Origin of the sequence: Helicobacter anseris, assembly GCF_003364335.1 — a bacterium.
Lineage (GTDB): Bacteria > Campylobacterota > Campylobacteria > Campylobacterales > Helicobacteraceae > Helicobacter_H > Helicobacter_H anseris.
This window is the reverse complement of record NZ_NXLX01000002.1, coordinates 57,672-153,436: the sequence shown is the minus strand read 5'-3', so window position 1 is coordinate 153,436 and position 95,765 is coordinate 57,672. Positions and strand designations below refer to the sequence as shown.

At 32.2% G+C, this 95,765-nt stretch carries 68 protein-coding genes and 1 other RNA gene (1 of these 69 only partly in view); 40 read left to right on the top strand and 29 right to left on the bottom strand.

Features of this window, described 5'->3' with window-relative positions:
• Nucleotides 1-352: 352 nt before the first annotated feature.
• Nucleotides 353-982: a hypothetical protein gene (locus CQA57_RS01780; protein WP_115578519.1), complete on the bottom strand. Its 630-nt coding sequence runs from the start codon at nt 980-982 to the stop codon at nt 353-355.
• 63 nt (nt 983-1,045) lie between these two features.
• Between CQA57_RS01780 and hypE the strand changes: the two genes are divergently transcribed.
• Nucleotides 1,046-2,050: a hydrogenase expression/formation protein HypE gene (hypE, locus tag CQA57_RS01775; RefSeq protein WP_115578518.1), complete on the top strand. Its 1,005-nt coding sequence runs from the start codon at nt 1,046-1,048 to the stop codon at nt 2,048-2,050.
• Here hypE and pyrC read toward each other — a convergent pair.
• Genes pyrC through CQA57_RS01760 form a run of 3 tightly spaced genes read right to left on the bottom strand, consistent with a single transcriptional unit; the run spans nt 2,047 to nt 4,087 of the window.
• The gene (gene pyrC / locus CQA57_RS01770) at nt 2,047-3,066 is read right to left on the bottom strand and encodes a dihydroorotase (RefSeq protein WP_115578517.1); all 1,020 of its coding nucleotides are present in this window, start codon (nt 3,064-3,066) and stop codon (nt 2,047-2,049) included. The genes hypE and pyrC overlap by 4 nt on opposite strands.
• Nucleotides 3,067-3,081: 15 nt before the next feature.
• The gene (locus CQA57_RS01765) at nt 3,082-3,288 is read right to left on the bottom strand and encodes a hypothetical protein (RefSeq protein WP_115578516.1); all 207 of its coding nucleotides are present in this window, start codon (nt 3,286-3,288) and stop codon (nt 3,082-3,084) included.
• Complete coding sequence (locus CQA57_RS01760; protein ID WP_115578515.1) at nt 3,278-4,087, bottom strand: 3'-5' exonuclease; 810 nt, start codon at nt 4,085-4,087, stop codon at nt 3,278-3,280. The genes CQA57_RS01765 and CQA57_RS01760 overlap by 11 nt, the downstream gene beginning before the upstream one ends.
• Nucleotides 4,088-4,232: 145 nt before the next feature.
• Here CQA57_RS01760 and CQA57_RS01755 point away from each other — a divergent pair, with 145 nt between their 5' ends.
• The 9 genes from CQA57_RS01755 to CQA57_RS01715 all read left to right on the top strand — a co-directional run bounded on the left by CQA57_RS01755 (nt 4,233) and on the right by CQA57_RS01715 (nt 13,074).
• On the top strand, nt 4,233-6,497 hold the full coding sequence (locus tag CQA57_RS01755) for a TonB-dependent receptor (protein WP_115578514.1): 2,265 nt from the start codon (nt 4,233-4,235) through the stop codon (nt 6,495-6,497).
• Between the two features lie 3 nt (nt 6,498-6,500).
• The gene (locus CQA57_RS01750) at nt 6,501-7,418 is read left to right on the top strand and encodes an ABC transporter substrate-binding protein (protein ID WP_115578513.1); all 918 of its coding nucleotides are present in this window, start codon (nt 6,501-6,503) and stop codon (nt 7,416-7,418) included.
• A 154-nt stretch (nt 7,419-7,572) separates the two neighbouring features.
• Nucleotides 7,573-8,250: an urease subunit alpha gene (ureA, locus tag CQA57_RS01745; RefSeq protein WP_115578512.1), complete on the top strand. Its 678-nt coding sequence runs from the start codon at nt 7,573-7,575 to the stop codon at nt 8,248-8,250.
• Between the two features lie 20 nt (nt 8,251-8,270).
• Nucleotides 8,271-9,980, top strand: a complete 1,710-nt coding sequence (ureB, locus tag CQA57_RS01740) for an urease subunit beta (RefSeq protein ID WP_115578511.1) — start codon at nt 8,271-8,273, stop codon at nt 9,978-9,980.
• 10 nt (nt 9,981-9,990) lie between these two features.
• Nucleotides 9,991-10,506: an AmiS/UreI family transporter gene (locus tag CQA57_RS01735; protein ID WP_115578510.1), complete on the top strand. Its 516-nt coding sequence runs from the start codon at nt 9,991-9,993 to the stop codon at nt 10,504-10,506.
• Nucleotides 10,507-11,028: an urease accessory protein UreE gene (gene ureE, locus CQA57_RS01730; RefSeq protein ID WP_115578509.1), complete on the top strand. Its 522-nt coding sequence runs from the start codon at nt 10,507-10,509 to the stop codon at nt 11,026-11,028.
• Nucleotide 11,029: 1 nt separating this feature from the next.
• On the top strand, nt 11,030-11,695 hold the full coding sequence (locus tag CQA57_RS01725; protein ID WP_115578508.1) for an urease accessory protein UreF: 666 nt from the start codon (nt 11,030-11,032) through the stop codon (nt 11,693-11,695).
• Nucleotides 11,696-11,707: 12 nt separating this feature from the next.
• Nucleotides 11,708-12,313, top strand: a complete 606-nt coding sequence (gene ureG / locus CQA57_RS01720; protein ID WP_115578507.1) for an urease accessory protein UreG — start codon at nt 11,708-11,710, stop codon at nt 12,311-12,313.
• The gene (locus CQA57_RS01715) at nt 12,313-13,074 is read left to right on the top strand and encodes an urease accessory protein UreD (RefSeq protein ID WP_115578506.1); all 762 of its coding nucleotides are present in this window, start codon (nt 12,313-12,315) and stop codon (nt 13,072-13,074) included. The genes ureG and CQA57_RS01715 overlap by 1 nt, the downstream gene beginning before the upstream one ends.
• Before the next feature lie 8 nt (nt 13,075-13,082).
• Here the strand turns inward: CQA57_RS01715 and CQA57_RS01710 are convergent, their stop codons facing one another.
• Nucleotides 13,083-13,337: a tetratricopeptide repeat protein gene (locus CQA57_RS01710; protein ID WP_115578505.1), complete on the bottom strand. Its 255-nt coding sequence runs from the start codon at nt 13,335-13,337 to the stop codon at nt 13,083-13,085.
• A gap of 90 nt (nt 13,338-13,427) precedes the next feature.
• Nucleotides 13,428-14,552 (bottom strand): tRNA guanosine(34) transglycosylase Tgt, encoded by a 1,125-nt coding sequence (gene tgt / locus CQA57_RS01705; protein WP_115578504.1) that lies wholly within the window; start codon nt 14,550-14,552, stop codon nt 13,428-13,430.
• 63 nt (nt 14,553-14,615) lie between these two features.
• Here tgt and CQA57_RS01700 point away from each other — a divergent pair, with 63 nt between their 5' ends.
• The 6 genes from CQA57_RS01700 to CQA57_RS01675 are packed head-to-tail and all read left to right on the top strand — an operon-like array spanning nt 14,616 to nt 21,947.
• A complete protein-coding gene (locus tag CQA57_RS01700; RefSeq protein ID WP_115578503.1) occupies nt 14,616-16,055 on the top strand; it encodes a COG3400 family protein in 1,440 nt (479 codons plus the stop codon).
• The gene (gene aroB, locus CQA57_RS01695; protein WP_115578502.1) at nt 16,045-17,097 is read left to right on the top strand and encodes a 3-dehydroquinate synthase; all 1,053 of its coding nucleotides are present in this window, start codon (nt 16,045-16,047) and stop codon (nt 17,095-17,097) included. The genes CQA57_RS01700 and aroB overlap by 11 nt, the downstream gene beginning before the upstream one ends.
• A gap of 5 nt (nt 17,098-17,102) precedes the next feature.
• Entirely contained in the window at nt 17,103-18,668 is a 1,566-nt protein-coding gene (locus CQA57_RS01690; protein WP_170126800.1) for a mechanosensitive ion channel domain-containing protein, read from the top strand.
• Entirely contained in the window at nt 18,665-19,909 is a 1,245-nt protein-coding gene (gene mtaB / locus CQA57_RS01685) for a tRNA (N(6)-L-threonylcarbamoyladenosine(37)-C(2))-methylthiotransferase MtaB (protein WP_211305531.1), read from the top strand. The genes CQA57_RS01690 and mtaB overlap by 4 nt, the downstream gene beginning before the upstream one ends.
• A complete protein-coding gene (locus CQA57_RS01680; protein WP_115578499.1) occupies nt 19,896-21,494 on the top strand; it encodes an AAA family ATPase in 1,599 nt (532 codons plus the stop codon). Before mtaB ends, CQA57_RS01680 begins: the two co-directional genes overlap by 14 nt.
• On the top strand, nt 21,495-21,947 hold the full coding sequence (locus CQA57_RS01675) for a hypothetical protein (RefSeq protein WP_115578498.1): 453 nt from the start codon (nt 21,495-21,497) through the stop codon (nt 21,945-21,947).
• Nucleotides 21,948-21,966: 19 nt separating this feature from the next.
• On the opposite strand, the gene htpG is transcribed toward CQA57_RS01675, so the two are convergent.
• The 3 genes from htpG to purE all read right to left on the bottom strand — a co-directional run bounded on the left by htpG (nt 21,967) and on the right by purE (nt 24,878).
• Nucleotides 21,967-23,826: a molecular chaperone HtpG gene (gene htpG / locus CQA57_RS01670; protein ID WP_115578497.1), complete on the bottom strand. Its 1,860-nt coding sequence runs from the start codon at nt 23,824-23,826 to the stop codon at nt 21,967-21,969.
• Between the two features lie 108 nt (nt 23,827-23,934).
• Nucleotides 23,935-24,387: a methylated-DNA--[protein]-cysteine S-methyltransferase gene (locus CQA57_RS01665; protein WP_115578496.1), complete on the bottom strand. Its 453-nt coding sequence runs from the start codon at nt 24,385-24,387 to the stop codon at nt 23,935-23,937.
• Nucleotides 24,384-24,878: a 5-(carboxyamino)imidazole ribonucleotide mutase gene (gene purE, locus CQA57_RS01660; protein ID WP_115578495.1), complete on the bottom strand. Its 495-nt coding sequence runs from the start codon at nt 24,876-24,878 to the stop codon at nt 24,384-24,386. Before purE ends, CQA57_RS01665 begins: the two co-directional genes overlap by 4 nt.
• A gap of 72 nt (nt 24,879-24,950) precedes the next feature.
• Between purE and CQA57_RS01655 the strand changes: the two genes are divergently transcribed.
• The gene (locus CQA57_RS01655) at nt 24,951-25,364 is read left to right on the top strand and encodes an META domain-containing protein (protein WP_115578494.1); all 414 of its coding nucleotides are present in this window, start codon (nt 24,951-24,953) and stop codon (nt 25,362-25,364) included.
• Here the strand turns inward: CQA57_RS01655 and CQA57_RS01650 are convergent.
• From CQA57_RS01650 to prfB, 5 genes are read right to left on the bottom strand one after another with little or no spacing between them, the layout of a single operon-like run.
• Nucleotides 25,357-26,466 carry a glycosyltransferase family 4 protein gene (locus CQA57_RS01650; RefSeq protein WP_245941828.1) on the bottom strand — a complete coding sequence of 370 codons (1,110 nt, stop codon included), beginning with the start codon at nt 26,464-26,466 and terminating at the stop codon, nt 25,357-25,359. The two genes, CQA57_RS01655 and CQA57_RS01650, sit on opposite strands and share 8 nt — an antisense overlap.
• The gene (locus tag CQA57_RS01645) at nt 26,381-27,166 is read right to left on the bottom strand and encodes a glycosyltransferase family 2 protein (protein WP_115578493.1); all 786 of its coding nucleotides are present in this window, start codon (nt 27,164-27,166) and stop codon (nt 26,381-26,383) included. The genes CQA57_RS01650 and CQA57_RS01645 overlap by 86 nt, the downstream gene beginning before the upstream one ends.
• Nucleotides 27,159-28,496: a U32 family peptidase gene (locus CQA57_RS01640; protein ID WP_115578492.1), complete on the bottom strand. Its 1,338-nt coding sequence runs from the start codon at nt 28,494-28,496 to the stop codon at nt 27,159-27,161. Before CQA57_RS01640 ends, CQA57_RS01645 begins: the two co-directional genes overlap by 8 nt.
• Nucleotides 28,493-29,122: a hypothetical protein gene (locus CQA57_RS01635; protein WP_115578491.1), complete on the bottom strand. Its 630-nt coding sequence runs from the start codon at nt 29,120-29,122 to the stop codon at nt 28,493-28,495. Before CQA57_RS01635 ends, CQA57_RS01640 begins: the two co-directional genes overlap by 4 nt.
• Before the next feature lie 2 nt (nt 29,123-29,124).
• A complete protein-coding gene (gene prfB / locus CQA57_RS01630) occupies nt 29,125-30,225 on the bottom strand; it encodes a peptide chain release factor 2 (protein ID WP_115578490.1) in 1,101 nt (366 codons plus the stop codon).
• 156 nt (nt 30,226-30,381) lie between these two features.
• On the opposite strand from prfB, the gene CQA57_RS01625 reads away from it, so the two are divergent.
• The 8 genes from CQA57_RS01625 (at nt 30,382) to mnmA (ending at nt 40,813) form a co-directional block, all read left to right on the top strand.
• Nucleotides 30,382-33,123 carry a TonB-dependent receptor plug domain-containing protein gene (locus CQA57_RS01625; RefSeq protein WP_115578489.1) on the top strand — a complete coding sequence of 914 codons (2,742 nt, stop codon included), beginning with the start codon at nt 30,382-30,384 and terminating at the stop codon, nt 33,121-33,123.
• Between the two features lie 58 nt (nt 33,124-33,181).
• The gene (lepA, locus tag CQA57_RS01620; RefSeq protein WP_115578528.1) at nt 33,182-34,972 is read left to right on the top strand and encodes a translation elongation factor 4; all 1,791 of its coding nucleotides are present in this window, start codon (nt 33,182-33,184) and stop codon (nt 34,970-34,972) included.
• Complete coding sequence (locus CQA57_RS01615; protein ID WP_115578488.1) at nt 34,972-36,612, top strand: chorismate-binding protein; 1,641 nt, start codon at nt 34,972-34,974, stop codon at nt 36,610-36,612. Before lepA ends, CQA57_RS01615 begins: the two co-directional genes overlap by 1 nt.
• Entirely contained in the window at nt 36,609-37,166 is a 558-nt protein-coding gene (locus tag CQA57_RS01610) for an anthranilate synthase component II (protein WP_115578487.1), read from the top strand. The genes CQA57_RS01615 and CQA57_RS01610 overlap by 4 nt, the downstream gene beginning before the upstream one ends.
• A gap of 101 nt (nt 37,167-37,267) precedes the next feature.
• Nucleotides 37,268-37,501, top strand: a complete 234-nt coding sequence (gene acpP / locus CQA57_RS01605) for an acyl carrier protein (protein WP_115578486.1) — start codon at nt 37,268-37,270, stop codon at nt 37,499-37,501.
• Between the two features lie 83 nt (nt 37,502-37,584).
• Nucleotides 37,585-38,817, top strand: coding sequence for a beta-ketoacyl-ACP synthase II (locus tag CQA57_RS01600; protein ID WP_115578485.1), 1,233 nt, complete (start codon nt 37,585-37,587; stop codon nt 38,815-38,817).
• 21 nt (nt 38,818-38,838) lie between these two features.
• Nucleotides 38,839-39,765: an acetyl-CoA carboxylase carboxyl transferase subunit alpha gene (accA, locus tag CQA57_RS01595; RefSeq protein ID WP_115578484.1), complete on the top strand. Its 927-nt coding sequence runs from the start codon at nt 38,839-38,841 to the stop codon at nt 39,763-39,765.
• Between the two features lie 19 nt (nt 39,766-39,784).
• The gene (gene mnmA / locus CQA57_RS01590; RefSeq protein WP_115578483.1) at nt 39,785-40,813 is read left to right on the top strand and encodes a tRNA 2-thiouridine(34) synthase MnmA; all 1,029 of its coding nucleotides are present in this window, start codon (nt 39,785-39,787) and stop codon (nt 40,811-40,813) included.
• Here the strand turns inward: mnmA and CQA57_RS01585 are convergent.
• Complete coding sequence (locus CQA57_RS01585; protein ID WP_115578482.1) at nt 40,808-41,551, bottom strand: SDR family oxidoreductase; 744 nt, start codon at nt 41,549-41,551, stop codon at nt 40,808-40,810. The genes mnmA and CQA57_RS01585 overlap by 6 nt on opposite strands.
• A gap of 82 nt (nt 41,552-41,633) precedes the next feature.
• Here CQA57_RS01585 and CQA57_RS01580 point away from each other — a divergent pair, with 82 nt between their 5' ends.
• The 6 genes from CQA57_RS01580 (at nt 41,634) to CQA57_RS01555 (ending at nt 50,876) form a co-directional block, all read left to right on the top strand.
• Entirely contained in the window at nt 41,634-42,497 is an 864-nt protein-coding gene (locus CQA57_RS01580; RefSeq protein WP_115578481.1) for a menaquinone biosynthesis family protein, read from the top strand.
• Between the two features lie 21 nt (nt 42,498-42,518).
• Entirely contained in the window at nt 42,519-43,541 is a 1,023-nt protein-coding gene (gene hemE / locus CQA57_RS01575) for a uroporphyrinogen decarboxylase (protein ID WP_115578480.1), read from the top strand.
• A gap of 122 nt (nt 43,542-43,663) precedes the next feature.
• Nucleotides 43,664-45,574 (top strand): type I restriction-modification system subunit M, encoded by a 1,911-nt coding sequence (locus tag CQA57_RS01570; protein ID WP_115578479.1) that lies wholly within the window; start codon nt 43,664-43,666, stop codon nt 45,572-45,574.
• Nucleotides 45,571-46,869, top strand: coding sequence for a restriction endonuclease subunit S (locus CQA57_RS01565; RefSeq protein ID WP_115578478.1), 1,299 nt, complete (start codon nt 45,571-45,573; stop codon nt 46,867-46,869). The genes CQA57_RS01570 and CQA57_RS01565 overlap by 4 nt, the downstream gene beginning before the upstream one ends.
• A gap of 13 nt (nt 46,870-46,882) precedes the next feature.
• Nucleotides 46,883-47,932, top strand: a complete 1,050-nt coding sequence (locus tag CQA57_RS01560) for a DUF4917 family protein (protein ID WP_115578477.1) — start codon at nt 46,883-46,885, stop codon at nt 47,930-47,932.
• A complete protein-coding gene (locus CQA57_RS01555; RefSeq protein WP_115578476.1) occupies nt 47,925-50,876 on the top strand; it encodes a type I restriction endonuclease subunit R in 2,952 nt (983 codons plus the stop codon). Before CQA57_RS01560 ends, CQA57_RS01555 begins: the two co-directional genes overlap by 8 nt.
• Here CQA57_RS01555 and CQA57_RS01550 read toward each other — a convergent pair.
• From CQA57_RS01550 to CQA57_RS01515, 8 genes are all read right to left on the bottom strand, one after another.
• Nucleotides 50,873-52,519 carry a sensor histidine kinase gene (locus CQA57_RS01550; RefSeq protein ID WP_115578475.1) on the bottom strand — a complete coding sequence of 549 codons (1,647 nt, stop codon included), beginning with the start codon at nt 52,517-52,519 and terminating at the stop codon, nt 50,873-50,875. The two genes, CQA57_RS01555 and CQA57_RS01550, sit on opposite strands and share 4 nt — an antisense overlap.
• On the bottom strand, nt 52,516-53,196 hold the full coding sequence (locus CQA57_RS01545) for a response regulator transcription factor (protein WP_115578474.1): 681 nt from the start codon (nt 53,194-53,196) through the stop codon (nt 52,516-52,518). The genes CQA57_RS01550 and CQA57_RS01545 overlap by 4 nt, the downstream gene beginning before the upstream one ends.
• Complete coding sequence (gene phoU / locus CQA57_RS01540; RefSeq protein ID WP_115578473.1) at nt 53,193-53,831, bottom strand: phosphate signaling complex protein PhoU; 639 nt, start codon at nt 53,829-53,831, stop codon at nt 53,193-53,195. The genes CQA57_RS01545 and phoU overlap by 4 nt, the downstream gene beginning before the upstream one ends.
• Nucleotides 53,831-54,580: a phosphate ABC transporter ATP-binding protein PstB gene (gene pstB / locus CQA57_RS01535; protein WP_115578472.1), complete on the bottom strand. Its 750-nt coding sequence runs from the start codon at nt 54,578-54,580 to the stop codon at nt 53,831-53,833. The genes phoU and pstB overlap by 1 nt, the downstream gene beginning before the upstream one ends.
• Complete coding sequence (gene pstA, locus CQA57_RS01530; protein ID WP_245941827.1) at nt 54,580-55,407, bottom strand: phosphate ABC transporter permease PstA; 828 nt, start codon at nt 55,405-55,407, stop codon at nt 54,580-54,582. The genes pstB and pstA overlap by 1 nt, the downstream gene beginning before the upstream one ends.
• On the bottom strand, nt 55,404-56,252 hold the full coding sequence (gene pstC / locus CQA57_RS01525; RefSeq protein WP_115578526.1) for a phosphate ABC transporter permease subunit PstC: 849 nt from the start codon (nt 56,250-56,252) through the stop codon (nt 55,404-55,406). The genes pstA and pstC overlap by 4 nt, the downstream gene beginning before the upstream one ends.
• Nucleotides 56,253-56,272: 20 nt before the next feature.
• Entirely contained in the window at nt 56,273-57,106 is an 834-nt protein-coding gene (locus CQA57_RS01520; RefSeq protein WP_115578471.1) for a substrate-binding domain-containing protein, read from the bottom strand.
• Nucleotides 57,107-57,197: 91 nt separating this feature from the next.
• A complete protein-coding gene (locus tag CQA57_RS01515; RefSeq protein ID WP_115578470.1) occupies nt 57,198-57,809 on the bottom strand; it encodes an MBL fold metallo-hydrolase in 612 nt (203 codons plus the stop codon).
• Nucleotides 57,810-57,903: 94 nt separating this feature from the next.
• On the opposite strand from CQA57_RS01515, the gene CQA57_RS01510 reads away from it, so the two are divergent.
• Nucleotides 57,904-59,085, top strand: coding sequence for an acetylornithine transaminase (locus tag CQA57_RS01510; RefSeq protein ID WP_115578469.1), 1,182 nt, complete (start codon nt 57,904-57,906; stop codon nt 59,083-59,085).
• A 14-nt stretch (nt 59,086-59,099) separates the two neighbouring features.
• Here CQA57_RS01510 and hsrA read toward each other — a convergent pair whose 3' ends face one another.
• Complete coding sequence (hsrA, locus tag CQA57_RS01505; RefSeq protein WP_115578468.1) at nt 59,100-59,777, bottom strand: homeostatic response regulator transcription factor HsrA; 678 nt, start codon at nt 59,775-59,777, stop codon at nt 59,100-59,102.
• Between the two features lie 264 nt (nt 59,778-60,041).
• A complete protein-coding gene (locus tag CQA57_RS01500) occupies nt 60,042-60,866 on the bottom strand; it encodes a YihY family inner membrane protein (RefSeq protein WP_115578467.1) in 825 nt (274 codons plus the stop codon).
• A 129-nt stretch (nt 60,867-60,995) separates the two neighbouring features.
• Here CQA57_RS01500 and CQA57_RS01495 point away from each other — a divergent pair, with 129 nt between their 5' ends.
• Nucleotides 60,996-62,384 carry a hypothetical protein gene (locus CQA57_RS01495; protein ID WP_115578466.1) on the top strand — a complete coding sequence of 463 codons (1,389 nt, stop codon included), beginning with the start codon at nt 60,996-60,998 and terminating at the stop codon, nt 62,382-62,384.
• Nucleotides 62,385-62,399: 15 nt separating this feature from the next.
• Here the strand turns inward: CQA57_RS01495 and CQA57_RS01490 are convergent, their stop codons facing one another.
• The 3 genes from CQA57_RS01490 to rnpB all read right to left on the bottom strand — a co-directional run bounded on the left by CQA57_RS01490 (nt 62,400) and on the right by rnpB (nt 69,040).
• Nucleotides 62,400-67,715, bottom strand: coding sequence for an autotransporter outer membrane beta-barrel domain-containing protein (locus tag CQA57_RS01490; protein WP_115578465.1), 5,316 nt, complete (start codon nt 67,713-67,715; stop codon nt 62,400-62,402).
• A gap of 64 nt (nt 67,716-67,779) precedes the next feature.
• On the bottom strand, nt 67,780-68,691 hold the full coding sequence (gene rsmH, locus CQA57_RS01485) for a 16S rRNA (cytosine(1402)-N(4))-methyltransferase RsmH (RefSeq protein ID WP_115578525.1): 912 nt from the start codon (nt 68,689-68,691) through the stop codon (nt 67,780-67,782).
• A 25-nt stretch (nt 68,692-68,716) separates the two neighbouring features.
• Nucleotides 68,717-69,040: RNase P RNA component class A (gene rnpB, locus CQA57_RS01480), an RNA gene on the bottom strand.
• Between the two features lie 97 nt (nt 69,041-69,137).
• Between rnpB and CQA57_RS01475 the strand changes: the two genes are divergently transcribed.
• The 4 genes from CQA57_RS01475 to CQA57_RS01460 are packed head-to-tail and all read left to right on the top strand — an operon-like array spanning nt 69,138 to nt 74,975.
• Nucleotides 69,138-69,626 (top strand): MarR family winged helix-turn-helix transcriptional regulator, encoded by a 489-nt coding sequence (locus tag CQA57_RS01475; protein WP_115578464.1) that lies wholly within the window; start codon nt 69,138-69,140, stop codon nt 69,624-69,626.
• Complete coding sequence (locus tag CQA57_RS01470; protein ID WP_115578463.1) at nt 69,623-70,642, top strand: efflux RND transporter periplasmic adaptor subunit; 1,020 nt, start codon at nt 69,623-69,625, stop codon at nt 70,640-70,642. Before CQA57_RS01475 ends, CQA57_RS01470 begins: the two co-directional genes overlap by 4 nt.
• On the top strand, nt 70,639-73,743 hold the full coding sequence (locus CQA57_RS01465) for an efflux RND transporter permease subunit (RefSeq protein WP_115578462.1): 3,105 nt from the start codon (nt 70,639-70,641) through the stop codon (nt 73,741-73,743). The genes CQA57_RS01470 and CQA57_RS01465 overlap by 4 nt, the downstream gene beginning before the upstream one ends.
• A complete protein-coding gene (locus CQA57_RS01460) occupies nt 73,740-74,975 on the top strand; it encodes a TolC family protein (protein ID WP_115578461.1) in 1,236 nt (411 codons plus the stop codon). Before CQA57_RS01465 ends, CQA57_RS01460 begins: the two co-directional genes overlap by 4 nt.
• Here CQA57_RS01460 and CQA57_RS01455 read toward each other — a convergent pair.
• The gene (locus CQA57_RS01455) at nt 74,972-77,077 is read right to left on the bottom strand and encodes a TonB-dependent receptor family protein (protein ID WP_115578460.1); all 2,106 of its coding nucleotides are present in this window, start codon (nt 77,075-77,077) and stop codon (nt 74,972-74,974) included. The genes CQA57_RS01460 and CQA57_RS01455 overlap by 4 nt on opposite strands.
• A 149-nt stretch (nt 77,078-77,226) precedes the next feature.
• Here CQA57_RS01455 and CQA57_RS01450 point away from each other — a divergent pair, with 149 nt between their 5' ends.
• The 3 genes in view from CQA57_RS01450 to CQA57_RS01440 are tightly spaced (at most 50 nt apart) and all read left to right on the top strand, a layout consistent with a single transcriptional unit that may run on beyond the window.
• Nucleotides 77,227-79,242, top strand: a complete 2,016-nt coding sequence (locus CQA57_RS01450) for an ATP-dependent helicase (protein WP_115578459.1) — start codon at nt 77,227-77,229, stop codon at nt 79,240-79,242.
• 50 nt (nt 79,243-79,292) lie between these two features.
• Nucleotides 79,293-89,252: a hypothetical protein gene (locus CQA57_RS01445; RefSeq protein ID WP_147288337.1), complete on the top strand. Its 9,960-nt coding sequence runs from the start codon at nt 79,293-79,295 to the stop codon at nt 89,250-89,252.
• A 15-nt stretch (nt 89,253-89,267) separates the two neighbouring features.
• On the top strand, nt 89,268-95,765 hold the 5' portion of the coding sequence (locus tag CQA57_RS01440) for a hypothetical protein (RefSeq protein WP_115578457.1). The gene runs 27 nt beyond the window's last position; the window shows 6,498 of its 6,525 coding nt (coding positions 1-6,498); the start codon lies at nt 89,268-89,270; its stop codon lies off the right edge, out of view.

The window sequence follows — 95,765 nt, the reverse complement described above, 5'->3', positions numbered from 1 at the left end:
AGAAGTATGAAGAATAATAATTAAAAAAGAAATTAAAAGTATTAATTAAAAGTATTAAAAAGTATTTTTAATTAAAACTAAGCAGAAGAAGAAAACAAAAAAAGATTTTTCCTTCTCCTGCCACCACTTAAACATTTTTATATTTTTTATTTTATTTTTTACTTTTCACTTTATAATTTTTTTGTTTTAAACAAACTAAAACAAAAAGAAATAAAACAATACTTTAAGCTTTAAAGATAAAAGAGAAATAACAAAACTCTTTAATCTTAAAATCAAATCTTAAAGTTTTATGACAAAACTCCTTAGTTTAAGTGGTGGTTGGAGAGGGAAAGAGAATGGAGGAGGGGTTAGCTTAATTTATAGAGAGATTGAAAGAAAAGATATGTTCTTCTTTTTGTATCTTTATCCTAATTTCTATTTTTCCATCATGAATATCTTTGGGTATAAAGGCAATAAAACCACCTAAAAACTCTTTGGCATTTAGAGTTGTCTTTTTGAGATAATTTGCAAAAACAATACGCCTGCTGAATTCTGCTTCTTTAAAATAAGAATCATCATAGTTTTTACTAATGAAAAAAATATTTCCATATGGAGTAAAAATAAAGCTTGGTTGATAATTATTTGAGGTGATTGGGGGAGTGGGTATATTAAAATTTTGTAAGCTTATCTTGAAGTTATATCCACTATTTAAAATAGCATTAGCAGATAATGGGGTGTAAATCTTTGTATCTTGGTGTAATGTAATATCTGAAATATCTAAAATAAAATCATCTGATTTTGCTTCAATAAAAAATAAAATGGGGGTATTTTTAGTATAAGTATCTTGAGCTAATTCTAGTTTTACCTCAGAGTGTTGTTTCTTGGAGAATAAAACCTTTTTACCTTGAGAAAAATTAAAACTTTGATTTGGAGTGATATCAAAGATAGTAGCACATCCACTAAAAAGCAATAAAATAGTAAAAAATAAGATTTTTAACTTCATTTTTATTTTTAAATTTCTTGTATTATTTCTAGATTTAAGAATATAACACAAAAAAGGTATAAAATGCAAACAATACAAATGGCACACGGAAGTGGCGGTGTGCAGACAAATGAATTGATACAAAAGGTTTTTAAAAAATATCTTGGAGATTTTCTTATTAGTGATGGGGAAGATGGGGGAGTGTTTTTATCAGATGCAAAAAAGTATGCTACAAGCACAGATTCTTTTGTGGTAAGCCCTTTGTTTTTTGCTGGGGGTGATATTGGTAAGCTTAGTATTTGTGGAAGCAGCAATGATGTAGCAATGATGGGTGCAATACCAAAATTTATAACTTTAGGCTTTATTATGGAAGAGGGGCTAGAGATTGCATTGCTAGAGAAAATATTAGATTCTATGAGAAATGAATTGTTAAAAACAAATCTAAAAATATTATCAGCAGACACAAAAGTTGTCGGTAAGGGCAGCGTGGATAAAATTTTTATCAATACTACTGCAATCGGAGAAGTTGTGAGTGATGTAAGTATCAAGAAATTAGCAGAAGATGATGTGATTATTTTAAGTGGTAGTATAGGTAATCATGGAGGTGTAATTTTTTGTGCGAGAAATGAAATAGGCATTTCTTCCAATCTGCAAAGTGATTGCAAGCAACTTTATGCAATGCTAAAACCTATTTTTGAGAAAAAAATCCCTATCCATACTCTAAGAGATGCGACAAGGGGTGGGTTGGCTTGTGTCTTAAATGAATGGGCAGAAGCCTCTCAAATGGATATTGCTATCAATGAACAAGAAGTGAAAATAGATGATGAAGTGCAAGGAATCTGTGAGATACTTGGGCTAGAGGCTTATAGTCTTGCGAATGAGGGGGTTTGTTTGATTGCTACTCCAAGAGAGTTTGCTAATGAGGTATTGGCATTATTAAGGGCACATCCTGATGGAAAAAATGCAAGTATTATTGGAAAAATGACAAAAAAAATAACACAGATTCCAAGAGTAATACTAGAAAATCCTTGGGGAAGCAAGAGGTTTTTGGATTATCCTCAAGGTGAGCTATTGCCTAGAATTTGCTAGGACTTATCTAAACTCCATTGTAGTGTTTTACCAGCGTGCAATGGAATGATTTTATCATCCATACAAGCAATGCTTTCTGGAATAATACAAGGTTGCTTTTTTAATACTATGGTTTTTTGATTTTTAAAGGAAAGATTGTAATTTTTGAAAGCATTATCGCTGATAAATTTTTGAAGATTTGCTAGAGCATTGTGCTTTTCAAAAAGCTCAGCTAGGCTTTCAAGTAGAAATGGTGCAGAGAAAATCCCAGCAGAAGCATTTGAGGATAGTTTGGTAGATAAAAGATGTGGAGCACTATCAGAACCAAAAGACACTTTTGGGTGTGCAGTGATAGCAAGATTTAATAACATCTCTTTATCTTTTTTTGTTTTTAGTATGGGTTTGCAAAAGTAATGAGGATTTAAACCCTTTCCTAGCAAGTCATCTAAATCCATAGTAATATGATGCAAAGTCAAAGTGGCAAAGATGTTTTCAAAAGAATCTAGCACCTTTATGCTTCGATGATCACTCATGTGCTCTAGAATGATTTTTAGTTTTGGAAAGGTTTGTGAGAGGTATTCAAAAACTTTCAAAAATTCATATTCTCTATCAAGACTAAAGCCAGAGCTTTCTGCGTGTATGCTTAGAATAAACCCTAAATCTTGTGCAATTTCTAGTATTTGTTGCATTTTATGATCTAAAATGTTTTCTACCCCATTTGAAGAATTTGTAGTAGAACCTTTTGGATAAAGTTTTAGAATCTTAAAGCCTTTTGAAATTGCTTGTTGTAAATCTTGCTTTTTTAAATCATTTGTTAAATAAATTGTCATGATTGGATTAAAATCATTTGCAATTTTTTTGATTGTTTCATAATATGCTTCTGCAAGTCTTGTGTCTGTGATGGGTTGTTTGAGATTTGGCATCACCACTGCACCTAAAAAAGTATCAGTGCTATAAGGTAGAATAGTTTTGAGTATTTCTCCTTCTCTTAAGTGTAAATGCATATCCAAAGGATTGTGTAAGGTTATACTTTCCATTGCAATAAATCTCCTTTATTTTTTATCATCAGCTAAGCCAAAAAGCCATTCTTTATCAATACAATCATCTATTTTTTGAAGAAGATATTCTTTGATGTGCTCTAAGGTATCAATATCTAAATCTTGTAAAATATGTTCATCAATAAAAGTGCTTGGGGTTTTTTCTAAGCGATTGAGAAGACTTTGTATCTCTTCTGCAAGAAGTTTTTTTTCATTTTGCATTTTCTAATTCTTTTAATATGGCTTGATGGAAAACTTTGTAATATGGCTTATCTTGCGGTATTTTTGAGGCAAAATCTTGCAGAATAGAATAGTAATCTCCTAGCAATAAAGAGCCCTTAAGAAGCTCATATTTGAGATAGAGCCAATAGGTATTTAAAACATCACTTTGGCAATAATCTTGTATTCTTTGGATATTTTGATTAAAGTTAGCAGAATCCTCATAGTAGATTTGATGGACAAAATCCCCGCTAATATCATATTTTCCTGGTAGGCCTAGCATTAAGCAAATATCATCTAGATGCATTCCTCTAATGCTCCCAAAATGACTTAGGGTATCTAGCAAATCTGTATGGAATCTTTCGCTATAGCGTTGGCGATAATTTTCCCATTTATTTTTGTTAAATTGTGCATTATCAGTTTCATAATACGCTGTTGCACTAAGATTGTATGACATTGCTCTAAGCATTATTGTAGGGATATCAAAATTTCTTCCATTATAGCTGACAAGTTTTGGATTTTTTTTATCAATAAATGCGAGAAAATCACTAATGATGGATTGCTCATTATCATTTTTACCAAAGTTACCTACTTTTAAGAATCTGCCATATTCATCAGCAATGACACTAGAGATTGCCACAATTTTATGTAAGTGTAGGGGTAAGAATTCACTACCACTTTTTTCTTTTTGTGTAAGAAAGGCTTTTTCACAAAGCTCTAGATTATTTAAATTCTCTTGAGGATACATCTGCCTTAATAGCTTAACATCAGGAATGGTCTCGATATCAAAAATACAAATCATAGGGTGCATTCTAGCATATTAAAGATTTTATATTGGATTCTTATTTTAATAATTTGGCAATTTTTTAATATTTTTTGACAAGTTAGTGTTTTTTAATGTAGTATTACTAATAATAAAAAAATATTACAATTCTTAAAGGTTTCTTATGAAAAAAAGATTTATTTGTTTTTTGAGTATGGGTTGCACATTGCTTGCTTTAGATAACTCTAAAGAATTAGAAGCTATTGTAGAGACTTCAAATCGTATTCCAACACTAATTTCAGAAGCTCCTGGAAATATAAGTGCCATCACACAAAAGCAGATAAAACTACAAAATGCTAAGCAAATGAGTGATATTATAGGTAAGGCTTCTGGTGTGAGGATTGATAAGGAAGCAGGATACAATGGAAGACCTCAAGTTTTTATGAGAGGGATTCCTTATGGAACTATAATAATGCTTGATGGAGTTATTTTAAATGATTTAGAAGGGGAATTTAGAATCTTGCAATCCATTAGTCCTTATGATATTGATAGAGTAGAAATTGTAAGGGGTTCTTTCTCAAGTCTTTATGGTGCAGGAGGAGTTGGCGGTGTGATAAATTTTATTACAAAGATGCCAACAAGGCTTGAGGGTCAGGCTAGTATTGGTTATGGTAATGAAATTATTACAAATGGTGCGGAAAAAAATCTTGTAAGAGGATATGTAAGTTTAGGTAATGTTTTTTTAGATCATCGTTTAAGGGTTAGGGCAAGCTATGCTTTTAATACAAGTGATGGTGCTTATAGAGTTCCTGCTGTCGCTAAGGGTTTGAGCACTGGCACAAATACGGATGTTACTTTAAATAATGGAAGCACTTTGCAAAATGGAATGATGGTGGGTTGGGTAGGAAGAACAGCATATCTGACACAAGATGCAAGGATAAAGGCAGAATATGATTGGAATGAGGCAAATACCACAAGTATTAGTTTTAATATTTCTACGATTACAGAAAATCAACATGATCCCATTTCTTATTTAAAAGATTCTAATGGGACGGTTTTTGGTTATGACATTAAAGGTAGTAGCGGATCTTCTAATAGTTATTATAATCCGTTTATAGGTTCTGGATGGGCAGGCTTTAGGCAAGAGTATAATTTTTTGGGATCTTTATCTCATAAATACTATTTTAATGATGAGACATTTTTAAATATTACATTAGCAAGTGTGAATTTAATAAATTATTGGGATGATGGATGTAATGGCACAAATTGCTCTGGCCCAAATAAAAATGTCATCACAGAAGGAAAGAATTCATATATTTTTGGAGGTAGAGGAAGTAGTTCGGATAATTTTGCTTCTAGTAACTATCTTGATATTACTTATTCAAGTCAGATAAACAAAAATCACTCTATTGTAAGCGGATTTCAAGCAAGGATAATGAGTTCTATAAATGAGAGAAATTATTCAAGCAATTATGCTGCAAAGCAATTTTGGAAAAATTATGATGGCACTTGGAGTAAGGATACTAGCGCTGCTTATACTTTGGCACTTTTTGCAAGTTGGCAGGCAAAATGGAATTCTTATCTTTCTACTAATTTGGGATTAAGGATAGATTATTGGAAAAATTTTAATATGAGTACTTTTGATATTACTTCTACAGATCCTAGTTTAAAAACTTTTGATGGCAGTAATGAATTTTTTCCTTCTCCAAAATTTGCCATAAATTATAACCCTTGGGCATATACTACCTTTAAGGGTTCAATAGGATTGGCTTTTAGGGCACCAAATACAAGGCAGATGTTTGCACATGCTCATGCTGGAGACAATCAGATATCCAATCCAACATTGGCTCCAGAATATGGACTGCAATATGATATAGGAGTGGAGCAAAGAAATCCTTATGGAGGCATCATAAAGATTTATTATTATCAAACTGAAATGTATAATGCTATTTATAAGAGTGGATCAGGGAGTATTGATGATCCTTATGTGAATAGAAATGGCGGTCGTAGCAGATTTAATGGGATTGAGCTTGAAGCAGAGCAAAAAATTTATAAAGATTTGTCTATTAGTCTAAATTATACTTATACCAATGCTATTTTATTAAAAGATCCACAAAATCCTCAATACAATGGGAATCAAATGGCATCTATACCTAAGCATATGGGAGGATTTTCTTTAAACTATGGAGGAGATAAGGAGGGGTTTTATGGAAGTTTGCAGATGAAGGCACAAAGTAGTGCTTTTACTAGCATAGCTAATATAACTCCAAAGTTTGATTTTGGAAATATTACTGAAAGAGTGATATTTAATTTAAAAACAGGTTATGAGTTTAAAAATAAAAATTATATTACTCTTAGTTTTTTAAATTTTACAAATGAAAAATATTATGATTATTATCGTGGTCTTGGTGCAAGTTTTTTTATAGAGTTTGGAGGAAGATTCTTTTAGGTTATGCGATTTTTTGTAATTATTTTGATTGTATCTAGGGTATTTTGCATAGAATATGAAGATTTTTTTGGTAAGCATACAATTGATAGGGTCCCTCAAAAAGTAGTTTATTTAAGCACGCATATAGAAGTTCCTGCAATGCTTGGTATTTGGGATAGGGTTGTTGGAATCTCAAGTTATGCTTTTGATGATGATATCGTTAAAAAAACTGCCCCTTTAGAAAAAATACTTAAATTTCCTACGGATCATTATGCAGGCATTGATATTGAGAGATTGCAAACAATGGGTGTGGATATGGTGGTTACATATCCTGCTGATTTAAAATCTATTACTTTTGCAAAGAAGTTTGGAATCAATTTTTTGGCACTAAGAAGTAAAAGTATGGATGATGTGATCTCTCATATACAAACTCAAGCAAAAATTTTTGATAAAGAAAAAGAGATTGAGATAAAAATCTTAAAAATGCAAGAGGTTTTAAAACTTATTTCACAAAAAATTAAAAAAGAGAAGCCTAAAAAAGCCTTAGAAATTTTTCATAAGATAAATCAGGTAAGTGGGCAAGATAGTTTAGATTCTAGTATTTTAAAGTATGGTGGAGTGGTAAATATTGGAGAAAAATATATCAAACAGGGTAGGGGTGAGATGAATTTAGAAAATATCATCTTAGAAAATCCTGATATTATTTTTTTGTGGTGGCTTAGCCCTTATAAAGTAGAGGATATATTGACAAATCCCCAACTTCAAACAATAAATGCAGTCAAAAACCATCAAGTTTTTAAATTACCATCAATGGATATAGCTGGACCTAGAGCCCCTTTGATTGCTTTGTTTGTGGCTATGATGAGTTATCCAGAGGCTTTTAAGGATATCAAATATCAAAATATTTTGCAGGATTACTACAAAGTAGTTTTTGCACAATAATTCTCTTCACTCCTTGTCTTAAAAAACTAAAATTATTAAGTAAATGTCAATTTTTAATGAATTATTTGTAAATCATTATCCAAAATAGTTGTTTAATAGATTCATAGCATTAAGAAGCTATAAAAGTCCAAAAACACTAAAAAAAGGAGAATAAATGAGACTAACGCCAAGAGAAATGGACAAGATGCTATTGCATTATGCAGGAGAATTAGCCAAGAAGCGTAAGGAAAGAGGCATTAAGCTTAATTATGTTGAAGCTGTTGCTTTAATTAGTATGGAAATTATGGAGCTTGCAAGAGAAGGCAAAAAAAGTGTAGCTGAGCTTATGAGCTATGGGAAACAAATCCTAAAGGCAGAAGATGTAATGGATGGTGTAGCTAGTATGATACATGATGTGCAAGTAGAAGTGAGTTTTAGAGATGGAACTAAATTAGTTACTGTGCATACTCCAATTGAAGATAATGGTAGATTAAACCCTGGAGAATATATCTTAAAAGATGAGGATATTATCTTAAATGCTAAAAAAGAAGCCATTGAGATTAAAGTGGTAAATAATGGCGATAGACCTATTCAAGTTGGCTCCCACTTTCATTTTTTTGAAACTAATAAACTTTTAGAGTTTGATAGACAAAAAGCCTATGGAAAAAGATTGGATATTGCATCTGGAACTTCTGTTAGATTTGAGCCAGGAGAAAGCAAGACTGTGAGGCTTATAGATTTTGGCGGAAGTCAGAGAATCTATGGTTTTAATGATTTAAATAATGGGCAGATAAATGAGGATAATAAAAAGAGAGCTTTAGAAAAAGCAAAAGCTAAGGGCTTTATAAAATAAAAACAATTAAGGAGTAAAAAATGATAAAAATTTCAAGAAAAGAATATGCTTCAATGTATGGTCCAACTGTTGGTGATAAGGTAAGATTAGGTGATACTGAATTATTTGCAGAGATTGAAAAAGATTTTACTATCTATGGTGAGGAAATAAAGTTTGGTGGAGGCAAAACTATTCGTGATGGAATGGCACAAAGCGTTAGTAGCAATGAAAATGAATTAGATAGTGTAATTACTAATGCAATGATAATTGATTATACTGGAATCTATAAGGCAGATATTGGTTTAAAAGATGGAAAAATAGCGGGCATAGGAAAAGCTGGCAATAAGGATACACAAGATGGTGTAAATGATAATATGATTGTTGGTACAGGAACAGAGGTTATTGCAGGAGAGGGATTGATTGTTACAGCAGGTGGAATTGATACACATATTCATTACATTTCTCCTACACAAATTCCTACAGCCTTGTATAGTGGTGTTACTACAATGATAGGTGGTGGAACTGGTCCTGCAGCAGGAACTTTTGCTACAACTTGTACTCCTGGAAAATGGCATATGAAGCAAATGTTGCGCTCCACAGAAGAATATGCAATGAATTTTGGTTTTTTTGGTAAGGGAAATAGCTCCAATGAAGAAGCTTTGGGTGAGCAGATTAAGGCAGGAGCTTTGGGATTAAAGGTGCATGAAGATTGGGGTTCAACACCAGCAGCAATCAACCATGCTTTAAATATTGCAGAAAAATATGATGTGCAAGTAGCAATCCATACAGACACTTTAAATGAAGCGGGTTGCATTGAGGATACTTTAAATGCAATTGCGGGGAGAACGATACATACTTTCCATACAGAAGGTGCTGGTGGAGGACATGCTCCAGATATTATTAAGGCGGCTGGGGAGGCAAATATATTGCCTGCATCTACAAATCCTACAATTCCTTTTACAAAAAATACAGCAGATGAACATTTGGATATGCTGATGGTTTGCCATCACTTGGATAAAAACATAAAAGAGGATGTGGCTTTTGCGGATAGTAGGATTAGGCCAGAAACAATTGCAGCAGAGGATACATTGCATGATATGGGAATTTTTTCTATTACAAGCTCTGATTCTCAGGCAATGGGAAGAGTAGGGGAGGTTATCACTAGGACTTGGCAGACTGCTGATAAATGCAAAAAAGAATTTGGAAGATTGAAAGAAGAAACAGGCGAGAATGATAATTTTAGAATCAAAAGATATATATCAAAATATACCATTAACCCTGCTATTGCTCATGGAATTTCTGAGTATGTAGGCTCTATTGAAGTTGGAAAAATTGCTGATTTAATTCTTTGGAAACCAAGTATGTTTGGTGTAAAACCAGAGACTATTGTTAAATGCGGAATGATTGTGGCATCAAAAATGGGAGATTCTAATGCTTCTATTCCAACGCCAGAACCTATTGTATATACTGATATGTTTGGAAGTATTGGTAAGGCAAAATATGATTGTGGAGTAACTTTTGTATCTAAAGTTTCTTGCGAATTAAATATCAAAGAAAATTTTGGATTAGATAGAACATTGCTTCCTGTAAAAAATTGTAGAAATGTGACAAAGAAAGATATGAAGTTTAATGATGTTATCACGCCAATTGAGGTAAATCCAGAAACTTATGAAGTTAAGGTAGAAGGCAAAAAAATTACTTCAAAATTTGTTGATGAAGTGTCTTTGGGACAACTTTATAATTTATTTTAAGGGGTAGATAATGTTAGGTATTGTATTGATGTATGTAGCCATTGTTTTAATCAACAATGGTATTTGTAGAATTGCAAAGATTGATGGTAAAACAACCTCTGTGATGAATATTTTTGTAGGAATGCTTTCAATTATTGCTAATATTATTGTGATAATACATGGCGATATTGATGGTGGTGGACGCAATGATTTTTATGCTGCTGCCACTGGTTTATTGTTTGGTTTTACATATCTTTTTGTAGCTTGTAATCAGCTTTTTAAGTTGGATCCTAGAGCATTTGGGTGGTATAGCCTATTTGTAGCAATCAACTCCTTGCCCGCAGCATACTTAAGCTATAATGATGGAACTTTTGAGGGGATTGTATTTGCATATATTTGGTTAGCTTGGGGTGTCCTATGGCTTACAGGATGGATAGAGTGTGTATTAAAAATTGAGCTAAAATTTGTTCCATATTTGGCAATTTTAGAGGGTATTTTCACTGCTTGGATTCCTGCTTGGTTGATTTTAACTGGATATTGGAGTTAAATGCTAGCTGAAAAAATTTGTGGAAATTTAAGGGATTATGACACACAATCCCTTAATATCGATACAATTGAGATTGATTGGTATGATACAAGAAAAAAAATAGCACGATTAAAAACCTCACAAGGTAGAGAGATTGGTATGAAACTTACTAATTTCTCGCAAAATGGTCTTAATCATGGGGATATTTTATATGTATCAAAAGACTGCATAATAGCAATTGTAATTAGGCCTGTTAAGGTGCTTTATCTTTATATGAAAGATATGGCAAGTATTGTGCGTATTGTTTATGAGATAGGAAATAGGCATCTGCCCTTATTTTTTGGAACTCAAGCAATGGAATTGCAAACCCCATTTGAAAAACCCTTGCAAATCTTGCTGGATAAAATGCAAATACAATATGAGATTAAAGATTCTATTTTGGATTCTAAGGATAGATTGAGTGTGAGTATGCCACATTCTGAAATTCAAAAAAAAATAGAAATTAGTAATGATTTTGAAGTCAGAATCATTAAAAAGGATTAGAATGAATTTTTTGTTATTGCAGGTTAATGATTCTTTATTTCCTATCGGAGGATATACGCATTCTTTTGGCTTAGAGAGTTATATACAGCTTGGTAGCATTAAAACTAAACACGATGCATTGAGATATATTATTTCAAATTTAAACACTCAAATACTCCATACAGATCTTTTGGCAATAAAGCTAATTTTTGATAGCAGAGAAGATTTAGAAGAGATTTTAAAAATTGAAGAGTATATCAATGTTTCAGCATCTCCAAGAGAGTTGAGAGAAGGATGTTTAAAGCTTGGGCAGAGATTTATTAAAACAATTCAAGCAATGAATCTTGAAAAAAATATTTTTTTTCAATCCTATGCACAAAAAACACAAACACCAGTTCATGCAAGTGCATATGGAGTTTTTTGTATGTCATATGATATTGATATGGAATTAGCAATTAAACATTATATGTATGCTCAGGCTTCAAGTATTGTTACAAATTGTGTAAAAACTATACCTTTATCACAAAATGATGGACAGGCTATTTTGTCATCATTGCATCAAGAGTTTTGTCAGATTTATTTGAAATTGCAAGATTTAGATTGGAGAGATTTTTGCAATGCTAGTGTTCATAATGATATTAAAGCAATGCAACATGAGGTTCTTTATTCTAGATTATATATGTCATAAAAGGAGAAAGAGATGGTAAAAATTGGAATTTGTGGTCCTGTTGGAAGCGGGAAGACGGCTTTGATTGAGTGTCTAACAAGATTGATGAGTAAAGATTATTCAATAGGTGTTATTACTAATGATATTTATACTAAAGAAGATGCAGAATTTATGGCGAAAAATTCTGTAATGCCTAGAGAGAGGATTATTGGTGTAGAGACAGGTGGTTGCCCACATACTGCAATTAGAGAAGATGCATCGATGAATTTAGAAGCAGTCGAAGAGATGATGCAAAGATTCCCGGATATAGAAATTTTGTTTATAGAAAGTGGAGGAGATAATCTTTCTGCTACTTTTAGTCCAGAATTAGCGGATTTTAGTATTTTTGTTATCGATGTTGCAGAAGGAGATAAGATACCTAGAAAGGGTGGTCCTGGAATTACAAGGTCTGATTTGCTAATCATCAATAAAATTGATCTTGCTCCATATGTAGGTGCAGATTTGGAGGTAATGCGTAGAGATTCTTTAAAGATGAGAGGAGATAAACCTTTTATTTTTACAAATATTAGAGCCAAAGAAGGAGTTGAAGCAGTGATTGATTGGATTAAAAAATATGCTCTTTTGGAGGATATGGCTTGATGAATAGTTTTACTCAAGAAACACTTTTAGAATTAAAAACAAAAGTTGGAGCTAATGGAAAAAGTGTTATTGAGCATATGTATTTTACTCCTCCATTAAAGATTATTGATCCTATCTATGAAGGAGATATTGCAAATATTATGCTTTTATCTGTTTCTGCTGGATTGATGAAGGGAGATAGTCAAAAAATAGATATAAATATAGGTCAAAATACTAAAGTTAAACTTTCTTCTCAGAGTTATGAAAAGATTCATAATACTTTAGATGGTAAGGCTTTGAGGAATACAAATATTGTTTTGCAAGAAAATGCATTGTTAAATTTTACACCTCTTCCCACCATCCCATTTGATAATTCACACTTTGAAAATAACACTAATATTTATTTGGAAGATGACTCTATATTGCATTATGGGGAAATATTTTGCGCAGGAAGAGTTAGTCGTAATGAAGTCTTTAAATTTAACAAGTTTGCTTCAAAAATTTGTATTTTTTGCAATGAAAAAATGATATATCTTGACAATATGTTTTTAGATCCAAAAAAACAACAGTTAGATGGATTTTGTATGTTTGATGGTTTTACACATTATTTAAATCTCATTATATGGGATAAACATCAGGATATTGAATGCTTATATGAAAAAGTAAAGGCAAGTGGAATAAATGCTGGGATTAGTGTGAGTGCATATGGAGTAATTGTTATAAAAGCGCTTGATATGGAGAGTGAAAGATTGATTGCCTTCAAAACCCTTTTGGGGTTTTGAAGTTTGAGTTATTGTGCTTTTTGGCAGCTTTTTTTATCGCCTAAATCACAAGCTCTTTTGTAGTATTTTTTAGCCTCTGCATAATCTTTTGCCTTATAAAGAGCATTCGCAATTTTTCTGCATTCTTTTGCACTTCCTTGTGAGCAAACTTGTATTTGTTGAGCAGTAGGTGCTGCTGTGTCTTTTGTTTCTACTTGAGCTTCATCTTCTTGAGCAAAAGCTAGTGAACCTAAAAAAATAAAAGATAATAAAACTTTTTTCATTATTTTCTCCTTAATGATATTTGATTCCATCCTTAGATTTAAGGATAAGGTATTATTGAGAAAAAAAATGAAAAAAGTGTCAAATAAATTTTAATTTTGTCTTTTTGTGTAAAAATCTTTTTTGAAGTCATTCCATTGGTTATTTAATATAGCCATTCTTGCTGATTTTGTAAGCTCAAGATAATAATAAAGATTATGCAGCGTTGCAAGTCTAAAGTAAGTGATTTCATTTGCCCTAAAAAGATGGTGCAGATAGGCTCTAGAAAAATTTCTACAAGTATAGCATTTGCAAGCTTCATCAATAGGTAATGTATCCAAATGGTATCTAGAAGATTTGATATTGATTTTTCCAAAGCTTGTAAATAAACTTCCATTCCTTGCATTTCTACTTGGCATTACGCAATCAAACATATCAACACCCCTATCAATAGCCTCGATGATATTTTCAGGAGTTCCAACGCCCATAAGATATCTGGGTTTGTGTTGAGGTGTAAAGGCATTGACATATTCAATGCATGCATACATTTCTTCAGCACTCTCTCCCACAGCCAAACCACCAATTGCATATCCATCAAAACCTTCAAGTGCGCATAATTCCTTTGCACTTTGTTCTCTTAATTCTTTATTATTTCCCCCTTGGATGATTGCAAAGAGATTGTTATTTAATCCCAAACCTTGACTTTGCTGTTCTTTGTGGTAATAGAGACTTTCTTCTGCCCATTTTGTTGTTGTTTTTACAGATTGTAAGATTCTCTCTTTGCTTGCGGGTAATCCTACTAAATCATCTAAAACCATCATGATATCACTGTTTAGTTCATATTGTATGTCTAGCACTTTTTTTGGTGTAAAGAAGTGTTTGCTACCATCAATATGTGATTTAAACCAAATGCCCTGAGAATCTTTTTTTGTGTTGTTGCTTAAGCTAAATGCTTGAAATCCACCACTATCAGTCAAAAAGCTATTGGGGTATTTTGTAAAGTGATGTAATCCTCCTAAAGATTTAATGCAAGGAGATGAGGGTCTTAGATAGAGATGATAGGTATTGGCAAGAATAATTTTTGTATCAAGATGATTTGTTAGATCATAAAAATCAAGTCCTTTTACGCAAGCTTGAGTTCCAACGGGCATGAAAATAGGTGTATGTATTGTTGAATGATAGGTTTGCAAGGTTGTGGCTCTTGCATTGCCATCGATTTTATCTACTTTAAAAATCATTCTTATAACCTTTTGCTATAATTGTAAAACTTTAATATTTTAGGTTTGGCTTTAAGGATCAGAGTGAAAAAAATTGTTTTAATATTGGATGGAATTGTAGCAAAAAAGTTTTTGCAAAGCGTGCTTGAAAAATATTTTAGTAGCAATAATTATATCATAATAGCCAATGATTCGAGTTTTTTGCCAGAAGAGATTCCAAGTAGTTGCCATTTTCATTTTTTTGATCCTACTTCATCATATAAACTTCTTAATATTTTAGATTCTGAAGTAAGTGATGTCTTTATACTTTCAGATAATGTAGAAGAAAAAAAAGTAATTTATGAGATTATAAAAAAGCATTATAGAGATGTGAGGATAGTGCTTAATGTAAAAAATACACAAGAAAGTCTAGAGTATAAAAATAATGATAAGACATTTTTTATTGATGAATCTATATTGCTTTCTGGTGCAATGATAGCTAGGCTTCCAAATGTTCCTTTAATTCCTCAAGGATTTGGTTTGGGATTGGGAGAGGTGATGGAGATTAATGTCCCTTTTGGTAGCGTTTTTGCATATCGCCACATAGGTTCTATACAGCAGAAAAACTATCGTATTGTTGGAATTTATCGACAAAATGAATTTTTATTAAGCAATTATTCTTTGGTAATTCAGCCAACAGACACGCTGTTGGTAGCCGGAGATCCTAGGGTTTTAACACAAGTTTATCATCAGGTAAAAAGTGATATTGGACAATTCCCAGCACCATTTGGTAGAGATATTTATGTATATGTAGATATGATACTGCAAGATTTTGATGAGCTTATGAGGGATATTGAGCAGGCTATATTTTTGCATGAGCATTTAAAAAATACAAAGCTTTATATTGTAGTTTTGCATCCAAGTGATGTGGAAGTAATGCAACAATTAAAAACTTTTGAGTGTTTGGGAATTGATGTTAGTTTTGATTATAAAGTATCAGATTTTATCACAAGGTTTCAAGAAGATTTAAAGAAAAAGATAGGAATGATTGTTGTAGGAAAAAAATTCTTTTTGCAAAGAAGAATTAGAAAAGTTTTATTTAATAGTGCAATTCCTGTGTTCAAGACAAGCTATAAGGATATTAGAACCTTAAAACAAAGTATTGTTGTATTAAATGAGGAGATGAATGATGGAGAAAATATTTCTTCCGTGATTTTTGATGTTTCTATTCAAATAAAGCTAGGAATGATTATTTATGATTTTGATCCAGATAAACATTATCAGATTGATATTTTAAAAGATTATGAAAATCTTTCGCGTGTATTTGATAAAAAAATTACTACAATCAAAACACATACTAAGAATCCTATTATTTATCTCAAGGATACTAAAGAGCCATTATTACATTTTTTGCCTTTTGAAAAATGTATAACGGGTCATGGATTTTTAAATTTCCTATCTACAAAGGTAGAAAAAATTTCTTTTATGCTAGATGAGCATCCTCAAATATTGATACCTATTTTGGAACAAATAGATGATAAATGATTTTATTACAATACATACAGCAGATGGGGATTATAAGGTTTGTATTGGAGAGTTTGAAAATATCAGTTTTGAAAAAAAATATAGCAAAGTGCTTGTGGTTACTAGTCATAATGTCGCAGGATTCTATCTTGCTTTTTTAAAAAATAAAATTTCACATCAACAGGTTTTTGAGTGCATTGTAGATGATCGGGAAGAAAATAAAGATTTCACTACTATTCAACAAATATTAGACTGTGCTTTTACTAATAAATTAGATAGAAAATCTTTAATGATTGCTTTGGGTGGTGGTGTCATTAGTGATATGGTTGGTTTTGCAAGCGGTATTTATCAGAGAGGTATTGATTTTATTAATATTCCAACAACTCTTTTGGCACAGGTGGATGCATCTGTAGGTGGAAAGACTGGTATCAACACGCATTTTGGAAAAAATCTTATTGGAATCTTCCATCAACCAAAAAAGGTCTATGTCAATCCATTGTTTTTAAAAACACTGAAACAAAGGGAATTTTTTGCAGGTATTGCCGAAATACTCAAAATTGCTATTTGTTTTGATAGGGCTTTTTTTGATTTTCTTTTTGAGAAAAATTTAAATAATTTAGATGTATTATCTGAAGCTATTAAAAAAAGTATTAAGCTAAAAGCAGATATTGTAGAGCAAGATGAAAGGGAAGATGGGATTAGAATGGGGCTTAATTATGGTCATACATTTGCTCATGTGATTGAGCTTGAAACAAGTTATAAAAAATTTTTACATGGAGAGGCTGTGGCTATAGGAATGCAGATGGCAAACTCATTGGCATTGAAATTAGGTTTATTAAGTCCAGAAGAAGTAGAAAAAATTGAATTTTTGCTTGAAAAATACTGTCTTTTATTGCAATATAAGATTTGTGATATAAAAGGATTTTATAACAAGTTTTTTATTGATAAAAAAACTTGTTATGATACTTTGCGTTTTATCCTTCCAAATGGAATTGGTAAAATGAAAATAGTGGATAATGTAGAAAAAGAAAAACTTTTAGAAGTTTTAGGAGTCTATGCTTGAAAAAAATTATCTTAATATTGTTGAGTATATTTTTTATTTTTGCACAAGAGGATAGGATTGAAGAGATTGAAAGACAGATTCAAGAATTAGATGCTAGTATTCAATCAAGCAATAATATCTGGATAAGAAAATACGCAAATTTTGAAAATTATAATAAAGTATATATTCAAATACAACAGCTTGAAAAAGAATTGAAAAAAAATAAAAATCAGGCAAATTCTCCGGATAATCTTTTTAAAAAGCATCAACTAGAAACTCAGATTGAGACATTGCAAAAGCAATTACAACTTTTAAATGAGTATAAAGACGATCCATTTAAAGAGCTGGTTCAAAAGCCAGAAATTACAGATATACCAAATGTTAGCAATCCTTTTTCTATCATCAGTGGTATTGGCTATATTAAACAACTTGAAAATCAAAAGAAAAATCTAGAGCGTAATCAATATACCTTAGATAATGCACTTAGTATTTTAAATGCAAAATATAAATTATTGCAAGAAGTGTATAAAATTGATAAAAATGCAAAAAAATATCAGATTTATCAAACACAAAGCAAAATACTAGAGCTTCAATCTGCACAGGATATCTTAAAAACAACTACGGATATTTACACAAAAGAGAGTCAAGAAATAATCAGTAAGATTTCTTTGCAGATTAAAAATCAGCTTTTTAAACTTATTTATATAGCAATTGCTGTTTTGATTAGCTTTGGCATTGCATTTATTTTTAAAGTTTTTACTAGAAAATATATTCACGACAATGAGCGTGCATATATGGCCTCAAAAATTATTAATTTTTTTAACATTACTGTGATTGTTTTAATTTTATTGTTTGCTTATTTAGAAAATGTAACATATTTGGTTGCTGTGCTTGGTTTTGCATCTGCTGGTTTAGCTATCGCAATGAAAGATTTATTTATGAGCATTTTAGGATGGCTTGTAATTACAATTGGTGGAAGTGTTCATGTTGGTGATAGAATCCGCGTGAGTAAAGATGGCTGTATTTATGTTGGCGATGTTTTGGATATTTCTGTGCTTAGAATTACTCTTTATGAAGATGTGACTTTAACGACATTTTTGGATAATAGAAGGGCAGGTAGGATTATTTTTATCCCAAATAACTATATTTTTACTACAATGATTTCAAATTATACTCATGGTGGAATGAAAACTGTTTGGGATGGGGTAGATTTTACAATTACTTTTGATAGTAATGTTAGCAAAGCTTGTGAAATTGCAAATGAGGTTGCAACAAAATATTCCAAAGGATATACAGAAACTACAAGAAAGCAGCTAAGTAAAATGCGTAATAAATATGCATTGAGAAATTCTAATGTGGAGCCAAAAACTTTTAGTTTGATTGATCATAATGGTATAAGAATTTCTGTATGGTATCAAACTAATGCATATGCTACTTTGAGTTTAAGAAGTGCAATTTCTGCAGAAATTATTGAGAGAATCTTAAAAGAGCAAGACATTATGATTGCATACAATACGACAAAACTTATTAAAGATGGTACAGATGGTTTTGGCAACAAGATGGTGCAAACATATCCGATTGAGGTGGATTGATGAAAGTTTATTTTAAAACCTTTGGTTGCAGGACAAATCTTTTTGATACACAGGTAATGCGATCAAATTTAAAAAATTTTTCTATTATTGAAGATGAGGAAAAAGCAGATATTATTGTTGTAAATTCTTGCACAGTAACTAATGGTGCTGATGCTGGTGTGAGAAGTTATGTAAATAAAATGAAGAGAGAGGGTAAAAAAATCTATCTTACAGGCTGTGGGGTTAAAACTCAAGGGCAAAAACTTTTTGATGCAAATTTGATTTTTGGGAGTTTTGGACATACGCATAAAGAAAAAATTGATGAATTTTTGTCTTCACAAACTAGATTTTTTATCCAAGAGCAAGAGAATGCTAATCATTTAGACACAACTGTAGTAAGCGAATTTTCTGGGAAGGTTAGGGCATTTATTAAGATTCAAGAAGGATGTAATTTTGCTTGTAGTTATTGTATTATTCCTACAGTAAGGGGTGTTGCAAGAAGCTATTTGCAAAAAGATATTCTAAAACAAGTAGATATTCTCGCGCAAAAAGGGGTAAGTGAAATTGTCCTTACAGGTACTAATGTGGGGAGTTATGGTAGGGATTTGGATAGTAATATTGCAAGACTGATTAAAGAAATTGCAAAAAATACGAGTATAAGGCGTATTCGCGTAGGAAGTTTGGAGCCAAGCCAAATTGATTCTGAATTTTTAGAATTGCTTGATTGCGATTTTTTGGAAAAACATTTACATATAGCATTGCAATATACTCATAATCAGATGTTAGAGATTATGAATCGACAAAATCGCGTAGAAAGTGATTTGATTTTACTTGAAAAAATTGCAAAAAAAGGATTTGCTATAGGCAGTGATTATATTGTTGGACATCCTTATGAAACCGAAGAGATGTGGCAAGAAGCCTATAGTAATTTATTGAAATTGCCCTTGACGCATATCCATCCTTTTATCTATTCCCCAAGAGATAATACGCCATCAGCATCAATGCCAAATAGTGTTGATGGTATTAGTGCTAAAAGAAGATTAAGAGAATTAAAAGATGCAATTGATCAAAAAAACTTTATTTTTAGAGATAAAAAGCCAATATTGGAAGTTTTAGTAGAAAGAGGAGAAGATGGAAGATATAGCGGTCTTGATCAATTTTTTAATCGAATCTTTATTAAAAGTGAAAAAAATATTCAAAACACTTGGTTAAAAATAGATAAATATCAAGTGATGCAAGAGGGGAATTATGCAGAAATCTAAAAGAAGCCTTTATGTTGCAATATGTGGTATTTTTGTTTTTAGTTTTTTGTTGCTTGTTTTGGTTATGAGGGATAATGCAATACTTATAAGTCAAAAAGATTTTGAAAATAGGCTTATTGAAAATCAAATCCCTTCAGAGATTTTTGCAAATCATTCCTATATTTATTTTAATCTTAATGATCAGATTTTTAAGGTATCTCGTATTGGATTAGATGAGAGTATGTTAAAAAATTTTAAGATTGATAAGAAAAGGTATTATTCTTTTTGGGTTTTGTTGCTTGTATTTTTGCTTTTAATATTTTTAGGGCTATATTTTTTAAGAAGTAAAATACCACAACATGATAGCAAGCCAATGCAAGATAATAGAGATTCTAAAAAAGATGGATTAGATGTAATTCCTATAAGTTCAGAGATAACTTTTAATGATGTTGCTGGTATTGATGCAGCAAAAGAAGAGCTTGTTGATTTGATAGATTTTTTAAGAAATCCTGCCAAATATCAAAAATTAAACATTTTAATGCCAAAAGGAGTATTGCTTTTTGGACCTCCTGGTATAGGAAAGACAATGATTGCAAAAGCTATGGCAAATGAGGCTAAGGTTCCATTTTTTTATCAAAGCGGTTCTTCTTTTGTTCAGATTTACGCGGGTATGGGGGCTAAAAAAATACGAGAGCTTTTTTCTCTGGCAAAAAAGAATGCTCCTTCAATTATTTTTATTGACGAGATTGATGCTGTTGGAAAGGCTAGGGGAGGAAATAGAAGCGATGAGAGAGAATCAACACTTAATGAGCTTTTAACACAAATGGATGGCTTTGGTGATAATAGTGGAGTTATTGTCATAGGCGCTACAAATCAGGCGGATACCTTAGATGAGGCATTGTTAAGAAGTGGAAGATTTGATAGAAAAATCCATCTAGAATTACCAAGTCTTGAAGATAGGATAAAAATTTTAAAAACACATTTAAGAAATAAAAAATATGATTTTGATGTGAGTGAGGTTGCAAAGATTTGCACAGGTTTTAGCGGGGCTAATATTGCTTCTTTAATAAATGAAAGTGCTTTATTGTCCCTTAAAAATGGGCGCGATGTGATTACTTTGCAAGATATTTTGATATTGAAAGATAAGGTTTTTTTAGGTAAAAAAACTTATCAAAATCTTGATTTTGAGCAAAAAAAACTTTTAGGAATTTATCAGGCTTCAAAAGCAATTAGTGCAATTGTTTTGGGTTTTGAATTTGAAAAATGCTCCTTATTGAGCGATTTTAAAATTCTTAGTGATCAAAGTATTGTTTCTCAAGAATTTCTAGAAAAACGTGTTAGTTTTTATCTAAGCGGTATTTTTGGATTAAAGTTTATGAAAAATGAAACTTTTACTCTAGGAAAAACAGATTTACTAGAAGCTCAAAAAATCATTGAAACAATGCATTCATATTCTATGGTTGAAGATGTTAAAAATACATTTGAGATTCTAAAAACAAAGCATTTGCTTTTTTTAGAAAAATACGAAAAGCAAATATTAAAAATTGCAGAGAAGCTCTTAGAGCATGAAAGTTTAACTTATATGCAAATTAAAGAGTTGTTGTAAGTGTTTTTTAGCGATTTTTGCTTAGAGAAAGAAGAAGAGATATTTTTTGGCCTTAAGAATGGTCTTTATGATGTCATTGGTCTTGGATATGGATGTTTTGAGGCATCAGAATATGTTTTTGCTCAGATACAAAAACAAAAGCGTATGCAAAAATTACTACTAATTTCTCCAATAATTGATATAGAAGCTTATAGACAAAATATTATGCCAATATACCAAAATTCTCCTTATCAAGGATATTTAAAAAAAGATAAAAAGGTTAATGTTGGGCAATGGGATAAAGAAAGGCTTGAGTTTATTGCTCGCAATGAGGTAAAAATAGAAGTTTATTTAGGAAGGGAAAATAAAGAATATCAAGATATTCTTGAATTATTTGGTAGTTTTGCACTAATTTATTGTTTTAATAGGGTGGCCTTTCCTCTTGTTGAGGAATTAAAAATCTTTAAGAAATAACCCCCCCCCCCTTTTTTTTTTAAAGGGTTTTTTGTATGAGGGTATAAATTCTGTGTGTAAAATCTTTGGTATTTTGTATATTGCCAGATTCTAGTATTTTTGCAGAATCAAAGAGTAAGAATATTAAACCTTTAAATTCTTCATTATTTTTCATAGTATTGATTTTTTGAATAATTGGATGATTGATGTTGAGTTCTAGGTTTTTTGGCATACTGATTGGATTTTGTCCCATTTGACGCATTAAGTTAGCCATCATTGCATTTTCTTCTTCTCCAACTAAAGCTACTGGAGATTGAAGAGTGTTGGATAGGGTTACTTCTTTGATTTGTTCGCCCAATATTTCTTTGATGCTTTTACATAATTCTTCAAAATCTTTTTTGCTTTTTTCATCAACTTCTTGTAATCCCAACTCTTCTAATGCTTGTTTGCTTGATGCATCTTTTATGGCTATCTTGTCATATTCGCCAACATTTGGCATTACAAAAGAATCTATTTCATCTGATAAAAGTAAAACTTCATATCCTTTTTGTGCATATTTTTCCAAAATAGGGGATGCTTTTAGCAAATCCTTATTTTCTCCAATTAGATAATAAATGCTTTTTTGATCCTTTGGCATATTTTCTTTGTAGAGTTTTAGTGACAACATTTCTTTATCGGTAGTGTCAAATCTTAAGAGTTCTAAGATTTTTTCTTTATTTTCAAAATCACTATAAAGACCTTCTTTTAAAACTTTTCCAAATTGTGTGTAAAATTCTTTGTATTGTTGCTCTTCTTTGCTTAGATTCTCAATCTCATTAAGAATCTTTTTTGTTGATGCAGATTTGATAGTAGAGAGTATTTTGTTTTGCTGTAAGATTTCTCTACTTACATTGAGTGGTAAATCTTCGCTATCAATCACACCTCTTATAAATCTCAAGTATTGTGGTAATAATTCTTTATCATCATCAGTAATAAAGACTCTTTTAACATAAAGTTTAATGCCTGATTTGTAATCTACTCTATAAAGATCAAATGGGGCATTTTTAGGTATAAAAAACAATGTGGTGTATTCTAAATTCCCTTCAACTTTTGTATGTATCCATTTGATTGGATCATTATTATCATGACTAAAGCTTTTGTAAAATTCTTTATAATCCTCTTCTTTTAATTCATTTTTTGCAATTTTCCAAATGGCTTTTGCATTATTGATTTGCTCAATTTTATCTTCTTTTTTTTCTGTTTTTTTATCACCCTCACCTTCATAGTTTATATGCGTATAATGAAGATAAATAGGAAATTGGATATGCTCTGAATATTTTTTTATGATATTTTCAATTTCCCATCTTGAAGCAAAATTTTTATCTTCATCTTTTAGATAAAGTGTAATTTCGCTACCTTGAGAATCTTTTTGGCAAGGTGTAATTTCATATTCTCCTTTTCCATCGCTAATCCAAGCAAAAGCCTTGTCTTCACCAGCTTTTTTTGTTTGCACGATAATTTTTTCTGCCACCATAAATGCAGAATAAAATCCAACTCCAAATTGTCCAATAAGTGCAGAATCTTTTTTCTTATCTCCACTTAAACTAGATAAAAAACTTTTTGTACCAGATTTTGCTATTGTGCCTAGATGATTGATGAGATCTTCTTCATTCATACCAATACCATTGTCAATAATACTTAGGGTTTTTTTATTCTCATCAAATTTAATATCAATCCTTGGATTGAAATCTAAATTTTTAAATTTTTCTTCAGTTAAGGTAAGGTATTTTAATTTATCCAAAGCATCAGAAGCATTAGAAACAAGCTCTCGCAAAAAAATCTCTTTATTTGAGTAGAGAGAGTGAATCATTAAATCTAAAAGTTGATTAATTTCTGTTTGAAAAGTATGTTTTTTACTCATTTTTTCTCCTTTAAAAAAATTTCAAAATTATAACACATCTCAAATAAATAAGAGATAAAACTTTATATCATTAGTATAAAGTTTTGTTAGTCTATAAGCATTAGGTTTTTAAAAATTATATCCCTCAAGTTTTAATAAAAATTTTTTATTTTGCAATCCCAGCGCGTAGCCACCAATATTCCTACTAGAAACAACACGATGGCAGGGAATGATGATATAAAGTGGATTTTTATTACACGCATTGCCAATAGCACGATATGAAAAAGGATGATTGATGGAATGTGCAATTTCTTTATAGGATTGCAGATTCCCATATTCAATAGTTTTGATATGTGTCCAAACTATTTTTTGAAAATCACTACCTTGTAATGAAATTGGAAGATTAAAATGTTGTAATTTTCCATCAAAATAGGAAGAAATTTGTTGTTTTACTTCTTTTGTGAGAGTTGTTTCTTTTTTTATGCCTTTTGGCAAAATTTTAGAAAAAGAAACAACATAATTATTTTCAATACCTATAAAAAAATCCCCAATAGGGGTATTGCAAGTATCAAAATAAATCAAATAAAATGTTCTATCTCTTTAGAATCTGCTTCGAGTTTATGAAGTTTATGTTGTCTATCCTCTTGTAAAGCTAGTGCTAATTCAGTGTTATTAAGAGCTAGAATTTGAATTGCAAGATAGGCTGCATTGATAGCGCCTGCTTTTCCAATAGCAAGGGTTCCTACTGGCATACCACTTGGCATTTGCACAGTGCTTAAGAGTGCATCTAAGCCATCTAAAGCACCTCCTGACAATGGAACACCTATGACAGGTTTTGTAGTCATAGAAGCTATGGCACCTGCTAAATGAGCCGCCATTCCTGCTGCACCTATAAAAACTTTAGCACCTTTTTTTTCAGCCTCTTTGATATAAGTCTTAGCTCTATCTGGACTTCTGTGTGCTGAGGCTATAAGAACCTCATAGGGAACTTTAAATTGTTTTAATACCTCTATGCATTCGCACATAATTTTGTAATCACTTTTACTTCCCATGATAATACTGACAAAATCCATAGCAATCCTTAAGTATTTTTTTGCTATTGTAGCAGAGCTATTGTTTCAAATCAAATTTTAAGGGATAAAACATTGAAAAAATTACTCATTTTAAGTCTAGTGTTTCAAATATTGCAAGCAACTACAAGTTTCTCTTTGGCTCTTATGCATAATGATTTTTTAGGAAAATGGAAAATAATAAAGGCAGATATAGATGGTGTTGTATATAAAATTACTGATAAAAATGCATTTTTATTCTTTAAGCAAAAAAAGTTTTTAGGTAATGTAGGATGTAATGATTTCTTTGGCAATTATGATGTTATGGAGCAACAAAAAATTATAATAGCTCCAAATAATGCTACAAATAAAACTTGTAATATTAAGGCTTTGGAGCTTGAAACTAAGTTTTTGCGTTATTTTATGGGAAATTTTACTATTGAAAAAGAAGGAAAAGTTTTTGTTTTGCAAAATGCAAGATTAAAGATTTATCTAAAGGCTCTTAAATAAAAAGTTGTTCCCAGAGTTTTAAAATTTTTTCTTTACAGAATTTTTTCCCTACATACTCTTTTGCATTTTTGCCCATACATTCCCTTAGTTCTTGATTTTGCATAAGTAATCTAAGTTTGTTTGCATAGGTGTCATAGTCATTGTCTGTGATTAAAAAGCCCGTTTTTTTATCGCAGATAATATCGCTAGGTCCAGTATTTACATCAAATGCAATGCTAGGGATTCCATAAGAAGCAGATTCTACTAAAACCATTCCAAAGCCTTCAAAAAAACTACTCATCGCATAAATACTACATTTTAAAAACTCTTCTTGAATATTTGGATTAAAGGGTTTTAGAAGAATATAATCTTGCATTTTTTCTTCTGCAATTTTTGCCATAATCTCCTTTTGCAATGCTCCACTACCAAGGATTATAAGTTTCCAATCTTTGAATTCTTCTGCAATTTTTGTATAAATTTCAATAAGGCGTATAAAGCCCTTTTCTTTGCTTAATCTACCAGCAGATAAAATGTATTTTTGAGAGTAATTTGTAATTTGTTTTGGAAGATTTGTGATGAAATTTGGTATCACAAAAACACTAGGATGTATTTTTTGCCAAAGATTTATTTGTTTTGAAGAAAGAACAACAAGATGGTCAAAAAAAGTTAAATCCTTTTTTTTAAAATCTAAATGCCATAAACGAATATATTTTTTATTTTTGTCTTTTTTGATATTTGCCAAAGCCCTGTCATTTGCAATAATAATTTCATCATTACAAAAAATTTTTATAGCCTTTAGTGTTAAAAAATAACGATAAATATGCTTAAGAAATAAGGTTTTGAGTTTGTTTTTACTTTTTTCTCCAAAATTACTTAGGTAGTGTATTTTTACTTTTGAATCAATGTAATAAGTTGGTTTGTCTTGGCTTTTATAATAACTAATAATTGAAACTTGATGTGTGGTGCTAAAGAGATTTGCTAGGTTGGCGCACACTCTCTCTCCACCCCCATTTTCAGTAATATCTCTTAGAACAATGCTAATTTTCATCGCATTGAGCTTTTTTTTGTTTTTCGTATTTCTTAGCATATTTAAAGAAAGAGCCATTTGCATTGATCCAGGCAATGATAAATCCTTTATAGCCATAACGCCAACCAGATCTTAAAAAATAATCTTTGAAAAATACCCAAAAGAATCTTAAAATTGCCATTGGCATAGAGCCCCCCCCCCCCCCTTCTTTTTTAGCACTATGTTCTTGTGCATCCAAACTTGTATAAGAATTCATTTTATCTAGCATTTGTGAGATTTGCTTTGTTGTGTAGTGTTTGAGCGAGGCTTGTAGATGTATAATCTTTGTATGATTTGAAATGATAAGACTTTCATGAACTTCTTTATTGTTGAAATGTGTGTGAGTTTTATTGAATAATCGATTCACAAAATCAGGATACCATCCGCAAGCTTTTATCCACTCTCCATCATAGTAATTTTTTCTACTTAAGGCATAGATGCAGTGTGTGTCAAGTTTGAGAGTGTTGATTTGTTTAATTGCCTCTTCTTCTAAAATTTCATCAGAATCAATATTTAAAATCCAATCATTTTGTGCATAAGAAATTGCTAAATTTTTCAAGGCTCCAAAACCAATGAAATCACTTTGAAAAATTTTTACATTATCAAATTGCTTTGCAATTTGCAAAGTCTCATCACTGCTTAAATTATCTAATAAAATAATTTCATTAAATGTGCGTAATGCATCAAGGCATTCAAAGATTGTCTCTTGAGCATTCTTGACTAAAATTACAACACTGATATTTGATGTATTATACATCCATTTTCTTTAATACAATATTTGGCACCCTTAAGAAAGTGTAAGCAGGTAGTTTTGCTGGGAGTTTGATTTTATTGACATTGCCACTATGTATGCTTGTTAATTCTTGTCCATTTTCTAGGATAATTTTATTTAAAACTAAAAAATATTTTTGATTTTTTTCATAAATTTTTCCAATAAAATTATCAACTAATGGGATTTGAGAATCTAATGGAGCAACGATTTCTAGATTATCCCCGATGCGTATAGTAAATTTGCATAAAAAATCTTCCCCACTCACTCCAACTTCTCCGCAAACTTGAAAATCTCCTTCGCTGATTGCTGTTATATGGTTTTGTGTATCAAGTCTTTCAAAGGGTCTTTTGATGAGATAACCATCAGTAAATCCTCGATTTTTTAAAGTGTGTAATTCTGCTTGGTATAAGGTGGTGTTATTTTGTTTTTTGTAATAATCTTCAATCGCCATTCTATATGTTCTTGCAGTAATTCCTGCATAGTATGTTGATTTTGTGCGTCCTTCAATTTTTAGAGCATCAATTGCTCCAGAATCTAAAATTTCGTGCAAATGGCTTATAAGATTTAAATCTTTTGAGTTAAAGATATGTGAACCTACACCTGTTTCTTCTTCTATTCTTATCATTGCGTTATTATCTGGTGCTTTTACATAAAGCTCATTGGTAAATGGGATAAGTTTATTTGTATCATAATCTTTAACAAAATATTCATAATCAAATCTGCAATCATTTGCACAACTACCACGATTTGGAACTCTTCCATTTTGTAGAGAAGAAATCAAACAGCGTCCAGAAAACGCAAAGCACATACTCCCATGTACAAAAATTTCTATTTCTAAATCTGGCAAATGTTTTTTTATCTCAATTGCATCTTTAAGACTCATTTCCCTTGCTGCAACAATTCTTTTAACCCCCATTTCATAAAATACCTCTGCGTCTAAAATATTTAATACATTAGCTTGTGTGGAGAGATGGATAGGGATTTGAGGAGCGAGTTTTTTGGCAAGCCTTACAACTCCAGGGGCTGCAATAATAAATGCATCTGGTTTTAAATCCGCCATTTGTAAAATATGCTTTTCTAATAATTTGATTTGATGATTAAAAGGAAAGCCATTGATGGCTGCATATACCTTTTTTCCTCTTTGATGTGCATACTCAATTCCCTGTGCAAAGGTATCAAAATCAAAATTTTTTCCCGCTCTATTTCTTAATGAAAAATGGCTTACACCTCCATAAACAGCATCCGCACCAAAATCTAATGCAATTTTTAATTTTGTTAAATTACCTGCTGGAGAGAGTAGTTGTACTTTTTTCATTTTTTTGCTCCAAAAGATGTGATAATTGCTTGTATTTCATCGTTAAAATGTATTTCTTCGTGCTCTTCATTTTCTTTTTTTGAAAAAATAGGAAGTTTTGATTCTTCAAAAGGTTGGTTAAAAAGATGATTGAGATAATCAGATAAAGCTCTTGTTGTATCAACAATATGATTTATCTTTGCATGATATTTTTGCTCTGTAGAAATTGTGTTTTGAATCTCTATGCAGTGTTGTGAGCATTTTTTTGCATTATTTTGAATAGCTATTATTTTTTCTATAATGTCTTGAGTTTCGTGAAAAGAATTGTCAAAAACTTTGATATTTGGAAATTTGTGAGCAAGCTTTTCAAATACTTCAAGATGTCTGATAGCATAGTTTAAAACTTCTTGAATATTTTGATTAATCTCCTTGCTTTTATTTTTCATATCCTCAAGTTCATTTTGAGCTATTTGAATGCCATTTTGAGAATCTTCTATGATTGATTGTAGGGTTCTAGCCTCTTGATGTGTATCATTTTGTTGTTCTTCATTATTGATAAATTGAGGCATTGCTTCTTGAGATTGTAATTCCTCATCCCATTTATTTTGATGAGATTGCATCAATGCTTCAAGCTCTTCTTGATTCACTGCTAACTCCTTTCAATTGAATTCTTTGATATTAAAACACCTTCAATAATGCTGTCAATATCCCCATCTAATATAGAATCTACATTACTATAAGCAATATTGCTTCTATTGTCTTTGACTTGTTGATAAGGACTTAAAACATAACTGCGTATTTGATGTCCCCAACCTATCTCACTTTTTTCTTGAGAGCCTACGCTATTGTTTTGTTTTTCTCTTTCAATTTCATAGAGCTTAGATTGCAACATTTTTAAAGCCGTTGCTTTATTTTTGTGTTGAGAGCGATCATTTTGGCATTGCACAACAATTCCTGTAGGGATGTGTGTAATGCGAATTGCAGATTCTGTTTTATTTACATGCTGTCCTCCAGCACCACTTGCACGATATGTATCAATGCGTATGTCTTTTTCTTCTATGTCAATTTCAATATTGTCATCAAGCTCTGGACTTACTTGAACACTTGCAAAGCTTGTGTGTCTTTTTGCATTGGCATCAAAAGGACTATTGCGAACTAAACGATGCACCCCATTTTCTGTTTTCATATAGCCATAGGCATTCTCACCTTTAATAAGAAATGCAACTCCCTTAATGCCTGCTTCTTCTCCATCTTGGTAGTCTAAGATTTCAGCTTTATATCCTCTTCTTTCACACCATCTTAAATACATTCGATATAAAATACTTCCCCAATCTTGGCTTTCAGTACCCCCAGCTCCAGGCTGAATGGTTACAATTGCATTTGCATTATCATGTTCGCCACTAAGCATTACAGCAATTTCTACGCTTTTGATAGACTTCTCAAGCATTTCTGATTCTGCAAATAATAATTCTAGTGCTTCTTCATCATTTTGTGAAAGCTCAAAAAGCTCCATTGCATCATCAATTGAATTTTTTGCTCCTTCATAAGTTTGAAGCATTCTTTCAATTTGTGATTTTTCTTTTCCAATTTCTCCAGCTTTTTTTGCATCATTCCAAAAATTAACATCTTGCTCTAATAAGGCAATATCTTGCAATCTTTTGTGTAATTCTTCAGGTTTGATAATTTTTTGAATATTTTCAATTTTTATTTTTAAGCTTTTAAGTAATTCACCATATTCATAAGAATCCATAATCTTAGCCCTTAATTTTCCTACGCTATCATAAAATAAAATGCAGATTTTACAACAAAAACAAGAATTTTATAGTATTTAAGTTCAAGAGGTGTGTATAAAAATCAAATATTTTTTAAGTAAAATAAAACAAATTTTTCTAAGAAGTTATTAGATGTGCAAAAAGGAGAGAATATAGCATTTTTTAAAAATCCAAAAATATTAGTGCTATTTTTTTCTCATACTTTAATGCAATTTGCACAAGATACGCGTTCTGTCGCTCTTGAACCAATCCAAACATTAGTAGATTTTCAAAAAGTAGAGCAAAAATATCAAAGTGCTCATATCATTACCAATTCACAAATACAAAGTAATTCTAATGGGAATGGAGATATTGCCTCTGTTGTAAGAATACTGCCTAATGTGCAATTTGATAGCAAGCAAATGCAATCTACTACTTCAGGAGAAATTGCTCCTGCAAATATTTCAATATCTGGAGGGCTTTATTATCAGAATCTATTTTTACTAGATGGAATGAGTTTTAATAATGACTTAAATCCTGCGGGAAATGGCAATTGGTTGGCAGAGCCTTCAAACAGAAGTCAAGGATTGGCTATCAATACAAATCTTTTAGAATCTATTAGTATTCAAGATAGCAATATTGATGCAAGCTATGGAAATTTTAATGGCGGGGTGATAGAAGCAATAACAAAAAGACCTCTAAAGAAATTTTCTACTTCTTTGAGTTATCGTTTTACTCAAGGGAATACCGATGGTTTTTCTCTTACGCAATACCACATATATAATGGTGCAAAAGGTTGGCAGGATTTTATAAATTCTTCATCAGAAACTATGCAACCTCTATTTTTTAAACATATCTTTTATACTGATATACAATCTAAGATTAATGATAAATTAGCAATTATTATGGCTTTATCTGCAACTCAAAGTTTTATTCCAATTAGAGCCACTGATGATGATTATTTGAGTGATTGGGCCACACCTGTGGATCCTAAAAATTCTGCTACAAGAAAACAGACACAAAATAGACAAATCTATAATTTATTTTCAAAGCTTTATTATGATGTTAATGAAAAGTTTCGATTGGAATTTTCTTATACATACGCACCAGAATTTGATTTTCGTTTTTTAGTTGGCACGCAAGATGATTATTATAGATTCCAATCTGGAGGGCATCAGATTGGGCAAAAAATATTTTGGGAAAATACCCTAGGAACTTTAAAAAATACTTTATCTTATTTGGTATTGGAAAATTCTACATATGCGATAGGTTATGAAAATATCAAGTATTGGCAAACCTCAGATTCTAAAAATTGGTCTAATTGGGGGACTTGGCAAAGAGAGGGTGGTCATGCTCCTGTAACTTCATTGCAACATTCTCTTACAAATAAGATTACGCAAGATTTTATACCATTTTATTTTCTTGCAACTGAACATAAAATACAAACAGGTTTAGAGGTATCCTATCAACTTGCAAATTTCTATTACAATAAAAATTTTTACACCGCAATAAAAACCTCTACTTTTATGACACAAGAGCAACAAAAAAAATGTTCTGATTTTAATTGGTGTGATTTGGCAAAAGCTTATGATCCAAGAGGTTTTGAGGCAAATGATGGTGTAAATGTTATTGATGGAATCTGGATGTATGGTCAGTATTTTAATCAAGCAAGTTTTTATCGCCAAGATAAAATTATCCAAGACAATCTTACTGCATCTTGGTTTGTGCAAGATGATATTTTGATACCTTTGGCAAAAGCTGGAGAAGCTAATCTAAGGGTAGGGGCAAGACTTGAAAATGATACTTATATGAAAAAAACTACATTTGCTCATCGCATAAGTATGAATTATTTGTTACCTTGGAATACTTGGGAGAAGGGGAAGGATTTTGCTACGCAAATTACTGGAGGTATCAATCGTTATTATGGAAGGAATATTTTTGCATACGCACTAAAAGATGGAATTAGTGGTTTAAGGACTGATATTTATCGAGATAATCCTGATATTAGCTGGGAAGAAATTTTAGAAAGCAATGTGGAGTGTTCAGAGATTGTTACTACAAATTGTTTTAAAAAAAATTCTAATAATGTGGCTTTTTCAAGATTAAAAATTCCATATATTGATGAATATACTATGGGGATAACTCAAAAGATTTTTGGTTGGAAGCTAGAAGGAAAATATATTTATCGACAAGGAAGAGATGAGGTGCTTTATATAAGGAGTGATTCTATAAATCTTTCTAGTATTTCTGGCTATTCTCCAAATTATTATACTTACACAAATGATGGAAAATCAGATATCCATATCATAACACTAATGCTAAGCAATTTAATGCCACTTGAGTTTTATCAAACGAAGCATCATCTGCTTATTGCGTTTGATTGGACAGATGTAAAAAGAAATTTTAATGATTATGCTACTAACTCAGTTAGTGGACAAATAAATGATGATTTGATCTTATGGGACAATAAACTTATTTATTGGAGTCAAAGGCCAGCTGATAATTTTGTCCGACCTTATACTATTCGTTTAAATACCACACATAACTTGAAGTTTAAAAAATGGAATTTTTTAATTAATAATTTTTTAAGATACAGAGGAGGATATTATGCATACGCTTATAAGGACAATGTAAATATAACTTTGCCAAATAACACATCATTAAGTGTGAGAGAATATAAAACTACACGATTACTTGCAAGTTTTACTTGGGACATAAAATTTGGTTTTGAATATGATTTTTATAAAAAGAACACTTTATTTTTTAACATCGATATTTTTAATTTGCTAAATAACAAAAATATTGCTTTGGCTAATGGTAATTACCTTACGGGTATTTTTACACCTATTTATGAGCTGGGAAGACAATTTTGGTTTGAAATAGGTTATAAATTTTAAATATCAAGAAAGCTTTTTGATACAATTTTGATTAAAAAATCCAAGGAAAACTCCAATGATGCAAAAAATCAGAAATTTCTCTATCATCGCACATATAGATCATGGAAAATCCACATTAGCAGATAGGCTGATTCAAGAATGTGGCGGGGTAAGTGATAGGGAAATGGTAAGTCAGATTATGGATACAATGGATATTGAAAAAGAAAGAGGTATTACCATAAAAGCTCAATCAGTGAGATTGGAATATATTTATAATCAAGAAAAATATATTTTAAATCTTATAGATACGCCTGGGCATGTAGATTTTAGCTATGAAGTTAGCAGAAGTTTGAGTAGTTGTGAAGGGGCATTGTTGGTGGTAGATGCATCTCAAGGTGTTGAGGCTCAAACAATTGCAAATGTTTATATTGCTCTTGATAATAATCTTGAGATTATTCCTGTAATCAATAAAATAGACTTGCCAGCAGCTGATCCTCTAAGGGTTGCTGAAGAGATAGAATCTAGTATTGGTATAGATTGTACAGATGCATTGCAAGTAAGTGCAAAAAGTGGTATTGGTATCAAGGATCTTATAGAGAGGATTATTACACAAGTTCCACCGCCAAGTGGTGATGAAAATGCCCCTACAAAAGCACTTATTTATGACTCTTGGTTTGATAATTATTTGGGTGCTTTGGCGTTAGTAAGAGTAATTGATGGAAAAATTAGCCTAAATCAAGAAGTATTGATAATGAGTACAGGCAAAAGACATGAGGTATTGGGATTGTATTATCCTCATCCTGTGCAAAAAATCAAAACACAAAGTATTGAATGTGGAGAAATAGGTATTTTGTCTCTAGGATTAAAAAGTGTTACTGATATGGCAGTTGGGGATACTATCACAGATGCAAAAAATCCAATACAACAGCCTATTGAAGGTTTTATGCCTGCAAAACCATTTGTTTTTGCAGGTCTTTATCCAATAGAAACAGATAAGTTTGAAGAATTGCGTGATGCGCTTAATAAACTTCGATTAAATGATTCTGCTTTGAGTTTTGAGCCAGAAACTAGTATTGCACTAGGTTTTGGTTTTAGAGTTGGTTTTTTAGGGCTTTTGCACATGGAGGTTGTGAAAGAAAGATTGGAGAGGGAATTTAATCTGATGCTAATTGCAACTGCTCCTACGGTAATTTATGAAGTAGAACTTACTGATGGAAGTAAAGTAATGGTGCAAAATCCAAGTGAGTTACCTCCTGAACAAAGAATCGCAAATATTAAAGAACCTTATGTAAGAGCTTCCATTATAACACCAACAGATTATCTTGGTAATATTATTACATTACTTAGCAATCGTAGGGGCATACAAGAAAAGATGGATTATTTAAGTCCTAATAGAGTGATGCTTGAGTATGCGCTTCCTAGCAATGAGATTGTAATGGATTTTTATGATAAGTTAAAATCTTGCACTAAGGGTTATGCAAGTTTTGATTATGAGCCTATAGAATCTAGGGTAGGGGATTTAGTAAAACTTGATGTCAGAGTCGCAGGAGAAGTTGTTGATGCGCTTTCTATTATTGTTGATAGAAGCAAGAGTTATGAGAAGGGAAAAGCGCTTGTAGAATCGATGAAAGAGCTTGTTCCAAGACAGCTGTTTGAAGTGGCAATTCAAGCGAGTATAGGAAATAAAATCATTGCAAGAGAGACAATCAAGTCTATAGGAAAAAATGTTACTGCTAAATGTTATGGTGGGGATATAACAAGAAAAAGAAAACTTCTTGAAAAACAAAAAGAGGGGAAAAAACGTATGAAGGCTATTGGCAAGGTAGAATTACCACAAGAAGCTTTCTTGGCAGTTTTGAAGATTGATTGATGATTTTTGGGGATTTTGTCTATTCTACAAGCCTTGAAATTTTTGTAGCCTTTAACAAGAAAGAATTTTTTGAGGCTTTAGAGCAGATAGATAAGAAAAAATCTTTGGGCTATTTGGTGGGGTATATAAAATATGAAGCTTGGCATTATTTTATTGATGAAGAATATTGCTCTAAAACACCTCTGCTGTATTTTGAACTTTTTGCAGAAAGAACCCCATTTTGTCCTAATGATATGGAATACAATGTTTTTTATCCCAAAGTTGTCCAAAAACAAAATTTCACACTATATAAAAACAATATTGCAAAAATAAAGAGTGCTATAAAAAGAGGAGATACTTATCAAGTTAATTACACTTATCCTATCGAGTTATCCACTCATTGTAACTATCATCATATTTTTTCACAAATACTAAAAAATCAAAATACCGTATATAAGGCATTTATAGAGAATCAATACGAGGCGATTTTGTCTTTTTCTCCAGAGTTGTTTTTTGAACTAAAGGATAGGCAAATCATAGCAAGACCAATGAAGGGCACGATTAAGAGAGATAAAGATCCTGTCATAGATAAGCAAAATAAATATTTTTTGCAAAATGATGAAAAAAATAAAAGTGAAAATGTGATGATTGTAGATTTGCTTCGCAACGATCTTAGTAAAATAGGAAGTGAGGTGAGAGTTAGTGCATTATTTAAGATTTTAAGTTTTCCAACGCTGCACCAAATGATTTCTGAAATCAAGGCTTCTGTAGATTCTGTATCTTTTGTTGATGTTTTAAGGGCTTTATTTCCATGTGGTTCTATAACAGGGGCACCGAAGTTAAAAACTATTGAAATCATACAAAAATTAGAAAAAAAACCTAGAAATGTCTATTGTGGCTTAATAGGGGTTTTGCATCAAGATGAGATGTGCTTTAGTGTTCCAATTAGAACGCTATATCACGATAAAAGAGCAAAGAATCTTTTGCTCAATGTTGGTAGCGGTATAGTTTGGGATAGCGTGGCAAATGAGGAATATCAAGAAAGTATTTTGAAATCTCAATTTATTTTTCCTCAGAATGATTTTTTACTTGTTGAGACAATGCTTGTTAAGAATGGAAAAATATGCAATTTCTCATTGCATCAAAAAAGAATCTTGCAATCTGTAAGATTCTTTGGATTTCAAAAGCCTGATTTAAGTAAGATAAAAATTCCACATAATGCAATATTGAGGATTTTGGTTGATAGGAATGGGGAGCTTTATCAAGAAAATAAAAGTATTGCAGAAATAACAAATTTTCAAATTACTCTTGCATCAGCCCCTATGGATTCTCAAAATGATTTTCTTTATCATAAAACAACCTATGCACCTTGGTATGAAGAAGCGCGTAAAAAAATCAAAAATAATGAGATTTTTGATTGTATATTTTTTAATCAAAAGGGGGAATTAACAGAAGGTGCAAGAAGCAACTTGGTTTTAAAAATTAACAATGACTTTTTTACGCCACCTGTGAATGTGGGGATATTAAATGGTGTTATGAGACAAAAAATGTTAAAAAGCAGGAAGCTCAAAGAAAAAGTTCTCTATAAGGAAGATATTTATAAGGCACAAAAGATATTTTGTATAAATTCTATACGAGGAATGGTAGAGGTATTTTTGTGAAAATTGCAATGATTGATCATTATGATTCTTTTACTTATAATATTGTGCATTATCTAAAAGATTTTGAGATAAAAACTTTTTATTGCAATAAGGTAGATTGGGATTATCTTCAAGAAGCTTCACATATAATATTATCTCCAGGACATGGACATCCCAAAGATATGAAAAACACTCTGGCAATTTTAAAAAGATTTTATACCATAAAACCAATTTTAGGTATCTGCCTAGGGCATCAGATTATTGCGTATTTTTTTGATTCTCAAGTTGGCAAATTATCCCAACCCTATCATGGCAAAATTTCTAGAATAAAGGTTTGTTATAAAGAAAGTTTGTTGTATAGGCATATACCAGAGGAATTCAATGTCGGTCGTTATCATTCACTGCATGTGCAATCTTTATCCACACATTTAAGAAAAAGTTGTATCAGCTCTGATGGTATTATTATGGGATTAGAGCATCGTGTATTGCCAATTTTTGGCTTGCAGTTTCATCCAGAATCTATTCTTTCAGAATATGGAAGAGAGATTTTATTAAATTTTATAGAGCTTAAATAAGGAAAACCCCTTAACTCCTTATTTTTAAGTAAAATTTAAGTTTATTTTAAAAAAACTTTGCTAGAATTTTGCATTCTTTAAATATACCCAAGGAGAAAAAAATGGCAATTTTTGATGATGTTAAAGAAGTGGTAGTGCAACAATTGAGTGTAGATGCAAATCAAGTGAAATTAGAGGCAGAATTTGTAAAAGATTTAGGTGCTGATTCTCTTGATGTTGTTGAGCTTGTTATGGCTTTGGAAGAAAAGTTTGATATTGAGATCCCTGATGATCAAGCAGAAAAAATTAGCACTGTAGGTGATGTAGTAGCTTACATTGAAGCTAATAAAAAGTAAGAGCTAGGTGTGCAGAAACTGCACACTTTTGTTTTTTTTGATTTTTTAAAGAAATATTTATAGATTCTTAAAAAGGAGTTGATGTGCGTCGTGTTGTAGTAACTGGTTTAGGAATGGTAAATTCACTAGGTTTAAATAAGAGTGATTCTTTTAAGTCCATAGTTGATGGAAAATGTGGAGTTAAGAGAATAACTAGTTTTGATGTAAGTGATTTTCCTGTTCAAATTGCGGCAGAAATCACGGATTTTGATCCAAATACAGTTATGAATCCAAAAGAGGTTAAAAAAGCCGATCGTTTTATACAACTTGCACTAAAAGCTTCAAAGGAAGCTATGGAAGATAGTGGTCTTATAAATAATGAGGGTAAGTGTGCTGAGGATATTGCTGATAGATTTGGTGTTAGTAGTGCTGCTGGGATTGGTGGATTGGGCAATATTGAAAAAAATTCAGTAACTTGCTTTGAAAGAGGTCCTAGAAGAATTAACCCATTTTTTATTCCGTCAGCTCTTGTAAATATGCTAGGTGGTTTTACTTCAATAGAATTTGGTATAAAGGGTCCAAACTTAGCTAGTGTAACAGCTTGCGCAGCTGGAACTCATGCAATTATAGAAGCAGCAAAAACAATTATGTTAAATGGTGCAGATAAAATGCTTGTAATTGGTTCAGAATCAGCTATATGTCCTGTAGGAATTGGTGGTTTTGCCGCGATGAAAGCACTTAGTGATAGAAATGATGAGCCACAAAAAGCTTCTAGGCCATTTGATAAAGAGCGTAATGGATTTGTTATGGGTGAGGGTTCTGGAGCTTTGGTTTTAGAAGAATATGAGAGTGCAAAGGCAAGAGGTGCAAAGATTTATGCAGAAATAGTAGGATTTGGAGAAAGTGGAGATGCAAATCATATCACTACGCCAGCACCAGAAGGAGAAGGGGCAGCTAGAGCTATGAAGGCTGCCTTGAATATGGCTAATATTAAAATTGATTATATCAATGCACACGGAACTAGTACATTCTATAATGATCTTTTTGAGACAATGGCAATTAAGAAGGTTTTTGGTAGTGATATACCACCTATTAGCTCTACAAAAGGTCAGATAGGACATTGTTTAGGAGCTGCGGGAGCTCTTGAGGCTGTAATTTCGATTATGGCAATGCAGAGCGATACTCTACCTCCTACTATCAATCAAGAAGTAAAAGATCCAGAATGTGATTTGGATTACATCCCAAATATTGCTAGAAATTCTAAAATCAATGCCATTATGAGCAACTCCTTTGGATTTGGTGGCACCAATGGAGTAGTTATTTTCAAAAAAGTTTAAGCTTAAATAGAGAAATAGAATATGGCTACATATCTAGATTTTGAAAAAAAAATCAAGACAATACAAGATGAAATAGAGATGGCAGTTATCCGGGGGGATACTGCTGCAAGAGATATTTTAGAAGTTGAGCTTGAAAAAGAAGTTCGTTCTGTTTATAGTAATATGAGTGATTATCAAAAGCTTCAACTTGCTAGGCACCCTGATAGACCTTATGCTCTTGATTATATTCAAATGTTACTTACAGATTCTTATGAGATTTATGGAGATAGGCATTTTGGAGATGATAAAGCAATAGTATGCTTTATTGGAAAAATAGATGGTAATAGTGTTCTTGTTATTGGTGAGGAAAAAGGCAGGGGCACAAAGACAAAAGTTATGAGAAATTTTGGAATGCCAAATCCAGAAGGATATAGAAAGGCTTTAAGGGCAGCTAAATTTGCAGAGAAATTTGATATCCCTATTTTAATGCTAGTTGATACTGCCGGAGCTTATCCTGGGATTGGGGCAGAGGAAAGGGGGCAAAGTGAGGCTATTGCAAAAAATTTGCAAGAATTTGCAAATATAAAGGTTCCAACTATTTCTATTATCATAGGAGAAGGTGGTAGTGGTGGAGCACTTGCGATAGGAGTTGCAGATAGGCTTGCGATGATGCAATATTCTATTTTTAGTGTAATATCACCAGAGGGTTGTGCTGCTATTTTGTGGAATGACCCGACAAAAATAGAATCTGCCACAAAAGCAATGAAAATAACTCCCAATGATCTCAAAAATTTTGGACTTATTGATGATATTATTCTAGAGCCAACTAAAGGGGCACATAGGGATAAAGATTTTGCTGCTCAATCTATTAAAAAATACTTTCTTGATAACTTGCAACAAATAAGGAATGATAAAAATTTTCTTGAGAAAAGATTCCAGAAACTTATGTCTTATGGAGCATTTTCTTAAAACTTTATAAGGAAAGTATATGAAAGTTGCACTTTTGATGAGTGGTGGTGTGGATAGCTCCTATTCGGCTTATTTATTGAAACAACAAGGTTATGAGGTTAAGGGTTTTTATCTTAAACTCCATGACAAAGAAGAAAAACATAAGATTTTTATCAATAATTGTAAAAAAGTCGCAAAAAATCTTGAGATTGATTTTGAGGTATTAGAAGCGCAGGATTCTTTTAGACAAAAAGTCTATAATGAATTTATAGAAAGCTACAAAAGAGGAGAGACTCCAAATCCTTGTGCTCTTTGTAATCCTCTGATGAAGTTTGGTTTTGCATTAGAAGAGGCTTTTAAGCAAGGTTGTGACAAAATTGCTACGGGTCATTATGCTAGAATTGCTCAAATTGATGGAAAAAAATACATACAAGAAGCAAGAGATAAGACAAAAGACCAAAGTTATTTTTTATATGCAATTTCACAAGATGCGATTGATGCTTTGATTTTCCCACTAGGAGATATGCTAAAAGAAGAGGTAAAGCCAAAGGCTTTTGAAGCAATGCCTTGGCTTGGTAGTTTGGAAACTTATAAAGAATCTCAAGAAATATGCTTTGTAGATACAGACTATATTAATATTTTGAAAAAACATTTAGAAGTAGAAAAAGAGGGAAAGGTAAGGGATTTAAAGGGCAATGTGATTGGAACTCACAAAGGTTATATGCAATATACTATTGGCAAAAGAAGAGGCTTTAATATTAAAGGAGCACATGAACCACATTTTGTATTGAGCATAGATCCGCAAAAAAATGAGATTGTTGTAGGAAAAAAAGAAGAATTAGCAACTTTTAGTGTTACTGCGCTTAATAAATCACTTTCAAAAGATTTTAAAGATGGAGAATATTTTATCAAGATAAGATATCGCAGTATCCCAAGTAAGGCGATGGTTACTCTAAAAGATGATAAAATCATTGCACAGCTCAAAGAACCTGCCTATGGCGTAGCCAAAGGACAAGCTCTTGTTGTGTATATTGAAGATAAAGTGATAGGTGGTGGAGTTATTTTATAGCTTTTTATGCACTTTTAATCCAGCGCTTGCCTGTGTTGTTGGCATAATCTCTAGTCTGTTGATATTGATGTGAGCGGGCAATGTCGCACACCAATATACACTCTCTGCTATGTCTTGTGGCATTAGTGGGTTTGTATTTTTGTATAAATCTTTAGCTTTTTGTTCATCGCCTTTAAATCTCACGATGGAAAATTCGCTACCACCGCATAGACCTGGTTCTATATTGGTAACTCTAATATTTTTATCCACCAAATCAGCCCTAAGATTAAGACTAAATTGCTTTACAAAAGCTTTTGTAGCACCATAAACATTTCCTCCATAATAAGGATAGCTTCCAGCAATAGAGCCTATATTGATAATATGCCCACTTTGTTTTTCTACCATAAATGGCAAAATTAGATGAGTTATTTTAATGAGTCCTAAAATATTAGTAGTGACCATATTTTCCCAATCTTTTATGTCACACTCTTCAGCAGATTCTATACCTAGCGCTAGACCAGCATTATTGATTAAGACATCAATTTTTGATATCTCATCGCCTAAAGCCTGCTTTATATTTTTTATATCCATTACATCACTTGCAATGATTTTAATACATTTTGATCCTAATTCTTGTTGTAGTTTTTCTAACTTCTCTAATCTTCTAGCAAGCAAAATAACCTCATGCCCCTCTAGGACAAATTTTTTGGCCATCGCCTCGCCAAAACCAGAGCTAGCCCCAGTGATAAAAACAAGCATTGCACACCTCTTTTTAACTTTTTATTGTTTTAAAAAAAATATAATACCCTTTTATAGAAACAAATTCAAATAAGGAAAAATAGTGATTAGTGTAGGGCATAGTCCAGATGCTGATGATTTATTTATGTTTTATGCAATCGTTTTTGGCTGGGTTGAAAGTGAGCTTGGTTTAAAATTTCACAATACTGCACTTGATATAGAAACTCTAAACTCTATGGCATTGTTACAAGAACTTGATGTCAGTGCAATATCCTTTGCTTTATATCCAAAAATTAGAAAAGAATATGCTTTGCTAAAAACAGGAGTGAGTTTTGGAAATGGCTATGGGCCAAAACTTATTAAATTAAAAGATACAAAGTTAAAAAGAAATTTTAAAGTTGCATTGAGTGGTAAGCATACGAGTAATGCACTTTTATTTCAGCTTGCATACCCTGAAGCAAGGATTGTTTATAAAAACTTTTTGGAAATTGAAGAGGCTGTGTTAAACAAAGAAGTAGATGCTGGAGTTTTGATTCATGAATCCATTTTGACCTATCATCAAGATTTGGTGGTGGAGCGAGAGATATGGGATATTTGGGTTGATTTATCAAAAAGTGAGCTTCCGCTACCTTTGGGAGGTATGGCACTGCGCAGATCGATACCACTAAATAAGGCAATAGATATAGAAAACACTTTGATAAAGGCTGTAAAAGTCGCACTAAAGGGCAAGCAAAATTTATCCAATATGCTTTTAGAAAGAAATCTTATACGAGTAGATTCAGATAAGCTTCAAACATATCTCAATCTTTATGCTAATGCAGATTCTATTTGTTTGAATGAAAAACAAATAGAAGGTATTGATATGATGTTTAAATTGGGATATGATGGAGGTTTTTATGATATTTTGATAAATAAATGCGAGGATTTTTTCATCCCTTCTGAATATGTAGATTTTCGCTATTCATAACTCTATAAAAAAGGATAAAAAATGATTTTTATTGATGCGTGCAAAAGAAAAGAAACACCCTATACTCCGATATGGATGATGAGGCAAGCGGGAAGATATCTAAGTGAGTATAAAGAAAGTAGAAAAAAAGCAGGAAGCTTTTTGGAGCTTTGTCATAATGTGGATTTGGCTACAGAGGTTACTTTACAACCAGTGGATATCTTGAATGTTGATGCAGCAATTTTGTTTAGTGATATTTTAGTGGTTCCTCTTGAAATGGGATTGCCACTAGAATTTTTAGCAGGTGAAGGGCCAAAATTTTCTCGCACTATTGAAAATTATCAAGATGTGTGTGCTCTCAAACAAGATGCCTATCTAAAACTTGATTATGTTTATGACACGATTTCTAAAGTTAGAGGTAGTCTTCCAAAAGATAAGGCTTTGATTGGCTTTTGTGGTTCTCCTTGGACATTGGCAACTTATATGATAGAGGGTGAGGGGAGTAAGACTTATGCAAAAAGCAAAAAAATGCTTTATGCAAATCCTCAAACTATGCACTATCTCCTAAAGCAAATTACCGATGAGCTAAAGGGATATTTGAGTATGCAAATCAAAGCAGGAGCAAATGCTGTGATGATTTTTGATTCTTGGGCGAGTGCATTGGAAAAAGAGGCTTACTTTGAATTTAGCTGGGGGTATATGAAAGATATCGCACATTATCTAAAAACCCATTTTCCAGAGATTCCTGTCATTTTATTCCCAAAAGGTATTGCGGGATATTTAGAATCTATCGATGGTAAGTTTGATGTTTTTGGAGTGGATTGGGGCACACCTATGGAGCTTGCAAAACGCATTTTGGGTCAAAAATATGTCTTGCAAGGCAATCTAGAACCTAGCAGGCTTTATAATGAAGATAGTATGGAAATGGCGGTAGATGAAATCATCTCTATTATGGGTAAAAAAGCAGGGCATATTTTCAATCTAGGGCATGGTATGCTCCCTGATTTACCAAGAGAAAATGCAATCAAACTTGTAGAGCTAGTCCATAAAAAAACAAAAAGATAAAACCTATCTATATCAAAGTTTAGGAAAATAAAAATTTTATATTTTTGTTTTTCTATTTTTCTTGAAGAATCCTTGAAAATTTTATAAAATTTTTCTTTTATTTTTTTCTTGGAGTATTTGTGATGGATACCGCTCAATTCCAACCCATTATCAACTTCATTTGGGGCGTTGCTGATGACCTCTTGCGTGATGTCTATGTCAAAGGCAAGTATCGTGATGTGATATTGCCAATGACAGTGATCAGACGACTTGATTGTATGCTTGAGTCAACCAAAGAAAAAGTGATTAAAACCTATCAAACCTACAAAGACAAGCTAGAAAATGTCGATTCTCTTCTCACGGGCTCTCAAGGTAGTTCTATGAGTTTTTACAACTACTCAAACTTTACCCTTCAATCCCTTTGCAATGATCCAAAAAATATTCGAGCCAATTTTGAAAACTACCTTGATAGCTTCAGCCCCAATATCCAAGACATTATCGCAAAATTCAAGTTCAAAAATCAGCTTGATACTCTTGAAGATTCAAAAATCCTCTTTGCAGTCATTGAGCGATTTTGCTCTCCAAAAATCAATCTCTCCATCAACCCTATATTAGATTCTCAAGGCAATATCCTCCAACAAGGGCTAAGCAACCTAGGGATGGGCTATGTCTTTGAAGAGCTGATAAGGAAATTCAACGAAGAAAACAACGAAGAAGCAGGGGAGCACTTCACCCCCAGAGAGATTATCCAGCTAATGACTCATCTCATCTTCCTCCCCATCAAAGAGCAAATCCAAGAAGGTTCATTCCTCATCTATGACAATGCCTGTGGTAGTGGAGGGATGCTTACAGAATCCAAAGACTTCATCACAGACCCTCAAGGGTTAATCCGCTCAAATGCCTCTATCCTCCTCTACGGACAAGAGATAAACCCTGAAACTTACGCTATCTGCAAAGCCGATATGCTTATCAAAGGCGAAAATCCTGACAATATCAAATACGGCTCAACTCTTAGTGAGGACAAGCTAGGCAATCTTCAATTTGACTTTATGCTCACCAACCCTCCCTATGGCAAGTCGTGGGAAAAAGATCAAAAAGCTTTAAATGTGGAGAAAAAAGGAGGCAAAACCTCTTGCTCTGACCCACGATTCCAAGTGGGAATCACAAGCAAAAGTGATGGGCAAATGATGTTTTTGCTCAATATGGTATCCAAGATGAAGCAAACCCCTCAAGGCTCTCGTATCGCCTCCGTGCATAATGGAAGCTCCCTTTTCAACTCAGACAGCGGACAAGTGGCTATCCGCAAACACATCATAGAAAACGACTACCTAGAAGCCATCATCGCCTTACCTACCAATATGTTCTATAACACAGGCATACCGACTTTTATTTGGATCATCACCAACAGAAAAAAAGAAGAGAAGAAAGGCAAAGTCCAGCTCATCAACGCCACAAGCGAGAAATACTACTCCAAGATGAAAAAATCCCTAGGTGACAAACAGCACCAAATGGACTCCTCACATATCGATGCAATCACAAAGCTGTTTTTGGACTATGCTTGTGAGGGAGATGCCCTAGTGCTAGACAATGAAGACTTTGGCTACACCAAAATCACAATAGAGCGACCCAGAAGCACTCAAGACTTGCTAGAAGATGAGAAGTTTAACTCCCTAGCCCAAAAAGAAGCCCTCCTAGAGAAACTCACTTATCTAGAATCCCACCCCCAAGACTTCAAAGACAAAGCCCACTTCCTCTCCTATCTTGGAGTAAAACTCAGCAAAGCTGAAGCTAACCTCCTCATAGACAGCGACAAAACAAGCAATACAGAGAAAATCCCTCTCAAAGTCGATATAGACACCTACTATCAAAACGAAGTCAAACCCTATGTGCCAAACTCTTGGATAGATTATGAGAGTGCAAGTGTGGGCTATGAAATCCTTTTCAACAAATACTTCTACACCTACACTCCCCCACGAAGTATGGGAGAAATCAAAGCAGAGCTAGAGAGTCTAGAGAGTGAAGTGCAAAGCTTGCTTAGTGAGATTTTACAATGAGTCTAGCACCACAGAGCGTTGCCTACAGAGAGAGTGGAATCCCTTGGCTAGGGAAGATTCCTAAGCATTGGAGTATAGTGCGTGGAGTTTTTTTATTTTTCAATAAGAAAGTATTGAATTCTGAGTTGCAATGCCAAGAAAGATTGGCTCTAACTATGAGTGGAGTAATTGAAAGAGATATTGAAAAAAATGATGGATTGAATCCAGCAGATTTCAGAACATATCAAATTTTTCAACAAGATGACTTGGTTTTTAAACTTATAGATTTGGACAATCTCAAAACAAGTCGTGTTGGGTATGTGCATAAAATAGGCATTATGAGTTCAGCTTATATTAGATTAATTCCAAGACAAGGTGTATTTTCAAAATATTTTTATTATCAGTATTTTGATTTGTATTTAAAGCATATTTTTAATTTTTTGGGAACAGGAGTTCGATCAACGCTAGGTTGTGATGAATTGCTTGATATTAAAATTATGTTTCCACCCCTTCAAGAACAAAAAGCAATCGCAGATTTTCTTGATAAAAAAACTCAGCAAATTGAAGACTTTATCACCAAAAAGCAAAAGCTCATCACCCTCCTAGAAGAGAAAAAGCAAACCCTCATCAATCAGTGCGTTACCCAAGGGCTTGATTCTTCAACCTCTCTCAAAGATAGTGGAGTAGAGTGGCTTGGAAAAATCCCCACACATTGGGAAGTAAGAAAACTTAAGTACTTAATTAAAGAAAATCTATCATATGGTGCAAATGAGACAGCAGAGCTAACAGAGAGGACTTATCCAAGATATATACGCATTACGGATTTTGACCAAAATGGAATGCTTAAAGACGAAACTTTCAAATCTTTACCTCCAGAAATAGCAGAAAACTTTCTTTTATCAGAGGGTGATATTTTGTTTGCTAGAAGTGGGGCAACGGTAGGAAAAACCTTTCAGTTTAAAGACTATCAAGGACTTGCCTGTTATGCAGGTTATTTGATAAAAGCTTCTTTAAATTTTAGGATTGCAAGTTCTGATTTTGTTTTTTATTACACAAAATCTTATTCATACTTACAATGGAGAGACATTATCTTGAATAAGGCTACAATTGAAAATATTGGTGCGGATAAATATAATGAATTAAAAATCCCTCTCCCACCCCTTGAAGAGCAAAAAGCTATTGCAGAATATTTGGATACGCAGATAGCAAAAATAGATTTAGCAATCTCAAAAATCAAATCCCAAATCAATCTCATCAAAGAATACAAATCCACCCTCATCTCCGAAGCCGTATGCGGAAGGGTGGGGATAGATTAGGCAAGGAGAAGTAATGAGTGATACTCTTTTGACATACGATCAGGTATTGAAAATGACCTCAGAGAATAGAACCCTGCTTGTAGGGAATGGTTTTAGTATGGCTTATAACAAGAATCGTTTTTCTTTTACTAGCCTGTTGCAAAATGCTGTAGATAAAAAAATTATTGAAGAAGATTCAAAGATTTATCAGATATTTAAAAACAATAAAACAAGCGATTTTGAGGAAGTTATTAAGATTTTGGAAAACGCCTCAAAGGTGGTTCAAATCTATGCACAAGATGAGTCGTTGTGCAGTCAATTATTAAACGATTCTAAAAGTTTAAAGAATTTTTTGGTTGAGATTATTACAAATAATCACCCAGAAAAGGTTACGGATATTTCATGTGATGATTTTGGTCCAACAGTGGATTTTATAAAAGATTATGAGAGGATTTATTCGCTTAATTATGATTTGTTGTTGTATTGGACTACAGAAAAATTGAGAGAAAAAATAGAAGACAGAGATAAAGATACGGGGCACAAAAAAGCTTTTGTTGATGGCTTTTCAGGTGGGATTGACAACAACGAGGGTTATGTAGAATTTAATAATAATTCACATAGCAATACTTGTTTGTATCTACATGGAGCCTTGCATATTTTTGATGATGGGGATAAGATAATAAAAAAGACCTTCTCAAGAACGGGCATATGCTTAAAAGAGCAAACTAGGATAGAACTTGAAAATAACAGATATCCAATCTTTGTTTCAGAGGGGACTTCAGAGCAGAAAAAGACAAAAATCCTTCATAATGCATATTTAAATCACTGTTACAAAAGTTTATCAAGTATAAAAAAAGGAGATTTGATTGTTTTTGGAACTATATTGAAATCAAACGACACACATATACAAGATGCCATCTTGGAAAATCAAATAAAAACAATTTATTTTGGTGTGTCTAGTTTAGAAAAAGGAATGCAAGAATTGTCGGATTTTATTGAAAGGGCAAAGAAAGCAAAATGTCCAAAGGAAGTAAAATTATATGATTATAAAAGTGTAAAAATTTGGAGAGCAAACAATGACTAACTACAAAGAAAAAGACTTAGAAGCCTTTATTGAGGAGTATTTGCTCTCCCACTCCTATGTCAAGCGAGAGGATAGCGACTATGACAAAGCCCTATGTCTTGATAGCAAAATGCTCTATGAGTTTATCCACTCCACTCAGAGCAAGGCAATTGAAGAGCTTTCAAAGCGTGGGGTTAAGGATTGGCAAGGAGCCTTGCTTAAGCGAGTGGTTTCTACTATCAGAGATAGAGGTATCCTCAAAGCCTTTCAATCCCCTCTAGAAGTCAGTGGAGTGAAATTCACTCTTGCTTATCCCAAACCCTCCACAGATTCTAATCCCACAGCTCTAGAGAACTACTCTTGCAATACCCTCTCTCTCATCCGTCAGCTCCACTATAGCTCAAAGAACAACAACTCCCTAGATATGGTGCTTTTCCTCAATGGAATCCCCATTATCACAATCGAGCTAAAAAACCCTTTTACAGGACAAAATGTCTATCACGCCATAGAGCAGTATAAGAGAGACAGAGATCCTAGAGAGCCACTTTTTGAGCGTTGTATCGTGCATTTTGCACTTGATAGTGACTTGGTATATATGACTACCAAGCTTCAAGGGGCAAAAACTTTCTTTCTCCCCTTCAATCGTGGGCTAAACAATGGCAGTGGAGCCATAGGGTGCAAAAGTGGGGCAGGGAATCCCCCAAGTGAAGGGATAAAGACAGCCTATCTATGGGAGAGAATCTTCTCTAAAGATATTTTGATTCCCTTAGTGCTAGATTTCGTGCAGGAAGTAGATGGCAAAATCATTTTCCCAAGATATCATCAGTTTGATGTGGTGGAAAAGCTTCTTGAGGATGTCAGAGAGAGGGGAGTGGGAGGACGCTATCTTATCCAGCATAGTGCAGGAAGTGGCAAAAGCAACTCAATCTCTTGGCTCTCTCACGCTCTTGTGGGATTGCATAGAGTGAGAGAAGATGGAGAACTAGAGCTTGTCTTTGATAGCGTGATAGTAGTAACTGATAGAAGAGTGCTTGATTCTCAAATCCGAGAAAATATCAAGAAATTCTCCCACACCAAAGGTATCGTAGAGGCTATCACAGAGGGGAGCAAGCATTTGAAAAAATCCCTAGAAGAAGGTAAGAAAATCATCATCTCCACTATCCAAAAATTCCCTTATGTTCTTGATGAGATAAAAGAAGTCAAAGCCAAAAGATTTGCAATCATTATCGATGAAGCTCACTCAAGTCAAAGTGGCACTTCAGCTCAAAAGCTAGGAGAGGTAATCAGAGATAGAGAGGGAAGCATAGAAGATGAACTGATTGAAATCATCAAAAACAAAAAGCTCCAACCAAACGCTTCTTATTTTGCATTTACCGCTACACCTAAGCCCAAGACTTTGGAGATGTTTGGCACACTTTATGAGATAGATGGGGTGCAAAAGTTTATCCCCTTTCATCTCTACTCAATGAAACAAGCCATAGAAGAAGGATTTATCCACGATGTGCTGAGGGGATACACCACTTACAATAGCTACTACAAAATCGCCTCAAGTGTTGAAGATAACCCTATGTTTGACAAGAAAAAAGCCAATGCCAAAATCAAGCGATATGTAGAGAGTGATGCAAATGCTATTGCTAAAAAAGCAGAGATAATGATCGATCACTTCTATGCCAATATCCACAAGAAAATCTGTGGTAAAGCTAAGGCAATGGTAGTAACCAGCTCTAGGGAAAATGCTGTGAAATACTTCTTTGCCTTCAGGGAATATCTTAAGAGCAAATTCCCCTCTTATGGTGTTTTGGTGGCATTTTCAGGAGAAGTGGTGATTGATGGAGAGAGCTATAGTGAGAGTGGGCTAAATGGGATTAGTGAAGTAAGGCTAAAAGAGGAATTCTACAAAGATGAATACCGCTTTCTCATTGTAGCTGAGAAGTATCAAACAGGCTTTGACCAACCACTCTTGCATACGATGTATGTGGATAAGAAACTCAGTGGGGTGAGTGCAGTGCAAACCCTCTCAAGGCTAAATCGCACTTGCAAAAACAAAGAAGATACCTGCGTGCTTGATTTTGCAAATACTCACGAGGAGATTGGAGAATCTTTTAGCACTTTCTATGAGCAAACCTTTCTAAAAGAACCCACAGATATTAATAAAATTTTTGATCTCAAAAGCAATTTATTTGAGTATGAGGTTTTTTATCAAGAAGAGGTTGATGAGTTTGCAGAGATGATTCTAAGAAGAGAGAGGGAGAATGCTATCCACGCAAAGCTTGATGTAATGGTGGCTAGATATGAGGCTTTAGGGAGCGATGATATTAGATTGGAGTTTTACAACAAGGCAAAAACTTATCTCAAAGACTATTCTTTCCTAGCTCAAATCTTGCCATTTGAAGATGTAGAGCTTGAGAAAAGCTATATTTTGCTTAAAAAACTCATTGCCAAACTCCTCCCACCTAGGGCTGAAGATTTGGCTAAGGGGATATTGGATAGTGTGGATTTTGAGAGCTATCGAGTCCAGCTAGATAAAACGCTAGATATCACTCTTGAGGGTGAGGGAGAGCTTAAGCCTTCACAAGCTGATGGCACTAGCAGAATGCCTGAGGCAGAGTTAGAGGGGCTTATGGAAATCATCAGAGAGTTCAATGAAAAGCACGGAGTGGAAGACTGGGGAGAGGAGGATAAACTAACCAAAGGACTTATCTATGTCCAAGAGCAGGTTGAAGCCAATCAACAACTTCTCAAAAACGCTCAAAATTCTGACAAACAAAACGCTCAAATTGTGTTTGAGAAAGTGTTGTCTGAGAGTATGCAAAATGTTCTTGATACACACTTTTTCCTCTATCAACAATTCAATGACAACAAAGAATTCAAAGAGCGTATCACACGCAAGATGTTTGATATGTGGTATGACAAGATAAATACAAATATTAAAGAAAAAGAAAATAAAGAGGTGGCATTAGGCTAGTGGATTATGTTATCATAATCCCAATAAATTTCAATTTTTGTGCCAATGTCTTGTTTGCTTTCTAGATTGATTTTAAAAGAGTGTAGATTAGCAATATGTTTGATGATAGATAGTCCTAGACCGGTCCCAGAGATATTGCTAGAATGACTCTTATCTTCTCTAAAGAATCGCTCAAATACTCTTTGTTGATTCTCTATGCTAATTCCAATCCCTGTATCTTGGATACTAAAAGAGCCTTTATTGCTATTGCCTTTAAGTTTGATTTTTATCTTGCCATTTGTTTTGTTGTATTTGATGGCATTATCACAGAGATTAAAAATCATATCTTCGATAAGATTTTTAATACCAAAGATTTTACATTTTCCTTCTATCGTTATCTCTAAGTTTTTTGTATCAAGGTGATTTAAAATATGCTTTGTGCTTTCATAAAGTTCAAATTCTTCTTTTTCATAGGGCAATGCCCCTTCATCTAGCTTTGCAATTTTCATAATATCATTGATTAAATCAAGTAATCTTTGGGCTTGTTGATAGATTTTTTCTCCAAAACTTATGATGTCTTTTTGAGGCACAAGATTGTTTTTTATCAATTCTGCATAGCCAGAAATGGAGGTTAAGGGTGTTTTTAGTTCGTGTGATACATTTGCACTAAATTCTCTTCTGAGATTCTCCCTCTCTTTGGATTCTGTGATGTCTAGTATCAAGATGATTGCACCTATGATTTTTTGATTTTGATAGACACTGCTTGCAAAAACCTGATAATAACGATGATTTCTTTCAAAGATTTTTTCGCTATTATTACCACTTAAAGCTAGGGTAATGACTTCTTTTAATTCTTTTTTGCGACTGATTCCAAAGATACTATCACCTACATTTACAAGTCCAAACAAACGATTTGCACTTTTATTTAAAGATAGGATTTTGTATTGACTATCAACTACCAATAATGCTTCTTGCATATTTTGCGTGATAGTATCAAATTCCTCTTGTTTTTGTTTGAGTTCTAGTATTTGGCGATGTATCAAGTTTTCTTGCTGGGTGATTTTTGAAATAAAAGGCAAAAATTCATCATAAATATTTGAACTATAAGGGTTTGTAAAATCAAAAGAATCTAGAGGCTTGATGATTAGCCTTGTCAAATAAAAAGCTAGTAAGATACTGCAAATAAAAACTAAAATAATAAAGATAAAAAGAAATAAGAAATTGTCAAAAATAACTCCAAAAAATAAATCTTGATGATTGGAAACTCTCAAGATATTGCCATCTTTTAATTTTAGAGTGAGGTAGATTGTTTTTGCTTTGAGATTATTGGAATATCTTTTTGAAAATCCTATGCCATTTTGCAACCCTTCTTGCACTTCTTGGCGGTTTTTGTGATTATCTAAGATTTTATTAGATAAAAAATTATCAAATATTACTTTGCCATCAGGGGTGATGATGCTAATGCGATTGGTAGAAAAAATATTATTGAGTGCATCAAAAGTTTGATTATTTAGATACTCACTTAAAAACAAAGCTTCTTTATGCATTGCATTATAGTTTCTTTTTTCTATTTCATTTTCAATAAAAATGCTAAGAAGAAAAATACTCAAAGATAAAACAAGAAGTGAAGATCCAAAAATAGCCCAAAAAATCTTTTTTGTCATTTTTCAAAACTTTGCAATTCTAGTTTATATCCAATACCCCTAATAGTGGTAATCATTTTTCCATACTCTCCTAGTTTTTGACGCAGTGTCTTGATATGCATATCAATACTTCTTCCAATACTTACAAAATCATCGCCCCAAACTTCAATGCCAATCTGTTCTCTTGTAAAAACAATATTTGGATGATTGAGTAGTAAAAATAATAACTTATATTCCTTTAGTGTTAAATCTATGTTTTTATTATCAATACGAATGATGTGTTCTTTATGATTTAGATAAAAACCTTGTATTCTAAACACTTCTTTTGTTTGATTTTGCACCCTTCTTAAAACAGCCTTGATTCTTGCAACCAATTCCACAACACCAAAGGGCTTAGCGATATAATCATCTGCTCCCATATCTAGCCCCTTAACTTTATCAAACTCACTATCTTTTGCAGTAAGTAAAATTATAGGGATATGTTTGGTATTTGCTTTATCTTTCAGATGTTTTAAGACACTCAAACCATCTTGATCTGGTAACATAATATCTAGGATAATGAGGCTTGGAAGTTCTTTTTTTAGTGTGCAAAAAAAATCTTGAGCTAATCCAAAGGCTTTGGAAGAAAAATTTTGCGTTTGCAAAGAATAAACAATAAGCTCTCTGATATTTTCATCATCTTCTAAGATATAAATCATTCTTCTTCACCTACATAATTTCCAGTAATAGAATATTCAACCCACTCAGCAATATTAGTGGAGTGATCGGCAATTTTTTCAAAATATTTTGCAATCATTAGATAATTGATAAAAACTTCGCTTTCTTGGGAGTTTTTAGACAATCCAGCAATCACATCTTGCTTGATTTGATAAAAAAGCTTATCTACAACATCATCTTTTTGTGTGACACTATGAGCAATGCTTAAATCTTGTTTGATAAAACAATCAATACTTAAATGCACCATCTCAACAGTAGCACTTGCCATATTTTCTAATCTTTCTTGATATTCTAAAGGAGATTCTTTTATGATTTTTGCAATATCAAGAGCCATATCTCCTATTCTCTCCATATCTGAGATGATTTTTAATGCAGAATAGACTTTTCTTAAGTCTCCAGCTACAGGTTGTTGTTGCAATAAGATTTGCATACATAAATCTTGTATATTTCTCTCTTGTCTATCAAGCTGAGTTTCAAGTTTTAATATTTCTTTGTAAAAATCTTGATGTTCTTGGAGTGCTTTGATGGATAATTCTATCATTTCTTCGCATAGGCTACCCATTTTGATAAGCTCAGAATTTAAAACTTCCATTTGTGTATTAAAAAAAGTTCTCATTATCCAAATCTCCCTGTAATATAATCTTCGGTTTTTTTCTCTTTTGGCATTGAGAAAATCTGTTTTGTTGGAGCAAATTCTATGAGCTCTCCTAGCAAAAAGAAAGCTGTCTTATCAGATACTCTGGCTGCTTGTTGCATATTGTGTGTCACTATTACAATGGTGTATTGATTTTTAAGCTCTAAAATCAAATCTTCTATTTTCATTGTTGAGATTGGATCTAGCGCACTTGTTGGTTCATCCATCAATAAAACCTCTGGTGCAATAGCCAATGCCCTTGCAATGCACAATCTTTGTTGCTGGCCCCCGGATAATCCTAAGGCACTTTTATGTAATCTATCTTTCACATCATCCCATATAGCAGCTTTTTTTAGAGAATCTTCAACAATTTCATTTAATTGGATTTTATTTGTGATTCCGTGTGTCTTTGGACCAAAAGCTATATTATCATAGATGCTCATTGGAAAGGGGTTTGGTTTTTGAAAAACCATTCCAACCTTTTTTCTTAAAAGATTGATATTGATATCTTGATAAATATCAATACCATCTAATAAAACCTTTCCGTCAATTTTGCACCCTTCAACCAAATCATTCATACGATTAAGGGATTTTAATAAAGTTGATTTACCACAGCCACTAGGACCAATAAAAGCAGTGATTTCTTTTTCAAAAATATTTAAATTTATTTGCTTGAGTGCTTGAAAATTTTCGTAAAACAAATTAAATTTTGTAATTTCAATTTTTGTCATTATCTCTCCTTTGAAAAATACTTAACAACAAGGTAAGATGTCAGATTTAACAAAATTACCACGCACAATAAAACGCAAGCAGCCCCATAGGCCTCATTCATATAAAGCCCTTCAGATAATAGGGCATACATATGCACACTTAAACTTCTTCCAGAATCAAAAAAGCCTTGAAAAACTTGAGCCAAAGTTCCTGCTGTATAAATCAAAGCTGCACTCTCTCCAACTATACGCCCAATACTCAAAATAATACCACTTAAGATACCTGAAGTTGCAGAGGGTAAGATGATGGAAAATATAGTTCTTAGCTTTCCAGCTCCTAATGCTAAGCTTCCTTCCCTGTAAGATAGTGGAACTGATTTTAATGCTTCTTGAGTAGTTTTGATAATCAAGGGTAAAATCATAATTGAAAGGGTTAAGGTGCCACTTAAAAAAGAATAACCAAAACCTAAAAAAACAACAAAAATCAAATATCCAAATAAGCCAAAAACAATCGAGGGGATACCTGAAAGTGTCTCACTCATTAGCTCAATAAAACTAATGAGTTTATTGCTTTTTTTTGCATATTCTACAAGATAGATAGCACCAAATATTCCTATGGGAACTGCGATAATCAAGCTTGAAAAAACAATTAAGATTGTATTGATAATCGCAGGCATCATTGATACATTTTTGGAGTTATATTCCCAAGCAAAAGAATCTAAATTTAAAAAAGGAATCCCTTTAATTAAAATATACCCCACTAAAAGTAAAAAAATACATACCACCACACTAATAGCAATATAAACTAGTATGCGTAAGAATAGAGATATTTTATCGCTTTGCATCATTTTACCCCCTTATTTATAAGAGAAAATAAGAGATTGATAATCAGGATAAAAACAAATAATACTACTGCTGTTCCAAGCAAAGCCTCTCTGTGTAGGTCTGTGGCATATCCCATTTCTAAAACAATATTTGCTGTGAGAGTTCTAACACCATCTAGGATGCTTTGGGGGATAATGGCTTGATTCCCAGCTATCATAATTACTGCCATAGTTTCTCCAATAGCCCTACCAATACCTAAGATTATACTTGTTAAGATTCCAGATTTTGCTGCCGGAAGCAGTATAAAAAAAACACTTCTTTCATGACTAGCTCCTAAGGCTAAGGCACCTTCGTAGTAATTTTTTGGCACAGCCTCAATCGCAGCCTTGCTTATGCTAATAATTGTAGGTAGAATCATTATTCCAAGCAATAATGAGGCACATAAAACCCCTTTACCACTTGTGCCAAAAATATTTTGTATTAATGGTACAAAAACTACTAGACCAAAAAAACCATAAACAATAGAGGGAATACCTGCTAGTAGGTTTATAGCAGGATTGAGGATTTTTGCTATTTTGTCACTACAAAAATGAGTAAGAAAAACTGCGCTTAGAACTCCTATTGGAACTCCAAAAATGATAGCACCAGCTGTAACATAAATACTCCCAATAATCATTGGAAAAATACCAAACTCTTCATCTAGAGGTTTCCAAATATCTCCAAGCAAAAAGTCAGAAAAACCGATTTGTTTTATTGCTGGAATACCATTGCTAAAAAGAAAAAAGCAAATCAGCCCAACACATAAGATACACACGCAAGCCGATGATAAAAAAACAATATATGCAATTTTTTCTTTGAGTTCTTGCATCAATGCCTCCTGATTTGCTCTTAGTGTAAATCTTCCCAATTTTTAATATTTCCTAGATAAATCTTTCTTACTTGTTCTTTACTAAGATTTTCAATGGGATTTTGTTTGTTTATAATCACAACAATTCCATCCATTGCAATTACTTCTGCAACAATTCCTTTATCTTTTTCACTTTGCTTAAGATCTCTTGAAACCATACCAATGTCACTAATACCTTGTATAACAGAAGAAACACCAATTGTAGAATCGCTTTGTTGAAGTTGTATATTTGCCCTAGGATTTAAATTTATGTATGCTTCTTTTAGGGCTTCCATCACAGGGGTTACAGAAGATGAGCCAGAGATAGTTATCTTTCCACTTGCTTGATTGCTCTTAAAATTTGTAGCGCTATCAAGACTGATGTATCCTTTTTTATCTACTATTGCTTGTCCTTCTTTGCTTAATATAAAATTCATAAAATCTTGGACTATGGCACTTGTTTTTCCATTGGTTACTATATTAAATGGGCGTGCGATTGGATAGAGTTTTTCTTTAATATTATGAGCATTTGGCATAGCTCCATTGATTTGCAACGGCTTTACCTTATCACTCAAAGAACCCAAAGAAATATAGCCAATTGCATTTTTATTGCCAGATACAGTGCTTAAGACAACAGAAGTAGAATTGGTAATCTCAGCTCTTTGTGTTGTATGATCAATTTTCTTACCTTTTTTATTAACCTTTTGAATATCAAATAATTCTACAAATGCACCACGAGTTCCTGAACCTTCTTCTCTTGATATAACATCAATATTTGCACCATAAATAAAATGAAAAGCTAAAACCCACACCAAAAAAACTCTAAAATTTTTCATAAATCCTTCCTAATATTTTTGAAATTTACAATAAAAACTATATTTTTTGATTGTAAGTAATAAATATTGTTTGTGTAAAATTTATGTAAAATCACATTCTTTGAATCCAAAATCTTACATTTTCTTGCTCTGCAAATAAGGAAGTATGCTCTCCATGTCCTGAATAGATAATCTTATCCTTATCTCTTTTTAATGCTCTAAATCTTTCTAAAGATTCTTTCATATCTAAAGCATTGGAATAGGGGAAGTCAAAGCGACCAATACTCCTTCTAAAAATAAAATCACCACTAAAAATACATTCATCTAATTCAATGATGGAACATCCTGGTGTATGGCCTGGAAAATGATGGTATATGATTTCTAAGCTAGAGACATCTAATTTCACAAAAGATTTATTTCCAGATATTTCTATATCAGGTATGCAAGGGGTTATTCCCGTATCAAAGCAATCATCTTTTAGCATAAAAGCATCTTCTCTTGGGCAAAAAATTTGAAGTTGTGGAAAATGTTTTTTGAGAATTGCTACATCAAAAATATGATCAAAATGTCCATGTGTAAGTAATATTGCTTGAGGATTGCAACATTTTTGCACTACCCAATCAAAAGCACCCATACCAGGATCAATAATCCATTGTTTGTTATCCTGATGGATGATGTAGCAATTTGTTTCATAGGGGCCAAAAGCTTTAGATTCTATTAACATTTTACTTCCTTGTTTTTATTGAAAAATATACCAAAAAGCCTTACTTTTTACTATGATTTAATGTAAAATAGTCAAAAAATCAAGGTTGGTTTCTATGGATACACATAATCTTATTATGCAAGATCAAGAATATTTACTTCATACCTACGCTAAAAAACATATTTATTTTGAAAGAGCCTTGGGGTCTATTTTATGGACAAAAGATAATCAAGATTATATTGATTTTGGTAGTGGTATTGGCGTTTGTAGTGTTGGGCATTGTAATTCATTTTTAATTCAAAATCTTACAGAACAACTCCATAAAATAATACATATCTCAAATATCTTTGGTAATGATTTGCAAATTAAGCTAGCAAAAAGGATTGTTGAGTTAAGCGGGCTAGATGCACGCGTCTTTTTTAGCAATTCTGGTGCAGAAGCAAATGAGTGTGCTATAAAAATTGCAAGAAAATTTGGAGAATCTCAAAATAGATATGAGATTATTACATTGGATTCTAGTTTTCATGGCAGAACCATAGCTACACTTAAGGCCACAGGGCAAGAAAAATTTCATCAGCATTTTGGGCCATTTCCTGAGGGCTTTGTGGTTGCAAAGAATCTTGAGCATGTGTTTGAACTTATTGGTGATAAAACTTGTGCAGTGATGTTGGAGTTGATACAAGGGGAGGGTGGGGTTTGTGCTTTTGATAAAAAACAAATTCAGCAATTATCCTCACTGCTTAAGCAAAAGGGTTTATTGCTTATAGTAGATGAAGTGCAAAGTGGTGTTTATAGAAGTGGTAGTTTTTTGGCTAGTCAATCTTATGGTATTAAGCCAGATATTATTACTTTGGCAAAGGGTCTTGGAGGTGGGATTCCCATAGGTGCTACTATTACAACTCTTAAAAATATTTTTACATCAGGAGATCATGGGAGTACTTTTGGGGGGAATTTTTTATCAATGCAAGCCGGATTAAGCGTGCTTGATATTTTAGAAAAAGAATATGATAACAAGCTTATTGATTCTAGGATTGATGTTTTTCAATCAAAAATTAGCGAGTTGCTAAAGACTTTCCCTCATCTTTTTAGTCAATCTACTGGTATGGGGCTAATGCTTGGATTACAAGCGCATAATCAAGAAATTTTTGAAAAGATCTTAGAGAATAGCTTAAAAGAGAGAGTAGTGGTGCTTAAATCAGGAAAGAATGTGATAAGGTTTTTGCCTCCTATCATAATACAAAAAGAAGAAATACAAGAGGGGTTTGAGCGATTTAAAAAGGCTTGTGAGAAAATTTGAAAACAAAGCAGTTTTTAAAACTGCTTTGTTTTAGGATAGCAAAATCTATAACCTCTTCTTCTTACGGTTTCTACAGTGGATATATCTAAAGGTTTATCAAGTCTTTGTCTAATTTGATTGATGGCAACTTCAATAACATTTGGAGTAACAAGTTCTGGCTCTTCCCAAATGGCATCTAGTAATTGCTCTTTTGAAACAATCTGATCCCTATGTCTTGCAAGATGTGTTAAAACCTCAAATGGCTTTCCTTTAACTTCAACTTCTTTACCTTTGTATAAAACTCTTTCCTCATCAGGATTGATTATCAAATCATCAATTTCAATAATGCCAGAAGTAGAAAATCTTAATCTTGCCTCAATTCTAGCAAGCAATGCTTGAGGATCAATTGGTTTTGAAATATAATCATCAGCTCCTAATTTAAAAGATAAGATTTCTGAATCAGATTTTGTTGTTTTCTGATTGGTTGCTATAATGATTGTCTTTGGTGCTTTATCTCTAATAATACGTATTATTTCTTCAAATTCCTCATTGAAATGAAAGCTTAATAGAATGACATCATAATTTCTTATGCCAATATAGTAATGACCATCTTTTAGATTTCCTGCAACATCAGCTCTATAATCCTTTTTTGTAAAAAAAGATGCAAGTGTTTTTCCAACATTCATTTCTTCATCGATAAATAAAATACGCATTTTTATACCTTATACTAAACTTAATTTGGTTAATGATTATAGCATATTTTTATATTTTTTTAAGCATTTGATTATTAAATATCGTGATTCTCATTTACTTTTATTTATATTTTTTCTGATAGAATTACTACAGCTAGTCAGTTTTTGGCTAGCTCGGCGCACAGTATGACAAGGTTACCTCCCCCTCCTTTCTTTGTCATAGGTTGTGCGTCGCTCTCCTTTTTGTTTTGTTAAGTTAAAAAGATTGATATTTTGGACACCATCTTAGGATGGTGTCTTTTTTGATTTGGCAAAAATACTAATCCCTTCGCAAAATCTCATTCCAAAAAGTAAAATTGTCCAAGACATATATATCCAAAGCATAAAAATTAGTAAAATTGATATAGAGCCATAAAAACTAGGGTAGGTTTTGTTATAAGAAATATAATAGAAAAATATCCATTTAAAACAATGCCAAAAGCATGCACAAATAAAAGAAGAGCCTATAAGAATCTTTTTAATGAGTGTTTTGTTTGCAGAAACTTGAAATAAAATCATAAATAATAAAGAAGTAAGAATTAAGGGGAGTAGATTTGTAAAGAAAAAATCAAATTTATAATTGACTATGATTGTTTTGATTTCAACATTTAAATAAAACATTAAAGCAATCATTACTGGAAAAAAAGTGATCATCATCCAATATGTCATTAGAGAATCTAAAAATTTTCTAGGCTTAGAATTAAACATTCTTGAGGTGATAAACTCATAATTTCTAAAAAATAATAATGAAGTGATGCCAATATATACAAATCCTATCATTCCCATTTTTGAAGCTTGATTGATAAAGGTATCTAGCATTTGTATCAATATATCTATGTTTGTAGGCATAAGATTTGAAATAATAACTTCTTTTAAATCTTTCATCATATTTTGAAAACTTGGGAAATTTGAGATAACAGAAAAGATAATGAATAAAAAAGGAATTACAGCAAAAATCGTATAAAAGCTAAGCGAGGCAGCAAAATAAAAAATTTCTTGTTCGTGTGTTAAAAAGTTATAGATATCCAATATTCTTTTTTTAATGCGAAAGTTAAATTGTTTTAAATGCATATTTATCTCTTTGTAATCTAAAAATAATTTATAGGAACAATTTTACAAGTTTTTTACTTAAAAAACTTTTTGTTTTTACTACCTGCCCATAAAATCTTTTTTGCATAAAAAATCCATAAGGAGATTGCAATGAAAAGATTGTTTATATCAGGTATTATACTTAGCAGTTGTTTAGAAGCGCAAGAAAAGCTTGAGAATCAAAGCAAAGAAGCTCAAGGTGAGACAAATGCTAAAACTATAGTTTCTCAAGTTGTAAATGGAACAAAAGTTAATGGCTTTGCTTTTGCAAGACATTTTAGTAATTTTAATGATCTTGGAGGAAACTCGCAACAATATAGATTAAAACTTGATGTTACTACAGGAGAATTAAATGGTTATAGTGTGACTGGAGGAATTTTATTTTCACAAGGTTCAAGCACACCAACAAATACAAGTAGCACACATGGAGCAGTGCAAGGCTCTAGAGGCACTGCGTATAATGGAAATTTTTCTGATAGATTTGGTATTAGTAATTTTTATGCAAGTAAAAACATCAAAACAGAAATAATGAGTTTTAATGCAAAACTTGGAAAAATGAATATTGTTTCTCCATTTAGTGATAAAAATTTAGACTTATCTACAGGATTTGAAGCAAGTCTTAAACACAATAACATAAATTATTTTTTTCATTACGCAGATAGTTGGATGAGTGATACTTTGGGGTATGTATTTCGAAGAAGTAACTTAAAAACTTCAAGCGGTAGTAGTATTGGAACAAATCAAGATGCTGCAGCAATAGGCATAGGAAATGATTTGTTTATATTGGGTATAAGTGGAAAGAATCTTTATAATATGGATTTTAATATCTATGCTGCAAATGCACTAAATTTTATTAATTTGCTATTTTTTGCAGATACAACTTATAATATGAAAACAGATTTTGGAAACTTTACATTTAAGGCACAAGTTTCAACAGCAAACATTAACCACACACCAAATCTTTTGCTTGGAGGCAATAGGGGATCAAATATCACAAGTGATTTTCACAATACTTTAAAAGATCAAGCAATGTTTAGAGGTATTTATAATTTACTTATAAGCTATAAATATGATAAATTTGGGTTAAAAGTTGGATATTTGGGAAGTTTTGGTGACGGCTATGGAGTATCTTTAACCTCTAAGGGTGGAATTGATGTTGGTGGAAAAATGTGGTATAGCAATTTTACAGCGACTTATGAAGGTTTTGGTGTTTTAAGCTCTGGGAGCAAAAAAAATACAGATATACAAGTGGCATACTTTGCGACAGAATATGGTTTCAAATATCCCATAAAGATTAGTTTAGATATTGCATACATAACAGGAAATAATAATTTTTACCTTACAACCAGTTCTAAACCAATTGATGTAAAGCTATTGGAAATTACTCCGTCTATCAAATATAATTTTACTAAGCAACTTGAAGTATCCGCACAAAGTGCATTTTATATTGGAGATTTGGATTTGGTTAAAACAAGATTAGAGCTTAAATATACATTTTAATCTTAAAAGAAGGGGTTAGAAAATATATCTTACCCCGATATTACCACTAATACCTATATCTTTGTAAAATAATCCTAATTTAGACCCTAAACCAAAGTTTATAAAAGTTCTTTTATAAACCTCCATTTCTCCACCAATAGTCAATAAAAGTCTTAAATTTTTAGCACTAGCTTTTTGGTAATTTAAAATATTATTTCCTACAAATCTTACCGACTCATCTCCTTGTGTATATACCAATGCATCCTGAGAGGTTCCAGCAACAATATACCAATAAGAATTTTCATCAAGATATTTTCTAGTTTCTAAAGCAAAATTGAGCGCTAAGACATGTTTATTATCCGCATTTACTTGAGCCAATAAATCTTGATAAAACATCTCACTTGTTTGCCCATTGATACTTGAATTTGCGATATAAAAATAGCTTAGTCCCACTTGAGGTTTAAAAACCATACTTTTTTCTTGTAAGTAGAACAAATATCCATAATTAAAATTGACATTAGTGATATAGGAGTTATAGTCATATTTTTGATTAAGTTGTTTTGTGATAATTTCTTTAGAATTGATAAATTCTTGATTCCAACCAATTGTTTCGCTCATAGTTACGTCAAACTCATTATCACCTACAAAGGCTCTTGTATAGAATCCAAAGTTGAGATTATTGGCATTATTTTGTATCAAATCACCATAATAAGAGCTATACGCATAAGCTACATATCCCCCAACAATAACATTTTCTATAAATCTATCATACCCCACATTGATTCCATATAATGTTCCATTTCCACCTTGAACAAAGTTTGCTGCACCTATGGCAGTTGCCCAAACATTATTTTTATACTCATCTCGCATCCCATGTTGATAGATTGATGATAAGCTTCTTTGAGTGTCTTCTTGTATATCATTCTCTGCAAAAGATTGATTTTGCAGTCTTTTAATTACGCTTGCGAAGTGATTGTCACTTTTTATTGTAGAGCTTAATTTGACAAGCCTGCTACTTCTATTTACATCTGTAGCAAGTCTCACTGCATCAATTGTGCTTGATTTTCTATCTATTGAACCCATTTGATCAGCAGCATCTTGTATGGCTTGTCCTACTTTTAAAAAATAATCTAAATTTTGTGGGGTAATGACATCGTTTGCCCAAATTACATTATTTTTTGTAATCATTAGCTCTTGGAATGCATCCATAACATCACTGCCTATAGAGCTAATAGCATCTATCCATTCTTTGCCACCTTTTCTGTAAAACCAATACTCAATTCTATTTTTATCATAAGGGTTTAAGCTACTTTGTGTATCAATTTTAAAACCAAGGGATGTTGCATCTGCTATTTTTGTAATGATGATTCCATTGTAATTAAAGGTAGTGTCATTATCAATTCTATTGCTTCCTTGAGTTTCAAAAAAGCCTATTCTATCTAGCATATTTGCTCTATATCCCAAATCATTCCCACTAGAAGCCTCTCCTGATTGATTGGTATAATGATAGGTGATACCTCCTTGAGAAGAGAGTAGTGTGTATGTTGTTCCTATGGCTAAACCTTTTAATCCAGAAAGATTATATATATTGAAAATGGATTGATAATTACCACTATCATCCATTTGGGAATCAAAGTAAATATTTGTAGTGCCATTTACTTTGATTGGATTAAGCGTGCTTCCATCTAAAAAGAAATTTACAACTCCTTTAACCTCAAAGTTACCATTGATAGTTATTTTGCTATTACCAGAATAACTTAGCTCACCACCACTTATAAGATTAAGATTGTTAAAATTAGCAGTTGCATTTTTGAGATAAAGACTTGCAAAAGTTGCACTTCCTGTTATTTTTGTGCTATCAAGAGTTTGAGAATCTACTTCAAATCTAGCCTTTGAAGCATCAAGGCTTGAACCATTAAAGCTTAAGGTAGCATTTGGTTTTAATAAGCCACTAATTGTGATATTACTTCCACTATCTTTATAACTTGCCGTGATTTTATTGCTACTATTGTCACTATTTACTATCTGCCAATCATTCCAATCAATACTATTTATATTGATACCAATGGTCTCAAAGGTAGTTTTTGTTGTAGAGATATTATCAATTTGTAATGTTCCTGTTTTTGCAGTTTTAAAAATACCACCAGTGGAGCTAAAGTTTGAAATTACTATATTTGCATTTTCACTGCCAGTAGAATCAAAAGTAGGGTAAGTAGTATCACCCGAAGAGTTCCAAGATAAAACAAGATTATTAATATCTATATTTTTTACTTCATTAAAAATAAGATTTCCACCATATAGTCCCCAAGTATAAGCCTCTAAATTTTCAATATTTAAATGATTTAATTTTTTAAAAGTAATATTTTTTGTCCCTGTATTTAAAAATCCAGACTTTATACCATAAGTACCAGTAAGTTTAATATTTGCAAATCCATTTTCATCATCTTTGGATTGATAGAATGAAGAATCTGGAGCAATATTTAATCCAAAAGAAGAAAAATGTGCAGTTGTTAAGGTAGTGTTTTCAAATTTTGCAATCTTTTTGATATCAATTTCTTGTGATTTATCCGAGAAAGTAATGATAGAATTTGTAGCACTTAAAGAATCTAAAACTTTAAAATCTGATAAAGTGCTCACATCAAGCCTTCCATAATTATCTAATTGCACAGTATTGACTTCAAGATTTCCACCATGGAATTTTAGTGTAGCAGAGTCTGCATCACTACTGCCACTTGCAAAATGCAAAGTATTGATTTTGGAGCTACCAATATCTGTTACAAATTCATTATAAGAATTATTGCTTGATTTAATTTCCATGGTATCGATATAGAAATTTTTTGCATAGATACCGCCAGATTGTTCGCTATCTCCTGTTTTTTTAGCATCTCTAGCAACAAGTTTATGTATATAGATATCATATTGCTTATCATCTATGCTAATTTTCTCATTTCCAGTAATACCACTTAAATTGAGAGTTACTTCATCACTAACCGTTCCATTACCAGTGAGATTGATAGTTCCTTTATAGTCAAATACATCACCAATAGCTTTTAGGCTTGAGTGATTTCTGATATTGATAGTTGATGTGTCATCATTGTCATTTGAGCCAATAAAGCTTGTTTGATTTTCCTTTTTTGTTGTTTCAAGCACTAGATGACCACTAATAAGAGCCCCATCACCAAGAGTGATGTTACCTCCAAGATAGATATCATCTGCTTTTATATGCATGGTTGATTTAGAAAGCGCATCTCCTATGTAAATTTTTCCACCTTCTCCCGCACTTTCTCTATTTTTTCCTAAGACAAATTTAGAACCAGTGGCATCTACCGTAAAAATAGCAGTCGTACTTCCGCTATTGTGATAAGTATAATCTTTTAGATAGTAGATGACTTCTTGTCCTTTGGTAGATTCTTCATCTGAAGTTTTTGGTTCAAGTGTTAGTGTATAGCTATCGTGTAAGCCACCAGCACCATTCATGATTCCAAAAACAGCATTGCCTCCAAATCCCCAAACACCAGGTTTGATGTATGGTGTGATATCTACATAAACACCAGTTGTTCTAATAGAAAAACTTAAAGTATTATTTGTAGTATCTGAAGTAAAATCCACTACTAATGGTTGATTGTTATCTTGATTATCATAAAAATAGATATTTTGAGCAAAGACTTGCTGGATTGTGCCATATTGAGTATCAGAATCTAGGCTTGTATAAACCTTGCCATCTTTGAGGAATTGGATACCTCCTGAAGCATTGATAAGGGTATAGGTATATCCTGTAATCAAATCTTTGGTGCTTGTATAGATATTGATTTTAGATTTTGGAATGCTCATCGTGACTGTTTCTGTCACAACTTCACCTTTATCATTTGTATTTGTGATTTCAAATTCTTTGCTTTCTTCTGATGCATCCATATTAAATTGGAAATAACCATTTTTCACATCAATGAGAGTGGTGTTGCTCGGCTTAAGAGAAAAATTCAAAGAACCAGTATTTATCATATTACCATTATAAATTTCTAGTTTTGAACCATCGGCAATTGTCAAATCACCATTGTTGGTGTAAGTGCTAGTAGAATCTTTGAGATAAATACCTGCGTTATTGTTGATGGTAATGCTATCTGTTGTGAGATTATTGGCATAGATTCTAGAATTATCAAAGGTAATTTGTTTGATAGTGGTATCTTTTGTCATGGCAGAGCCATTTCCATCTTGAGCTACAAGCCAAGAACCATTGTGCATTGTCAGATTTTCTGCTGTGAGTGTTTCTCCTGATTTGACATAAAGCTTTGCTCCATCATTAAAGGTGATATTACCAATATTTGTATCTTTGGCATAAAGATAGGTTTCGTTATTGCTAAAAGTCGCATTTTTGATTTCTAGAGTATCCTTAGCCTTTATCGTTGCATAAGAAGATTCCAGGGTGTCAATCACAACTTTATCCACACTACTTGCATCTAAATTTGACCAATCTGAAATTTTTGCTTTTGTGATTTCTAGGCTTTTTCCTGATTGAAAACTCGCAGTAGCTTTTGTGGTAGCACCCCATCCTGCAAAAATCTCAAGATTGGTGATCTTGAAATTAGTGTTGTTATTTCCTATGATATCTGTTGTTGGGTTGAAGTCTGTAGTTTTTATTAAAAGATTAGTGATATTAAAATCAGTATTTGCTTTGATATTACCACGAGTAGCATTTAGATTTTCAATCACTACTTTATTGGTTACTTGACTTACATCTAACAGCTGTCCTAAATGCGTAGAATCCCCATTTAAATTGATAGTTCCCGTAGAGGTAAAATTATTTGCTTTGAGTATGAGGTTACCAGCAGTAGTGCCTGCGGTAGTTCCTCTAATGTCAAATGTTGCATCAGATATGATATCTTCTGTGGCACTAAATCCTAGCTTAAATCCTGTGCTATCATGTGCCATTAGAATACTGCCACCAATATAGATATTTTTAGCTTTAACCTCAAGACTTGAATATACATTCACTCCCGAATCATTTAATTTGATTGTCCCTGTTTTTGATGGATTTTCTTTTGCATTTTTTCCAAAAATGAGATCATTTTGTTTTGCATCAAGACTAAAATAATACTCTCCATTGCCTCCTCCACCTCCTGCTTGATAACTTTGCCACCAATCAAGACTATCTCCTTTCCCATCTTTACCAGCATTAGTAACATAATAAGTTTTGCCACTTTCTGATGTTGCTGAGATGCTTTTACATTTCCCAAACAGAGTGCAAGATCCTTGTAAATTATAAATATTTAATTTTTCTAGATTTGTATCATTGGCATCTATATTAGATAAAAAACAAAGTCCCAAAATCGCACTACCAAAAAATTTTTTGTTCAAATAAAATCCTTAAAAATAGGTAAAATTCTTTGATTATATCGACTTTTTCTTAATTTTGATAATTTTATTGGAAGTAGAAAGCTCTAAGTTTGGCACTTCTTGCTCTTGAGTTTGCTTTAAGTTCCTCTTTTGCGGCAATTAAGGGTTTTTTTGTGAGTAAAAAGCCTTTTTGATGATTGTCTCCACAAGTGCATTTAAAAGATTCTTTAGGGCAGATACAGCTTTGGGAAAAATCCCTGAAAGCTTGTTTTACCATACGATCTTCTAGAGAGTGAAAAGTAATGATACATAAAATTACATCTCTTAAATCACTGCTATATGTGAGTAATTTTTGCAATTCTTCTAATTCTTGATTGACTTCAATTCTTATGGCTTGATATACAAGTGGTAATATTTTTGGATTTTTGAAATATTTTTTCAAGAAAGAATTAAAATCTTTAGCATAGAGAAATTCTTGTTTATTACGCTCTTGAATGATTAGAGATGCAAGCTTTTTAGCTTCTTTAAGTTCTCCAAAATTTCTAAAAATATTTTCTAAATCATATGCACCATAGTGATTGAGGATATATTTTGCATCAAGATTTTTTTCCCTATCCATACGCATATCTAAGATATCGCTTTCAAATCCAAAGCCTCTATGTGGCGTATCAATCTGAAAAGAGCTTACGCCGATATCTGCTAGTATTCCTTTGATTTGATTGCCGTATCTATCAATTAAAATTTTTATAGAATCTCCAAAATTTCCTGCAAAACACTCAAATCTATCTTTGTATTGGATTAAAAATTCTTGATTGAAATTTCTTGCATCTGCATCTCTATCAATTCCAATAATCTTAATATTTTTGTTTTGCTCAAGCAAAGCTTTTGTATGACCACCAAATCCAAGAGTGCAATCAATAATAATTCCTTCTTTGATTGAGGCAAATATATCTAAAACTTCATTGAGCAAAACAGGTATATGTGGAATTTTTTGCATTAAAATCCTAAGATTGAGAATAAAATTTTTTGGCATAGCGATAAGCCGAGTTCTGTCGTTGGGTGATTATTTATCTAGGCTTTATTTCACAATAAGGCTCAAGCAAAGAGTTTTGTATTTGAGACGCTAACCATACTCTTTTTGCTACGGATTGGGTTTACATTGTCAAGCTCAATTACTTTTGCTTCGGTAAGCTCTTACCTCACCTTTTCACCCTTACCATTGAGACAATGGCGGTTATTTTCTGTTGCACTTTCCCTTAGCTTACGCTAGCCATTTGTTAAATGGAATCCTGTCTCTGTAGCTCGGACTTTCCTCTCAAAAATTGAGCAATCACCTGCTATACCAAGTGTGTAATTATAACAACATTTTTTTGTTATAATTGTGCGAAGATTTAAATCTTAAAAAAGTCTAAAATTACTAGGAATTATAAAATTTAAGAAATTATGAAAAAGACCAATGCTTCAAAACAAAAACCTCAAACAATAATCGAACAGATAAAAATGATTGAAAAATATCAAGATGAAGATTTAATCAAGATTCTCTTTTTTGTCGCAAAACAGATGCGTATCTCCGTTACAAAGAATCTAAAAAATCTTGATATTGGTTTTGAGCAAGCAGGTATTTTATTTTTGTTGCAATCACAAGGTGCTCTTGGAGTAAATCAAATAGCCTTATTGTTTGAAAAAGATAAAGCAACGATTTCTCGGACTATAAAAGCCCTAGAACACAAGAATCTTGTTGAGAGAGAAATTACTCCTACAGATAAGAGAAGCAATAAGATTCAATTAAGTCAGATGGGACAAGAGAAATTAAGTCAAATTAAAAATCAAAGAAATAGTTTTACAAAAAAAATAAAAGATGCCATTAGTGATGAAGAAAAAGAGGTGTTTATTAAAACTTTACAAAAAATTTTAAAAGTTACAGAAGAATGATTAGAAGTGTATGGATTTTTTCTGCATTTTTTGTGCTTATGTTTGCAAAGCCAATCGCAGTAAATACTGTGGTGTTAAAGACAGGAACTTTGCAGCAAGAAGAAAGTTTTTTGGGTAATGTCGTTTTTAAAGAATTTGCAAATATCGCTTCACAATCTAGTGGAGTAGTGGAGGAGATTTATTTTAGGCTTGGACAAAAGGTAAAAAAGGGTGAGAAATTATTAAGTCTTAATGAGGAGTTTTTACAAAAAGATATCATCATCAAGCAGGCAAAACTTGATCAAGCTCGTTATATACTAGAAAATAAAAAAAAGGAATTAGAGCGTTATAAAAATCTGCTTGAAACACAATCAATCCCATTGCAACAATATGAGAATATTGAATATGATGTAAAATCACAAGAGGCAAATATATTGGCACTTCAAGCAGAGTTGGAGATGTCTATTTTAGATTTAGGTCATAAAACAGTTTATGCTCCTTTTGATGGAGTTGTTGTAGAGCAAAAGGCACATAAGGGAGAATGGGTAAGCGTTGGTCAAACAATTTGTCAGATTCTTGATACAAAAAATATAGAAGTAGTTGCAGATATTCCTAGCTTTATGATAAATCATCTTGCAGTTGATCAGAAGGTAAGGGTTAATATAAATAATAAAAACTATAATGGTAATGTGATAGCGCTTATACCTAAAGCAGATGCAAATTCAAGAAATTTTCCTGCATATATAAAAATAAAAAGCAATGAAATGCTTCTTGATGGAATGTCTGCCTCTGTAATGCTTAACGTGGGAAAACAAAATACAGGATTTTTGATACCTCGAGATAGTATTATTCAACATAAAGGCAGATCTAGTGTTTTTGTGATTCGAAAAAATAAGGCCGTATGGATTCCTATTGAAATTTTATCTATCAATAGGAATAATGCCTTAATACAAGGTGCAATGCAAGCTGGAGAGAAGATTGTGCTAAGAGGTCAAGATAGGCTTGAAGATGGAAGTGAAGTAAAAGAAGTTCAATGAAAAATTGGATTAAATATTGTTTAAAAAATCCTGTAGGGGTTTTTGTTTTTAGTGTTTTTTTATTGCTTTTTGGAATCTTAGCTCTTAATAAAATGCCCTATCAGCTTTTGCCACAAGTATCAAGACCTGTTATTACGGTTTATACATCCTGGAATAGTGCTCCTCCTTATGAAATTGAAAAAGAAATTACAGATAAACAAGAAAAATATCTAAAAAATATTCCAAATCTCTTAAGCCTTACTTCTACATCAAGACAGGGAATGTCTATCATTACTTTAGAATTTGATATTGATACAGATATGAAAACAGCTTTGCTTAATGTGAGTTCTAAGCTTGATGAAGTGAGGGGTTATCCATCAGAAGTAAGTAAGCCTATTATTAAAACTACAGGCGAAAATGTCCCAATATCTGTGTATCTATTTGTAAAAACTTTAGATTCTAATCAAGATGTAAATCATTTTAGAAACTTTATTGTAGAAGATATTATCAAATATTATGAGCGTATCAATGGAGTAGGGGAAGTGTATGTAAGTGGTGGGGTAAATAAACAAGTATATATTACTTTAGATACACAAAAACTTGCTTTCTATCACATTACAATTGATGAAGTTATTTCTAGTATAAAAAAACAAAATCTTAATATTTCTGCAGGAAGTATTGATTTTGCACAACGCAACTATAGAATCTCAAGTATAGGCGAATATGATAGTTTAGATTCTATTGGTAATACGATCATAAAAACCATGCGTCATAAAAATATTTTTTTGAAAGATTTGGCTACTATCCATCAAGATTATGAAAAAATTTCAAGCTATAATTTTCACAATAACAATCAAACAATATCCATTCAGATACGACCCACAGCTGATGCTAGTATTTTAGAGCTTACAAATAAAATTGAGCAAACCACACACTATCTTAATGAAAATTTTTTAGAAAAACGAGGATTGGTGATTGATTGGGGTAGGGATCAAAGACAATATATTCTTTCTTCCATTAAGTTGGTTAAAGAAAATATTTTACTAGGTATTGTGTTAGCAACGGCAGTATTGCTAGTTTTTTTAAGAAAAATTACCCCTTTGTTGGTGGTAATCATTGTGATACCTCTTAGTGTTATTGGTTCTTTTATATTTCTTGGGGCTTTTGATAGGACTTTAAATGTTATTTTGCTTGCTGGCGTTTCCTTTGCTATAAGTATGATTATTGATAGTGCTATTGTAGTGCTTGAAAACATTTTAAGACACATTAAGATTCAAAAAGATTTATTCAAAGCTTGTGTTGTAGGTACATACGAGGTTACTGGTGCGTTATTTGCCTCTACTATTACTACCCTTGCTATTTTTATTCCTATCATTTTTTTAAAAGACGATGCTGGAAAACTTTTTGTAGATATTGCTGTTGCAGCATCAAGTTCTATTGGTATTTCTCTACTTATATGTCTTTTTATTATTCCTACATTTTTATATGTAGTTTTAAAAAGATTTTATACACAAAAAGAAGAAAATAAAATTAGTTTATTGATTGAAAAATTGGGTCAATTCCTATCATCTAAAATAATGCAGAGTGTAGATTTTTGCACAAAAACTACAATTAGGCAAATTGCTAGTGTGGTTATTTTTATTGGAATGTGTGGATGGTTTAGTTTTATGGCATTTCCTAAAACAGATTATTTGCCTAAGGGAAACCAAAACTTTGCTATTGCTTATTTGAGCATCCCTTCTGGTCTTTCGTTGCAAGAAAAGGAGCATATGGTTAAAATTTTAAAATCTAAATTTCAACCTTTTTTGATTACAAATCCTAATCATAGCGATCAGGATGAAGTTCCATTGATTAAAGATTTTTTTATTAGTGCTGGGGAAAATATCTATTTTTATCTTATAGCAAATAATCCATCTAGAATCAAAGAGCTTATGCGTTATGCTCAAGAAAGTATTGATTCTGTTCCCAATCTTAAGGGAGTAATTTTACAACAAGAGATTTTTAGTGGTGCTTCAAGCTCTAGTATTGATATCAATATAACTGGATCCAATCTTGATTCTCTAAGTGCAAGTGCGCAAAAAATTATAGATCTTATTAAAGAAAAATTGCCTAATGTGAGTATAAGAATCATTCCTTCTTTGGATGCTAATAATCATGAAATAAATCTCTATCCTGATGGTAATGCACTTGCATTAAATGGTTTAAATATGCAAAGTTTTGGGACAATTACAGAAGTAATGCTTAAGGGTAAAAATGTAGGAGATTTTAGAGAAGATGGGAAATTGCTAGATATGATTTTAGATTCTAAGCAAAATATCAAAGGGGAAAATCAAACTTCCCCAGAGGATATTTTATATTCTCAGATTTATACTCCTAATGGAGGGATTGTGCCAATAGGATCTCTTGCAACAATTAAGAATGAGTATGGGGTAGCAAGAATTAGGCATTTTGAACAAAAAAGGAATCTACTTTTAATTTTAAATACAAAAGATGACACCCCTATTGAAAAGATTTCTGAGATCTTGCAACAAGAAATTATCAAACCTCTTGCAAAAGAAGATAAAAATGATATTACGCTCTCTGGAAGCGCAGGAAAATTACAAAAGTTAAAAATAGAACTTTTAGATGGATTTATTTTGGCAATTGTTATTACATATTTAATCCTATGTGCGTTATATGGTAATTTTTTATATCCTCTTATTATTATTTTAACCGTTCCTCTTGCTACAACAGGGGGGCTTTTGGGCTTATATTTAGTGGATAAGTTTATTGCAAAACAAAATCTTGATATTCTGACAATGCTTGGTTTTATTATTTTGGTTGGCAGTGTGGTGAATAATGCTATTCTTATTGTTTATCAAACACTTATCAACCTTAAAGAATATCATCAAAAAACTAAAGAAGCTATTTTAAATGCCACTCAAAGCAGATTGGCACCTATTTATATGAGTATGTTTACTAGTGTGTTAGCACTTATTCCTCTTGTATTATTTGGTGGTGATGGAAGTGAGATTTATCGAGGACTTGGTGCTGTATTGATTGGTGGTATTATTTTTTCTACTATTATTACAATTTTAATTATTCCTGCATTACTAATGCTTAGCATAAGGAAAAATCATTGAAAAAATATTTTTTGATTCTATTTTTATTTTGTTTTGTTGATGCATTGGATATTACACAAGCTATTCATATTGCATTGCAACACAGTAGTGACATAAAAGAGCAAGAAATGCTAAAAAAACAAGGAGAATATTTAAATAAGGCAAATTATGCAAATCTAATGCCAAGCATTGATGCTGGATATACTCTAAGTTATAACATACCAAGCAATTCTAATCACTATATGCTCAATAGTCTTAATATCAAGTTTAATTACAATCTTTTTAATGGTCTAAAGGACTATTATGCGATTTTACAATCTAAGCAAAATATAAAAACCTTGCAATATAATTTAGAAAAAACTCAAGTAGATATTGCTCTAAAAACAAAAAGTGCTTATATAAGTATTTTGCAATCTCAAGCATTATTAAAAATTTTAGAAGAGAGAAAAAAGAATATAGAATTGCAAAAAAATAAAGCCCAGCAATTTGTAAGACAAGGAATCCGTGCAAAAAACGAATCTTTGAGTATGGAAATTTTACTTGCAAATACCATTTTGAGTATAAAAAATACAGAATTAAATCTCAAATATCAAAAAGAAATATTAAAACAGCTTTTAAAAGTAGAGATTGATTTTGAGAATCTAGAGGATATTCAAGTGGATATTCAAGAAGATTTTAACACACAAGAAATATTTCAAAACATTCTAAATCAAAATCCACAGTATTTAGCACTTATCTCTTCTTTAGATTCTGCAAAATTGCAAAACAAAAGTGATTTTGGAAGTTTTTTACCATCTCTTGATCTTAGTGGGACAAAATTTTGGTACATAGATGGTAATAATGTAATTTCAACAAGCTATGGTTTGCAGAGTCAAATACGCCTTAATGCAACTTGGAATCTTTTTAATGGGCTAAGAGATTCTAATAAGTATCAAGCATCAAAAATTTATACATTTTCTTTGCAAAATAAAATCGAGACATTTAAAAGAAATCTTTTATTAAGTCTTGAAGATTTGATAAAAAACCTAGCATTTGCAAAAGAGCAATATATGATCAATATAAATACTCTTGAGCAGGCAGAAGAAAATTATAAAATTGTAAATAACCGCTATGCACAAGGCATAGCTACTTACACAGAACTTATTGATGCAGAACTCTTGTTAAATAATGCACGCACAAATATTGCCCAAGCAAAATATGATTTTGCACTGCTAGTTGCTCAAATCCATTCTTTAGAAAATAGAATTTTTTAAAAAAGATAACTTATACAAAAACTTACAGATCTACCTGCTGCAGGCTGTCTTCCAATAGGGCTTGTGCCAATACCTCTAAAATAATATTTTTCATTAAAAAGATTATTGATAGAAAATGAGGCATCAATTTTTTGTTTTTGATATTTCCAAAGGGTTTTGCTAAATTGCATATTAAAGACAAAATAAGCAGGTAACATTCCTGCTTTCCCATTGCTATCTTCATCAATGGTATTTAGGATATCCGTATAGCTTTTTGTATAGTAAAACCCAGAAGCTCCAAGGGTGCCAATATTTGGAATCTTATAGGTTATATCAAAACTAAAATGATGTGGCGATACATAAGGTAAGAATTTGTGATAAATATCAACCCCATTGTTGATTGTATGATTACTTACTTTTGCGTCATTAAAGGCATAAGCAAAATGCAAGTTTAAATCTTTTAATATTTGAGCAAAAATTTCAAATTCTACACCTTGTGATAGTGCAGAGATTCCACTATCAGTGCTAAATTTTCCTATTCTATAATCATCTGCAAAAATTGCAAAATAATTTAAACCTACGCTTAAGTAATTTTTCCATAGATATCTGCTTCCAAGCTCCATATTTTGAAAAGTGGTAATGCTATCAAAATTAGTTCCTGTGATATCCCCCATTTGAGGTGGTAGGAAACTTTTTTGATAATTGGTATAAAGAATTACAGAGTTAATCGGAGTATAGGTTATGCTTATTGCTGGATTAAATTTGTTGGCATAGCGATGTTTGATTGTATCTGTTTGCGTATAATCCAAAAATTCATAACGCAATCCAGGATTGATGCTGAGTTTATCCCATAACTTTATTTCATCTCCAATATAAAAGGCAAGAAAATTATTGTGATAGAGGCTTGTTGGATTTTTGGTGATTGTTTGTGTGGCTAGTGCAGTGGTATAAGAAAAAGAAGAAATATCTTCTCTTAAATATCTCATTCCAATAAGAATATTTTGAGTTAAAATGGAGTTTATTTTGTTAAATAGGTTGGTTTTTACTTCAAGATTATTAACAAGAAAATTTCTAATATTGTCTGTAATTTTAGTTGGCTTCTTGCTAAAATCTACACTATTATACAAATCATCAATCCTAAAATCTCTGGTTACATCATGGAGATAATATTTTGTTTCAAAACTACCATTAAATCTTTCGTTATTTCCAAAATATGCAAGATAGCTTAGTCCTAAGCGTTTTGCAGATCCACTAGCTAGATTATAAGGTCTGAGATTCGCAAAGCGATTGGTGTTGTAGGCTGTTATTGAAAGGCTTCCGGCATCATTTGCTAAATAATCATAGTATTGTAAGAATCCTTTTATTTTATGATTCTCATTGATTTTATAAAGTGTATCTAAAGTAAAATTTTTTACATTGCTTTTGCTATTTTCTCTAAAACTTTCTCCTCCTATAATATTTGCTTGCATTTGAATGCCAAAGGAGTTGTTGATCATACCCCCGCTTCTAAGATAGGTATCATAAAGCATATTATTTCTTACATTTGTAGTATTTTGTGTATCTTTTTCCCAAAAAGTAATGCGTTGCGTGATTTGATTTTCCCATTCTTTTGGTATTTCTTTACTAATAAAATTTAATACTCCACTAAAAGTATTAGGGCCATATTGAACACTCATGCCACCTCTAATAATATCAATATGATCTATCATCTGAAAGGTTGCAGGAAAAAGTGCTAATTCTATATTAGAATAGGGTGCTCCATATACATTAAATCCATCAAGTAGTATCATTCCTGTATTGCTATGACCATTGCCAGCACCCCCAAACCCTCTAAATTGGAGTTTTGGTAATATGCCAATACCCGAATAATCTCTTATCTGCACACTCGGAGTGCTCTGCAATGCTGCATCAAGAGTGTTTTTACCAGTTTTGCTTAATTGTTGATTTGAAATGATAGATCTACTTCCTGCATAATTTTTTATATCTTCACTTTGCCAGTTTGTAGATTCTTTTATTTCCTTGTCTTGAGTAAAAATGTTTTCTAAAATAAGTTCATTTTCAGCAAAAAGACAACCCATAAGAGCTTGGTAAATGCATATGTTTCTCAGTATTTTTATATTCATAATTTACTCCTTATAAAAAATAATAACAATTATCATTATAATACTTTTTATAACTTTTTAACAATTTATTTACAAAAAATTAACAATTTAAAAATTTATCTTTAAAAAATGATTTTGTTAAAATACCATCAAAAGAAGTTGGGGAAAGAATGCCTTTATCTAATCTAAATTTTGAACAAAGTCAAGCTGCCAAAGCTCCATTTGGACACAATCTTATCATCGCTTCTGCTGGGACAGGAAAAACTTCCACGATTGTTGGTAGGATTGCTTTTTTGTTTGAAAACAATATTGAGCCAGAAGAAATATTGCTCCTTACCTTTACCAATAAGGCTGCAGAAGAAATGATTGCAAGAGTTGCAAAAAAATTTGGAGAAAAAAAGGCAAAAAGCATTCAGGCTGGGACATTTCACGCTAATGCATATAAATACCTTAAAGAAAAAAATAATATTATTTTAAAGCAACCAAGAGAATTAAAGATACTTTTTAAAAGCATTGTTGAAAAGAGAGTATTTTCTAGCAAGGATAATACACAACCTTATTCCGCACAATATCTTTATGATATTTATTCTTTGTTTTTGAATGCTTCAAAAAATCAAAATTTTGAGCAATGGCTTGAGACAAAAAATCCCGATCAACTACAATTTCTAATGATATATGAGGGAATTTTTGATGAATTTGATGCCTTAAAAAAAAGTTTTAATTACGCAGATTATAATGATTTATTATTGCTTTACAAAGAAGCAATGCAAAATAATCCTATTGCCTATAAGGAAGTTTTGTGTGATGAATATCAAGATACAAATCCCTTGCAAGATTCTATACTTGATGCACTAAATCCACAAAGCCTTTTTTGCGTAGGGGATTATGATCAAAGTATTTATGCTTTTAATGGTGCAGATATTAGTATCATTGCAAATTTTACTCAAAAATATCAAGACGCTAGAGTTTTTACTCTAAGTAAAAATTATCGTTCTAGTGAGTATATTTTAGATCTTGCTAATCGTGTCATACAAAAAAATGAGAGAATCTATCCAAAAAAACTAGAAGTTATTAAAACAGGGGATTTTACTCCTCCAAAACTTTTGATTTATGATGAGCTTTTTTTGCAATATCAAGAAATTGCAAAAAGGATTGCTACAGGAAATCCCAATCTTGAAGAAGTGGCAATTATTTTTAGAAACAATGCTTCTGCTGATGGGTGTGAAGCAAGTTTAAGGGAGCTTGGCATACCATCAAAGCGTAAAGGTGGGTTAAGTTTTTTTGATGCAAAAGAAGTGGCTTTAATGCTTGATATCTGCTCACTTTTATTTAATAGTAAAGATATGATGGCATTTATTCATATTCTTAGCTATGGTTCTATGATTGGAAATTCTGTGGCAAAAGATATCTGTGAGGCATTTTTGATTCTAGGGGATGGAAATATTAAAGATGGAATCTTAAGACCAAATGACAAAAAAGCCTACCATACAAAAACAAAAAATACGCAATTAGGGCTTTTTGATGATTTTTTACAACTTGAAAAAGTAGAGAGGTTTAATGCACATTTAACAAGTGATTTTGCCTCACACCCTATACTTTCACATCCAAAGTTCAATAAAGAAAGCGCATTGTTTTTACAAGATTTTTATCATCTTTTTAAAGAACTTCATCAAGAAAGGGATCCTAAAATTTTAATTCATCAAATCTCTCAAAGTCCTTTTTATCAAAATATCAAAGAGGTTTTTGCTAAAGAAAGAGCCAAAAATAAAGATGGTAGTTTTGATTTAAAAAGGAAAGATGAGGCAATGGAAAAGATTGATAGAAAGATTTTATTGCTTCATAATCTTGCTAAGCAATATGATCATATAGGAAAATTTCTTAATGCAATGATTTTGGGTTCCTCTGAAGCAACGCAAGGCAGCGGTGTAAATCTCCTCTCTATACATGCCTCTAAGGGATTGGAATTTAAGGAAGTTTATGTTATTGATCTTATGGATGGAAGATTCCCAAATACAAAGCTAATGCAAAAAGGTGGGAGTCTTGAAGAGGAGAGAAGACTTTTTTATGTAGCAGTAACTCGTGCTAAAGAAAAACTTTTTTTATCTTATGCCAAAAAAGATGCTCTTAAAAATATAGAATATGCTCCCTCTATTTTCTTATATGAAGCCGGAATGATACTTGCTTAAACTTACTTAAAATATGATAAAATGAAATATTATATGTATGTAAGTGTGCGATGGGTAAAAGACAATTAAGTTTTATTTTTAATGTTAAACATTCGTTTGTGGCATTATCTATAGCAGGATTACTCTGTCCAGTGTCAAGCTTTGGACAACAGGAAAGTATCACTAATGATAATGATGCGGATAAAAAGCAGACAATAGGAACGGCTACTGGCGGAGAAACTTTGAGTGGCTCTATCAAAACAAGTGGTAATAATAGTAATACTACTGTAGATTTTAGAGGCAACTCTAGTATGCAAAATGGACAAATCTCAGCTACTACTACAAATGGCACAGGAACCAATACAGGTGCTACAAATACTATAACACTTCAAGAAAACTCTGTCTTAAACCTCACAGCTAGCACCAATGGAAATGCTCAAACAGACCCTGCTTACTCTATCCTTGCAAGTGGTGTGAATGCTAAAAATACTATCAGTGATATCACAACAGGAACTGCCACAGGAAGTATAAAAGGTGTTATTTTTGCGCAAAAAGAAGGGGTAAATATTATCAATAATCTCAGAAATACTGCTATTTCTGGAGCTATCATTGCAGATGGCAAAGGTAGTCAAAATACTCTAAGTTTTGATAGGGGCACTACGCTTTCAGGCTATATTGCAGCTCTTAATAAAGGGATAAATATTATTACTCTTAATAATGGTGCAAAGCTAAGTATCACCACTAGTGTAGAACAAACAGAAGGAGCAAGTATCCTTGCAGATAGCGAAGGTTCTAGTAATACTATCAAAGGCACTACAGAGGAAAAAAATACTATCCAAAAAAATGTAGTAGCAAAAGATAAAGGTAGCAATACCATAGATTTAAAAAATCTTGAAGTTAGTGGAGACATCAAAGCAGTCAATGGTGGAAGTAACACTGTTACAATAGAGCAGGGATTTTTGACAAATATCACTACAACAGGGGCGGATTCTACAAATACTATCAATTTAAATGGCACTGCAAGTATCAAGGGATATATCTCCAATCTTGAAACCAATGGTGCCAATGGAACTAATACTATTATCCTTAATCAGGAATCAACTTTAAATCTTACAAAAGGAAGCAATACAGATTCTGCTGCTATATTTAGCTCCAATGGTAGCAATACTATCAGTGGCAATAGCACAGGAAATCACAAAATCACTGGAAATATCTCTGCAAAAAACAATGGAAAAAATACCATCACTTTAGAAAAACTCACAATGACAGGAGATGTCACCACAGATAGTGGTAATAATACTATCACTCTTGGTAAATTTGGTTCTACTGATAAAAGCACTATTACTGGAAATATTGAAGCAAAAAATGGAGGAAAAAATATTCTTGATTTTACAAATGTCACCATTACGGGAAGCATTATTGCTTCTGGGACAAATGGTAAAAATAGCGAGAATATAGTTACTTTAAAAGATAGCTCTGTAGGTGGCAATATCACTGCGGAATCTCAAGGAAAAAACACTTTGGTTTTGGGTAACGGAGGGACTAAAGCTGATATAACAGGCTATATCAAAGCTCAAGCCAATGGAAGCAATAGTATAGAGTTTAATAATGGAAATGTAGAAGGGGGGATTTTTGCTGAAGGAGCAAATGCTAGCAATACTATCACATTAGGCAATAAAACCTTTACAGGGATAATTAAATCTAATATTACGGCCACTAATGGCGGAAAAAATACTATTGATATACAATCTGTGGAGATGACAGGGAGTATTAGTGCAGAAAAAAATGGTCAGAATGAAATTACCGATAACAATCCATTTGACAAACAATCTACCATCACAGGCAGCATTGCTGCAAAAGATAATGGCACCAATACTATCATGCTAAAAAATATTGCAATTACTCAAGGCATCACTGCTGGTGGAACTGGTGCCAAAAATACCATTACACTAGGTGGTAAAGAAAATGGTATCATAACCACAAATATCATCGCCAATGCACAAGGAACAAATGATATTACCTTTACTAATCACACTTCATTGATTGGTAATATCACTGCAGAAAAAAATGGTAATAATACTATAAAAGAAAAAAATGATTCGGCAACTAGAACTCTTGTTACAGGTTCTATTATCGCAGATGGTGGAAAAAATACTGTTGATTTAGCAAATACTACTATCACGCAAGGTATCTTGGCACAAAATGCTGGAACAAACACCATCACCATTAAAACAACTGATACTACAAAATCCCTTATTAGCAATATCACTGCTCAAAGTGGTGGGACAAATACCATCACGATGGGAGAAAATACTACAAGTTCTGGAATCTTAGAAGGTTCGCTAAGTGCTAGTGACAATGGATCTAAGAATGAAGTGACAATGAATAATAACTCTATTTTAAGAAATGGTTCTATCACTGCAAATGCTTCAAATAATACAGGAGCTGAAACATCCACAAATACCCTAACGCTAAATAATACTTCTTCCATAGCACTTCAAAGCGATGCCTATGCAATCTATGCAACTGGAGTTAATGCAAGTAATTCCATCACAGGAGGCACTACGGGTAACAATAGTATTCAAGGTGATATTGTCGCTGATAGCGGTAGCAATCATCAAGATACAAAAACAGGTGCAAAAAATACTATCACTTTGAATAATCTAACTATTACGGGTGAAATTAGTGCTTATAATGCTGGAAATAATAAACTTGATCTTAAAACAGCCGATATCACAGGGAATTTCCAAGCGCAAAGTCATGGGGAAAATACTGTAGATTTTCAAAATAATGCTCAAGCTAGTGTATCAGGAAGTTTTATAGCTAGAGATGCTGGTAGAAATGTTTTAACTCTTAATAATGGTGCAAATGTAAGTATAGCTTCTAATAATAATACTAATGCGTTTCAAGCTGTTGGAACAGATGCTACAAATACTTTTAAAGAGATTAATACTACAACAAATACTAGTGGCTCTATCACTGGAAATATCTATGCAGAAAATAAAGGTAAAAATGAGATACAAGTCCAAGCATTGCAAATCACTGGAGATGTTATTTCATATGATGGCACCAATACTATCACACTTGGCTCTACAAATACTAGTGGTATTACTGGAAATATTCTAGCGGATAGTAGCAATGCTCAAGGTGCAGCAGATTCTATAAATACTATTAATCTTAATAATAATGCGAATATTTCTGGATATATCGCCTCACAAGGCACAAATACAGAAAAAAAAGCAACCAATGCAATAACTCTAAATAATAATGCTATTTTGCAGCTAGCAGGAGGTAGAATTACTGATAGTAATGGGGATCAGATTGGCACAGGAAATGATGCTATTTTTTCAGAAACACTTCAAGCTTACAATAAAATCAAAGATGAATCTAGTGGCAATACTCAAAGCACTATCAATGGAAACATCTATGCCAAAGATAGCACGCAAGATGCAAGTCAAAAAGGTGGAAATAATATCACTTTAAAAAATGTGGCTATTAGTGGGGATATCTTCGCAGATACTAGTGGAGTCAATGTTCTTACCTTAGGAGCAACAGGAAAAAATAGCACGATAAGCGGAAATATTTTTGCAAATGATAAAGGAAGAAATAAACTAACACTTACTAATACGAATATTGATAGTAATTCTGGATATATCAAAGCATCTGCAGGCAATGCTAGTTCTAGAGAGACAAGTAATACTATTATACTAAATGAAACAAGTTCAATAACCAATACTTATATAGAGGCTTCTCAGGAATCTCAAACACAAAATAATACAATTTCTGAAACTAAAAACATCATTACACTTAATAATACTTCTTCTATAAGTCTTGTAGGAGATGCTAAAAATAATGCAATTACTGCAAGTGGGTATAATACAAGCAATTCTATCACCTGTTCATCTACTGCTACAAATCAAATATCTGGTAATATTCTTGCAAATCAAATGGGTCAAAATACTATCAATATCACAACCCTAAAAATCAATGAAAATACAACAGGAAATATTACCGCTAGCTCTAATCAAGACAATACAATAGAAACAAGCAATACCATCACTCTTGGCAATAATTCTACTATACACAATACCTTTATATTAGCAAAGCAAGAAGCAAGGACAGGAACCAACATCAGCAATACAATCAATACTATTACTCTTAGTGGCAATGCTTCTATAAATCTTATTAGCAATAATGATTCAAATGCTATTTTAGCAGATGGTGTGAGTGCAAAAAATACTATCACAGATAATGGCACAGGCACACATACTATCATTGGTAATATCAAAGGTGATTATGATGGTAAAAACACCATTACCTTAAAACATATTTCTATGACTGGAGATATTATTGCTGATAACTCTGGTGGTAATACAATTACTTTTGGAAATAATGGCACGGATAATAGTTTTTATGGCAATATTAGTGCTCTTACAAAGTTTAGCTCTAGCGTAAATACAATTAACTTTAGTGGTGCAAAAATCGGTGGTGAAGAAATTAAATATATTTTGGCTGATAGCAATAGTGATAATGGCGGTAAAAATACCATTACACTCAACAATACTTCTAGTATCAGTAATATGTATATTATCGCTCAAGGAGGAGGTTCTACTAATACAATAAATTTTTCAGACACTAACTCAAGTCTTTCTCTTGTAGCAGATTTGCAAACAGGATTTGCTATCCATGCTACTGGAAATAATGCGAAAAATATCATTGCAAATGGAGCCAATGCTACAAATCAAGCTAATCATATCATCAATGGAATCTTACAAGCAGACAATAGTGGTAGCAATAATATTTCACTCTATCAACTTACAATGAATGGCGATATTATTGCTCAAAGTTCTGGTAGCAATACTCTAAACTTTGGAAATACAAATAATGGAAAAACTTCAACATTCACGGGAAATATTAATGCCCAAGATGGTAAAAATACTCTTAATGCCACTAATGCCACACTTAGCGGAAACCTGCAAGCACTAGCTTCAAGTGAGGCTAGCAATACTATTACTATCAATGGAGCTTCTAACTTTAACTCTGGTAGTATTGTAGCAAGAACTCAGAATAATGGAGAGATGAGAGAGGGGGAAGTATCTGATGGTGCAGATGATGGTAATAATAATGAAGGGGGAGGTGAGGTAACTCCACCTGTTGTAACACCATTGTCCACAGCAGTCAATACTATTACTTTAAATGGCACTTCTTCTCTTACTCTGCAATCTCAAGATAATATTATTATTCTAGCAGATGGCAAAGGTGCTTCAAACACTATAGATGATAAAACAACAAATGCTCAAAAAAGCAATATTATTGGGAATATCCTTGCAAGATCTGGCCAAAACACTATTACTCTAAAGCATGTTTCTATGCAAGGAGATATTCTTGCAAACGAGGAAGGCAAAAATACTATTAGCTTTGGAGAAAATCAAAATGGCAATAGTCTCAAAGGTAATATTGTTGCAAATAATGCGACTAATGTGGTAACCCTAAAGAGTGCAGATATGACTGGTTCTATCCAAGCTTTGGTAGATAGTTCTACAAATACTTTAACCCTTGCTTCCAGCACACTAAATGATGGCTATATGGTGGCAATTTCAAATGAAAAAGCCGCTAGCAATACTTTGAGTATAGATGTTGATTCTACAATGAAACTTAAGGGAGCACAGATTATCAATGCTGATGGTCAAAAAGTAGGTTCTGGGAATGATGCAATTTTCACACAAGGAGCTCAATCTATCAACAAAATTGAGGATAAATCCTCAAATCAACATACGATAAATGGAAATATCACTGCTGATAGTGGTGGAAAAAACAATTACACTTTTAACAAAATTCAAATCACTGGTTCTATTAGATCTACAAATACTGATGCGAGTAATACCATAGGAATTAAAGATAGTTCATCTATCGCAAATGGCGTTATCCTTGCTCAAGGAAGTGGCGTATCAAATGCTTTAACTTTTTCTGATAGCTCTACTTTAACAAATTCTTATCTACAAGCAATTGTTGAAAATAACACAATCGCTCCTCAAGAAGAAACAGATACCCCTGCTACCCAAAACACTAATGCGACAAATGCTCTAACTTTTGAAGGCACTTCAACCTTTAATCTTGCAAGTGATTCTAATGGAATTAGTATCTTTGCAAATGGAGATGGAGCTAGCAATACAATCTCTGGGAATAAAGGAAGTGTTAATGGCAATATTATTGCTAAAGATGGTGGTGTCAATACACTAGATAAGGTTAGCAATCTTAGTATTACAGCTACCCTTATTGGAGCGAGTGAAAATAGTGCTAAAAATACTATCAAAATTACAAATAATGGCACAAATATCACTGCAAATGCCCTTAAAGTTACTGCTGGAGTGGATGGTATAGCAATTCTTGCAGATAATGGTAACAATACTATTGATATTACTCAAGGTGGTCATTCTATCACAGGCAATATTGTTGCAAATAATGGAGGAAGCAATATTTTAACTTATAATAATGATAGTATAAATAATACTACTCCTAATGCCACTCCACAAAATAATCAAATGCTAATTACAGGCAATATCATTGCAAATAATCCAGATAGTAAAAATACCCTTACTCTTCAGGGTTATTCAAGTATTAAAGCCAGTATGATACAGGCTACTGATGGTGGTCAAAATACTATCTCTATTAAAGAAAATTCACAAAATACTGTTTTTGGTAGTATTAGTATCAAAAATGCCAATCAAGATGCTTTGATTGCAAGTGGATTTGATAGTAAAAATACTCTTTATAGTAAAAGCAATACTGCAAATGTGATTGAAGGAAATATTATTGCAAGTAATGGAGGTAGTAATATTGTAGAACAGATTGATTTATTAAATTTGACTGATGGATATATATCAGCAAATGGAGATTTATCTACAAACAGCATCGTTCTTTCTGATTTTTCGACTATGGCTCTTATTGCAAATAATGATAAAAATGCCATTTATGCTAATAAAAATGATGCGATTAATAAAATCACAGATAATGGAAAATCCTACAAAAATAGCACAATTACAGGAAATATCACATCAGACAATGGTGGAAAAAATGAAATTAGTCTCATTGGATTAGATATTACAGGTAATTTAAGTGCTAATAATAGTGGAAGCAATACTATTTCTATTGGAGGGACACTTAAAACTATTCAAAATGGAAATAACACACCTATAAAAGCAGGTTTTACTGGTGCTATTTTTGCAAATGGAGCAGATTCTAAAAACTCTATTACTTTTAATAAAGATGCAGAGGCATTGATTACGAAAGATGAGAGTGGTAATAATGCAATCTTAGCCAATGGAGATGGTGCAAGCAATATAATCAAAGATAGTAGCAGTGGAAAGATTTTGAAAATCTCTGGTGATATTACTGCAAAAAATGCTGGTAAAAATACTATTGAATTTGATAAAGCTTCCATGAGTGGCAATGTTATCGCTCAAAGTGGTGGTAGTAATGCCATAAATCTTACAAAAGGTAATATAACAGAAACCCAAAGCATTATTTCCCAAGGAGGCAATTCTCTTAATGCATTAAATTACAATGATTTTAGCTTTACTAATCTGATAGAGCAAAAGGATCACTTTTTTATAAGTGCTAAGGATGGTGCAGAAAACAGACTTTTTCTTACACTTGCACAAAATGGACAGAATACTACTGACACATTAAAGCTTAGTGTTGAAACTACCAATCAAGCCATCAATAAAATCATAGCTCAGCAAGTGGGTGCAGCACAAGCAAATATATCTTATAATGGAGGTAACACAACAGTTGTATTTGCACAAAGTAAGAGTAGCGGTTCTGATATAGGGCAAGATATCAATGCTTCTGCTTATAGTGATGGAATTATGCTTACACTTAATGCAAATAAGGCAAATGATATTTTTAAAGACTTTAGAACCATAGATAGACTCTTTTCAAATTTTACGCGTGTATTTATGCAAGATAAGGAAAATTATTCAATAGCTGGTAGCTATGTGGGGGATATAAATTTTTTAAAACTAAGTCAAGGTGCAACAGGTGCTAATGAAATTAATTTAAAACTTGAAGAAAATGCTAGTCTTATAGCATCGTTATATTCAAATGGAAATGGAAAACTGAATTTAGAAATCACTCAAGGTTCAAAATGGATGATTATTCCAACAGATAGCTCTGGCGTAAGCATTAATAATTTAAAATCTTCCAATATGATTCTAAGTGAAGATGAAATGCAAAAAGATACTTTAGTGCAACAAAATACTATTATTGACCTTGCAACAAGTGGTTATGCAACAAAGTATGGCATTGATAAAAGTAGTCACACAACTCTATCAATTGCACAGGCTTCAAATTTAGATAATGTAATTTTTAGAGTTTATGCAGATACAACAAATAAACAGAGTGATATCATCAAAGTAAATGGTGTGGATTCTAGTTCTGAAACTAAAAGTGCTTTTTTACAAGCTTATTATACAGCAGAGAGTTTGCAGAATGCTGTAAATTATATTTATCAAGATGATGAAAATCTTAGTGTTAATAATACTCTTGTAGCGACTGTTGGTAGTGGTGCAAAAGATAAATTTGCATTTGATATTTCAAAACCAACCACCGTAGAGCAAGGATATCTACTTGTGACAACAGAATTTATCAAAAAAACAGAGGATAAGTCTCCTATTACCAAAACCTCTCAATCAGCTAATCAAGTAGATAATTATTACATTAAAGGTTATAGTGCTAAGATTAATCCAGAGCAATCAAAAAATTCTTATAGTATGTTATCTGTTAATTATTTGGTATTTTTAGCAAATACAAATAATATTAATAAAAGATTAGGTGAGGTGCGAGATGAGGCCTATAATCATGGTTTATGGGCAAGAACTTATCTTGGACAAATCACTCAAAATCAAGGTATTGAAGTAACTAATAACTATATAAGCACACAGACAGGATATGATTTTGGTCTAGCAATCAATGGCGGAATGCAATATATTGGTTTTGCATTTGGTTATAGTGCTAATGAGCTTCTATCTAGCGCATGGAAAATGCATTCTCAGCTTTTAAGTGGGGCTTTATATTATTCTTTTGTAAAAGATTCTGGACTATATACAGACACTATAATTAAATATGATTATATTGATACAAAACCACAAGTTCAAGACTTAAGTAAAAATATGCAAAGTACAGCAATATCACTCACTCAAGAGATTGGATATCGTGCGTATTTTGATAGTCAAAATCGTTTTTTCTTTGAAGCTCAAAGTGAATTTATTGGTGCTTATATGAGTGGTTCTGATGTATTGCAGCAATATTCAGACAAGATTGAAGCACAATTACATGTAAAAACAGATACTTCTTATATTTTTAGAGGCAGAGCTGGTGGTATTTTTGGCTATAGACTAAAAACATCTAAAAATCAAACAGATTTTAGAATAGGGACTTCTTATATTGCAGATTATAATACGGCGACTATTAATCTTGAAGTAGAAAAAATTGCTACAGATTCTAAGAGTATTGGTTTTAATCAAATGCTTATTGCAAATTTTGGAATCAATTCTTATTTAACAAAAAATTTAAGATTATATCTTGAAGGGGAAATGGGATTTATAGGAAAAACTATCAATCAAAACTATGCAGCAAATCTGGGTTTAAGATATAGTTTTGGAACTATGAAGCGTGAGGCAACTTTCGGCTCTCAAGCACAGACACAGGATAATATAGAAAGTGATTTTAAGACATTAAATATTGAAGTATCAAATATTAAGTGTAATGGATGTAATCCAGAAAGTGGTTTTTATCTTGAAGTTATTGAACTCCCAAGAGCAAATGCTGGATTAAATAATTATCTTAATCGTTATAATTATAGAATACATACCCAAGAGGATGGAAAGGCGATTTATTTTATAGGTCCATTTAAGAATATTTCTGAAGCAAAATCAAAACAGGAAGAAATTAATAAAGTTAAAGCAAGTCTTATTAAAAGTCCTAATGCAAATGCAGAAATCTATAAAATTAATAATAAGGCTAAAAAATAAAAGTTGGTTGCTTGAGTGAAAAATAATATTGCATTATTTTATATGATTACAAAGACTTTTATTGCCACATCTGTTGCTATTATTTTTTATCCACAAATATCAAGTGCTGCAGATCCCATAAACAATACCTCTGAAAAAGATAAACAAGTTATTATTGGAGATTCTCAAAATCCTAATGATAGTATCAATGGTAATATTCATACAAGTGGGAGCGGAAATTCTACTACTGTAAGCTTTACTAATAATACTTTTATGCAAAATGGCGGTATTAGTGTTGCTAATTCTGGAAAAAATACCATCAATCTACGGAACAATAGTTTTTTAAATATTTCTGGTATTTCTGCTAATAATGGAACAAATACGATTACTGATTTTAGAAATACCAATGCTCCAAGAAGCATTATAACTGGAAATATTGATGCTAATAGTGGTGGAAAAAACACTCTCAACAGTCTAAAAAACTTTGATTTGAAGGGAAGTGTAGTTGCTCAAGGAAATAGTAGTGCAAATACTATTACTCTTCAAGAAAATTCAAATATTTTAGGCTATATTGCTAGTGAAAATAGTGGAACAAATAGTATTACATTAAATGGTAATGCAAGGCTTGAAACTACAATCACCACAACGGATTCTTCAAGTATTTTAGCAAGTGGAAGTAATTCATCTAATACTATCACCGGAAATACATCTGATGCTGGAAATATTAGTGGAGGAATCATCGCTAAAGATAGTGGAAGCAATACTATTACTTTAAGCTCTTTAATTGTTGGGGGAGATACTAAAGCTAGTAATGGTGGGAAAAATACAATAACTTTAAGCAATGGTGGAAAACTTGTAAGTATTATTGCTGAAGGAAGCAATGGAGTTACTTCTTCAAATATTATTATATTAGGTGGTAATGCTTCTGTCACAGGATTTATTTCTAGTAGTACTGGTGGAACAAATAGTATTACATTAAATGGTAATGCTACCTTAAATCTTACAAATCAAGGAACAAATACTAATACTGCAATTTATACTTCAAGTTCTAATACAATTAGTGGTGATAGTACTGGAAATCACAAAATTCTTGGGGATATTATTGCAAGTTCTGGAACAAACGCCATCACTTTAAAAAATCTCACTTTGAATGGCAATATAGAAGCTTCAAGTAGCGCTACAAATACCATCACTCTTGATTCTTTGGATATTGCTGGGAATATTATCTCTTCTACAAATAGTAGCAATGATATCACATTAAAATCTCTTAATATGACAGGCAATATCACTGCAGATGGTGCCAATAATACGATAAAAATTAGTGAAGATACAAGCTCTCAAACAAGTTCCATTAAAGGGGATATAACCGCACAAAATACATCTTCAAAAAATATTTTAGAATTTTATCTAACACAAATTGCAGGCAATATTACCGCAACTTCAAGTGGTAATAATGATATCAAGCTTTATGGAGGAGGGGTTAGTGGCAAGATGCTTGCAACAGTTTCTGGGGCAAATGCTATAGAACTTGGTAATGATACAAAACAAACTGCTATTACCGGTAGTATAGAATCTGATAGTAGTGGTTCTAATACAATCACTCTAAAAAATGCAACAATCTCTCAAGGAATTATCGCAAATGATAATGGAGAAAATACTATTACGATTACAAGCACAGAAGATTCAAATTCTTCAAGTGATATTATCGCAAATGCTAGTGGAAAAAATACCATTACCTTTGAAGGTTCTGCTTTAAAAGGCAATATTTTGGCTAATGCTGGTGGTAATAATACTATCAGCGATAATACAAGTGCTTCTAAACTTATAGGATCTCTTATTGCAGATTCTGGAAATAATGAATTAACAGCTTCTAACCTAGAGATTACTCAAAAAATTCTTGCACAAAATAATGGAAGAAATGAGATTAAAGCAATCAACACCCTGCTTAAAAGCAATAGCATTGAGGCACAGAATGGAAACAATACTATCAATGCAACAGGTGGAGTGCTAGAAAGCACTCTTATCCAAGCCAAGGGTGATGGTTCTAGCAGTAATGCTATTACACTGGAAAACTCAAGTATAATCAAAATAAATAGCACAAACATTGCAATTCTTGCAAGTGATAATACTAACTCTAAAAATACCATCACAGATAATACTGCTGGAGGGACTGATAATGAAATTACTGGAGATATTAATGCTTTAGATAATGGGGTCAATGAAATTACTCTCAAAAAAATTACAATGAATGGAGATATTTTTGCCAAAAATCATGGACGAAATACTGTCAATTTTGGCAATACTGCCCTAAGTAATATGAATGGCAATATTATTGCCGATACAGCTACTAATACACTTATTTTTAATAATTTAAATTTTATAGGTTCTATACAGGCTTTGAGTGATAGCTCTACCAATACGCTTAATTTTACAACAGGTTCTTTTGAGGGGTATTTAGTAGCTATTGGTGATAGTGCAGAATCTAAAAATAATTTAACACTAGATGGTGTAACTGTATATCTTAAGGGAACGCAGATTAAGAATAAGGACAATCAAGATATTGGAACAGGCAAAGATGCTATTTATACCCAAGGAGAAAATGCAAAAAATATCATTAGTGACAAAACTAGCAATTCTTGGAAAATTGAAGGCAATATTACAAGCTTTAATGGTGGAAAAAATACTTATGATTTTCAAAATAAACTAGAGATGACAGGCTCTCTTTCAGCCTCTCTTAATAATGCTTCAAATGATATTACACTTAATGCTAATTCTTTTATCAAAGATGGTTATATTAAAGCTCAAGGTGATGAAGTCTCTAATAAAGTCACGGCAAAATCTAATGCAAAATTAGAAAACTTATATCTTGAAGTAATTGCTCAAAATACAACGTCGCAAAATGAAATTATTTTAAATGACACCTCAACAATGACGCTTATCGCAAATCAGGAAACACAAAATGCCATCTTTGCCAAAAATGCTCAAGCAAGTAATACTATCTCTGGAGACAGTGCTTCTGCAAATATTATTACTGGAAATATACTAGCACAATCTGGCACCAATACAATCACTTTAAAAACACTAGATATTACTGGAGACATACTTACAGAAAATGAAGGAGCAAACACAATCAATATTCAAAATAGCGCAAATTCATCTAAAAGTAATCAAATTATCGGAGACATTAAGGCAACTACAGGTAGTAATATCTTAAATATTACCCAAACCACACTTACTTCAAAAACTATTATTGCAGATGGAAAAATGTCAAATAATAATATTAACTTTGCTCAAAACTCAAGCTTTTCTATCACAAATTCTGATTCTACTTATGCTTTATTTGCCAACAAGGAAGGGGCAAAAAATCTTATTACTCAAACATTAGATGCAAGCAGTCCCTCTAGTGGAAATACAACAGGCACAATATCTGGAAATATTATCGCACAAGATAGCGGAAGTAATACAATTTCTAAAATAAAAACCCTGGAAATTCAAAATGGATATATCAAGGCAGATGGTAGAGATTCTAAAAATGATATACAACTTGATAATCTTACCTTGCAACTTATTGCTTCAAATACTAATGATGCGATACTAGCAAATGGTAATGGGTCAAGCAATACTTTAATTGAGCAATCAAATAGTTCAATAAAAAATAGCACCATTACTGGTAATATTCAATCTAATAATGGTGGAAAAAATATCATCACTCTAAGTAATCTAACATTATCTGGAAATATTATTGCAAATAAATCAGGATTTAACACAATAGTCCTTGGTGATGAAAATACCTCTAATCAAAATTCTTCTATATTAGGAAGTATCTTTGCTAATGAAGTAGCTTCAAAAAATACTATTACTCTTAATGCATTAACTCAAATTACACTAGAAAAAAGCACTCAAGGGGATAATGCATTATTAGCCAGTGGAGAAAACGCTAAAAATACTCTTAGTGGAAAAAGTGCAGATACCTCTAGTATTAATGCTGATATTTCGGCTATACAGGGTGGTGAGAATAGTCTAACACTTGATTCTATGAGTATTGCTGGTAATATACTTGCATTAGATGCTGGAAAAAATACATTTAAATTTCAAAAATCTTCAAATATTAGTTTTGGAAAAATGGAAGCAAATGGAACTAGTGCAATCAATACTCTTACTTCAGAAGCCGTAAGTGCATTAAGTGGTTTATTATTGGCTAGCAATGGTGGAGAGAATAATGTTAGAGTGACATTAAAAAATTTTGTGACTAAGCCACTTGTAGATATTACTACAGAAACATCTAGTAAAAATATTCTCGTCATACAAGGGACTTCAAGTGCTCAAAGTCAGATTAATTATTATGGAGGCAATACGAGTATTATTTTTTCTGAAAGTAGTGATGTGACAAATGATGCAGATACAACTATTGATAGCAATGATTATAAAAATGGCATTATGCTTACTTTGGATTCCACTAAGGCTAATGCAATTTTGAAGGATTTTAGGGATATTTCATATCTTAAAAATAATCAGACTGTTGTTACTATGGAAAATAAAAATAATCTACTGATATCTGGAATCTACATTGGGAAAATAGATTTTTTGCAGACTGCAAACTTAAATCCATCTGTGAATGCAAAAACACAAGATTCTATTATCATAACATTGCAAAAAAATTCTGCGCTCATCTCTCGCATCAATACCAATGGTAATGGAAATATTAACTTAAATCTTGAGCAAGGTTCCAAATGGATCGTAACCCCAAATAATGCTTCAAGAATACAGGTAGATTCTGTAAGTGCAAGCTCTTCTATTGGTATTGATATCAATGAAGCCTCTCTTAGTACTCTTGCACAAAGTAATACTATTATTGATATTGCAACGGGTGGATATGCTTCAAAATATGCAATTAGTAAGGATAATTTTACAAATCTTGTTATTGCTAATGCATCAAAACTTGATGGCGTTATTTTTAGATTCTATGCAGATCCCATCAATAACAAAAGCGACACTATTACTATTTCTAATGTTGCTGATGCAAATAGTGCTACTACAAAAGCAATTTTACAAGCCTACTATACAAAAGGTAGTTTAGAAAATGCTTCTAAATATAATCAAAGAGTTTTGGTTGCAACTGTAGAATCAAATGCTAAGGATAATTTTGCTTTTGATATTTCTAAACCTACAACAGTAGAGCAGGGATATACTACTATTACTACGGAGTTTGAGAAAAAAACAGAAAAGAAGAATTCCTCAAGCAGTCAAGAGGTGGATAATTATTATATTAAATCTTATAATAAATCCCTAACTTCAGAAGCAACACAAAATTCATATGGTATTTTAGGGGTAAATTATCTTGTTTTTTTGGCTAATACTAATAATATCAATAAGAGATTGGGTGAAAAGAGAAATGAGGATTATAGCGATAGTTTTTGGATAAGAAGCTATGGAGGGCAGATTACTCAAAATATTGGGACGCAGGTCACCAATAATTATATCAGCACTCAAGGTGGATATGATTTTGGCTTTGGAAGTCAAGAGAGTATGCACTTTATTGGTATTGCCTTGAGTTATGGTTTGAATTTTATTGATTCTTCTTTATGGAAAATGCAGTCACAAATTTTAAGCGGTGCTCTTTATTACTCTTATATCAGAAATTCTGGAATATATACAGATACAATATTTAAATATGATAGGATTGACACAACACCGAAAGCCCAAGATTTAAATGATAATATTAAAAATAATGCTTTCTCTCTTACTCAAGAAATTGGTTATCGCTTATTTTTGGATCAAAATCAAAAACTCTTTTTGGATTTTCAGCTAGAGGGTATTGCAGGATATTTGACAAATTTGCAGATTTTGCAAAAAATTCAAAATGAACAATTATTATCACAAGTAAATAATTTTCTTGTTTTTAGGGGCAGGGTAGGTAGTGTCTTTGCCTATAGATTAAAAACTTCAGGCACTCAAACTGATTTTAGAATCGGCGCATCTTATATTGGGGATTATAGTATGGCTAAATTTGAGTTAGATTCCAATGGTGCTACAAGTAGTATGAATATGCCATATAATCAAATGATAAGTGCAAATATAGGTATCAATTCTTATATCACAAAAAAACTAAGATTTTACATTGAAGGTGAGATGGGTTTTATGGGTAAAACTATCAATCAAAATTATGCGGCAAATTTAGGCTTAAGGTATAGTTTTGGAACTACAAAAAAAGAGGATATAGATTCAGATATTCAGCAAGAAAAAAAGATTGAAAGTGAATTTAAAACCATTAATATAGAAGCCTCTAAAATCAGATGCAATGGCTGTAATCCAGAAAGTGGTTTTTATATAGAAATTATTGCCCTCCCAAGCATAAATGCCTCACTCAATAATTACTTCTCAAAATTTAGCTATAGAATCCATACGCAATCAAATGGAACAACTTATTATTTTGGGCCTTATAAAACGTTGCAAGAAGCTAAAAACCAGCAAGACTTTGCAAATAAAATCAAACAAAGTCTCACAAAGAATCCTAATGCAACCTCAGAGATTTTT

Excerpts from the sequence above, each read along its gene's own strand:
- CQA57_RS01680 (WP_115578499.1), top strand. The coding sequence starts at position 19,896 with ATGCAGAAATCTAAAAGAAGCCTTTATGTTGCAATATGTGGTATTTTT.
- CQA57_RS01455 (WP_115578460.1), bottom strand. The coding sequence starts at position 77,077 with ATGAATATAAAAATACTGAGAAACATATGCATTTACCAAGCTCTTATG.
- CQA57_RS01510 (WP_115578469.1), top strand. The coding sequence starts at position 57,904 with ATGGATACACATAATCTTATTATGCAAGATCAAGAATATTTACTTCAT.
- CQA57_RS01725 (WP_115578508.1), top strand. The coding sequence starts at position 11,030 with ATGAATTTTTTGTTATTGCAGGTTAATGATTCTTTATTTCCTATCGGA.
- CQA57_RS01585 (WP_115578482.1), bottom strand. The coding sequence starts at position 41,551 with ATGCTTGTTTTTATCACTGGGGCTAGCTCTGGTTTTGGCGAGGCGATG.
- CQA57_RS01445 (WP_147288337.1), top strand. The coding sequence starts at position 79,293 with ATGGGTAAAAGACAATTAAGTTTTATTTTTAATGTTAAACATTCGTTT.
- acpP (WP_115578486.1), top strand. The coding sequence starts at position 37,268 with ATGGCAATTTTTGATGATGTTAAAGAAGTGGTAGTGCAACAATTGAGT.
- hypE (WP_115578518.1), top strand. The coding sequence starts at position 1,046 with ATGCAAACAATACAAATGGCACACGGAAGTGGCGGTGTGCAGACAAAT.
- phoU (WP_115578473.1), bottom strand. The coding sequence starts at position 53,831 with ATGAGAACTTTTTTTAATACACAAATGGAAGTTTTAAATTCTGAGCTT.
- CQA57_RS01560 (WP_115578477.1), top strand. The coding sequence starts at position 46,883 with ATGAGTGATACTCTTTTGACATACGATCAGGTATTGAAAATGACCTCA.
- pstC (WP_115578526.1), bottom strand. The coding sequence starts at position 56,252 with ATGCAAGAACTCAAAGAAAAAATTGCATATATTGTTTTTTTATCATCG.
- CQA57_RS01615 (WP_115578488.1), top strand. The coding sequence starts at position 34,972 with ATGATTTTTGGGGATTTTGTCTATTCTACAAGCCTTGAAATTTTTGTA.
- CQA57_RS01515 (WP_115578470.1), bottom strand. The coding sequence starts at position 57,809 with ATGTTAATAGAATCTAAAGCTTTTGGCCCCTATGAAACAAATTGCTAC.
- CQA57_RS01645 (WP_115578493.1), bottom strand. The coding sequence starts at position 27,166 with ATGTATAATACATCAAATATCAGTGTTGTAATTTTAGTCAAGAATGCT.
- CQA57_RS01500 (WP_115578467.1), bottom strand. The coding sequence starts at position 60,866 with ATGCATTTAAAACAATTTAACTTTCGCATTAAAAAAAGAATATTGGAT.
- hsrA (WP_115578468.1), bottom strand. The coding sequence starts at position 59,777 with ATGCGTATTTTATTTATCGATGAAGAAATGAATGTTGGAAAAACACTT.
- rsmH (WP_115578525.1), bottom strand. The coding sequence starts at position 68,691 with ATGCAAAAAATTCCACATATACCTGTTTTGCTCAATGAAGTTTTAGAT.
- pyrC (WP_115578517.1), bottom strand. The coding sequence starts at position 3,066 with ATGGAAAGTATAACCTTACACAATCCTTTGGATATGCATTTACACTTA.
- pstB (WP_115578472.1), bottom strand. The coding sequence starts at position 54,580 with ATGACAAAAATTGAAATTACAAAATTTAATTTGTTTTACGAAAATTTT.
- hemE (WP_115578480.1), top strand. The coding sequence starts at position 42,519 with ATGATTTTTATTGATGCGTGCAAAAGAAAAGAAACACCCTATACTCCG.
- CQA57_RS01750 (WP_115578513.1), top strand. The coding sequence starts at position 6,501 with ATGCGATTTTTTGTAATTATTTTGATTGTATCTAGGGTATTTTGCATA.
- ureB (WP_115578511.1), top strand. The coding sequence starts at position 8,271 with ATGATAAAAATTTCAAGAAAAGAATATGCTTCAATGTATGGTCCAACT.
- purE (WP_115578495.1), bottom strand. The coding sequence starts at position 24,878 with ATGGATTTTGTCAGTATTATCATGGGAAGTAAAAGTGATTACAAAATT.
- lepA (WP_115578528.1), top strand. The coding sequence starts at position 33,182 with ATGCAAAAAATCAGAAATTTCTCTATCATCGCACATATAGATCATGGA.
- mnmA (WP_115578483.1), top strand. The coding sequence starts at position 39,785 with ATGAAAGTTGCACTTTTGATGAGTGGTGGTGTGGATAGCTCCTATTCG.
- tgt (WP_115578504.1), bottom strand. The coding sequence starts at position 14,552 with ATGATTTTTAAAGTAGATAAAATCGATGGCAATGCAAGAGCCACAACC.
- accA (WP_115578484.1), top strand. The coding sequence starts at position 38,839 with ATGGCTACATATCTAGATTTTGAAAAAAAAATCAAGACAATACAAGAT.
- htpG (WP_115578497.1), bottom strand. The coding sequence starts at position 23,826 with ATGAGTAAAAAACATACTTTTCAAACAGAAATTAATCAACTTTTAGAT.
- CQA57_RS01710 (WP_115578505.1), bottom strand. The coding sequence starts at position 13,337 with ATGAAAAAAGTTTTATTATCTTTTATTTTTTTAGGTTCACTAGCTTTT.
- CQA57_RS01760 (WP_115578515.1), bottom strand. The coding sequence starts at position 4,087 with ATGATTTGTATTTTTGATATCGAGACCATTCCTGATGTTAAGCTATTA.
- CQA57_RS01780 (WP_115578519.1), bottom strand. The coding sequence starts at position 982 with ATGAAGTTAAAAATCTTATTTTTTACTATTTTATTGCTTTTTAGTGGA.
- CQA57_RS01715 (WP_115578506.1), top strand. The coding sequence starts at position 12,313 with ATGAATAGTTTTACTCAAGAAACACTTTTAGAATTAAAAACAAAAGTT.
- CQA57_RS01475 (WP_115578464.1), top strand. The coding sequence starts at position 69,138 with ATGAAAAAGACCAATGCTTCAAAACAAAAACCTCAAACAATAATCGAA.
- CQA57_RS01545 (WP_115578474.1), bottom strand. The coding sequence starts at position 53,196 with ATGATTTATATCTTAGAAGATGATGAAAATATCAGAGAGCTTATTGTT.
- CQA57_RS01470 (WP_115578463.1), top strand. The coding sequence starts at position 69,623 with ATGATTAGAAGTGTATGGATTTTTTCTGCATTTTTTGTGCTTATGTTT.
- CQA57_RS01755 (WP_115578514.1), top strand. The coding sequence starts at position 4,233 with ATGAAAAAAAGATTTATTTGTTTTTTGAGTATGGGTTGCACATTGCTT.
- CQA57_RS01495 (WP_115578466.1), top strand. The coding sequence starts at position 60,996 with ATGAAAAGATTGTTTATATCAGGTATTATACTTAGCAGTTGTTTAGAA.
- CQA57_RS01765 (WP_115578516.1), bottom strand. The coding sequence starts at position 3,288 with ATGCAAAATGAAAAAAAACTTCTTGCAGAAGAGATACAAAGTCTTCTC.
- ureG (WP_115578507.1), top strand. The coding sequence starts at position 11,708 with ATGGTAAAAATTGGAATTTGTGGTCCTGTTGGAAGCGGGAAGACGGCT.
- prfB (WP_115578490.1), bottom strand. The coding sequence starts at position 30,225 with ATGGATTCTTATGAATATGGTGAATTACTTAAAAGCTTAAAAATAAAA.
- CQA57_RS01450 (WP_115578459.1), top strand. The coding sequence starts at position 77,227 with ATGCCTTTATCTAATCTAAATTTTGAACAAAGTCAAGCTGCCAAAGCT.
- ureA (WP_115578512.1), top strand. The coding sequence starts at position 7,573 with ATGAGACTAACGCCAAGAGAAATGGACAAGATGCTATTGCATTATGCA.
- aroB (WP_115578502.1), top strand. The coding sequence starts at position 16,045 with ATGATAAATGATTTTATTACAATACATACAGCAGATGGGGATTATAAG.
- CQA57_RS01735 (WP_115578510.1), top strand. The coding sequence starts at position 9,991 with ATGTTAGGTATTGTATTGATGTATGTAGCCATTGTTTTAATCAACAAT.
- CQA57_RS01555 (WP_115578476.1), top strand. The coding sequence starts at position 47,925 with ATGACTAACTACAAAGAAAAAGACTTAGAAGCCTTTATTGAGGAGTAT.
- CQA57_RS01550 (WP_115578475.1), bottom strand. The coding sequence starts at position 52,519 with ATGACAAAAAAGATTTTTTGGGCTATTTTTGGATCTTCACTTCTTGTT.
- CQA57_RS01640 (WP_115578492.1), bottom strand. The coding sequence starts at position 28,496 with ATGAAAAAAGTACAACTACTCTCTCCAGCAGGTAATTTAACAAAATTA.
- CQA57_RS01565 (WP_115578478.1), top strand. The coding sequence starts at position 45,571 with ATGAGTCTAGCACCACAGAGCGTTGCCTACAGAGAGAGTGGAATCCCT.
- CQA57_RS01465 (WP_115578462.1), top strand. The coding sequence starts at position 70,639 with ATGAAAAATTGGATTAAATATTGTTTAAAAAATCCTGTAGGGGTTTTT.
- CQA57_RS01570 (WP_115578479.1), top strand. The coding sequence starts at position 43,664 with ATGGATACCGCTCAATTCCAACCCATTATCAACTTCATTTGGGGCGTT.
- pstA (WP_245941827.1), bottom strand. The coding sequence starts at position 55,407 with ATGATGCAAAGCGATAAAATATCTCTATTCTTACGCATACTAGTTTAT.
- CQA57_RS01520 (WP_115578471.1), bottom strand. The coding sequence starts at position 57,106 with ATGAAAAATTTTAGAGTTTTTTTGGTGTGGGTTTTAGCTTTTCATTTT.
- ureE (WP_115578509.1), top strand. The coding sequence starts at position 10,507 with ATGCTAGCTGAAAAAATTTGTGGAAATTTAAGGGATTATGACACACAA.